Genomic DNA, 112,246 nt, shown 5'->3' with positions numbered 1-112,246 from the left:
TCATCGTTCCTCCCCTGGAGGGTTCTGCCCTGGATGGGTTGTGACGCGACGCCGGGCGGCCACCCTGACCAGGCCGCCGGGCAGGAACAGCACCACCAGCACGACGGCGGCGCCGTAGAGGTACCGGGATGCCTCGCCCGGTGCGATCCCGCCCGTGCCGGGGGCGGAGACCAGGGGCAGCGCATCGCTGTAGCGGGTCAGCAGTTGGGGCAGCAGGGAGACGAACACGGCCCCGGCGACCGCGCCGGAGACCGAACCGAGCCCACCGATGACGATCATGGCCAGGTATTCGAGGGACAGCGTGATGCCGAAGTAGTCGGGCACCGTGCGCTGGAAGACCAGGGCGAGCAGGACGCCCGCGAGGCCCGCGTACATCGAGGACAGCACGAAGACGGCGGCACGGTGGCGGGCGACGGGCACGCCGATCACACCGGCGGCGATGCGGTGGTCGCGGATGGCGTTCATGGCCCTGCCCGGGCGGCCGCCGAGGACGCCCCGGGCGAACAGCGCGCCGGCGAGCAGCAGGACGAGACCGGCGTACCAGAGCTTCTCGGCCGATCCGAACGGTACGGCGGCGACGAGGAGTTCACGGTCGTCGAAGGTGAGGCCGAAGAGGCTGAGCGGCGGTACGTCACGGCCGTTGGCGCCGCCGGTCAGATCGTGGGCGTTGAACATCACGTGCTGGCCGATGAAGACGAGGGCGAGCGTGGCGATGCCGAGGTAGGCGCCGCTGAGCCGCCCGGAGATGGGGCTGAACAGCCCGCCCGCGACGCCTGCGACCAGTACCGCGAGGACGGCCGCGAGCCAGCTCGGCAGGCCGAGGCCGGTCAGTCCGTCGCCGCCGTCCGCGGCGAACACGCAGTAGCCGTAGGCGCCGACGGCGAGGAAGAAGGCGTGGCCCATGGAGAGCTGGCCGGTGGCGCCGGTGAGGAGGTTGATGCCGATCGCGCCGATGGCGGCGGCCATGGCGAACAGGCCGGCCTGGAGCCAGAACCGGTCGAGGTAGAAGGGCAGCGCGAGCAGGACCAGGGCCCCGGCCGCCCAGACCCAGGTACGGGTGCGGACCAGCCGCAACGGTTTCACCAGGACCTCAGACACGGGCCGGCTCCTTCGTGCCGAACAGTCCGGCGGGCCGGATGAGCAGGATCGCGACCATGACCAGGTAGGGCGCGAGGTCGCCGAGGCCCCGTCCCAGGAACGTCAGATCGCTCTGGTAGCCGGTCGCCAGCGACTCCGTGACGCCGACCAGCAGCCCGCCCACCAGCGCGCCGGTCGTGGAGTCGAGGCCGCCGAGGATCGCGGCCGGGAAGGCCTTGAGCGCGGCCAGCGAGGTGGCCCGTTCCAGTCCCGGCGTGGGGAAGACGGTGAGGAACAGCGCGGCCACGGCCGCCAGTCCCCCCGCCGCGGCCCAGGCACCGAGCGACACCCGGCCCAGCCGTACGCCCATCAGGGCGGCCGTCTCCGGGCTCTCCGCGGCCGCCCGCATCGCCACTCCCCACGAGGTGTACCGGAAGGCCAGCAGGAACACGGTGATGAGCAGGGCCGCCGCCACGAACGCGGCGATCCGGGTGTGGGCCAGGGAGATCGAGCCGATCCGCAGCACCGAGTCGCCCCACGGGTCTCCCAGCGCGAGGACGTCCGTGCCGATGCGGCGGGTGAGTTCGGTGGTGAGCAGGATGTCGACGCCGATGGTGACGATGGCGAGGACGCTGTGGTCGGAGCCCCGGTAGCGCCGCATCACCAGGAACTCCACCGCGGCCCCGACCACGGCCGCGCCCGCGATCCCGACGAGCAGCGCGGGCCAGAACCCGAGGTCGTCGTGGAGGGACGCGGTGACATAGCCGCCCGCGAGCAGCAGCGAGGCGTGGGAGAAGTTGACGACCTCGGTGGCCCGGAAGATCACCACGAACCCGAGCGCGATGAGCGCGTACACCGACCCCAAGGAGACCCCGTTGAGGAGGATTTCGGCGAAGGTGCTCATGACGCCTCCCCCAGGTACGCCCGTACGACGGCCGGATCGTTCTGTACGTCGGCGGGGGTGCCGTCGGCGATCCGGCGCCCGAAGTCCAGTACCGTCACGGCGTCCGCGAGCCGCATCACCACCCCCATGTCGTGTTCGACCAGCACGATCGAGATGCCGAGGCCGTCCCTGACGCCCGCGATCACGGCGGCGGTACGGCGCCGTTCGTCGGCGGTCATCCCGGCGACCGGCTCGTCGAGCAGCAGCAGGCGCGGCTCCATGCAGAGCGCGCGGGCGAGTTCGGCGAGCTTCTGCTGCCCGTACGGCAGGGAGCCCGCCGGACGGTCCAGGCAGTCCGCGATGCCGACGAACTCGGCGATCTCCCGGACGCGTTCGCGGTGGACGCGCTCCTCGCGAGCCGCCGAGGGGAGACGGAGTCCCGCGGCCAGGAAGCCGGTTCGGGTGAGCCGGTGCCTGCCGAGGAGCAGGCTGTCCTCGACGGTGGCGCGGGGCGGCAGGGCGAGGTTCTGGAAGATACGGGCGACCCCGAGGCCGGCGATGCGGTGCGCGGGCATGCCGGTGAGCTCGTGGTCGCCGAAGCGGACGCTGCCCTTCGTGGCCCGGTAGACCCCGGACAGGACGTTGAAGCAGGTGGACTTGCCCGCGCCGTTGGGGCCGATGAGGGCGTGCACGGTGCCGGGGCGGACCGTGAAGCTGACGTCGTCCAGCGCGGTGAGTCCGGCGAACCGGACGGTGAGGTCGCGTACTTCGAGCGGGTCCACCGGCGTCACCCCTTCCACCGGGTGAGCGTCCGTCCGGCGTCGGCCTGTGCCGCGTCCGCGGCCGCGTCCTCGTCGACCACGCCCAGATAGCGGCGCCGGACCTCGTCGGAGGCGGCCAGTTCGGCGGCCGGGCCCGACAGCGTCACCTCGCCCACTTCGAGGACGTACGCGCGCGTGGCGAGCCGCAGGGCGAGGGCGGCGTTCTGTTCGACGAGGAGGACCGAGGTGCCCTGTTCGTTGATCTCGCGGACGGTGTCGGCGATCCGCTGGGCCATCAGCGGGGCGAGGCCGAGAGAGGGTTCGTCGAGGAGGAGGACCTTCGGGGCGGCCATCAGGGCCCGGGCGACGGCGAGCATCTGCTGTTCGCCGCCGGAGAGCAGGCCCGCGCGTTGCTGGGCGCGGTCGGCGAGGACGGGGAACAGCTCGTGGACGCGTGCGAGGGCCTGGGAGCGACCCGCGCGGCCGCCGCCGAGGGCGCCCGCGCGCAGGTTGTCGGCGACCGTCATCCGGGCGAACACCCGGCGCCCCTCCGGCACCTGGCACACCCCGGCCGCCACCACCCGGTCCGGCGCGAGCCCGTCCAGGCGGCGGCCGCCCAGGCTCACGTCGCCCTCGGTGACCGCGCCGCCGTGGAAGGACAGGGTGCGGCTGATGGCCCGCAGCAGTGTCGTCTTGCCCGCGCCGTTGGAGCCGAGGACCGTCACCACGGTGCCCTCGGGCACCTCCAGCGACACCCGGCGCAGGGCGCGCACGGGTCCGTATCCGACCGACAGTTCCCGCACCACGAGTCCGGGACCTCCCATGGACTTCCCCCCTGTCCTCACTCGGTGTGGCGCTCACCCCAGCACCGGCCGGGGCGTGCGTCCACGGCCCGCGGCGGAATCGCTGCGGGTGCCCAGCGGGCCGGGCGGGGCGTTGTGCGTGTGCACAACACCGCGTGTCAGGGGCCTGTGCGCGGCCGCGTCGGGGTGACATCCTCCGGCCATGGGAGGGCGACGGCCACGCACCGGTCATGACTGGAAGCTGCTCGCGGAGTCCTGCACGGCTCTGCTGGAACGGGTGCCCGAGCTCGTCGACGAGCACCTACGGCAACTCACCGAACACTCCCCCGTCTACGGGCGCGTGCTGCCGTACGACGCCCAGTGGCGGGAGGCGGAGGAAGCGTTCCGGATCGGCATCGAGACGATCTCCGCGCCCCGGGACTCACCCCGCCGCGACCTGGCGTACGCCGAGGACGCGGGCCGGCGCCGGGCCCAGCAGGGCCTGCCGCTGGATCTGCTGGTGCACGCCTACCGCAACGCCGGCTATCTGGTGTGGGACGCGCTGGTGGAGGGCGCGGCCGGGCGGGAGCCGGAGCGGCTGGCGGCGCTGATGCGGTCCACGACGATGGTGTGGTCGGCGGTGGACGCGCAGGCCCAGGCGGCCTCGGAGGCGTACCGGGCGACGGAGGCGGACCTGCGGCGGCGAACGGACGAGCAGTTGCAGGCGCTGCTCGACGCGCTCCTGGAGGGGCAGTCGACGCCGGGGCTCGCGGCGCGGGCGGCGGCGGGCCTCGATCTGCCGGAGCACGGGCCGTACGCGGTGGTGGTGCTGCGGGCCGAGCGGCGGGACGGCGGCGGGCGGACGTTGCAGGGGACCGGGTTCCGGTTCATCTGGCGGATGCGGGCGGACTGCGAGGTCGGCGTCGTCGCCCTCACCGCCGGTCAGGGCCTTGACGGCGTGGCCCGGGCGCTCGACGGGCGGTGCTCGGGGCCCGGCGGCATCAGTCCGGTGGTGCCGGGGCTCGCCGAGCTGGGGCGGGCCCGGCGGCTCGCGGAGCTGGCGCTGCGCACGTGCGCGCCGGACGCGACCGCCGTCGTACGGCTGGACCAGCGGATGCCGACGGCGCTCGTGGTGAGCCAGCCCGAGCTCGCCGACCGGTTGGTCGCGGACGTGTTCGGCGAGCTGCTGGCCCTGGAGCCCGCCGACCGGGCCGTGCTCCTGGAGACCCTCGATGTGTGGCTGACGTGCGAGGGCTCCGCGGGGCGGGCCGCGGGACGGCTGTACTGCCATCGCAATACGGTCTTCAATCGTTTACGACGACTGGAACAGCTGACGTCCCGGTCGCTGGCCCGGCCCCGGGATCTGATCGAGATGACGTTGGCCCTGGACGCGTACCGGCTCTCGGGTGCGCGGAGGTGATCAGCTCAGGAAGTCGCGGCCGATCTGCTCCGCCACCCGCTCCAGGATCGGTCCCGCGTCCGCGATGCACTTGGCCACGTCCGGCTCGATCTCCGTGAGGGGGTACGCCCGCCGGATGCCGGCCCGGCCGAGCGCCTCGGGCGGCAGGGCCAGGCGCCCGCAGACCGCGACGACCTCCTTGTCCGCGGCGCGGGCCGCGGCGGCGACGCCTGCGGGGGCCTTGCCGTGCAGGGTCTGCTCGTCGAGGGAGCCCTCGCCGGTGATGACCAGGGTGGCCTTCGCCAGCGCCGGCGCGAAGCCGAGGACGTCGAGCATGACCTCGATGCCGGCGCGGAACCGGGCCCCGACCAGCAGGGCGCCGTAGCCGATGCCGCCCGCGGCGCCCGCGCCCGGGGAGGCCGCGAACTCGGCGGCCTTGGGGCCGACGGCCTCCTCCAGCACGCGCGCGTAGTGCGCGAGAGCCTCGTCGAGTGCCGCCACGTCGTCCGGGGAGGCGCCCTTTTGCGGGCCGTAGATCGCGGGGGCGCCCTTCGGGCCGGTCAGCGGATTGTCGACGTCACTGGCGAGGACCAGCTCGACCTCGGCGAGGCGCGGGTCCAGGCCCGACAGGTCGGCCGTGGCGAGATCGGCGAGACCGCCGCCGCCCGGGGCGACCGGCTCGCCGTCCTTGTCGAGGAACCGCGCGCCGAGCGCGGTCAGCATGCCGGCGCCGCCGTCCGTGGTGGCGCTGCCGCCGACACCGAAGACGATGCGGCGGGCGCCCGCGTCGAGCGCGGCCCGCAGCAGCTCGCCGGAGCCGTATGTGGAGGCCGTGAGCGGGGCGAAGACGCCCTTGGGGAGCCGCTGGAGGCCGCTGGCCTCCGCCATCTCCACCACGGCCGTGTCGCCGCGCAGCGCGAAGGCGGCCGTCACCTCCTGGCCGAGGGGGCCCGCGGCCTGGATCTCGTGCCGCTCGAAACCCGCCGCGACCGCCGCGTCCACGGTGCCGTCGCCGCCGTCGGCCACGGGCAGCGCCTCGACGTCGAGACCCGGCACGACCCGGCGCAGCCCGGCCGTGACCCGCTCGGCGACCTGCACGGCCGTCAGCGACCCTTTGAACTTGTCCGCGGCGATGAGCACCCTCTGGGCACCGTTGCCGTCAGCGTCCGCCACCTTGCTTTCCCCTTGCTCTCCGGGCCTCGACGATGTCGGGCCAGTCGCGCCGCTGTGACCTTAACCGGAGGTGCCCCCCGCCGTCATGCCCCGCCCGGTCCCTGAGAAGCCGCCACGACCCCCCTGTGCGGGCGGCCGGAATCGGGTACACCGGTCCTATGACCCCTGTGGGCACCGAGCCAGAGCTCGCCGACCGCGTCCTCGGGGGCTGGCTGGGCCGGATCGCGGGCAACATGCTCGGCAAGCCGGTCGAGCAGGGCGACCTGTGGACGCGGGACCGGATCGACCGCTATCTGCGGCGGGCCGCCGCCCTGCCGCTGACCGACTACCTGCCCGAGCCGCCCAGCGAGAGCGACGGCTTCGAGCTGCGCCCCGAGTGGCGCAGTTGCGTGCGCGGCCGGATCCACGGCAGCTGCCGGGACGACGACGTGGACTACGCGATCCTCGGCCTGGACCTGCTGGAGACCCACGGCTTCGGCTTCAGCACCGAGCAGGTCGGCGAGCTGTGGCTGCTCAGGCTGCCGTATCTCCAGACGTTCACCGCCGAGCGGGCCGCCTACCGCAACCTCGCCAACGGGTTGAAGCCGCCGCTGACGGCGACGTACGACAACCCCTGTCAGGAGTGGATCGGCGCCCTCATCCGCGCCGACATCTACGGCTGGACCTGCCCCGGCAGCCCACGCCGCGCCGCCTCCCTGGCCCGCCGGGACGCGGTGCTGTCGCACACCGGCAACGGGGTGTACGGCGCGATGTGGGCGGCCGCGCTGGTGTCGGCGGCGTTCACCGCGTCGACGGTGCGCCGCGCCCTCGACGAGGCGCTGACCGTCGTACCGGCGAGCAGCCGCCTCGCCCGGACCGTGCGGCGGGTGATCTCCCTCCACGACACCCGGATGACCTGGGAAGACACCCTCACCACGGTGGCCGAGGAGACCTCCCGGATGGGCTGGATCCACACCGTCCCGAACGCCGCGGTGCTCACCGCCGGGCTGCTCTACGGCGACGGCGACTTCACCCGGACCGTCACCCTGACCGTGCGGGGCGGTCTGGACACCGACTCCAACGGGGCCACGGCCGGGTCGGTGGCCGGTGTGCTGACGGGTGCCGAGGCGATTCCGGCGCAGTGGAAGGAACCGCTGGAGGACACGGTGCGCAGCGCGGTGTTCGGGTTCGACGGGGTGCGGATCAGCGAGCTGGCCGAGCGGACGCTGCGGCTGGTGGATTCGGAGTGACGCGGCGGCCTTTCGGTCCTGCCCGGCCTGGATACCCTTCCTGGATGACCAGTGCTCAGGACTTCGCCACGTACATCGCCGGGCTTCCGCGCGTGCTCGCCGGTGCCGCCGCCCTGTTCCGGGACGCGCAGGGCCGGGTGCTGCTCGTCGAGCCCAACTACCGTGACGGCTGGGCGCTTCCGGGCGGCACCGTCGAGTCGGACACCGGGGAGACCCCGCGCCAGGGTGCGCGGCGCGAGACCCTCGAGGAGATCGGGCTCGACCGCGAACTCGGCCGGCTGCTCGCGGTGGACTGGGTGCACGGGACGGCACGGCCGCCGCTGGTGGCGTACCTCTACGACGGTGGCGTGCTCGGCGAGGAGGACTTCAAGGCGATCCGGCTCCAGGAGGAGGAGCTGCTGTCCTGGCGGCTCGTGCCGCGTGAGGAGCTGGCGGAGTATCTGCCGGGCGCCCTGGGCCGCCGGGTCCTGGCCGCGCTGGACGTGCTCGCGGGCGGCGCGGGGACGGCCGAGCTGGAGAACGGGCACCGGGTCTCCTGACGCCCGGTGGGCCGGTGTCCGGTGGCCGTTAGTCCGATCCGCGGGAGTTGAGCCGTGCGGCCTGGCGCGTCAGGTGGTCGCGTTCGGCGAGGTTGGGGGCCTTGCGGGCGGCCTCGGCGTAGAGCCGTGCCGCTGTCGTCAGGTCGCCGGCGCGCTCGTGGAGGTAGGCGGTCGCCGCGGTGTGGCGGGGCAGGGAGTCGTCCAGCGTGGCGAGGGCCGCGAGGCCGGCGCGCGGTCCGTCGGCCTCACCGACGGCTACGGCGCGGTTCAGGCGGACGACGGGGTTGTCGGTCAGGGACGCGAGTTCGTCGTACCACTCCACGATCTGCACCCAGTCGGTCTCCTCGGCGGTGGGCGCGTCGGCGTGCAGGGCGGCGACGGCGGCCTGGGCCTGGAACTCGCCGAGCCGGTCGCGGGCGAGGGCCGTCTGGAGGATCTCGACGCCCTCGGCGATCATGTCCGTGTCCCACCGGCCCCGGTCCTGCTCGGCGAGCGGCACGAGGCTGCCGTCGGGGGCGGTGCGGGCGGCGCGGCGGGCGTGGTGGAGCAGCATCAGGGCGAGCAGTCCGGCCACCTCGGGGTGGTCGATGACGGTCGTGAGCTGCCGGGTGAGGCGGATGGCCTCGGCGGCGAGGTCGACGTCGCCGGAGTAGCCCTCGTTGAAGACCAGGTAGAGCACGCGCAGCACGGTGGCCACGTCGCCGGGCCGGTCGAACCGTACGCCGGAGACGGTGCGCTTGGCGCGGCTGATCCGCTGCGCCATGGTCGCCTCGGGCACCAGGTAGGCCTGGGCGATCTGGCGGGTGGTGAGCCCGCCGACGGCACGCAGGGTGAGGGCGACCGCGGACGACGGTGTCAGCGAGGGGTGGGCGCACAGGAAGTACAGCTGGAGCGTGTCGTCCACGGAGGGCGCGGGGCCGGGCGCCGGTTCCTCCTCGCTCCGGTCCTCGCGTCGGCGGCGCGCGGTGTCCGAGCGGGTCGCGTCGAGGAACTTGCGCCAGGCCACGGTGACCAGCCAGCCCTTCGCATCCCGCGGCGGGTCGGCGGGCCAGACCCGGACGGCCTCGAGGAGGGCGTCCTGTACGGCGTCCTCGGCCGCCGCGAAGTCGGCTCCGCGGCGGACGAGGACGGCGAGCACGCTCGGAGTCAGGCTCCTGAGCAGGGCCTCATCCACCGGCGTGGCAGTCCGTGACGGTGGGCGCCACGGCGAGGAACGGGCGCAGCTCCAGCCACTCGTGGATCGGCTTCCCGCCCGCCCCGGGAGCGGCGGACAGCTCTCCCGCCAGTTCGACGGCCCGTTCGCGGGAGTCGACGTCGATGATCATCCAGCCGGCGATGAGGTCCTTGGTCTCGGCGAACGGCCCGTCGGTGACCGGAGGGCGCCCCTCACCGTCGTACCGGACCCACTCCCCCTCGGGAGCGAGCGCCTGCCCGTCGACGTACTCCCCGGACTTCTCCAGCCGGTCCGCGAAGTCCCGCATGTACTGCACGTGGGCCGAGATCTCCTCCGGCGTCCACTGGTCCATGGGGACGTCGTTGGTCGCGGCCGGGGCTCCGCGGTAGTGCTTCAGCAGCAGGTACTTGGCCATCGTGGTTCTCCTCGGTGCTGGTGCGACCCATTGTGGTCGCGTTCACAGCGGGGACGGAGCCGGTCGGGGGATCTCGACATCACCGGCCAAGATTTTTTCGCGGTACCGCGACCGGTCGGCGCGCGGGGCGCCGGCGAGGTCCGGCCCGGGCCGATATTCCTTCGCCGGGATCGGCCGACGCTCCTATCCTCGCCCCATGAACAGGCCCCTCGTCGCCCTTCTCACCGGCGCAGGCATCTCCACGGACTCCGGCATCCCCGACTACCGCGGCCCCAATGGCCTGTGGCGGCGGGATCCCGAGGCCGAGAAGCTCGTGACGTACGAGTACTACATGGGCGATCCGGAGATCCGGCGGCGCTCGTGGCGCATGCGGCGGGAGGCCGGGGCGCTCGGGGCCGAGCCGAACGCCGCGCATCTCGCGGTGGCCGGGCTGGAGCGGGCCGGGGTGCCGGTGCGGGTCATCACGCAGAACGTGGACGGGCTGCACCAGTCGGCCGGGGTTCCCGCCCGCAAGGTGCTCGAACTGCACGGGTCCGCGCGGAGTTTCGTGTGTACCGAGTGTCATGCGCGGGGGCCCATGGAGGACGCGCTCGCCCGGGTCGAGGCCGGCGAGGACGATCCCGGCTGCCTGGAGTGCGGCGGGATCCTCAAGCCCGCGACCGTGATGTTCGGTGAACGGCTCGATCCGGTGGTGCTCGGGGAGGCCGTCGCGATCACCAAGGCGTGCCAGGTGTTCATCGCCGTCGGCAGCAGCCTCCAGGTCCAGCCCGCCGCAGGCCTCGCCGGTGTCGCCGCCGACCACGGGGCCCGGCTGATCATCGTCAACGCCGAGCCGACGCCGTACGACGAACGCGCCGACGAGGTGCTGCGGGAGCCGATCGGGACGGCGCTGCCGGAGCTGCTGCGGCGGGTGCGGGAAGAGGGCGCCCGGTCAGCAGGCGCCTAGAAGAGCGCCGCGCCCCGCTCGAAGTCCAGCAGGCGCTGCTTGCGTTCCAGGCCGCCGCCGTAGCCCGTGAGGCTGCCGTCGGAGCCGACCACGCGGTGGCAGGGGACGACGATGCCGATCGGGTTCTTGCCGTTGGCGAGACCGACCGCGCGGGAGGCGCCGGGATTGCCGAGGGCGTCGGCGAGTTCGCCGTAGGTGCGGGTCTCGCCGTACGGGATGCGGACCAGTTGCTGCCAGACGCTGCGCTGGAACGGCGTTCCGTCCAGGCGGAGTTCGACGGTGAACTCCTTCAACTCGCCCTTGAAGTAGGCCTCCAGCTGGTCGACCGCAGCCCCGAAGGGGCGGTCGTCGCGTACGCCGAAGGTCTCCTGGGCGGGGCGATGGCGCTGGTCGGTCATGTAGAGGCCGCTCAGCGTGCCGTCCGTCGCGACGAGCGTCAGCGGACCGTACGGGCTGTCGATCACGGTGTGTCGCTTCGAGGAAGCCACAGAACTCGTGGGACTCACAGAACTCACAGGATTCACAGAACTCACGGAACGTCCTTATACCGGTAGGAAGTTGATCGGGTGACTGTCGGTCGCCCACAGGTACTGGACCGCGTACGCCCGCCAGGGCCGCCAGGCCGCCGCCCGTGCGGTGAGCGCGGCCGGGGTTGAGGGCAGGCCCGACTCCTGGGCGGCCTTGCGGATGCCGAGGTCGGTGGGGAGGAAGGCGTCCGGGTCGCCGAGGGCGCGCATCGCGATGACGTCGACGGTCCAGGGGCCGAAGCCGGGGAGGGCGAGGAGGCGGGCGCGGGTTTCAGTCCAGTCGCTCTCGACGCCCAGGTTGAGTGATCCGTCGGCGAGTTGGGCGACGAGGGTGGTGAAGGTGGCCCGGCGGGTGCGCGGCATCGCCAGGGTCTCGGGGTCGAGTGCGGCCAGCGCCCCCGGCGCCGGGAAGAGGTGGGTGAGGCCGCCCTCCGGGTCGTCCACCGCCTCGCCGTGCGCGCTCACCAGTCGGGCGGCGTGGGTACGGGCCGCCGCCGTGGACACCTGCTGTCCGAGGACCGCCCGTACCGCGAACTCCGCCTCGTCCACGGTCCGTGGCACCCGCCGCCCGGGCGCCTTGTCGACCAGCGGCGCGAGTACCGGGTCCGTGCGCAGCTGGTCGTCGATCGCCACCGGATCGGCGTCCAGGTCGAGCAGGCGCCGGCAGCGGCTGATGGCGACGGTCAGGTCGCGCAGGTCGCCGAGGGTGAGGCGGCAGGCGATGTGGTCGGGGTTCGGGGTGAGCGCCACGATGCCGTGGCCGTACGGCAGTCGCAGGGTGCGCCGGTAGGCGCCGTCCCGCCACTCCTCGACCCCGGGTACGGCGGTCGCCGCGAGGTGGCCGAAGAGGTTGTCGGGGTTGAGGGGCGCGCGGAACGGCAGCCGCAGGGTCAGGGTGCCGGCCGTGTTCCGCGCGGCGCTGCGGGGTGCTCGGGTGCGCAGCTCGGTCGGGGAGAGGGCGAAGACCTCGCGGACGGTGTCGTTGAAGGTGCGGATCGAGGAGAACCCGGCGGCGAAGGCGATCTCCGCCATCGGCAGCGGGGTCGTCTCGATCAACAGGCGTGCGGTCTGGGCGCGTTGGGCGCGGGCGAGGGCGAGCGGTCCGGCGCCGAGCTCGGCGAGCAGCTGGCGTTCGATCTGCCGGGTGCTGTAGCCGAGCCGGGAGGCGAGCCCGGGCACGCCCTCCCGGTCGACGACCCCGTCGGCGACCAGCCGCATCGCCCGGGCGACCAGGTCCGCGCGCTGGTTCCACTGCGGGGAGCCGGGGCTGGTGTCCGGGCGGCAGCGCTTGCACGCCCGGAAGCCGGCCTGCTGGCAGGCGGCCGCGCTCGGGTAGAACGTCATGTTCGCCGGCTTCGGCGGCACCACCGGACAGCTGGGCCGGCAGTAGATCCGGGTCGTCAGGACGGCCGTGAAGAACCATCCGTCGAAGCGGGCGTCCTTGGACTGGACGGCGCGCACGCAGCGCTCGGTGTCGGTGTGCATCCCCTTCTGCATACGTCCAGCATGGTGCAGCCGCCGGGGCCGGGCTGGCGGGAATCCGACATCAACCTCACGCTTCCTGCACCGCCCCGGATCGCCACGCCGACTCGCGCAGCAGCCGCAGCCCGTTGAGACCGACCAGCACCGTCGAGCCCTCGTGCCCGGCGACACCGAGCGGCAGCGGGAGATGGCCGGCGAGGTCCCAGACGACGAGTACGGCGATGCAGGTCCCGGCGATGACGAGGTTCTGCAGCACGAGCCGGCGGGCGGCCCTGGACAGCCGTACGACCGCCGGTACGGCCGCCAGCTCGTCCCGCACGATCACCGCGTCGGCCGTCTCCAACGCCAGGTCGGAGCCCGCCCGGCCCATGGCGATGCCGGAGTGGGCGGCGGCGAGGGCGGGCGCGTCGTTGACGCCGTCGCCGACGAACAGCACCTTGTGTCCCGCATTCTGCATACCGCGTACGGCGTTCACCTTGTCCTCGGGGAGCAGGTCCGCCCGGACGTCGGTCAGACCGGTGGCCTCGGCGACCCGGGCGGCGGCGCGGGCGTTGTCGCCGGTGAGCAGGACGGGGGCGGCGCCGGTCAGGGCGGTGAGGGCGGCGGTCGCGGCGGGGGCGCCGGGGCGGAGGCGGTCGGTGAGCGTGAGAGTGCCGAGGGGGGTGCCGTCGCGGGTGACGAGGACGACGGTGGCTCCGCCGGGTGCGCCCCCTGGAGTGGACGCGGTGGGGTGCATACGATCCGCGCTGTCCCGTACACCGTCGACGGTCGCGTGCATACGGTCGCCCGGATCCGGCGTCTCGTCGACAAGGTCCGCCGCGCGGCCGACCCTGACCACCCGCCCCTCGACCACGGCCGTGACCCCACGCCCGGGCTCGGCCACGAACTCCGCCGCGGCCGCGATCCGCAACCCCTTCGCCCGCGCGGCCGCCACGATCGCCCGGGCCAGCGGATGTTCGCTCGGATGCTCGGCGGCGGCGGCCAGCGCGAGGAGCCCGTCGGCCTCCAGTCCGGAGTCCGGCAGCGGCCGTACGTCCGTCACCTCCGGCGCGCCCTCGGTCAGCGTCCCCGTCTTGTCGAGCGCGGTCGCGTCGATCTCCCCCAACCGCTCCATGGCCACAGCCGACTTGACCAGCACACCGTGCCGGCCGGCGTTGGCGATGGCCGACAGCAGCGGTGGCATCGTGGCGAGCACGACGGCGCACGGAGAGGCGACGATCATGAAGGTCATCGCCCGCAGCAGCGCATCCGTGAGATCGGCGCCGAAGGCCAACGGCACGGCGAACACGGCGAGGGTGGCCGCCACGACGGCGACCGCGTAGCGCTGCTCGACCTTCTCGATGAAGAGCTGGGTCGGCGCCTTGGTGCGGGACGCCTCCTGGACCAGGGTGACGATGCGGGCGATGACGGAGTCGGCCGGGTCGCGTTCGACGCGGACCCGGAGGGCTCCGGTGCCGTTGAGGGTGCCGGCGAAGACCTCGTCGCCGGGGCGCTTCAGCACCGGCAGCGGTTCGCCGGTGATGGTGGCCTGGTCGGCCTCGCTGGTGCCGTCCAGTACCCGGCCGTCGGCGCCGATGCGCTCGCCCGGGCGGATCAACAGGACGTCCCCGAGGGCGAGTTCGGAGGTCGGGACGGTCTCCTCCAGGTCTCCCGAGAGGCGGGTCGCGGTGGTCGGCGCCAGGTCCAGCAGACCTCGTACCGAATCCGCGGTCCGGGCCGTGGCCAGGGCCTCCAGAGCGCCGGAGGTCGCGAAGATGACGATCAGCAGGGCGCCGTCCAGGACCTGCCCGATGGCGGCCGCGCCGAGGGCCGCGACGATCATCAGCAGGTCCACGTCGAGGGTCTTCTCCCGCAGCGCCCGCAGCCCTTCGAGCGCGGGCTCCCAGCCGCCGGACGCGTAGGAGATCGCATACAGAAGCCCGTAGACCCACGACGGGCTGCCGACGACCGTATCCAGAATCAGGCCGACCAGGAACGCGAGCGTCGCCACCAGCGCCCACCGGGCCTCGGGCAGGGCGAGGACGCGGGTGCGGCGGGGGGTCGTCGGGGCGGGCGCGGGAGCACGGCTGGGGGCAAGAGTCGCTGACACGCGGCACACCATACAGGAACACATGAAGACTCATTCATCTGTTCATGTGCGATGAGTAAGATACCCCGCATGGGTCATGGAGCCGTCACCACCACCGCCGAGGAGCGTGTACGCCTCGACGCGGGCAACGTCGCGAAGGTCGCCACCACGCTCCAGGCCCTCTCGACCCCCTCCCGGCTGCTGATCCTGGCGCGGCTGCGCGAAGGACCGCTGCCCGCCACGGAGTTGGCGGCCGAGGTGGGGATGGAGCAGTCGGCGTGCTCGCACCAGCTGCGGCTGCTGCGGAACCTCGGCCTGGTGGTGGGTGAACGGCGCGGCCGGTCCGTCGTCTACGCCCTGCACGACCACCATGTCGCCGAACTGCTCGACCAGGCCGTCTACCACGTGGAGCATCTGCGCCTTGGCCTCAGTGACACCACCGAGTGAGGCGCCCGCGCACCGGATGTGGCCGCTGTACGCGGCCGGTTTCACCACCGCTTTCGGGGCGCACGGCATCGCCGCGAACCTCGGCGGAGACACCGAGGACGCGGTCACCTCGCTGCTCGTGCTCGGCGGGCTGCTGGCGCTGTACGACGGCGCGGAGGTGCTGCTGAAGCCGGTGTTCGGCACCGTCGCCGACCGGATCGGGGCGCGCCCTGTCCTGCTGGGCGGCCTGGTGGCGTTCGCCGTGGCGTCCGCGCTGTACGCCGTCGCCGACAGTCCGGGCTGGCTGTGGGCGGCTCGGCTCGGACAGGGGGCGGCCGCCTCCGCCTTCTCCCCCGCCGCCTCCGCGCTGGTGGCCCGGCTCAATCCGGCCGCGGGGCACGGGCGGGCGTTCGGGAGTTACGGCTTCTACAAGTCGATCGGCTACACGCTCGGTCCGCTGCTCGGCGGGGTGCTCGTGTGGGCGGGCGGGCTGCGGCTGCTGTTCACGGTGCTGGCGGTGCTGGGGGCGTCCGTGGCGGTGTGGGCGCTGGTCGCCGTACCCGTCGTACCGCCGCTCCCCCGGGCCCGGCAGACGCTCCTCGACCTGGCGCGGCGGCTGGCCGATCCGGTGTTCCTGGTGCCGACGGCCGCGCTCGCGGGGGCGACCGCCGCGCTGTCGGTGGGTGTCGGGTTCCTGCCCGTGTCGGGGTCGGTGGCCGGGCTCGGGACGGTGGCGACGGGTGCGGCGGTGTCGGTGCTGGCGGCGTGCTCGGCGGTCGTACAGCCGCGTGCGGGACGGGCGTTGGACGCGGGGCGGATCACCGCGCGCGGCGGACTCGTCGTGGGGCTGCTCCTCGCGGCGGCGGGCCTGGCGTGCGCGATGCTGCCGGATCTGACCGGCGTGCTCCTCGCCGCCGCTCTCATCGGCGCGGGCACCGGCCTGATCACCCCGCTGGGCTTCGCCGCCCTCGCCTCGGCGACCCCGCGGGAACGGCTGGGGCAGACCATGGGCGCGGCCGAGCTGGGGCGTGAACTGGGCGACGCGGGCGGGCCGTTGCTGGTCGCGGGGGTCGCCGTGACGGCGACGCTGACGTACGGGTACGGGGCGCTGGCGCTGCTGCTGGCGTGCGGGCCGGCGGTGGCCGTGGCGGTGGGGGTACGACGGCGGGCGGGCGCGGGACGGGGCTGACGGCGGCGGGCCCGGGAGGCGGCTCTGGGCGGCCGGGGGCCCGGTGTGTGAAGTCGGCTCACATCCCCCGGGTCCGGGCTGCCAGCAAGGCGATGTCGTCGCGGGCCGAGCCCGTCGCCGCGTGGGCCAGGATGCCGTCGAGGATCTCGTCCAGGTCTCCGCCGGGCTGGAGGCGCAGTTCCGTCAGCCGGTGCAGGGAGGTGTCGATGTCCTCGCCGCGCCGCTCCACGAGACCGTCGGTGTAGAGCAGGAGGACGCCGCCGGGGACGCCGGGGCGGGTGACCGTCTCGTAGACGCCGAGGCCGGTGCCGAGGGGTGGGCCGGCCGACAGCGGGACCAGTTCGACGCGGCCGTCGGGCAGGATCCGCAGCGGTGGGAGGTGGCCGGCGTTGGCGTAGCTGATGGTGTCGGTGGCCGGGTCGCCCAGGGCGAGCAGGCAGGTGGCGACCCGGTCGAAGCCGGACGCGGTGACCATCCGGTCGGCGGCGGCGAGCATCTCGTGCAGGGGCATTCCGGAGGAGGACAGGGCGCGGAGCATGGACCGGTAGTGGCTCATGGCGACGGCGGCCTCCACGCCGTGGCCCATCACATCGCCGATGACCAGCAGGTTGCGGCCGTGCGGGAGGGCCAGCGAGTCGTACCAGTCGCCGCCGACGACCGCGCTGTCGTCGGCCGGGAGGTAGCGGGAGGCGGTCTCCAGGTCCGGGTGCGGGAGGGTCGGCTCGCTGAGCAGGGCCCGCTGGAGTTCCAGGGCCATGGTGTGCTCGCGGGCGTAGCGCTGGGCGCGTTCCATGGCGTGCGAGGCGCGGCCGGCGAGCTCCTGGGCCACCACGGCGTCCTCGGCGGTGAAGGCGGGCGAGGAGCCCGCCCGGACCATGGCCAGGACGCCCACGCTGCGGGAGTCGGTCCGCAGGGGCACCACCAGCGTGGAGTGGATCCCGGCGGCGCGGTAGCGCTCCAGGCGATCGGCGTACGGCCCGCGCTCGCCGGGCCGGACCCTGGTCGGCATGTGCGTCACGAACGGCCGCCCGCGTTCCAGGCAGCGGCGCATGGGTGAGGTGGGTCCGTGGTCGTTCACGTCGTCCGGGCCCGCCAGTCCGCCGAGCCGCACCGCCAGCTCCGGCCGGGCGCTCACGGCGGCCCGCCGCATCCGCATCACCCCGGCCGACGGGGACCGCCCGGAGCGCACCGGCTCGTTCTCCACGACCAGTTCGACGGAGGCTCCGTCCGCGAGGTCCAGGACCACGAAGTCGACGAGTTCCTGGCAGGTGGTCTCCAGGTCCAGTGTGGTGCCGATCCGGAGGGTGGCCGCGTGCAGCATGGCCATCCGGCCGTGGGCCCGCTCCAGCTCGGTGAGGTAGCGGCGCGGTTCGGTGACCTCCACGCCGATGGCGACGAGCCCGACGATCTCGCCCTGTTCGTTCTGGAGCCGGTGGTACGTGCTGTGCCACTCGCGCGGCTTGCGGGCGGGCCCGGCGCCCATGTCCCCGGCGACGAGGACGTCACGGGGCCGGCCGTCTCGCAGCACCGCGCGCGGCACCTCCTCGGGCCGCTCCACGCCGGGCAGCACCTCGGAGAGGGTCCGCCCCAGCTGGTCCTCGGCCGGCACGCCGACGATCCGGGCCATGTGGGGGTTGACGTACACATAGCGCAGCCCTGTGTCGAGCACCGCGACGGCCGCCGCCCCGCCCTCCACGATCTCCCGCAGCACGCGGTACTCACGCCCCAGCTCCGCGGTCGCGCCCGCCAGCAAGGTCTCGACGTCCTCGGACAGCAGGGTTCGCGGGACGGGGGAATCGGGCCCCACTGGAACCTCCCGTTCGCCAGGGCCGGGAGTTCCATGATCGGGCGGGCATCGACTGGCTGCTACCCGACCCGCTCCCGGATACCGGCCCGGCAGGCTCGGGCCGGGTGGCAGGCTGAAGCCCTCGGAAGTCGTCGAGCGTCCTCGGGATTCCTTGGCGATCCTTGGGAATCCCCGGGATTCCTCGACGATCGGTGACCCGGTGAAGGGGAGGGCGGGGGACGGCATGGTTTCACGGGTTCTACGGCGCTGGCTTCCCGGTCAGCACGGGGCGTGGGCGATGCTGCTCGTGCCGTTCCTGGCCGGCATGCTCCTCGCGACGCCGTCGCCCTGGCATGCCGTACTGGTGTTCGCGTGGCTGGTCGGATACCTCGCCGCCCATCACGCGCAGCAGTGGCTGCGACTGCGGCGCAACTCCCGCAACCCCCGGGCCGCAACCCGCCACACACTCCCGGCGGCCGTGTTCACCGCCGCCCTGCTGCCGCCCGGCGTGGCCCTCGTCGTGCACGCCCCGTGGCTGCTGGTCGCCGCCGTCGGTGCGCTGCCGTTCGCCGCGGTGAACTGCTGGTACGCGTGGCGCAACCAGGAGCGGTCCCTGGTCAACGGGCTCGCGGCGGTCGTCCCGGCGTGCGGGATGCTGCCGGTGGCGGCGCTGCTCGGGGACGGGTCGTGGGGGCAGGTCTGGCGTCCGACTCTGGCCTGTCTGCTCTACTTCGCGGGGACCGTGCCGTACGTCAAGACCATGATCCGGGAGCGGGACAGCGACGCGTACCGGTGGGCCTCGTGGCTGTATCACGCGGGTGCGCTGGTCGTGGCGGTGGTCCTGTCGCCCTGGCTCGCGGTGTTGTTCGGCGCGTGTCTGGCGCGGGCCGTGGTGATGCCGGTGCTGGGGCGGGTGCGGATCGCGGTGGTGGGGGCCGTGGAGGTCGTGCTGTCGCTGTCGCTGCTCGCGGTGCTCGTGCCGGTGTACGGCTGAGGTGCGGGGCTGGGGTGGAGAGCTGAGCTGTATGGCTGAGGTGTACGGCTGGGCCGCACCCTGACGGCGGAACGGTCGGCGACACCCGGAAGGAGCTGTGAGCGGGAGGAAAGGGCCTGGTCAGCGTCGCCCGGGCGCGACGGTGGGGCGGGTGCGGGGCGGGTGATCGGTTGCGGGGTCTCGGGGCCGTTCCCACCGTGGGCGCTAGGACAGCAGTTTTCAGCGCTTCGGAAGGAACCCCACCATGCGCGCCCTTGTCTCCCGCGGCCTCCTCGTGCCGCCCCTGATCTGCGCCGCGCTGGTCTTCGGCCCGGCCGGCACCGCGGCCGCCGTCGGCGACGCGGGCCGGGAGGTGCCGGGCCTGAGCATCACCGAGGCCGCGGCGCGCTCCGGCGCCGAGGCGGACCCGCTTCTCGACCACCACAGCGCTGTGGCACCCCTGCTGGACACGGTGGCCGACCTCGGCGCGGCGGACGGCAGCCGGCTCGACCCGGACGCGGCGGCCACGTACGCGGAGGAGCTGCGGGCCTGGAACGCCGCCGTCCAGGAGCGGCTGAAGAACCTGGACAGCCCCGCCGACCGGTCTGTGGCAGCCGCGGACCCCGTGGCGGACCTGCTGGCCTCGCTCACCGCCGCGGTCCAGGGTCTGATCAGCGCACTGACCTCGCTCGACCTCGGCGGGGTGCTGGGCGCGGTCACCGGGCTGCTGTCCCCCGTGCTCGGCCTGGTCACCGGGCTGCTCGGCGGGCTGCCTCCGCTGCCGACGCCGCCCGTCGCCTAGCAGGGGCCTGTCTTCCGGGCCGCTCGGATCCTCCGGGCGGCCCGGTCGCGTACGTCAGCCGACCTCCGCGGCGAACACCGCGTAGGACCGCTCGTCGAACAGGACGAACCTGACCTCCGCCACGTCCGTCTCCGCGGCCCGTACCGTCGCCACGGCGATACGGGCCGCGTCCCGCATCGGCCAGCGGTAGACGCCCGTGGAGATCGCGGGGAACGCGACCGTGCGGGCGCCGAGTTCGTCGGCGACGCGCAGGGATTCGCGGTAGCAGGAGGCCAGCAGGTCGGAGCGGTCCTCGGCCTCGCTGAAGACGGGGCCCACGGTGTGGATGACCCAGCGGGCGTCCAGATCGCCGGCCGTGGTCGCCACCGCGCGGCCGGTCGGCAGGCCCTTGCCGAGGTGCGAGGCGCGCAGCTTGCGGCAGTCCTCCAGGATCGCCGGGCCGCCGCGACGGTGGATGGCGCCGTCGACTCCGCCGCCGCCCAGCAGCGAGGAGTTGGCCGCGTTGACGATGGCGTCGGCGCTCTCGCGGGTGATGTCGCCCTGGACGAGGGTGATGGCCGGGTCCGCCTCGCCCCGCTCATGGTGCCTGGGGTCGGTCATGTCTGCCGCAGCCTCCGCCACACGGCCTTCGCCGCGTTGTGTCCGGACATGCCGTGCACGCCCGGGCCCGGCGGGGTGGCCGACGAGCAGATGAAGACGGCCGGGTGCGGGGTGCCGTAGGGGAAGAGGGAGAGCTTGGGGCGCAGCAGGATCTGTAGTCCGGTGACCGCGCCGGAGCCGATGTCGCCGCCGACGTAGTTGGCGTTGCGGACGGCGAGTTCGGGTGGTCCGGCGGTGGCGCGGGCCAGGACCCGGTCGCGGAACCCCGGGGCGAAACGCTCCAGTTGGCGCTCGATGGCGTCGGTGAGGTCCCCGGTCCAGCCGCTCGGGACATGGCCGTAGGCCCAGAAGACCTGCTTGCCCTCGGGGGCCCGGGTGGGGTCCATGACACTGGGCTGCACCGTGATCATGAACGGCTTGTCGGGAGCCCGGCCCTGCCGGGACGCCGCGCGCAGGGCGGTGTCGATCTCCGTGCTGTTCGCGCCGATCTGCACGGTGCCGGCCGCGCGGGCCTCCGGGGCGGTCCAGGGCACCGGACCGTCGAGCGCGTAGTCGACCTTGAAGACGCCCGGGCCGTATCGGTAGCCGTCGTAATAGCGGCCGAAGCCGGCGATACGGGCCAGGGCGGTGGGCGAGGTGTCGAAGACGTACGCGCGGGCGGGCGGCAGGTCGTCGAGGCGCTTGACCTCGTAGTCGGTGTGGATGGCGCCGCCGAGGTCCTTGAGGTAGGCGGCGAGCGCGTCGGAGATGGACTGGGAGCCGCCGCGGGCGACGGGCCAGCCGCGGGCGTGGGCGGCCAGGGCGAAGACCAGGCCGATGGCGCCGGTGGCGAATCCGCTGAGAGGTGCCATGACATGGGCGACCAGGCCGGCGAACAGGGCCTTGGCGCGCTCGTCGCGGAAGCGGCGCAGCAGCCAGGTCGACGGGGGCAGGCCGGCCAGGCCGAAGCGGGCGAGGGTGACCGGGTCGCGGGGCAGCGCGGTGAGCGGCAGCGACATGAAGTCCCGTACCAGGGTGTCCCACTTGGGCAGGAACGGCTCGACCAGTCTGCGGTACGCGCCCGCGTCGCGCGGCCCGAAGGAGGCGGCCGTCTCGGCGACCGAGCGGGACAGCACGGCGGCGGTCCCGTCGGTGAAGGGGTGCGCCATGGGGAGGTCGGCGTGCAGCCACTCCAGGCCGTAGCGCTCCAGTGGAAGGGCGCGGAACGCGGGTGAGTTGATGCCGAGCGGGTGGGCCGCGGAGCACGGGTCGTGCAGGAATCCCGGCAGGGTGAGTTCCTCGGTGCGGGCTCCCCCGCCGACGGTGTCACGCGCCTCGAAGAGGGCCACGGAGAAGCCGCGGCGGGCCAGCTCCACGGCAGCGGTCAGTCCGTTCGGTCCCGCACCCACCACGCACGCATCGAGCATCGACGGCACCTTCGGACCCCTTCGTCAGCCGATGGCCACTGGATCAGGATAGGACGGGGCACCGACAGGCCGGGGTCGCGGGGCGCTCGAGCCACGGGTGGTGTCCGGCTCGTCACCGTCGGTGCCGGTCGGGTGCCGTCACCGCCGGTTTCGGGGCCCGTTCCCGCTCCGTCAGTGCCTTTGTCGCTGGTGTCGGGGCCCGGCCCCGGCCTCCCGATGCGGTCGGCTCAGGCCCGGCCCCCGTCGGTGCCGTCGGCTCAGGCCCCGCCTGCCAGCAGCCCCATGATCCGCCGTGCCGTTGCCGCGTCCCGTGCTGTGGTGAACGGCAGGGCGTTGCCGCCGGTGATGCGGAACGGCTCGCCGGTGACGGTGAGATGGGCGCCGCCCGCCTCCTCGACGAGGAGCAGGCCCGCCGCGTGGTCCCAGGCCGCTTCCCAGGAGAACGCGGTGGCGTCCAACTGACCGCGGGCGATGGCGAGATACTCGAGTCCGGCCGAGCCGCAGGCGCGGGGTGCGACACCGTCGGTCCACAGGCTCAGCAGGGCGCGCTTCTGCTCGTCGGTGGTGTAGTCCGGGTGGGAGGTGGCCACTTCGAGGTCCCGGCCGGGCTCGGGCGGGCCGGCGAACAGCCGCTCCCCGTCGAGGAACGCGCCCTGGCCGCGTACGGCGGTGGCGAGTTGGTCGCGGGCGGCCGCGTAGATCCAGGAGGCGCGCAGAACGCCGCCCTGGGCGAGTGCGACCAGGGTGCTGAAGCCGTCCTCGCCGCGCACGAACTGCCGTGTCCCGTCGACCGGGTCGACGATCCAGACCGGGGCGTCGCCGCGTATCGCCTCGTAGGAGGCCGGGTTGGCGTGCACCGCCTCCTCGCCGACGACGACGGAGCCGGGCAGGAGGCGGCCGAGCGCCTCGGTGAGGTGCTGTTCGGCGAGCCGGTCGGCGTCGGTCACCAGGTCGTGCGGGCCGGCCTTCTGGTCGACCTCGTGCGCGGCGAGGCGGCGCCAGCGCGGCATGATCTCGGCCGCGGCGGCCTTGCGGACCGCCTCCTCCACGTCGGCCGAGTGGCGGGCGAGAAACTCGTCGATGGTTTCCGTGTCTTCGATCATGACTCCATGAGAGCACGCGCCACTGACAATCCCCACCCGGTGGGTGGATGCCGGGTGGAATCGGCGTGAACAACCGACAGCTCGACCGACGGGTGGTCCGACCGGTCGTCCGGCAGGTCAGCGGCCCACCGCATATCCCTGCATACCTCGCGGGTTCGCCGCCGCCGACAGGATCCCCGTGCCCGGGTCCCGGGCGACCGCGCACAGCCGCCCCTCCGACCAGGCGTCGCCCACGGTGACGTCGTGCCCTCGCCGCCGCAGCTCCTCGACGACCGCCGGCTCCGTGCGGGCCTCCACGGTGACGCTGCCCGGGCGCATGCCGCGCGGGTAGAAGGAGCCGGGGAAGCTGTCGTTGTGCCAGTTCGGGGCGTCGATCGCGCCCTGGAGGTCGAGGCCGCCGCGGACCGGGGAGCGCAGGGCGACGGCGAGGAAGAAGTGCAGTTGCCACTGGTCCTGCTGGTCCCCGCCGGGGGTGCCGAAGGCCATCACGGGCACGCCGTCGCGCAGGGCGATCGAGGGGGTGAGGGTGGTGCGGGGGCGGCGGCCCGGGGTCAGCGAGTTCGGCAGCCCCTCCTCCAGCCAGGTCATCTGGAGCCGGGTACCGAGCGGGAAGCCCAGTTCGGGGACGACGGGGTTGGACTGGAGCCAGCCGCCGCTGGGGGTGGCGGCGACCATGTTGCCCCAGCGGTCGACGACGTCGAGGTGGCAGGTGTCGCCGCGGGTGGTGCCGTCGGCGGCGACCTCGGGTTCGCCGGGCACCGGGGAGGCGGGGCTCTTGGCGACGGTGGGTTCCCCGATCCCCAGGGGGCTGAAGCCGGGGTCGTCGGAGGCCACCACGTGCGCGTGCGCGCACAGCCGGGGCGTGCGACCGCCGGGGCCGCCGGGCCGCAGTTCGTGGGAGGCCTTGTCGCCGACCAGGGCCCGCCGCTCGGCGTTGTACGCGTCCGACAGCAGGTCGTCGAGCGGCACCTCGGCCGCGTCGCCGTACCAGGCCTCCCGGTCGGCCATGGCGAGCTTGCAGCCCTCGATCAGCAGGTGGACGTAGTCGGCGGACCCGTGGGCGGGCAGCTCGTCCGGCAGCAGTGCCAGCTGCTGGAGGAGCGCGGGGCCCTGGCTCCAGGGCCCGGCCTTGCACAGCGTCCAGCCCCGCCAGTCGTACGTCGCCGGAGCCTCGTAGGTCGCGGACCATCCGGCGAGGTCGTCGGCGGTCAGCGTGCCGGTGTTGCGCTGTCCGCTGGTGTCCATGGTGGGCCGCCGCGCCTGCCGGACGAGCGCCTCGCCGATGAACCCGGTGCGCCACACCTCCCGCGCTGCGTCGATCTGCGCGACCCGGTCGCCCGCGCCGTCGACCTCGGCGAGCAGCCGCTTCCAGGTGGCTGCGAGCGCGGGGTTGCGGAACAGTTCGCCGGGGCGCGGGGCCTTTCCGCCGGGCAGGTAGATCTCCGCCGACGAGGTCCACTCGGTCTCGAAGAGCTCCCGTACGGTCTCGACGGTCGCCCCGACGTTCTCCACGGGCGCGTGCCCGTTCTCGGCGTAGTCGACGGCGTACCGGAGCACGTCGGCGAGGGGCTTGGTCCCGTGGTCGCGGAGCAGGAGCAGCCACGCGTCGAAGGCGCCGGGGACGGCGGCGGCGAGGGGTCCGGTCCCGGGGACGAGGTCCAGGCCGAGCTCCTTGTAGTGCGCGACGGAGGCACCGGCGGGGGCGGCTCCCTGGCCGCACAGCACCTGGACCTCGCCGCCGGCCGGGGCGAGCAGGATCGGTACCTCGCCGGCGGGCCCGTTGAGGTGCGGTTCGACGATGTGCAGGACGAACGCGCCCGCCACGGCCGCGTCGAAGGCGTTGCCGCCGTCCTCCAGCACGGCCATCGCGGACTGCGAGGCGAGCCAGTGCGTGGAGGACACCATGCCGAAGGTGCCCTGGAGGGTGGGTCGGGTGGTGAACACGGGCGAGCTCCTCACGGCGGGACGGCGCTGCGATGATCGTACGCACGGGCGTGCCGGGAGCTCATTCGCGCGGCCGGACCAGTCCCGACTCGTAGGCGAACACCACCAGTTGGGCCCGGTCGCGGGCTCCGAGCTTCGTCATCGCGCGGCTGACGTGCGTCTTGACGGTGAACGGGCTGATGACCATGTGCGCGGCGATCTCCTCGTTGGTGAGCCCCCGGGCCGCCAGGGCCGTGACCTCGATCTCGCGGCGGGTCAGGCACTCCAGGCCGGGGGCCGTGGCGCGGTCCGGGGGTCTGGAGACGAACTCGCCGATCAGGGTGCGGGTGACCGCCGGGGACAGCAGCGCCTCGCCGCCCGCGACCACCTCGATGGCCTGCAACAGGTCGGCCGGGTCGGTGTCCTTCAGGAGGAAGCCGCTGGCGCCCGCGCGCAGTGCCTCGAAGACATAGCTGTCGAGGCCGTAGTTGGTGAGGATCACGACGCGTACGCCGGTCAGGGCGGGGTCGGCGGCGATGTGGCGGGTCGCCTCGATGCCGTTCATCACCGGCATCTGGACGTCGACCAGCGCGATGTCGGGCACCTCGGCCCGTACCAGCGCGAGCCCCTGTTCGCCGTCCGCGGCCTCGCCGACCACCTCGATGCCGTCCTCGGCCTCCAGCAGGGCCCGGAACCCGGCCCGCATCAGCGCCTGGTCGTCGACGAGCGCCACCCGGATCACGCGGCGTCCCCCACCGGCAGTTCGGCCCGCACGGAGAAGCCGCCCTCGGTGCGCGGGGCGGCGTGCAGGGTGCCGCCGAGTGCGGTGACGCGTTCACGCATGCCGGTCAGGCCGATGCCGGGCGCGAAGGGCCGCTCGGGGTCGGCGTTGCCGTCGTCCTCCACGCTCACCGTCACCCGGCCCTCGCCGTAGGCGAGCCGTACCCGCACCTTCGCAGGACCGGCGTGCCGTGCCGCGTTCGTCAGCGCTTCCTGGACGGTGCGGTACACCGCCTTCTCGACCGTGGCACCCAGGTCCCGCTCCTCACCCGTGACCGTCAGGTCGACCGCGAGGCCGGCCGCCCGGGCCCGTTCCACCAGCAGGGCGGGGGTGCCCATGACCTCGTCCGTGCGCAGCACCTCCAGCGTGGAGCGCAGTTCGCGCATCGCCTCGCCGCTCGCCTCCTGGATGGCGAGCAGGGCGGGCGGTATCTCCTCGCCGCGCTTGCGGGCGAGGTGCACGGCGACGCCCGCCTGGAGCTTGACGATCGAGATGCTGTGGGTGAGGGAGTCGTGCAACTCCCGGGCGATGCGCAGGCGTTCCTCGCCGGCCCGGCGCAGCGCCGCCTCCTCACGGGTGCGTTCCGCCTCCAGAGCGCGCTGTTCGGTCTGGCGCAGATACGCCTGCCAGTTGCGGTCGGCGAGGCCCGTCACGGCGGCGAACAGGAACCAGCCGGCGAGCAGCGCCGCGTTCTCCACGATGTCGCGGGTCGTCGGGCCCGTCACCACGTACGCCGTCAGGTACAGCCCGCTCGCCAGGAGCGCCCAGCCGCGGTGGCCGACCCGCGCGGCGGTGTGCACGGCGGCCAGGACGGGGAGGGCGGCCGGCAGTCCGGGCTGTGCGTGCAGGACGTAGGCCGCGCCGAAGGCGGTCGAGACGGCCAGTACCGCCCGTGGGGCCGCGCGGTAGAACGCGAGCGCGGCCGAACTCGCCACCACGAGGCCGTAGTCGACGACGGCCGTGTCGCCGTCGAAGGCGACCGTGGTCATCGCCAACGCGCCGACCACGACCGCCAGCGCCGCGTCGGCCAATCCCCTGCGTGTGACCATCTGCCCGCCCGTGTACCCACCCATGTCCGCACACTAGAGGGCCGTGGCGACACCCGCGTCACCCCTGTGGACAACTCCGCGACTACTCCCGACGTAGTAGGTCGCGGGCCGGTCCCGCCCCGGCGGCGCAGCGTCGACTCCCTTCGGACGTACGACGACCGCGGGCCCCGGCGCGGCGCACTCTGCTGTCCATGTCCACACCCTTCCGCTACACCGAGCCACTGCCGCCCAAGGCGGCCACCGGTCGCGTCGCCGAGGTCTACGCACAGCTCGCCCGCGACTTCGGCATCGACGAACCGGTCACCTTCGTGGTCCTGTCCTCCGCCCCCGAACTCCTCGCCCCCGCCTGGGCGTTGATGCGCGAGTCGCTGATCGCCGGGCCCGGCGGCCGCACCGGCAAGGAACTCGCGGCGCTCGGGGTGTCACTCGCCAACCGGTGCCCGTTCTGCGTGGACGCGCACACCGTGCTGCTGCACGCCACCGGCGACCACACCCTCGCCGAACGCCTCGCGCGCGGGGAGCACCCCGGGAACGAGGAGCACGCGCGCGTGCTGGAGTGGGGCAAGCGGACCCGGATACCGGGCGGCCTCGGTCCGGAGCCGTACCCGTTCCCGGCCGAGCACGCCCCCGGTTATCTCGGCACCGCGCTCGCCTTCCACTTCATCAACCGGATCGTGTCCGCGCTGCTCACCGAGAGCCTGCTGCCGGGCAACGCCCAGCGGTTCCGCGCGGTCCGCAGCCTCACGGGCCGCACCCTGGCCCGCACGGTACGCCGCCCGGCCAGGCCCGGCGCCGCGCTGGACCTGCTGGACCTCCCCGACCCCGGCGAGTCCCCCGCGTGGGCGGGCGGCACGACCGTCGGTCCGGCGTACGCGGCGCTGCTCAGGGCGGCCATGGCGGGCGGCAGCCTGCTCGACGCCGACGACCAGGATCTCGTGGAGGAGGCCCTCCAGGACTGGGACGGGGCGCACCCGCCCCTCGGCTCCGACGTCTTCCCCGACCGGCGCGAGCGACCTGGGGCCCGGCTGGCGCTGCTGGCCGCTCTCGCCCCGTACCGGATCACGGACGAGGACGTGGCCGCGTGGCGCCGCCCGGAGCACACCGATCACTGTCTGGTGCATCTCGTGGCATACGGGGCTTTTCTGGCGGTCGACCGGATCGAATCGGCGTTCGCCCGCGGCACCGTGCGGACATAACTGGACACACGGCACGTCAACACCCCTGCATGGTCACCCCACATACACGGCGTGTGCACGGAGCGAGTTGGCACTACCGCCCCACAGGGAGTCGTGTGACACTGGCGTCCCGTCCGCAGTGCGGACCCCCTCCGCACCGTCCCCCACGGAAAAGTGCGCCTGTGCGTTCCCTGCCTCTGCCGCTCGCCCTGACCGCGCGTCTGTCCCCGGTCGTCGTGCTCGCCGCCGCGGGCTGGTCGCTCTCCTCCGGCCCCGCCCCGAGCGCGGACAACGACTCCGCGTCGAACAGCGGCGGCGGCACCCGGTCCGCCTCGGCGCCGGCGACCGCGGCGGCCTCGAAGGCGTACGCCGCCTCCCCCTCGCCGTGCGGCAGCATCACCGCCAAGACCGTCAAGTCGCTGGTTCCGGGCGCCAAGACGGCCGGCAAGGAGATCCCGTCGACGGACACCAAGCTGCGCCGCACCTGCTCCTGGAACGCGCTCAAGGGCTACGACTACCGCTGGCTGGACGTGTCCTTCGAGATCACGGACTCGGACGAGGCGGCGCGGTCGACGTACAAGGAACGCGTCAAGGAGAAGAGCGGCGGCGGGGACGTCCCGGGCCTGGGCGACCAGGGCTACTCCATCGTGAACGTCACCACGGAGGACAAGCAGCAGACGCGTGAGGGCGTGGTGATCGTGCAGGCGTCCAACGCGCTGGTGGTCGTCACCTACAACGGCAGCGACTTCGAGTCGAAGAAGGCGCCCGACACCGACGTCATCAACAAGGGCGCCATCAAGGCGGCGAAGGACGCGGTGGCGGCGCTGGAGGACGGCCGGTAGCACCGGCCGCCCTCCCTCCGCGTCAGACCTTGAGGCCTTCCTGCTCCCTGCCCTTCGGCAGCATCAGCGCGAGGTACAGCACCATCGAGGCGCCCAGGCCCACGGCCCAGCCGTAGTCGGCCAGCGGCTTGAGGAACGGGATCAGCCCGTCCGTCGGGAACGGCCCCGTCTTGGCCCCGTCCGCGCCGACGGCCGAGTACGACCCGCCGACCGCGAGCAGACCGCCGACCACGAAGGCGGCGATGGCCCGCCAGTTCCAGCCGCCCGAGTACCAGTAGCGGCCGCCGGGCGTGTACAGGTCCGCCAGGTGCAGGACCGTACGGCGCACGATCCAGTAGTCGGCGATGAGGATGCCCGCGACCGTGCCGAGCAGACCGCCGACCACGCCGAGCCAGGTGAAGATGTAGAACTCGGGCGTGGAGATCAGCTTCCACGGGAAGATCAGGATGCCGACGACGCCCGTGATCAGGGCGCCCGTACGGAAGTTGATGAGCTTCGGCGCCAGGTTCGCCAGGTCGTACGCCGGTGAGACGACGTTCGCCGCGATGTTCACGGAGATGGTCGCGACCAGCACGATGATCAGGGCGAAGAGCAGTCCGAAGGCGTTGTCGGCCTTGGCGGCCAGCTCCACCGGGTCCCAGATCGCGGTGCCGTAGACGACCTCGGAGCCGGAGGTGACCAGCACGGCGAGGACCGCGAACAGCGTCATGGTCGTGGGAAGTCCCAGCGACTGACCCCAGGTCTGCGCCTTCTGGCTGGCGCCGAAGCGGGTGAAGTCGGGGATGTTGAGCGACAGCGTCGCCCAGAAGCCGATCATGCCCATCAGTGAGGGGAAGAAGACCGGCCAGAAGTCCGGGCCCCAGCCGAGCTTGGAGGGCTGGTCGAGCAGCGCGCCGAAGCCGTCGGCCTTGACCGCGATCCAGGCCAGCAGCACGAGCGCGCCGACGATGACGAAGGGCGCGGCCCAGTTCTCGAAGTGCCGCAGGAAGTCCATGCCGCGGTAGATGATGGCGATCTGGAGCGCCCAGAAGAGCAGGAAGCACAGCCACAGCGGCCACGGGTTCCCGGCGATCTTCCCCGCGTTCTCCCAGTGCCCGCCGGTCAGTTTGGAGCCCAGCGCGAAGATGCCGCTGCCGCCGATCCAGGTCTGGATGCCGAACCAGCCGCACGCCACGGCCGCCCGGATCAGCGCCGGGATGTTGGCGCCGCGCAGCCCGAAGGAGGCCCGGGCGAGGACCGGGAACGGGATGCCGTACTTGGGTCCGGCGTGCCCGGTGGCCAGCATCGGCAGCAGCACGATGATGTTGGCCAGGGCGATGGTGAAGACGGCCTGCTTCCAGTCCATGCCGAGCGCGACCAGGCCGGAGGCCAGGGTCCAGCTGGGGATGCAGTGGGCCATGGAGATCCACAGCGCCGCGAAGTTGTACGTCGTCCACTTGCGTTCGGAGACCGGTACGGGGCGCAGGTCCTCGTTGGCGAAGGGACTGTCGGCGGGGTAGGCACCGGGGCTGAGTTCGATCCGGCCGTCGGGGCCGGCTGACTGGGATATCGGCGACCCCGTGGGGACTGTGTCGGTCATGGGCAGGCCAATCGATAAGAGCGGGACGGGATAGGCCGTGCGGGGGCCTTGGGCGAAGCCGGGGCGGGCAGGTGCCCCGGCTTCGCCACCCCTCCCCGGGACGGCGGGAAGGGGAGACAAGGTGTGGGGGGTCGGGTCGAACTGGCTTACAGGGGTCAGGCGTTGACGGCGGGGATCACCTTCGAGCCGTAGGCGTCGATGACGGTCTCCTGCGCGTCGTGCATGTCGTAGACGGCGAACTGGTCGACGCCGAGCTCGCGCAGGGCGTTCAGCTTCTCGATGTGCTTCTCCACCGGCCCGATGAGGCAGAACCGGTCGACGATCTCGTCGGGCACGAAGGCGGTGTCGGGGTTGTCGGCGCGGCCGTGGTGGGAGTAGTCGTACCCCTCGCGGGCCTTGATGTAGTCGGTGAGTTCGTCGGGTACGGCGGCGGAGTGCTCGCCGTACTTGGAGACCAGGTCGGCCACGTGGTTGCCGACCATCCCGCCGAACCAGCGGCACTGCTCCCGCGCGTGGGCGAGGGCTTCGGGCGAGTCGTCCTCGGTGACGTAGGCGGGGGCGGCGACGCAGATCTTCACCTCGGACGGATCGCGTCCGGCGGCGACGGCGGCGTCCTTGACCGCCTTCACCATGTACTCGGTGAGGTAGAGGTCGGCGAGCTGGAGGATGAACCCGTCCGCCTCCTCACCGGTCATCTTCAGCGCCTTCGGCCCGTACGCGGCCATCCATACGGGGAGTTGGGCGTCCTCCTTGATCCAGGGGAACTTGATCACCGTGCCGCCGAGGTCGGCCTCCTGACCGGAGCCGAGCGCCTTGATGACCTTCATGGCCTCGCTGATCCGGGCCAGGGTGTTCGGGGTGCGGCCCGCGACACGCATCGCGGAGTCGCCACGGCCGATGCCGCAGACCGTGCGGTTGCCGAACATGTCGTTGAGGGTGGCGAACGTGGAGGCGGTGACCTCCCAGGTACGGGTGCCCGGGTTGGTGACCATCGGCCCGACCGTCAACTTGCTGGTGTTGGCCAGGATCTGACTGTAGATCACGAACGGCTCCTGCCAGAGCACGGCGGAGTCGAAGGTCCAGCCGTACGTGAAGCCGTTGCGCTCGGCCCGCTTCATCAGGCTGACGACCTTCGAGGCCGGCGGGTCGGTCTGCAGGACGAGTCCGAAGTCCATGTGCGCCACTCCTAGTTGAGGTACTGACAGGTGGAGCGCGGGGTGTACGTGCCGTGCCCGGCGTGCCCGGTGTACTCCCGCTCGGTGATGACGAGTTCGCCGCGCGACAGGACCGTCTCGACCCGGCCCGTGAGGCGCTTGCCCTCGTACGCCGAGTAGTCGACGTTCATGTGGTGCGTCTCGGCGGAGATGATCTGCTCGGCGTGCGGGTCGTAGATGACGACGTCCGCGTCGGCGCCGGGGGCGATGGTGCCCTTCTTCGGGTACATGCCGAACATCCGGGCCGGGGTGGCGCAGGCGATCTCGATCCAGCGACGGCGGCTGATGTGCCCGTCGACGACGGCCTGGTGGAGCAGGTCCATGCGGTTCTCGACGCCCGGCAGACCGTTGGGGATCTTCGAGAAGTCGCCGCGGCCGAGTTCCTTCTGGCCGACGAAGCAGAAGGGGCAGTGGTCGGTGGAGACGACCTGGAGGTCGTTGGTCCTGAGGCCCTGCCACAGCTTGGCCTGGTGCTCCTTGGGCCGCAGCGGGGTGCTGCACACGTACTTCGAGCCCTCGAAGTCGGGCTCGGCGAGGTTGTCGGTCGACAGGAACAGGTACTGCGGGCAGGTCTCGCCGAAGACGTTGAGCCCCTCGTCACGCGCCCGCGCCAGCTCGGCCACTGCCTCCATGGCCGAGACGTGCACGACGTAGAGAGGTGCTCCGGCGACCTGCGCGAGCTTGATGGCGCGGTGGGTGGCCTCGGCTTCGAGCAGGGCCTTGCGGACCTCGCCGTGGTACCGCGGGTCGGTCTCGCCACGCGCCAGCGCCTGCTCGACCAGCACGTCGATCGCGATGCCGTTCTCGGCGTGCATCATGATGAGGCCGCCGTTGTCGGCGGAGCGCTGCATGGCGCGCAGGATCTGACCGTCGTCGCTGTAGAAGACGCCGGGGTACGCCATGAACTGCTTGAAGGAGGTGACGCCCTCCTCCACCAGCAGGTCCATCTCCTTGAGCGTCTCCTGGTTCACATCGGAGACGATCATGTGGAAGGCGTAGTCGATCGCGCAGTTGCCCTCCGCCTTGGCGTGCCAGGCGTCCAGGCCCTCGCGCAGGGAGTGGCCGACGCTCTGCACGGCGAAGTCGACGATCGTCGTCGTACCGCCCCAGGCGGCGGCCCGGGTGCCGGTCTCGAAGGTGTCGGAGGCGAAGGTGCCGCCGAAGGGCAGCTCCATGTGGGTGTGGGCGTCGACGCCACCCGGGATGACGTACTTGCCCGTGGCGTCGATGACCCGCTCGGCACTCCAGGCCTCGGCGGCCGGGGTGCCGGAGGCCGCGAGAGCGGCGATACGGCCGTCCTCGATCAGGACGTCGGCGTGGATCTCGTCGGACGCGGTGATGACGAGACCACCGCGGATGAGGGTACGGCCGACCATGGGTTCACGCTCCGTTCGGTTGTCTGAAGGTGCGGGTCGGATGTGGCTGGTCGCGCAGTTCCCCGCGCCCCTGAGGGGCGCGGGTGTGGCGGTCGGTTCTATGGAGCCGTCAGCGGGGCGTACGCGTCGGGGCGGCGGTCCCGGAAGAACTGCCAGCGGTCGCGCACTTCGCGGAGCTTGTTGAGGTCGAGGTCGCGCACGACCAGCTCGGTCTCCTTGTCGCTCGCCACCTCGCCCACGAACTGGGCCTCCGGGTCGACGAAGTACGTCGTCCCGTAGAAGTCGTTGTCGCCCAGCTCCTCCACGCCGACCCGGTTGATCGCGCCGACGAAGTACTCGTTGGCGACGGCCGCCGCAGGCTGCTCCAGCTGCCACAGGTAGGCGGACAGGCCGCGCGAGGTCGCCGACGGGTTGAAGACGATCTCGGCACCGGCCAGGCCCAACGCCCGCCAGCCCTCCGGGAAGTGCCGGTCGTAGCAGATGTAGACGCCGATCTTCCCGACGGCCGTGTCGAAGATCGGCCAGCCCAGGTTGCCGGGACGGAAGTAGAACTTCTCCCAGAATCCCGGGACTTGGGGGATGTGGTGCTTGCGGTACTTGCCGAGGTACGAGCCGTCCGCGTCGATCACGGCGGCGGTGTTGTAGAGGACGCCGGGCTGCTCCTCCTCGTACATGGGCAGGATCAGGACGATGCCCAACTCCTTGGCCAGCGCCTGGAATCGCTTGACGATCGGCCCGTCCGGGATCGCTTCCGCGTACTCGTAGAACGCCTTGTCCTGGACCTGGCAGAAGTACGGCCCGTAGAACAGCTCCTGGAAGCACAGGACCTGAGCACCCTGCGCGGCCGCGTCGCGGGCCGCCTGCTCGTGTACCTGGATCATCGATTCCTTGTCGCCCGTCCACGCGGTCTGGAAGAGGGCGGCGCGGATCACTCTGCTCATCGGGACCTCCGGTCACTCGGTGTGCGAGAAGAGTAGGAAGTCCGAAAACAGGCTTTGAGTTGCACGGTGTCACGTCTGCGGGCGTGCGGCGTGCCACGGTGTCACCCTCTCGTGGGCCCATGTTTCACCGCCGTTTTCCCAGGTCGTGGCATGTTTCAGCCCTGTTGCGCGTCGTGCGCGAGGAGTGCGATGTGCACCGAGGCGGCCTGTTCGAAGTCATCGAGGTCGACACCGAGCCGCCCCTGGATCGCTTCGAGCCGGCGGTACAGCGCGGGCCGGGAGACGTGGTGCAGCTGGGCGGTGCGGGACTTGTTGCGGCCGGTGGCGAGATACGTCCGCAGGACGGCGAGCAGGCCATCCCCGGAGCCCGAGTCGCACAGCAGCCCGTCCAGTTCCCGCTCCGCGAAGGACTGCACCTGCGGGTCGTCGCGCAACAGCCGTATCAGGCCCCGCAGATGAACGTCCTTGAGGCGTACGACAGCCGGGAGGTCGAGTACTCCGGACGCGACGGCGTCCGCGACATGCTGGGCCTCGCGCATCCCGGTGGGGACGTCGTCCCACGCCGTACGCGGGTCGGCGGCCGCCACCACCGTGTCCGGCAGCCGGGCCGCGAAGTTCGCCGTCAGGACCGAGGCGTCCTGGTCCCGGGCCAGACTCAGCAGCACGGCGGTCGCCCCGTCGGCGAGTTCGGCGACGATTCCGGACAGCCCCAACAGGCGTAGCACCCGGTCGAGTTCGGCCGGATCACTGTCCCGTACGACCAACGGCACGAACGTCCGCCGGTTGACGGGCAGCCCGGCCGCCCGCGCCCTCGGAAGCAGCTGCCGTGCCGGTACGACCCCGCTGACCAGGTCGGTCAGCAGGCTCTGCGCGGACTGCTCCTCCCAGGTGTGGGCGGAGTTCCCGGCGAGCATGCGGTGCAGTACGAGAGCCTCGGCGGCCCGGTCGGCGAGGAGCCGCCCGGTGGCGGTGTCCCCGCGGTACCCACAGAGCAGGATCTGGCCCCATCGCTCCCCGCGTCCGCCCAACTCGGCGCGGATCCAGCCGTCGCCCTCGCTGCCGCCGGCCTGCCGGGCGATGCGCTCCCAGTCGCGCAGCACGTCGTCGACGGCCGGCCGCTCCCCCGCCGTGGCGAGGACCCGGTGGGCGAGATTGGTGACGACGACCGGGCAGGCGCTGTGCTGGGCGACCTCGTCCAGCAGGCGTTGCAGCGGGGCGCCCGCGGTGATGAGGCCGGTGAGGGCGGTGCGTACGGCCTCGGAGAGGCTGACCGCGGCGAACTTCCGCCGTACGAGCCGGGATTGGACCTCCTCGGTCAGCTCGGCGAAGGGGAAGGGCCGGTGGAGGACCACCATGGGCAGCCCGCACCGCTCGGCCGCCCGGCGCATCACGTCCGGCGGCGCCGGGAACGCCCGCCCCAGGCCCAGCACGACCGCGGCCGCCTCCGCGCGGTGCAGGGACTGGATGTACTCGGCCTGCGCGCCCTCGTCACCGGCGAGCAGCACGCCAGTGGTCAGGACCATCTCCCCGCCGGTGAGCATGACGCCGACGTCGGGCGCCTCGGCGACGTGCACCCAGCGCACGGCCCGGTCGAGCTGGGCCGCGCCGGCCACCACCTCGGGCTCCCCGGCGAGCACCCGTTCCAGGGTGAGGACCTGGCGGACGGACAGGGCCGGTTCCAGGTGGTCCAAGGTGGTGGTCATGGCGGTGGTTCCCTTGCTCAGGCTGCTGCTACTGGATGCTCCTCAGAGCGTTCTCGAGGATCGCGGCGCCCTCCTCGGCCTCCGCGACGGTCAGGGACAGCGGGGGTGCGACGCGCAGGGCGCTGGTGTTGTGGCCGCCGCCCTTGCCGAGCAGCAGCCCGCCCTCGCGGGCCGCCTCCAGCACGGCGGACGCGGCGTCCGGGTCGGCCTGGTCGGTGCCGGGTTTGACGAGCTCGATACCGATCATCAGCCCGCGCCCGCGCACCTCCCGTACGCCGGGGATCTGGGCGGCGACGGCCCGCAGCCGCTCGATGAGGAGGCCGCCGACCCGCCGGGCGTTGCCCTGGAGGTCGTGCTCCAGCAGATACGACAGGTTGGCGAGGCCCGCCGCCATGGTGACCTGGGTGCCGCCGAACGTGGAGATGCTGTTGGCGTCCAGGCAGTTCATGATCTCGGCGCGGGCCACGACCCCGCCGATGGACATGCCGTTGCCGATGCCCTTGGCGAAGGTGAGGATGTCGGGCGGGCCGCTGCGGTCGTGGGCCTGCCAGCCCCAGAAGTGGTCGCCGGTGCGGCCCCAGCCGGTCTGCACCTCGTCGGCGATCCACAGGATGCCGCGCTCGGCGAGCACCTCGCGGAAGGCGGCGTACAGACCGTCCGGCGGTGAGGTGAAGCCGCCGACGCCCTGGATCGGCTCGGCGATCAGGGCGGCGGGCGGGCGGATGTGGCCGAGCAGGTCGGTCAGGTCGTCGACGCAGGCCGCGATGAACTCGTCGTCGCCGAGCGAGGCGTACGGGCCGCGCGTACGGACGCCGCCGTGGACGTACAGCGTCTGGAGCGGGGACAGCGAGGTCGGGGACCAGCCGCGGTTGCCGGTGATACCGACCGCGCTGAAGGAGCGGCCGTGGTAGCTGTTGCGCATCGCCAGGATCGTGTTGCTGCGCCGGTAGGTCGTCGCGAGCATCAGGGCGGTGTCGTTGGCCTCGGTGCCGGAGGTGGTGAAGAAGACGCGGGCGTCGGGGATGCCGGACAACTGGGCGATGCGCTCGGCCAGTTCGACCATCGGCCGGTTGAGGTAGAGGGTGGAGGAGTGGATGATCCGCCCGGCCTGTTCGGCGACCGCCTTGGTGACCTCGGGCAGCGCGTGCGCGGTCATCGTGGTGAGGATGCCGCCGAAGAAGTCGAGGTACTTGTTGCCCGCGGCGTCCCAGACGTGGCGGCCCTCGCCGTGGGTGATCTCCAGCGGGTCCCGGTAGTAGAGGGCGAGCCAGTCGGGCAGGACGGCCCGGTGGCGGCCCAGCAGGTCCTTGTCGGTCACGGCTGCACCAGCCCTTCGTAGGCGTCGGGCCTGCGGTCGCGGTAGAAGGCCCACTGCTGCCGTACCTCTTCGACGAGGTCGAAGTCGAGGTCCCGGACGATGAGTTCCTCCTCCTTGTCGCTCGCGGTGTCCCCGACGAACTGGCCGCGCGGGTCGACGAAGTAGGAGGTGCCGTAGAAGTCGTTGTCGCCGTACTCCTCGACGCCGACCCGGTTGATCGCGCCGACGAAGTACTCGTTGGCGACGGCCGCCGCGGGCTGTTCCAGACGCCACAGGTGGGCCGAGAGCCCACGGTGGGTGGCCGAGGGGTTGTAGACCAACTGGGCGCCGTTGAGGCCGAGTTGCCGCCAGCCCTCCGGGAAGTGCCGGTCGTAGCAGATGTAGACGCCGACCTTGCCGACGGCCGTGTCGAAGACCGGCCAGCCGAGGTTGCCCGGCTTGAAGTAGTACTTCTCCCAGAATCCCTTGACCTGGGGGATGTGGTGCTTGCGGTACTTGCCGAGGAAGGTGCCGTCGGCGTCGATCACGGCCGCGGTGTTGTAGTAGAAGCCGGACTGCTCGACCTCGAAGACCGGCACCACGATCACCATGCCGGTGTCGCGGGCGAGCCGTTGCATACGGACCACGGTCGGTCCGTCGGGCACCGGCTCGGCCCAGCGGTAGTGCTCGGGCTCCTGGACCTGACAGAAGTAGGGCGCGTTGAACACTTCCTGGAACCCGATGACTTTCGCGCCCTGCCGGGCCGCCTCCCGGGCGTGCTCCTCGTGTTTCGCCACCATGGACTCGGTGTCGCCGGTCCAGGTGGCCTGGACCAGAGCGGCACGTACGACGTTGGCCATGAGCTGCTCCTTCGACGGGACCTCAGAGCCTCTACGCCCGTAGATGCAGGCCGTAGAGGGTCGAAAGTAAGCCTCCCCGACAGCCTTGCCAAGACCATCGTCGTTAACCCGCTGAGTCGATCACGTTTCACACTCTCGTGGGTGAGCGGCGGGGTGGGCAGGAGACCTTGCCGCAGGGGCCCTCCGGCCCGCTCAGGCCGTGAATCCGGCGACCCTGAGCGCGTGGACGAGGTCCCAGTGGCGCTCCTCAGAGACACCCCGGGCGGCCTCCAGCAGCAGCGGTACGAGGGTCTGCGGGCCGGGTGCGGCGCTGCGGGCGGCCTCCTCCGGGGTGCGGACGCGGACGTACGCGTCGAGCAGCGCACTCACCTCACGGCGGCGGCCCTCGGTGACCAGACCCAGCACGGCGGCCCCGATCTCCTCGGCGGGCCGGGCCACGCCCTGCCGCAGGATCTGCTCCCCGTCGCTCCCGCGCCCGGCCTCGACCAGCGCGTCCGCCGCCGCGACCAGCCGCTCGGCGGGCAGCGAGGCGGCCTCCCAGAGCAGGCTCGCCCAGTCGTGCCCGAGCCCCGCGCGCTGGAGCTCGGCGGCGAGCAGCGGAAAACGGGCGGCGGGCCAGTGGGCGGCCTCGACGAGCAGGGCGTGCGCCTCCCCGCTGCGCCCCTCCGCGCGCAGCCGCACCAGCGCCTCGACGACCTGTACGACCTCCCGCCCGGCTCCCGCGTCCACCGACTGCGCCTGCGGCTCGGGCCGCGCCTCGGCCTGCCCGGCGGCCCCGGCGAACCGGGCACCGCGTGGCGTACGGCGGCTGCGGGCGGCGGGCGCGGGCAGTGCGGGCGCGGCGGCGGGCGGTACGACGACGGGGGCGGCCTCCTCCTCGGCGCCGCCTGCGAAGCGGGCACTGCCGCGGCGGCGTTTGCGCTGCTTGGGGGCGGGTTCCGGGGCGGGAGCGGCAGGGGCCGAAGCGGTGGCCGGATCGGCGGACCCGGTGTCGGCGCTCGGGCCGGCGGCGGGGTGCCCCGGCTCGACGGCCCACTCGGGCGTGGCGACTCGCGCCGGTCCCGCCGTGGACGCGTCACGCTGCTGCGGCATGCTCGGGGACCGGTCGCCGTACTCCTCCACCTCGCCCGGGCCGTACTCGCTCTCGATGCGGAACACCCCGCCGATGCGGCCGCGGCGGATCGCCTGGGCCCGGCCCTCCGCCGAGCGGCTGTCCAGTCGCTGCATACGGGACCGGAGTTCGGCGCACCGGACGGTCGCCCGCTCGTGGTCGTCGCGGGCCCAGGCGAGGTCGAGGCGGAGCACGTCGGCCTCCTCCCGGGTGGTGGCGGCGGCCAGCGCGTGCCCCAACTGGGTTTGGCGTTCGGCGGCGTACCGCTGCTCGCGGAGCATGACGTCGAGCCGGTCGCCGAGTTCGTCCCGGCCGCCGGGGCGGGCGTCGTACGCGGCCAGCGCCTCGGTGTGCAGGGCGCGGGCCTGTTCGGCCTCGGCCGCGGCCACTTCCGGGCCGTACTCGGTGGCCAGATCCTGAAGCAGCGCCTCCACCACGTCCCAGGGCGGCACCTCACGCCCCTCGAGACAGGCCCGCATACCGTCGGGGTCGCGTTGCCAGAACACCGCGCACCAGCCGCCGCCCTGATCGAGGCGCGCCAGCAGACCGTTCAGATAGTTCACGAACTCCCGTACCCGGCCCGGGAGTTGGTCCACTGCCATCACTCGACTCCCGCCAGACCGGATTACTCCGCTCCGAAGAAAACACCAGTTGTGTTACGGCGCGGCTACAGCGGCTTTTCGAACCGGACGCAAAGATCCCCGCCCACCCGGCGCCAGGCTGTGCGCCGCCGGGAGGCACGGGTTCAGACGACCACCAGTGCGCACCTCGCCGCGAGTTCGTCCATGGACAGTCCGAGGACGCCCGCCAGTGCGGCGACCGTGAAGAAGGCGGGGGTCGGCGCCCGGCCGGTCTCGATCTTGCGGAGGGTCTCGGCGGAGATGCCCGCACGGGCCGCGACCTCGGCCATGCTGCGGTCGCCGCGCGTCTCACGCAGCAGCCGGCCGAGCCGCTCGCCGCGTTCACGCTCTTCGGGGGTCAGGGGGGTGCGCACCATGCGCCCATTCTAATACCGGTATAGTAATTGGCATGGTGGAGCTGAAGACAGACACATCGATCGACGCCATGTACGCGGCGGGCCAGGTCGTGGGACGGGCCCTCACGGCCGTACGCAAAGCCGCTGACGTGGGCGTTTCCCTGCTGGAGCTGGACGAGGTGGCACACGACGTGCTGCGCGGGGCGGGCGCGACCTCACCCTTCCTCGGCTATCGGCCCTCCTTCGCGCCGACCCCGTTCCCGGCCGTCCTGTGCGCCTCGGTGAACGACGCGATCGTGCACGGCATCCCGACCCGCTACCGGCTGCGCGACGGCGACCTCGTCTCGATGGACTTCGGCGCCGAACTGGGCGGCTGGGTCGGTGACTCGGCACTCAGCTTCACGGTGGGGACCCCGCGCCCGGCCGACGTACGCCTGATCGAGACGGCGGAGCGCGCCCTCGCCGCCGGCATCGAGGCGGCCGTCGTCGGCAACCGCATCGGCGACATCGCGCACGCCATCGGCACGGTGTGCCGCGCCGGTGGTTACGGCATCCCGGAGGACTTCGGCGGACACGGCATCGGCCGCCGTATGCACGAGGACCCCGGGGTCCCCAACGAGGGCCGTCCCGGGCGGGGCATGAAGCTGCGCCACGGCATGGTCCTGGCGATCGAGCCGATGCTGATCGGTGGCGGCACGGACGGCTACCACGCGGATGTGGATGGCTGGACCCTGCGCACCAACGACGGTTCGCGCGCGGCACACGCCGAGCACACGGTGGCGATCACGGACGCGGGCCCGCGCATCCTGACGGCCCGCGCGGACTGACGGCACGCACGAACCGAGGGCCGCTGCCGCCGAGGAGACGGCCGTACTGCCGTACCGCGCCCGGCGGTTACCCTGCCCCATGCTGATCAGAAGGGGCACCGCCGCCGACGCCGATACCGTCGCCGCGCTGCACACGGCCAGCTGGCGCAGTGCGTACGCCGCGCTGCTGCCCGCCGCATATCTGCACGGCCCCGTGGCCGAGGAGCACCGGCGCAAGTGGCGGGACAGGACCGCAGCCCCCGCACCCGACCGTCTGCTGCTGACCACGTACCAGGACGGCGACCTGTGCGGATTCGTGTATCTGTGCGCCACGGCGGACGGCCGGGTCCACGTCGACAACCTGCACGTCCACCCGGACCGCGTCGGCACCGGCCTCGGCCGCCGGCTGCTGCGCCGCGGCTTCGGCTGGGCGGCCGCCGCGCACCCGGGCCGGGACGTCTTCCTGGAGGTGCTGCGGGGCAACGATCGTGCGATCGTGTTCTACGAGCGCCAAGGCGGCCTGCGCACGGCCGAACGCCCGCTGCGGCTCGCCCCGGACCTCGTGGTGGACGAGGTCGAGTACACCTGGCCCGCCGCACAGGTGGGTCGGCTGGGCGAGGACGGGCCAGAGGTGTAACCGGCTCCCGCGCGGGTTACCCGACCCCGGCACGTCGATCGGCGAGGGCGTCCCCGGGCCCTGCGGGGAAGCCGGATGGGAACGGCCATGACCAGCGGTTTCAATGGATCGGAAGGCTACGACCCCTTCGGCGAGTTCCTCGCCCGGTTCTTCGGCGGACCCCGCCCCGGCCCCCGGCAGATCAACATCGGACGGCTGCTCAGCCAGCCCGCCCGGGAACTGGTCCGGGGCGCCGCCCAGTACGCCGCCGAGCACGGCAGCCGGGACCTGGACACCCAGCACCTGCTGCGGGCGGCCCTGTCCGCCGAGCCGACCCGGACGCTGCTCAGCCGGGCCGGCGCGGACCCCGACGAGCTCGCCGAGGAGATCGACGAGCGGTCCGGCCCGGTGCAGCACCCGCCGGGCGAGGCCCCGCCGCCGACCTCGCTCTCCCTGACCCCGGCCGCCAAGCGCGCCCTGCTGGACGCCCACGACCTGGCCCGGGCGCGCGGCACCGGCTACATCGGCCCCGAGCACGTCCTGAGCGCGCTGGCCGCCAACCCCGACTCGGCGGCCGGGCACATCCTCAACTCGGCCCACTTCGCGCCGACCGGCCTGCCGCCCGAGACGGCGCAGGACACCGGACAGCCCCGCCCCGAGGCGCCCCGCCACACGGGCACCCCGACGCTCGACAAGTACAGCCGCGACCTCACCGAGCTCGCCCAGCAGGGCCGTATCGACCCGGTGATCGGGCGCGACGAGGAGATCGAGCAGACCATCGAGGTGCTCTCCCGGCGCGGCAAGAACAACCCGGTGCTGATCGGTGACGCGGGCGTCGGCAAGACGGCCATCGTGGAGGGGCTCGCGCAGCGGATCTCCGAGAGCGACGTCCCGGACGTGCTCAGCGGGCGCCGCGTCGTCGCCCTGGACCTGACCGGGGTGGTCGCGGGCACCCGCTACCGGGGTGACTTCGAGGAGCGGCTCAACTCCATCGTGGGTGAGATCCGGGCCCACTCCGACGAGTTGATCGTCTTCATCGACGAACTGCACACCGTCGTCGGCGCGGGCGGGGGCGGCGAGGCCGCCTCCATGGACGCCGGCAACATCCTCAAGCCCGCCCTGGCCCGGGGCGAGCTGCACATCGTCGGCGCGACCACCCTGGAGGAGTTCCGCCGGATCGAGAAGGACGCGGCGCTGGCCCGCCGCTTCCAGCCGATCCTGGTCCCCGAGCCGTCCGTCGCGGACGCCCTGGAGATCCTGCGCGGACTGAGCGACCGCTACGAGGCCCACCACCAGGTCCGCTACGCCGACGAGGCGCTGGTGGCCGCCGTCGAGCTGTCCGACCGCTATCTCACCGACCGGCGCCTGCCCGACAAGGCCATCGACCTGATCGACCAGGCCGGCGCCCGGGTCCGGCTGCGGGCCCGCACCAAGGGAACCGACGTACGCGCCCTGGAGCGCGAGGTCGAGCAGCTCGCCCGGGACAAGGACCAGGCGGTCGCGGACGAGAGCTACGAACAGGCCATGCAACTGCGCGACCGGATCACGGAGTTGAAGCGCAGGATCGACGAGGCCACCGGGCAGGTCGAGGCCGACGAGGGCCGGCACCTGGAGGTGACAGCGGAGGCCATCGCCGAGGTGGTGTCGCGGCAGACGGGCATCCCGGTCGCCAGCCTCACCCAGGAGGAGAAGGAACGCCTGCTCGGTCTGGAGGAGCACCTCCACGAGCGGGTCGTCGGACAGGAGGAGGCGGTGAGCGTGGTCGCCGAGGCGGTCATGCGCTCCCGTGCCGGGCTCGCCGGCCCCGACCGTCCGATCGGCAGCTTCCTGTTCCTCGGCCCGACCGGAGTCGGCAAGACCGAACTGGCCCGCGCCCTGGCCGCCGCCCTGTTCGGCAGCGAGGAGCGCATGGTCCGCCTGGACATGAGCGAGTACCAGGAACGCCACACCGTCAGCCGCCTGGTGGGCGCCCCGCCCGGATACGTCGGCCACGAGGAGGCCGGCCAGCTCACCGAGGTGGTGCGCAGGCACCCGTACTCGCTGCTGCTCTTCGACGAGGTGGAGAAGGCGCACCCGGACGTCTTCAACATCCTGCTCCAGGTCCTCGACGACGGCCGGCTCACCGACTCCCAGGGCCGCACGGTCGACTTCACCAACACGGTCGTGGTGATGACCAGCAACCTCGGCTCCGAGGCGATCAACCGCCGGGGCGCCGGCATCGGCTTCGGCCCGGGCGGCGCCGAGGCCGACGAGGAGGCGCGCCGCGAGCAGGTGCTGCGCCCGCTGCGGGAGCACTTCCGCCCGGAGTTCCTCAACCGCATCGACGAGATCGTCGTCTTCCGTCAGCTCACGGAGGAGCAACTGCGGCAGATCACCAACCTGTTGCTGGACCGTACCCGTCGCATGCTGCACGCCCAGGGCATCACGGCCGACTTCACCGACGCGGCCGTCGACTGGCTCTCCCGCCGCGGCTACCAGCCGGAGTACGGCGCCCGCCCGCTGCGCCGCACGATCCAGCGGGAGGTCGACAACCGGTTCTCCCGGCTGCTGCTCGACGGCGGGGTGGGCGAGGGCGGCCGGGTGACGGTGGACGTGGCGGACGGGCGGCTGGACTTCCGTACCGAGGACAAGCCGCCCGCACCGGAGTTGTGACTACGGCGCCGGATGCACCACCTGCGCCGAGCCTCCGCCACGCCGTACCGTCTCGGCGGCCGCCAGCCACTTGCCGTCGGGCAGCCGCTGTACGCCGGTCGCCGCGCCGATCTCCGCGTTCAGCCTGAACGAGTGCCCGATGGCCTCCAGTCGCGCCCTCAGTCCGTCGGGGCCGGTGTTGTTGAACAGGGCCGGCTCCAGCTCGGTCTGCGCGGCGTTGCGCTGGCTGGCCCGCGGCGCGGCGATCGCGTCCACCAGCGGCATCCCCCGGTCGAGGAACTCCGTCAGCACCTGGAGCACGGTGGTGATGATCGTCGCCCCGCCGGGTGAACCCACCGCCACCACGGGCTTGTTGTGCCGGTCCAGCACGATCGTCGGCGAGATCGAGGACCGCGGCCGCTTGCCGGGCCCCGGCAGGTTCGGGTCGTGCACGGCCGGGTTGGCGGGCACGAAGGAGAAGTCCGTCAGCTCGTTGTTGAGGATGAACCCCCGCCCGGGCACGGTGATCCCGCTGCCGCCGGTCTGCTCGATGGTGAGCGTGTAGGAGACGACGTTCCCCCACTTGTCGGCCACGGTCAGATGCGTGGTGTTCTCGCCCTCGTACGTCGTCGGCGCCGCCGTACCACCCGAGGCGCAGGCCGCCGGGTGCCGCGGATCGCCCGGCGCGACGGGACTGGTCAGCACCGCGTCGTCCTTGATGAGGCACTCACGGGAGTCGGCGTACTTCTGCGACAGCAGTTCCCTGGCCGGTACGTCCTCGAAGGCGGGGTCGCCGACCCAGCGCCCGCGGTCGGCGAACGCGATCCGGCTCGCCTCGATGTAGCGGTGCAGGTACTGGACCTCGCTGGCCTTCGAGAGGTCGGTGTTCTCCAGGATGTTGAGGGCCTCGCCGACGGTCGTGCCGCCGGAGGAGGAGGGTGCGATGGAGTAGACGCCGAGTCCGCGGTAGGTGGTCTTCGTGGGCGCCTGGAGCTTGGCGCGGTAGGCGGCGAGGTCCTTCTCCGTCAGGTCGCCCGGGCGGGCGTTCCAGCCGGAGGCGGGGTCCACGGGCGGCTCGTTGACGGTGTCGACGATCTCGTCGCCGAGGCGGCCGCGGTAGATCGCGTCGACGCCCTTCCTGCCCAACTCGGCGTAGGTGCGGGCCAGGTCGGGGTTCTTGAAGGTGGAGCCGACGACAGGGAGGGCCCCGCCCGGGAGGAACAGCTTCGCGGTGTCCGGGAAGTAGCGGAACCGGGTCTCGTTGAGGGCGGTCTGGGCGCGGAAGGTGTCGTCGACGGTGAATCCGTCGCGGGCGATCCGTTCGGCGGGCTTCAGGACGGTGCCGAGTCTTTTGCTGCCCCACTTGTCCAGGGCCGTCGCCCAGGTGGCGGGCGTGCCCGGGGTGCCGACGCTCAGTCCGCTGCTGACGGCGTCCGCGAAGGCGAGGGCCTTGCCGTTCTCGACGAACAGGTCGGAGCCGGCGCTCAGGGGGGCCGTCTCGCGTCCGTCGATGGTGTGCACCTTGCGGGACTTCGCGTCGTAGTAGACGAAGTAGCCGCCCCCGCCGATGCCGGAGGAGTAGGGCTCGGTGACGCCGAGCGCGGCGGCCGTGGCGACGGCCGCGTCGACCGCGTTGCCGCCCTTGCGGAGCACCTCGATGCCGGCGGCGGAGGCGTCGGCGTCGACGCTCGCGACGGCACCGCCGTAGCCGACGGCCACGGGTGTCTTCTGCGGGGTCGAGGAGCCGGAGGCGGCCCCCGGCGGCGCTGCCGCCCCGACCGAGACCACGGCGGACGAGACCGCCAGGACGAGAAGTTTCCGCGCGACAGGGCGACGCATGCGTACCTCCAGGCCGGGACCGTCCGCGCAGCGTAACCAGAACACCGGGGGCCCGACAGCCCCATTCAGGGCACCCGACATGAGAACGCCACACTTCGAACACCGGTACGTACCAGCCATGTCGGCCCGCTAACATGCGCGCCCATGAATGACGACGTGCGCAACATCGTCCTGGGCGTGCTGGCGGCGGGCATCAGCGCCGCACTCGGCTGGGTGGCCCGCACCTATCTGTGGAAGCGGAAGCTACGGCGGAAGCAGGCCTTCTTCGGGCTGCCCGACAACTCCGAGTCCCTGCTCGTCGTCAACCGTGACGCGGGCAGTCCCGACCTGGCCGTCCACCGTTACGACGTCTTCGCCCTGCTGGAGCTCTCCGCCCTCATCAAGGACTGCGGTGCGCACGCCGAGGTCATCACCCAGGACGCGGCCCGGCAGGGCTTCGGGGAGCGCACGGAGTTCTGCGTCGGCGGTCCGGGCTCGAACCGGCGGATGGCGGCGCACATGCACGCCATGCTGCCCGGGGTGCGGGTGAACACCGACCCCGAACCGGGCCCGGACCGGCTGGCGTTCCAGATCGGCAGCGAGCGCTACCGGATGGAGAAGGGGCTGTCCGAACACGTCCTGCTGGCCCGGCTCACCGCCGGACAGCCCGGACTGACCCGGCCGGTCTTCCTGTTCTGCGGCCAGACCGCGATCACCAACCAGGCCGCCACCCGCTATCTCGCCCGCAACCACGAGCGCCTGGCCCGCAAGTACGGCAACAACGCGTTCGTGCTCCTGCTCAAGGTGGTCAACTCACAGGCGTACGGGCCGGACGTCGCCGAGCTGGTCGCGGACGTGACGCGAGCCGCACAGGCTCCCCTGCCGACACCCGCGGCTCCTCGCAACTCCCACCGCGCCTCCTGAATTCATTCACATGACAACAATCGTTACTGGCACGTAACTTACCGACGGGTTACCTAGGGTAAGAGCCCGAGGTTACCGTCTGGTCACTTTGCACTGACACGAGTGAGGAGTGACCTGTGGGACACGATCGCAAGGCCCTGCGCACCACCGCCGTGGGCGTCGCCTCCGCGACCCTGATCGCCGGTGGCGTCCTCGGTGCAGCCCCCGCCGCACAGGCCGCCGGCAACGGCGTCCGGTTCGTCGACATCTCCGGCGAGGGCGGCACCGTCCTCAAGGCGAACGTCGTCACCCCGGCCGGCGCCGACGGCAGCCGCACCTACCCGCTGCTCGTGCTGCCCACGAGCTGGGGCCTGCCCCAGGTCGAGTACTTCGCGCAGGCCCAGAAGCTCGCGGACTCCGGCTATGTGGTGCTCAGTTACAACGTGCGCGGCTTCTGGCAATCGGGCGGGGAGATAGAAGTAGCGGGCCCGCCCGACATAGCCGACGCCCGCAAGGTCATCGACTGGGCGCTCGCCAACACCCCCGCGGACGCCCGCAAGGTCGGCATGGCGGGCGTCTCCTACGGCGCCGGGATCAGCCTGCTCACCGCCGCCCAGGACAAGCGCGTCAAGGCGGTCGCCGCCCTCAGCGGCTGGGCCGACCTGATCGACTCGATCTACTCCGGCCGCACCCAGCACGTCCAGGCCTCGGCCCTGCTGGACGGCGCGAGCCTCGTCACCGGCCGCCAGAGCGCCGAACTCCGGGAGATCTTCGACAACTTCTACGCCTCCGACCTGTCCAAGGAACAGGACATGATCAATTGGGGGAAGAAACGTTCAGCCGCTACCTATGTGGACCAACTGAACAGCAACGGCGCAGCGGTCATGATGGCCAACGCCTGGGGCGACTCGATCTTCCCGCCCAACCAGTACGCCGACTTCTACGAGAAGCTGACCGGCCCGAAGAGACTGGAGTTCCGCCCCGGCGACCACGCGACCGCCGAGCTGACCGGCCTGCTCGGGCTGCCCAACGACGTGTGGACCGACACCGAGCGCTGGTTCGACCACTACCTCAGGGGCGAGGACAACGGCATCGACCGCGAGCAGCCGGTCCAGCTCAAGTCCCGTTCGAGCGGCGGCTACGAGGGCTACCCGGACTGGAAGTCGGTCGGCGCGACCACCAGGAAGCTCGACCTCTCCGGCACCACCACGATCCACACGAACGTCGACTCGGGCGCCGACGGCGGCATCGTCTTCCTGTCCAGCATCCTCGACCAGCTCGCCCAGCTGCCCCCGGTCGCCTCGATCCCCCTGCTCCCCCGTGCCTGGGCGGCCGTCTGGCAGTCCGGGAAGTACCCGACGGCCCAACAGGTGCGCGGTACGGCGAAGTTGCACACCACCGTCACTCCGACCAAGGAGAGCGGCACCCTCGTCGCCTACCTCTACGACGTGGGGCCGCTCGGCCTCGGCAAGCTGGTCAGCAACGCGCCGTACACCTTCCACGGGCAAACGCCCGGCAAGCCGTTCGGCGTCGACCTGGAGCTGTACTCCACGGCCTACGACGTCCCGGCAGGGCACCGGCTGGCCCTGGTCGTCGACACGGTCGACCCGCTCTACATCGAGCACAACCCGTCCGGCGCCAGGCTGACCTTCTCCTCACCGGCGAACGACCCGTCGTACGTGTCGATTCCGCTGCGCGAGCAGTGATCTCCGGCCGGCGCCGGGCGGGTATGGCTCTGTGAGCTGCCACCCCCCTACGGTCTCGGGGCCGTGGGGGGACCCCCACCAGGCGACAGCGCCCCGGGGGCGGCCGCGCGGACGTCCACGGCCCCGACGCAGATCGGCGAGAGCACCAACGCCACCGGGATGAACGGCACATCGTAGTCGAGCCCCGGCGCGGCGAGCCCGTCGGCATGGCGCAAGCCCTCGCCTTCGCCGAAGAAGCGTCCCGTCGATACGTTCATGAGCCGGCCCGGTGGCGGTCGAGCGCGGGCGGCGTCGGCGCGGGCACGTGGGACAGGACGGTGCCGACGCGCACACCTGCGGTGCGGAACATGGTCGCGCTCCCCCGGTCAGTGCTTGAGGATCTTGGAGAGGAAGTCCTTGGCGCGCTCGCTGTTCGGGTTGGTGAAGAACTCCTCGGGGGCGCGGTCCTCGACGATCCGGCCGTCGGCCATGAACACCACGCGGTTGGCGGCGGAGCGGGCGAAGCCCATCTCGTGGGTGACGACGACCATGGTCATGCCCTCGCGCGCGAGCTGCTGCATGACCTCCAGGACCTCGTTGATCATCTCCGGGTCGAGGGCCGAGGTCGGCTCGTCGAAGAGCAGGGCCTTGGGTTCCATGGCGAGGGCGCGGGCGATGGCCACGCGCTGCTGCTGGCCGCCGGAGAGCTGCGCCGGGTACTTGTCCGCCTGCGAGGCGAGGCCCACCCGGTCCAGCAGCTGACGGGAGCGCTGATCGGCCTCGTCCTTCTTGCGCCGCCGCACCTTGGTCTGCGCGAGCGAGATGTTCTGCAGGACGGTCTTGTGGGCGAACAGGTTGAAGGACTGGAAGACCATGCCGACCTCGGCGCGGAGCCCGGCGAGGGCCTTGCCCTCTTCGGGCAGCGGTTGTCCGTCCAGCTGGATCTCGCCGGAATGGATGGTCTCCAGCCGGTTGATCGTCCTGCACAGTGTCGACTTTCCCGACCCTGACGGGCCGATGACCACGACCACCTCCCCCTTGCCGACGGTGAGGTTGATGTCCTGGAGGACATGCAGCTCCCCGTAGTACTTGTTGACGTCACGCAGCTCGATCAACGGATCGACGGCCATGCCCAGCCCTACCCACTCTCAGCTGTGTCGCGGTCGCCGCAAACTATCCAGACAAGAGTGGAGTTAATACACGACACGCACTTTTCGGGCATTAGCCGTATTTACGCCCCGCTTATGTGAGCGCACTAGGACTCCGCCACCTCGGCGTACAGCTGGGAGAGTTCGGGCACCCCGCTCGCCGCCCACTCGTGACCGTCGGCGACCACGTCGAACTCCCGGCCGGAGGCGAGCCGGATCACCGGCTGCCCGTCGGCCCGGATCTCCCACCGCGCCCCCTCCACGGTCCGCACGATCACCGTCCCGAGGTACAGCCCGGCGTCGTTGCCGAGCCACTCCAGGACCTCCGCGTCGTCCCGCCAGCGCGGCACCAGCTGATCCAGTGCCTCCAACGAGGCCGCGGTGTCGTCGAGTTGGACACCGTCGCGGTGCGCCTGGTGGCGCAGCAGCTCACACTCGGAGAGGAGTTCGGCGATGCCCTCGGCGTCGTGCGCCTCGGGCTCCTTGCGCCGGCCGCCCAGAAAAGGGATCTTCATACGCCCAGCGTGTCATTGGCATGCGCCCCCGCACCACAGGCGCGCGCGTGCGGTCGATTCGGGGCGACTTCACGCCGAGTTCGCGCATGGCTCGTTGACGCGTCACCGCCGCCTCCCTAACTTCACGGAGCGTCTTCGGTCGCGTTCCGAGCAGTGGTGAACGGTCTGGTACGGGGGGAGTCGGTCGTGCGCCGAGGTGTACGGATGTCCGCGGTCGTCCTCGCGCTGTGCGCGGCGCTGGTGCCGGCCGGCCCCGGGCAGGCGGCGCCGCCCGCCGCGCCGAGCGCGGAACCGCTGCCTCTGGAGCGGCTCTTCGACAACACGGCGGTCAGCGACGACGAGCGGCCCGGCGAGGCGGACTTCGACGGCTCGGGCGCCTCGCTGTCGGCGCGGGATCTCAACGCCGCGGGATGGACGCCCGCCCGGGCCCTGACCGTGCAGGGCGCCCGCCTGACCTGGCCCCGCGCGAAGGCGGGTGCGCCGGACAACGTACGGGCCGCCGGGCAGTCCGTGCGCGTCGGTGGCCGCGGCGACGCGCTCGCCTTCCTGGTGGCGGGCACGGCCGGCACCGACGTGACCGGCTCGGGCCGGATCTCGTACGCGAACGGCGGTGGCTCCGCCTACCGGCTGACCGTGCCCGACTGGCGCACCGGCCCGCTCGCCACGAAGGCGGTCGCCCTGCCCCATGTGAACACCCCCGAAGGTCAACTCACCGAGAGGGCCCGGCTGTACGTCGTGACCGTGCCCTTGGTGCGTGGCCGGGAGGTCGCCTCGGTACGGCTGCCCAACTCGCCCGCGCTGCATGTGTTCGCGGTGTCCGTGCGCGCCACCACGCCGGGCTGGACCGGGAGTTGGGCGACCGCGACCGCCGGACACCCGACCGTGGGGCCGTGGCACGACCGGACGCTGCGGCTCGTCGTGCACACCTCGGTGGGCGGGCCGCGGGTGCGGCTGCGGTTCGACAACACCTTCGCCGCGTCGCCGGTCCGGATCGGGAGCGCCACGGTGGCGGTGCAGGCGGTGGGCGCGGCGGCGCGGGAGATGCCGGTGCCGGTGACCTTCCGGGGAGCGGCGGCGGCCGAGGTGCCCGCCGGGGCCCAGGTGTTCAGCGATCCGGTCGACTTCCAGGTGCCCGCGGACGCCGATCTGCTGGTGAGCTTCCATCTGCCGGGCACGGTGACGGCGGCGCCGGTGCACCGGCTCGCCCAGCAGCGGTCGTACGTCAGCGAGCCGGGCGACCACACGGCGGACGGCTCGGCGTCGGCGTACACCACCGTGATCACCAGCTGGCCGCTGCTGACCGGCGTGGACGTGGGCGGCGGGCCGGGGTCCGTGGTGCTGCTCGGGGACTCGATCACGGACGGGGACCGGTCCACCGTGGACGCGAACCGGCGCTGGCCCGATGTGCTGGCCGACCGGCTGTCGGCGCAGGACGTGGTCCCGCACTACGGCGTGCTCAACCAGGGGATCTCCGCGAACCGGGTGGTCCTCGACCGCTATCCCGGTGACGGGGTCTCCACCGACACGGGCGGGGTGAGCGCCCTGCACCGGTTCGACCGGGACGTCCTCGCGCAGACGTCGGCGCGTACGGCGGTCGTCTTCCAGGGCGTCAACGACGTGCGCTGGGGGACGACCGCGGACGAGCTCATCGCGGGGCTGCGGGAACTCGCCGACCGCGGTCACGCGCGCGGACTGCGGATGCTGGCGGCGACGATCCTGCCCTGCGAGGGCGAGGCCCGCTGCACGGCCGCCGTGGACGCCGAGCGGGTCGCGGTGAACGCCTGGATCCGGGACGCCGACCGGTTCGACGGCGTCCTCGACTTCGACCGCGTGGTGCGCGACCCGGACCGTCCGGCCCGGATGCTGCCCGCCTACGACAGCGGGGACCATCTGCATCCGGGGGACACGGGTCTCGCGGCCCTGGCCGAGTCCGTGGACCTCGGGCTGCTCTGAGGGCGGTGGGGCCTACACGTCCAGGTCGACGACGACCGGCGCGTGGTCCGAGGCGCCCTTGCCCTTGCGCTCCTCGCGGTCCACGTACGCGTCGGAGACGGCCTTCGCGAACGGCTCGTTGCCGTACACCAGGTCGATGCGCATGCCGCGGTTCTTGGGGAAGCAGAGCTGGCGGTAGTCCCAGTACGTGAAGGGGTGGTCGTACTTCAGGGGGCGCGGGACCACGTCGGACAGGCCCGCCTCGCGCAGGGAGGCGAGGGCGGCGCGCTCGGCCGGGGTGACGTGGGTGAGGCCCTCGAAGGCGGCCACGTCGTAGACGTCGTCGTCGGTCGGCGCCACGTTGTAGTCGCCCAGGACCGCGAACGGGCGGCTGCCGGCCGCGTCGCCCGCGACGGCGGCCTTCAGGGCCTCGAACCACTGGAGCTTGTAGGCGTAGTGCGGGTGGTCGACCTCGCGGCCGTTCGGCACGTACACCGACCACACCCGGACCGGGCCGCAGGTCGCGGAGATGGCGCGGGGCTCGGGGGCGCCGTCGTAGCCGGGGTCGCCGGGCAGGCCCTTGACGACGTCCTCCAGGCCCACGCGGGAGATCACCGCCACGCCGTTCCACCGGCCCGTGGCGTTGACCGCCGCCTCGTAGCCCGCCTCGCGCAGCTGGTCGAACGGGAACTGCTCCTCGGCCAGCTTGGCCTCCTGGAGGCAGAGCACGTCGGTGCCGCTGCTCTCCAGCCAGGCCACGAGCCTCGGCAGGCGGGCGGTGATCGAGTTGACGTTCCAGGTCGCGATGCGCATGCCTGACAACCTACCGGGCCCCGCTGACACTCACAGAGTCGTGCTCTCCCCCGGCGCGAGGCGCAGGTGCTCGGAGCCGCCGAGGGCGCCGATCTGGTTGTCGTAGATCGGCCGGGCGAGGTCGGTGAGGAGGGCGTCGTGGATGTCGTAGGCCCGCTGCGGCTCGACCTCACGGACGTAGTCGATCACCTCGGAGATCTTGCTCCAGGGGGCCATGACCGGCAGCATCAGCGTCTCAACGGCGTGGTCGGGGACGGTGAGGGCGTCGCCGGGGTGGAAGACGCGGCCGCCGTCGACGAGGTAGCCGACGTTGGTGATGCGCGGGATGTCGGGGTGGATGACGGCGTGCAGTTCGCCGTGGACCTGGACGTCGAAGCCGGCCGCCGTGAAGGTGTCGCCGTGGCCGACGGTGTGCACCCGGCCGGGGAAGGCGGCGGAGATCTTCTCCGCGACGGACCTCAGGGTCCAGATCTCGGTGGCGGGGTCGACCTCCATGGCCGCGCGCAGCCGCTCCTCGCTGAAGTGGTCGGGGTGTTCGTGCGTGACGAGGATCGCGTCCGCGCCGACCGCGGCGTCCGCCTCGCTGAACCCTCCGGGGTCGAGGACGAGCGTGCGGCCGTCCTTCTCCAGGCGGACGCAGGCGTGCGACTTCTTCGTGAGCTTCATGGCGTCCATCCTGCCTCCTGGAAGGGGCGCCGGGGCTGCTCAGCCTGGTGGTTGAGCTGCCCGGCTGCGGTGCTCACTCCTCGGGGGTCGTCTCCTCGCGGATGACCTGCTGGGCCACCTTGAAGGCGCTGTTGGCGGCCGGCACCCCGCAGTAGACCGCCGCCTGGAGGAGCACCTCCTTGATCTCGACCGGGGTCAGGCCGTTGCGCAGGGCGGCCCGGACATGGAAGCCGAGCTCCTCCAGATGCCCGCCCGCGACCAGGGCGGTGAGCGTGACACAGCTGCGGGAGCGGCGGTCGAGACCGGGACGGTCCCAGATCTCGCCCCAGGCGTAGCGGGTGACGAATTCCTGGAAGTCGCCGGAGAACTCGTCCGCCTGCGCCAGCGCCCGGTCCACATGCGCGTCGCCGAGCACCTCGCGGCGCACCTTGATCCCGGCGTCGTACGGGTCGGGCCGCCCGCCGCCGAGGAACGGCGCCGGTACGGCGGGCGCGATCTCGGCGATCGGCGCGCTCTGCGGCGGCGCGGCCAGCACCGGCTTGACCGGGACCGCCGGGATGGCCATCTGCCCGGTGGTGGAGTCGAACGCGGGCTGCCAGGCGGTGGAGAAGTGCCGGACCAGCAGATCGGTGACGGCCACCGGCTGTTCCACCGGTACGAGATGGGAGGCGCCCGGCACAACGGCGAGCCGCGCGTCCGGGATGCCCGCGACGAGCGTGCGGGCCTCCGCCGGGCCCGTGACCTGGTCGTCGGAGCCGACGAGGACGAGGGTGGGCACCCCGACCCGGCTGAGGTCGGCCCGTACGTCGAAGGCGGCGAGGGCCTCGCAGGCGGCGATGTAGCAGCCCGGGTCGGTGGTGCGGACCATCTGTACGGCCCAGTCGGTGATCGCGGGCTGCGCGGCGGCGAACCCGCCGGTGAACCAGCGGTCGGGGGAGGTACGGGCAATGGGGTCGAGCCCGTTCGTCCGCACGATCACGCCCCGCTGCCGGAACTCGTCCGGCGTGCCGAATCTCGGCGAGGTGGCGATCAGCGCCAGCGAGGCGATCCGCTCCGGGTGCCGCAGGGCCAGCTCCAGACCGACCGCGCCACCGAGCGCGCAGCCCGCGTAGCCGAAGCGCTGGATGCCGAGCTCACCGAGGGTGGCGAGCAGCCGGGCGGTGAGATCGCCGACCGCGCCCGCGGGGTGGGCGGGGGCACCGCCGTGGCCCGGCAGATCGAAGCGGAAGATCCGCCACTGCTTGGCCAGCTCGGGAACCTGGCGGTCCCACATGTGCCACGTCGTGCCGAGCGAGGGGCCCAGGATGAGGACCGGGGCGTCGTCCGGGCCGTCGAGGCGGTACTGGAGGGCGGGGGTCTGCGTCTCACTCACCGCCCCACGCTAACCGCCGTTTCCCGCGGCCGGGTCCCTGGGCCCCCACTCCCCACACCTGGCTCCCTCACATCGGTGGCGAACCCTCACAGTGCCTTCACCGAAGGACGGGGACGGGGGCCGTGCCGCGGACGGTCACCCCGAACCGGGTCCGCATCCTTCGCATCTCCCACAGCGAGACGGCCGTCACCGACAGCGGTCCGCCCAGCAGGGAGCAGAACTGCACGACCGGCGGACCCTGCGGCATACCGCTGTCGATCACGTTGAACAGCGCGAGCACCCACACCAGCGCCACCGTCACCACGGGCGGCAGCATCGGATGGACGTGGGCGGTGTTGAAGGCGCTGCGCGCGGAGTACAGCGACGCCAGGAGGAAGAAGGGAATGCCCCAGGCCAGCACGGCCAGCCCCGTGAGCCCCACCACAAAGCCCTGCCACCCGTGCAGGTCGGTCTTGGCCGCCTGTCCGATTCCCAGGAGGGTTCCGACGAGGACGATCACGGTCAGCAGATACCAGCCGACCGCCTTCAACGGGGCATGGAGTCTGGAGTGCAGATGGGGCCGCAGATGCGCGGGTGCGTAGAACACGAAGGCGAGGATGACCAGCGGGCCGCCGACGATCAGCAGGACCGGGGCGATGAGCATGTTGGCGACGCCGCCGGTCGCGGCGTCCTCCCAGCCGTCCTTCTCCGCTCCGTAGGCCAGGAACAGCGCGACCGTGGCGACGGCGCCGAGCACCGTGCGGGCCACCTGGACGCGATCCACGGTGCGGTCCTCGATCCGGCCGTCGCCCTCCTGCACGAACAGGCGGGTGGCGACGCGGTGCGCGGAGCGGATGATCGCGGTGACGAGGTAGGGCGCGGAGAGGAACCACAGACGGCTGCGGCGGCGCGGCGCGCGCGTGGGCGCGGGGGCCGGCGGGACGTAGGGGTAGGGGTTCTGCGGCGGGTACGGGTTCTGGGGCGGGTACGGGTTCGGCCCCTGGGGCGGTACGTACGGGTTTCCGGGCGGCCCTGGTGGCGGGCCCCAGCCCTGGCCTCCCGGTCCGTTGCCTCCGGGCTGTCCCGTGGTGGGACCCCATCCCCCCGTTGCCATGCCGCTTCCCCCGTTCGTTCTCTGCCGGTCGCCGTGGTGCGCGGCGCCATCGCGGCATCTTAGTGACCTGTGAGGCCCTTGCTCCCACACACCCTGTGCGAACTGTGTGTGGCCGTTGTGTGAAACGTGCCCCGTGAACCGGGTCAACCTTCCGGCGAGACCCCGAGGCCCGTCAGGGCGCCGACCGGATCGAGGTCGGGAGTGCCGCGGGGCCACCAGTCGTCGGCGCCGGGGTCGGACTCGTAGGCGTACCACAAGCCGTCGCGGCCCAGGCGGAGTTGGACGTGGCCGCGGGGGTGGGTGAGGCGGTTGCGCCAGGGGCGGAAGGCCGGGAGGTCGGCGGCGAGGAGGAGCGGGCGGGCCCGGTCGAAGCGGCCGGCCGGCGGGTCCCAGGGTTCTTCGAGGACGGCGAGGCCCTCGAACCCGCCCTGCCGCCAGGCGGCGACGGCCCGTGCCAGGTCGGCCGGGGTGCGGTCGGCCGCGGCGGCGAGCGAGGCGTAGAGCGAGCGGGTGGCGGCGGTGAGGCCGGAGCCGGGGCGGGCCGCGGCGAGCCGTACCGCGTCCTGCCAGAGTGTCAGTTCGGCGACCGGGTCACGTCCGGTGGCGAGCAGCGCGTGTGCGCGTGCGGCGGCGTCCGTGGCCAGCTGGTCCAGCGCGAAGGGGTCCGGGCCGCCCGGGGCCGCCGGGTAGACCGGTGGCTGCTCGGGGTGCGGGGGCGGCGGCAACGGGGCGGGCAGGGGCGGGAGTCGGCGGGGGGCGAGGGCGTCGGTGGCGCGTACGCCGGGGAGCGGCGCCGGTCCCTTCTCCTGGGCGGCGCGGGCCGCGCGGGCGGCGCTCAGCCGGGACAGCGCGTCGAGCAGCTCGCGTTCGCCGCGGCCGCGCAGCAGGAGCAGGACGAAGGGGTCGGCGTCGAGCAGCCGGGCGGTCTGGTAGCAGAGGGCGGCGGCGTGTTTGCAGGGGTGGCCGCGGTCGGGGCAGCTGCACTGCGGTTCGAGGTCGCCGGGTCCGGGCAGCAGCCGGACGGCGCCCTCGGCGAGCGAGTGCGGCATCTCCTTGTCGAGCAGGGCGGCGATGTGCCCGGTCCGCTCCGCGGCGGCGTCCAGGAACCGCGCCCAGTCGGCGTCGTCGAGGGTCCGCAACCGCACCTGTACGCGGTACGGCCGGGGCCGGCTGCCCTGCACGTACGCGAGGACGAGGCCCGGCGTCACCGTGATGGCGTCGACGTTCCCCTGCTGCGCGTAACCACGCCCGCGTGCCAGCCGCTTGGCGTCCAGGGCGCCCTCTTCCAGTGCCGCGACCCAGGCGTTGCCCCACCACGTCTCGGCGAACCCGCCGTCGTCGGCGGCCCGGGAGGTGAACGCCGGGAAGGTGCGCCGGAGTTCACCGTCACGGCCGGGGGCGGCCATGGAGCGGGGGTGGCGGGGCGCGGCGGCAACGTGCGCGGGATCGGTGCCGTAGAGGTCGGGGGCGGTGGGGGGCCACTCGGCCGAACTCGCCTGATCCGGGGCGGGGTCGGTGTCCCGGCCCGTCGACTCGTCCGGCTCGTCGGGCATGCGGAAGGCGTCGGCCGTCAACTCCCGTACGGCACGCGCGCGCTCGGCGGCGGTACGGCCGCGGCCACCGATCCCCGCCATCGGCGCGGCGGCAGGTCCCGTACGGCGTTGCCGGGCCCCGCCCGCCTGCCCCTCGCCGGTGTCGTCGGGCCGGAGCCGGCGCGCCTCCTGACGCGCGGCACGCAAGGCCTCCCGCACCCGGTCCGCGGGCCGCGCACCCTGCCGGGCGCCTTCACTGTCCTCGGCGGCCGGGGTGGGCCGCGTCTCGGCGTCTGGCGAAACGGTCACCTGACCGGAGTCATGGTCGGACGCGTTTCCGGCACCGCCGGTCGGCGTGGTGCCATGGGTCGACGCATCCCCGTCCCCACGGGTCGACGCCTCACCGTCCCCACGGGTCGACGCCTCCCCGTCCCCACTCGTCAACGCCTCACCGGCACCGCCGTTCGGCGCATCCCCGAACCCACGCGGCAACGCATCCCCGGCCCCGCCGGTCGACGCACCCCCGGTCCCGCCGGATTCACTCGCCGGAACCCGACGCTCGCCGGCCCCAAACGTCGGTGCCATGCCGTTCTCGCCCGTCACCTCGGCCGAAGGACGATCCCCGGTGTCCGGGACATCCGCCTCGCCCTCGCCGCCCCCGGGCGGCCCTGCCCCAACTCCGGTCCCTGCCCCCGCCCCCGCAGCACGCCGCTCGGCCATGGCGCGCCGCAGGGCCGCGCGGGCTCCGTCGGCCGGGCGGGCCTCGTGGCGCTCCGGCTGCCGCGGCTCCGGTGCCTCCGGTGCCTCACCGTGGCTCTCGTCGGGCTCCGCCCCGCTCCCCCTCCGCGGCTCCGACCCGTCGTCGGCGGACTCCCCAGGTGCCCCTTCGCCACCCCCGACCCGCTCACCCTCCGGTCGGCTCACCGCAACCGTCAGCTCGCGCGCGGGGCCGTCGGGTGCCGCCGGAACCCGCGGCGCCCCGCTGGGGTCCTCGGGCACCGCGCCGGACTGCAAGGGCTGCGTCGGCTCCTCCCCGGCGGGACCCGGTCGCCCAGGGCCCCGTGCCTCGGTCCGTCCCTGTTCACCGCGTCGCTCCAGCGCCTCCCGCAGTGCCCGGCGTGCCTCGTCCGCCGGCCGGGGCGTCATGATGTCCTCCGCAGAGAGACCAGGTCGGACAGCTCGCGGTCCGTCAGTTCGGTGAGGGCGGCCTCGCCGGAGCCGAGGATCGCGTCGGCCAGCGCCCGCTTCGCCTCCAGCATCTCGGCGATACGGTCCTCGACGGTGCCCTCGGTGATGAGGCGGTGCACCTGGACCGGCTGGGTCTGGCCGATGCGGTAGGCGCGGTCCGTGGCCTGTTCCTCCACGGCCGGGTTCCACCAGCGGTCGAAGTGGACGACATGGCCCGCGCGGGTGAGGTTCAGGCCGGTGCCCGCCGCCTTCAGCGACAGCACGAGGACCGGGGTCGCGCCGCTCTGGAAGCGGTCGACCATGCGCTCGCGCTCCGGTACCGGAGTGCCGCCGTGCAGGAGGTCCACCGGGACCGCGCGGTCGGCGAGGTGGGCGGTGATGAGCCGGGCCATACCGACGTACTGCGTGAAGACGATCGCCGAGCCGTCCTCGGCCAGCAGGGTGTCCAGCAGCTCGTCCAGCAGGGCCAGTTTGCCGGAGCGGGTCGCCAGGCGGTCGACCTCCCCGGGGCCCTCCTTCAGGTAGAGCGCGGGGTGGTCGCAGATCTGCTTCAGCGCGCCCAGCAGCTTCAGCACCAGGCCGCGGCGGGCGATGCCCTCGGCCGTCTCGATGGCGAGCATCGACTCGCGCACCACCGCCTCGTAGAGGGAGGCCTGTTCGCGGGTGAGCGGGACCGGGTGGTCCGTCTCCGTCTTGGGCGGCAGCTCGGGCACGATGCCGGGGTCCGACTTCTTGCGGCGCAGCAGGAAGGGGCGGACCAGGCGGGCCAGCCGTCGCACCGCCTCCTCGTCCTCGCCGTTCTCCACCGCACGCGCGTGGCGGGCGCGGAAGGACTTCAGGGGGCCGAGGAGGCCGGGGGTCGTCCAGTCGAGCAGGGCCCACAGTTCGGAGAGGTTGTTCTCCACCGGGGTGCCGGTCAGGGCCACCCGCGCGGGCGACGGGATCGTGCGCAGCGCCTTGGCCGTCGCCGAGTACGGGTTCTTCACATGCTGCGCCTCGTCCGCGACGACCATGCCCCAGCGCTGCTCGGCCAGCCTCGCCGCCGCCGAGCGCATGGTGCCGTACGTCGTGAGGACGAAGCCGCCGTCCAGGTCGTCCAGGGTGCGGTCGGGGCCGTGGAAGCGGCGGACCGGGACGCCGGGCGCGAACCGGGTGATCTCCCGCTGCCAGTTGCCGAGCAGGGAGGCCGGGCAGACCACCAGGGTCGGTTCGTTGCGGGCACGCTTGAGGTGCAGGGCGATCACTGTGATCGTCTTGCCGAGGCCCATGTCGTCCGCGAGGCAGCCGCCGAGGCCGAGGGAGGTCATGAGGTCCAGCCAGGCCAGGCCCCGGAGTTGGTAGTCGCGGAGGGTGGCGTGCAGACCCGCGGGAGGTTCCGCGGGCCGCACCCCTGCCGTCAGCCGGTCCCGCAGCAGGGCCAGCGCGCCGACGGGTACCGCCTCCACCGTCTCGCCGTCGACCTCCGCCGCGCCGGTGAGCGCGACGGACAGCGCGTCGACGGGGTCGAGCAGGCCCAGTTCGCGCTTGCGGGCCTTGCGGACGAGCGCCGGGTCGACCAGCACCCACTGGTCGCGCAGCCGGACGACCGGGCGGTGCGCCTCGGCGAGCGCGTCCATCTCGGCCTCGCTGAGCGGGTCGCCACCGAGCGCCAACTGCCAGCGGAACTGGAGGAGTTCCTCGCTCTCGAAGAAGCCGGTGCCGTCGGTCGCCGAGCCCGGCGCGGGCCGGACCACGGCGGCGGCGCTGAGGTCCTGGGCGAGGTCCCGAGGCCAGTGCACGGCGACCCCGGCCGCCGCGAGCCGGGTCGTGGCAACCCCGAGCAGATCGCCCAACTCCTCCTCGGACAGCGCCAGTACGTCGGGCACGTCCTGCTCGGAGAGCCGGTCCAGAGGTGGCCAGACCCGGGCCGCGCGGCGCACCGCGAGGGCGGCGTCCACGCGGGCGCGCGGGCCGAACACCGCGTCCGCCTCGCCCGCCCACAGGGCCGCCGCGTCGGCCACCAGGGTGGGATCGGCGAGGCTGTGCACCTGCACGATCGCGGCACCGGCGGCACGGGCCCGGCCGCCCTCGTCGAACAGGTCGTAGGCCGACAGGTCGAGGCGGAGCGAGATCCGCACGCCCGCGTCCATGCCGGCGGCGACCTCGGCGGCCCAGTCGTGCGCGTGGGGCAGGCGCTGCGGGCGGCGGTCGGCGAAGGGGCGGCCGGAGGCCAGGGGCGCGGCCGGCGTGCGCGGGAGGGTGTCGGCGACGGCGTCCAGGAAGGAGCGCATCAACGCTTCCGGTTCGGGCAGCCGCAGCGGGACGGGGCCGGGCAGCGGGACCGCGTGGCCCTCGTGGGGCAGGGCGGCGGCGACCGCGCGCAGGTGCGCGATGTCGTCCGGGTCCAGGGGGCCGGCCCGCCAGGCGTCGTGACCGGCGGCGGTCAGGCCGGGCAGCAGCCGGCCGCGCGCGGTGAGCCGCAGCGCGTGCAGGGCGGCCGCGCCCCAGCAGGCGGTGGCGGGGTGGGCGGCCGGGTCGCGCCGGGCGCGGACCAGGAGGGGCAGGGCGTCGGCGAGGGGCAGTTCGAGCGCGGGGGCGGTCCTGCGGCGCACTCCGGCGCCGTGGGGTCGTACGACGGTGAGATCCGTGTGGCCGTCGGGCAGTGGTCCGCCCTCGGGGTCCCAGAAGGCCATCCGGCCCTCGCGTGGGAGGGGCGCGGGCAGGAAGACGGCGGCGAGTCGCACGGAGACCTGCTCCGCCGCCCGCTCGGCCGCCACGGCCGTGTCACTCATACGTCCTGCCACCTCCCGCCCCGCGTGTCGGATCAGACGTCTTCGACTCTACGGGCGGGGTCTGACAATCGGCTCCGGCGACGGGCCGGACCCCGCGGCCGAGGACCGGGCCGACCGGGGCCACAGGAGCTACGGGGGCTGCCGGAGCTGCCGGAGCTGCCGAATCGGCCTACGGGACGGTGCGGGAGACGACGTAGACCATCGGGTTGGCCGGGTCCGCGGTGTTCACCACGATGTCCTGGGTGGGCGCCGGGTTCTTCTGCTTGTGGACGAGGCCCGACCAGGGTCCGGGGCTCGCGAAGTTCCAGCCGGTGATCTTCTGGTCGCGGGCGCCGATGGTGATCTCGCCCTTCTCGAGGTCGTCGCGGTTGACGCCGACGCCGGCGAGGAAGGTGTCCAGGCCCGCGTTCGAGGTGCGGAACTGGACGTAGAGGCGGCTGGTCTTCCAGTTGTTGGTCTCGTAGTACGCGATCTGGTCCGCGGGGTGCGGGATGGGCACCTGGTAGAGCCGGCGCTGGACCTTCGACGGCCAGCCCGCGCTGAGGCCGGTCGCCGAGTACTTGGCCTCCTTGTCCTTGCCGCTGTTGCGGCTCTGGTTGGCGGAGATCACCAGGTAGCCGGCCGGGACGCCGATGAGCAGCACGATGATGAGCAGGGTGAGCGCCCGGCGCCGGTTGCGGTGGCGGCGGTCCTCGGTCGGCCGGGGCGGCTCGTCCGGGGGGTCGGCCTGCCGGGGTACGGAGGGCGTCACGGCCGGGTTCACGCCTGCCCCTGCGTCGTACGGCGGGACTCCGTGTACTTGGCGTAGCGCTCGTACCGCTCGACCCGGCGCCGGTTGGCGCGCCGGAAGCGGCGGGCGACCAGCCGGGCGAGGTCGGCGGCGCCGACCATGCCGGCCTCGGGGCCGAGCTGGGCTCGGACGATGCGGGCCTCGGGCCGGTAGCCGCGGCCGGTGAGCTGGCGCTTGAAGGCGTCCCGCGCGGGGGCGATGAGCAGTTCGTCGGCGGCCGACACACCGCCGCCGATCACGAAGCAGGACGGGTCGAGGGCGGCCGCGAGGTTGGCGATGCCGACGCCGAGCCACTGACCGATGTCCTGGAGCAGCTCGATGCACATGGCGTCGCCGTCGCGGGCCAGCTCGGTGATCATCGGGCCGGTGATGTCGCCGATCTGTCCCTTGACGTGCTCGATGATCCCGTAGGCCACCGGGGAGTCGGCCGCGGCCAGCTCCTTGGCCTCGCGGACCAGCGCGTTGCCGGAGCTGTACTGCTCCCAGCAGCCGCGGTTGCCGCACGGGCAGCGGTGCCCGCCGGGCACGACCTGCATATGGCCGAACTCGCCGGCCACACCGAACTTGCCGCGCTTGACCTGGCCGTCCTCCAGGATCGCGCCGCCGATACCGGTGCCCAGCGTGATCATGACCAGGTGGTCCTCGTCGCGGCCCGCGCCGAAGCGCCACTCGGCCCAGGCCGCGGCGTTGGCGTCGTTGTCGACCAGGACGGGCACGGCGAGCCGTCCCGCGAGGCGGTCGCGGAGCGGCTCGTTGCGCCAGGACAGGTGGGGTGCGAACAGGATGCGGTTGCGCTCGGCGTCGACCCAGCCGGCCGCTCCGATGCCGACGGCGTGCACGTCGTGCCGGTCGGACAGGTCCAGGACCAGTTCGCAGATGGTGTCCTCGACGACCTTGGGGCTCTTGGACTTGTCCGGGGTCTCCGCGCGGAGCTTCTCCAGGATGTTGCCGTCGGCGTCGACGACACCCGCCATCACCTTGGTGCCGCCGATGTCGATGCCGACCGTCGGCACGCGGGGTGCGGTCAGGTGCGAGCGGCGCTCCCTGGTGCCGACGGTGCGCAGTACCGGGGCGCGGCGGGAGCCGATGGGGGCGGTGAAGTTGCCGTAGGTGCTCATCACCGCCCGATTCTGCCGCACTGCGGGTAAGGGTGCTGTGCAGGGGAGCGCGGGGAGACCCGATCGTCGCCGCGCGCGGGCGGTTCCATGGCTCAGCGCACCCCTCCCCAGGAGGACGAAACCGCCTCGGCCCTCAGTGCGTGGCGCGGGCCGCGGGTGACGAAGACCACGCCCGGCCTCGTGTCTCGCCCGGCGTCGCCACTGGTTCGCATTGTCCGGACATTACGACCGATGCGGCGACACTCGAGCGGGACCTCAGGGCCTCACGAGCAGTTGGAACTCGAAGGAATAGCGGGTGGGCCGGTAGGTGTGGGTGCCGAACTCGACCGCGCGGCCGGTGTCGTCGAAGGTGACGCGCTGCATGGTGAGCAGCGGGGCACCCGCCTCCTCGGCGAGCCGCTCGGCCTCGGCGGCGGTGGCGCCGCGGGCGCCGATGGACTGGCGGGCGCTGTGCAGGGTGATCCCGGCGGACCGCATCATCCGGTACAGGCCGGTCGCCTCCAGCTGACCGGTGTCCAGGTCCAGCAGGTTGGGCGGAAGGTAGTTGCAGAGGTACGCCATCGGCTCGCCGTGCGCGAGACGCAGCCGCTCGACGCGGTGCACATCGCTGTCCTCGGCCACGCCGAGCGCGGCGGCGACCTCGGCGGAGGCCGGTACGACGGTGTTGACGATGACCTTGGTGGCCGGGCGCTGACCGGCCGACTCCAGGTCGTCGTAGAGGCTGCTCAGCTCCAGCGGGCGCTTGACCTGGCTGTGCACGACCTGGGTGCCGACGCCTCGGCGGCGGACCAGCAGGCCCTTGTCGACCAGCGACTGGATGGCCTGACGGACGGTGGGCCGGGACAGGCCGAGGCGGGCGGCGAGCTCGATCTCGTTGCCCAGCAGACTGCCGGGCGTCAGCGTTCCGTGCTCGATCGCGGCCTCCAGCTGCTGGGACAGCTGGAAGTACAACGGCACCGGGCTGCTGCGGTCCACACTGAGTTCGAGCGACACGGTCGGGTCCCCATCTGGTTTCGGCACGGGCCGAGCGTAGCTCCGCGCGCTGTTGACGGGAAGTTGTGTAGTCAGATTGTCCGGACATATGCATTGACAGCATGGGGTCCCCGGCCACATTTTGTTCACATGCGCATCGGCGTCATCGGGACCGGCCGGATCGGCACCATTCACGCGAACACCCTCAGTCGCCATCGCGACGTCGGGTCCCTGATCCTCACGGACGCGGACGGCACGCGGGCCCAGGAGCTGGCGAACCGGCTCGGGGAGACCGCGGCGCCGGGGGTGGACGAGATCTTCCGGTGGGGCGTGGACGCCGTGGTGATCACCACGGCCACCTCCGCGCACGCCGAGCTGATCGGCCGGGCCGCGCGCTCGGCGCTCCCGGTGTTCTGCGAGAAGCCGATCGCCCTCGACCTGCCGGGCACCCTGCAGGCGATCGGTGAGGTCGAGTCGGCCGGAACGGTTCTTCAGATGGGGTTCCAGCGCCGCTTCGACGCCGGGTACGTGGGCGCCCGGGAGGCGGTGCGGGCGGGGCGGCTGGGACGGCTGCACACCGTGCGGGCGCTGACCTCGGACCAGGCGGCCCCGCCGGCCGCGTGGCTGCCGTTGTCCGGCGGGCTGTACCGGGACACGCTGATCCACGACTTCGACGTACTGCGCTGGGTGACGGGACGCGAGGTGGTCGACGTATACGCGGCCGGGTCCGATGCCGGACCGCCGATGTTCCGCGAGGCGGGGGACGTCGACACGGCCGCGGCGGTCCTCACCCTCGACGACGGCACGCTCGCCACGGCGACGGCGACGCGGTTGAACGGCGCCGGCTACGACGTGCGGATGGAGCTGGCCGGGGAACTGGACCAGATCGTGGTCGGCCTGGACGACCGGACGCCGATCGCCTCCACCGAGCCGACCGGACCACCGGCCGCGTCCAAGCCGTGGGCGGGGTTCCTGGAGCGCTTCGGGCCCGCCTACGAGGCCGAGCTCAACGCGTTCGTCGAGGTGGTCCGGGGCGAGCGGACCAACCCCTGCGACGGGCGCGAGGCACTTCAGGCCCTGCGGATCGCGGAGGCATGCGAGGTCTCACGCCGCGAGCGCCGCCCGGTGCGACTGACGGAACTGCCGGGCTGAGCACCCCACCCGAGCTGAAACCCGACCCCGAACCGGTCCTACCAGCGCACCGGCAGGCTTCGCAGGCCGCGTATCAGCATGCCCGGGAGCCACTCCCCCGGCGGGCCGTCGAGGGTGAGGTTCGGGGCTCGGGTCAGCAGGGTGTGGATCGCCGTGCGGGCCTCGAGGCGGGCCAGTGGGGCGCCCAGGCAGTAGTGGATGCCGTGGCCGAAGGCGAGGTGGCCGCGGGGGTCGCGGCGGATGTCGAAGGTGTCCGGGGCCGGGTAGCGGGCGGCGTCGCGGTCGGCCGCGGTCAGGCCGATCATCACGTGGTCGCCCTCGGCGACGGCGGTGCCCGCGATCTCCAGTGGTTCGGCGGCATAGCGGAACGTCGCGTTCTCCACCGGCCCCTCGTAGCGCAGTGTCTCCTCGACCGTGCCGTCGATCAGGCTCATGTCGGCGCGCAGGGCGGCGAGTTGGTCGGGGTGGGTGAGGAGCGCGTGGACGGCGTTGGTGATGAGGTTGACCGTCGTCTCGTGGCCGGCGATCAGCAACAGGAAGGCCATGCCCAGCAGTTCCGGCGAGGACAGCCGGTCGCCGTCCTCGGCGGTGGTGCGGATGAGGTCGCTCAGCAAATCCTCGCCGGGCCCCGCGCGCCGCTTGTCCTCGATCAGCTCGCGGAGGTACTCGTCGAGCCGGACGACCGCGTCGTAGGAGCTCTCGGGGCTGGTCGGCGCGACCACCTCCGTGGACACCTTGCGGAACTCCGTGCGGTCCATCTCGGGGACGCCGAGGAGCTCGCAGATCACGGTGATCGGCAGGGGGTACGCGAGGGACTGCACCAGGTCGGCGCGGCCGTACGGCAGCATCGCGTCGAGGAGGTCGTCGGTGATCTCCTGGATCCTGGGCCGCAGTTGCTCCACGCGGCGCATGGTGAAGGCGCGGGAGACCAGGCCGCGCAGCCGGGTGTGCTCGGGCGGGTCCGCGCCCAGGAGGTGACGGCCTATCAACTCCTCCTCGTGGAAGGCCACTCCGATCCTGCGGCCGTCCTTCGACAGCCGGGGGTCGGCGAGCGCCGCCCGCGCCTCCTCGTGGCCGACGACGAGCCAGGCCCAGTAGCCGGCGTCCGAGCCGGGCGGCCGCACCCGGTGCACCGGGCCGCGCTCGCGCAGGCGCGCGTAGACCGGATGCGGGTCCGTGCGGAACGCGTCGCCGTACTCCCCTAGGTCGACCACGTCTGTCATGGAGATCCCCTTCCCCGTCGCACTGAGAACGCGTGGCACCTCCCGCTAGTGCCCGCCGCCCCCGGATTCACCGGATTCACCGGATTCCGTGGTCTCCTCCAGGAGACCCGCGTCGTAGGCGAGCAGCGCGATCTGCACCCGGTTGTTGAGGTCGAGTTTGGCCAGGATGCGCGAGACATGGGTCTTGACGGTGGCCACGCTCATGAAGAGTTCGGCGGCGATCTCCGCGTTGGACAGACCCCGGCCGACGGTGACGGCCACCTCGCGTTCGCGGTCGTTGAGGGCGGTGACGCGTGCGCGTGCGCGTGCCCGGCGGGTGTCGGCGGCGGTGCCGGCCGCGTGTTCCATCAACTGCCGGGTGACGGTGGGCGACAGCACGGGGTCGCCGGCCGCGACCCGGCGCACCGCGGCGACGATCTCGACGGGCGGGGTGTCCTTGAGGACGAACCCGGCGGCGCCCGCGCGCAGGGCGCGCAGGACCTGGTCGTCGGCGTGGAAGGTGGTGAGGACCACGACCTGCGGGGCGTCGGGCCGGGCGCGCAGCCGCTCGGTTGCGGTCAGTCCGTCCATGGACGGCATCCGGATGTCCATCAGAACGACGTCCGGGCGAGTGCGGTCGACGAGCGCGTCGACGTCCTTGCCGTCGGCGGCCTCGCCGACGATCTCGATGCCGTCGGCACCGCCGATCATCAGGGACAGGCCGGCCCGAACCAGTGGATCGTCGTCGACGAGGAGCAGTCTGATCGCGGTCATGGGCCTTACGTAATCACGGTTTCGGGGTCCCACCGCATGTCGTCGGCCACGCACCACAACCCCGTGCCGGGTGAGCAGCCGGTGGATCTCCCACCAGGGCCGCCGCACACGCCGAGGCCGGGCCGCGCAGGAAGGCGCGAACCCCCGGACCAGGACGCCCGTCAGGGTGCCCAGGTCGTGCGGTGTCGTCTCCATGCCCTTCAGCTCGCAGCACCCGTCGTTCAACGGCTCCAAGTGCCGCCCGGCGTCTCTACGTCAGCGATCTCACGGCGGTCCGGATGGGCGTGGCAGGGGTGACTTCAGGGCGCGGTGTCGACCGAACGTCTGCCACGCACAGGCCGGTTCCGGCTCGAGGTCGCCGCAGTGGCCGAACATCCGTCGTCCGAGGACCGGTTCACCCCCAGGGCAGCCACGCCCGTACCTCGAATCCGCCGTTCTGCTCGTGCTCGTGCTCCAGGCGTCCGCCGGCCAGTGTGGCCCGCTCGGCGAGTCCGATCAGCCCCTGGCCGGACCCCGGTACGGGCGTCACCTCGCCCTCGGGTGCCGGGTTGCGCACCACCACGCTCAGCCCCTCGCCGGGCGCGCCCTCGACCGAGACGGTGACCTCGGCGCCGGGGGCGTGTTTGCGGGCGTTGGTCAGGCCCTCCTGGGCGATGCGGTAGGCGGTGCGGCCGACGGAGGCGGGGACGGCGGCGGGGTCGGTGACGCGGATGTGGAGGCCGACCTTCGTCCCGGCCTCGCGGGACTCGGCGACCAGCGCGTCCAGTGCGGCGAGGGTGGGCTGGGGACGGCCCGTGTCGTCGTGGTCCCCGGCGCGCAGGACGCCGATGATCTCGCGCAGGTCCTGGAGCGCCTCGTGCGCGCTCTCCCGGATGACACCGGCCGCGCGGCCCACCTCCGCCGGGGGCGCGTCGGGTCGGAACTCCAGCGCGCCCGCGTGGACGCTGAGCAGGGTCAGCCGGTGGGCGAGGACGTCGTGCATCTCGCGTGCGATGGCCTCGCGGGCCAGCTGCTGGGCCTGCTCGGCGCGCAGCCGGGCCTCGGTCTCGGCGCGCCGGGCGCGGTCCTGGAAGCTCACCATGAGCTGCCGTTTGGAGCGCACGACCATGCCGCAGGCGATCACCACCGCGGTCAGCAGCGCGAAGATGACGACCGTGACCAGGTAGGGCAGCTCGGGGTCGGGGCGCATCCAGAAGTAGAACGGGATCAGTACGAGGTTGACTCCGCCCACCCAGGCCACGTACCGGAAGGGCCGGTGCACGGCGAGTGTGAAGAGGGCGATCAGACAGGCGCCGCCGGCGGTGTCGGAGACGATCCCGACGGGGACGGTGGCGAGGGCCAGCCCGAACGGCCAGCGGCGGCGCAGCCACACCGCGGCGCAGGCGACCGCGCCGATCAGCTGGTCGAGGTGGGCGACGTTCTCCGAGACGTGCGGGTTGTTGCTGACCGCGTCCGCGCCGAGCAGTCCGACCACCACCGCCACCATGAAGCAGCTGAAGTCGACGAGCCAGTCGCGCGCGGTGCGCCGGGAGCGGCGTCCGGGACGCTCGCCGTCCGGATCGAGCTCCTTGAGGACGGCCGAGGGCAACAGCCAGCGCCGCCCGGTGAACGCCCAGGGCACGGATGCCGCCTTGTCACCTCTCACGGTCGACAAATCTACGCACGAAAGGCGCGCGTCACCTCCGTACGGGCGGGATCTCCGACCAAAGTCGGCCGACCGCCTACTTTCGGCGCGCCAGGCCTGCGTGGACCTGAGACTTCCGTCGGGGACCCCTCGCCCCGCGGCCGATGTCCGTGGGGGGACGGCGGGGCGAGGGTGTTCCCATGAAGGAACTGCTGGAACTGTTCGGTTTCATCGCCCTGGCGCAGGGCATCGCCGGTCTGCTGCACGAGTTCACCGACCTGCGCTGGGGACTCGTACAGAGGATCGACTTCCTCGACGGCTACGGGCTCTACGCGAGCGTCGCACTGGTCGTGCTGTCGATCGCGCTGTTCGCCGCCGCGGAGAGCCGGAAGTCCGGCTGAACGCGGACCGGACCTCCGGCTGGTGTCACCGTTCCCCGTATCCGCTGCGAGGGACCGTGGCGAGGGGCCTCAGCAGCCGTAGTTCACCAGGTCGAAGGTCTCGTAGTGGTCGGCCGTGTAGTAGTCCTCCTGGGTCTTCTCACCGGTGACGATCCGGCGGGCTCCCCGCGTGGACGAACCAGGGGTCTTGACCGTGTACTCGTGGTAATAGCCGGTCGACTGGCTCGGCAGCACGCCTTCCCGGTTCTGGAAGACGCTGCCGTCCTGCGAGTACGGGAAGGGGCCGCCCTGCTCGATCAGCTCGAGGGTGTCGTACGCCTGGGAGGGCAGATCGCTGTAGCAGATGCTGCCGACCGCGGCGGCCGCCGGGGTGGCGGTGACGGTTCCGCCGACGAGAAGGGCGGACAGGACGGCGGCCGCGGCGCCGATGCGTGTGATCCGTGGGGGGAATCTCATGCCCTCATGATGACGCGCGTAGACAGTGGCATGTCAATGACAACTCCGGAGATTTTCCCGTCAAGTCCGATGAGTTTTCGCGGAGTTAACCTGCCGCCCGGCGCCCCCACGCGGTCCCCACAAGTACCAGCGCGCCACCGGCCAGGCCGAGCACACCGAGCCGCTCCCCGCCGAGCGCGATGCCGGCCAGGGCGGCCCACAGCGGCTCGGTGCCGAGCAGCAGACTGACCCGGGACGGGGAGGTGCGGCGGACGGCCCACATCTGCACGAAGAAGGCGAAGAGCGTGCAGAACACGGAGAGGAACAGCAGCCCGGCCCACTCGCGCGGCCCGAAGCCGGCGGCCGTCTCCCACGGTGTGGCCTCCGCGCCGGTCGCCAGGAGCGCGAACACCGCCACGGCGGCCCCGAGTTGGACCGTGGTCAGGGACAGCGCGTCGGCGCCCTGGACGGACTTGACGCGGGACATGGCCAGGACGTGGACCGTACGGGCGAGGGCCGCGAGCAGCATGAGCAGGTCGCCCAGGGAAGGCGAGGTGAAGCCGCCGCCCTGGGTGAGCAGGACGACGCCGAGCACGGAGAGGGCGGCGGCGCCGAGGAAGGCGCGGGAGGGACGGGTACGGGTGACGGCGGCCTCGGCGAGCGGGGTGAAGATCATGGTGAGGCTGATGATCAGGCCGGCGTTGGTCGCCGAGGTGTGGACGACGCCGTAGGTCTCCAGCAGGAAGATCCCGCTGAGGATCAGCCCGAGCAGGCCGGCGCCGCGCCACTGGGCGGCGCTCAGGGCGCCTAGGGACCGCCACCCGGCGGCGACCAGGACCGGCAGGACGATCGCGAAGCGCAGCACCAGGACCGCGATCACCGTGCGCGCGGTGGTGATGTCCTTGGCGGCGAGATAGCTGGCGCCCCACACCACCGCCACGGCCAGGACGGGCAGGTCGGTCAGCCAGGTGCGGCGGGGCGCGAGGGTGCCCGGTACGGCGATCGAGGACATCGGTGCGGCTCTCCGGTCTCCGTCGTGGATGCATCTGTGCTGCGTCGGTGACGCAGCGGAGAGGCATCGGTGAGGTGGAGACGGCGGCGGCTCGCACGAGGAACGATCACCGTACCCGGGTGGCCGATATTCGCCTAGGCGTTTTCGGGGAGCTCGAACGAGCCGTACTCCGGCCGCCCCGCCAGGTCGTACGTCTGGATGGAGACGCCGGTGGAGGTGATCAGCCCGCCCCGGTGCCGGAAGGCCGTCGGCAGGGAGCCCTCGGCGAACAGGCGGCGGCCGGCGCCGAGCACGACCGGGAAGGTGATCAGGTGGAGGGTGTCGATCAGGTCGAGGCCCAGCAGGGACCGTACGAGGGCGCCGCTGCCGTGGATCTGGACCTCGCCGTCGGTGCGCTCCTTGACCGCGGTGACCTCCTTGGCGAGGTCGCCGCCGAGCACGGTGGTGCCGGCCCAGTCGGGGTCGGTGAGGGTGGAGGAGGCGACGTACTTCGGCAGGGCGTTGAGCTTGGCGGCGACCGGGTTGGCGGGGTCGGTCACCTTCGGCCAGTACCCGGCGAAGATGTCGTAGGTGCGGCGGCCGAGGAGGAACGCGCCGACGTCGCCGAAGACCCGGTCCACGAAGCGGCCGAAGTCCTCGTCGTCGTACGGGACGACCCAGCCGCCCTGCTCGAAGCCGCCGCGGGGGTCCTCCCCGGGGCCGCCGGGTGCCTGGTAGACGCCGTCGAGGGTGACGAACATCTGGGAGACGAGCTTGCCCATGACGGGTGCCTTCTTCCTGGGGTGGGGTCTGTTGTCATGAGCTCAGACCCCAGCGGCACCCGCAACTCATCGCCCGCTCATGCCACCGCCCCTCCTCGGCCGATGCCGACCTCGGTGTCCGTTCGCCGCCAGCGTCGGCGGTGGCGGACCGCTGGGATGGATCCATGACAACGACTTTGGACGGCAAGGTGGCCCTGGTGACCGGTGGCAGCCGCGGGATCGGCGCCGCGGCGGCGGTACGGCTGGCGCGGGAGGGCTCGGACGTGGCCCTCACCTATGTGAACGGCAAGGAGGCGGCCGACGACGTCGTACGACGTGTGGAGGCGCTGGGACGACGGGCGGTGGCCCTGCGGGCGGACTCCGCGGACGCTAAGGAGGCGGCGGGGGCCGTGGACCGCGCGGTGGAGGCGCTCGGCGGCCTGGACGTGCTGGTGAACAACGTGGGCGTGGGCGTGCTGGGCCCCCTGGAGGGCCTGTCCCTCGCGGACGTCGACCGGGTCCTGGCCGTCAATGTGCGCGGGGTGTTCCTCGCCTCCCAGGCGGCGGCCACCCGCATGGGCGCCGGCGGGCGGATCATCACGATCGGCACCTGCATGACCCAGCGCGTGCCGGGCCCCGGCGGAACCCTCTACGCGACCAGCAAGTCGGCCCTGATCGGCCTCACCAAGGCTCTCGCCCGGGAGCTCGGTCCGCGCGGTATCACCGCGAACATCGTGCACCCCGGTCCGACGGACACCGACATGAACCCGGCGGACGGCCCGTACGCCTCCGACCAGGCGGCGATGACCGCGCTGGGCCGGTTCGGGACGGCTGACGAGGTGGCGGCGACGGTGGCGTACCTGGCGTCGGCGGACTACGTCACGGGCGCCGAGTTCGCGGTGGACGGGGGCCACGCGCGCGTGCGGGTGTCAGCCGCCCAGCTCCTGGTGGCGGGCGGCGAGGGTCGCGGCGCCGTTCTCGGTCAGCGAGCCGTACAGCCGCAGTCGGGAGATCCCGCCGTCCGGGAAGATGTCCACGCGCGCGTGCGTGCCGACCGCCGGGGCCGGCAGGACGAAGCGGTGGTTGGTGTCGGGCTGGAGGCGGGTGCGCGGGAGGATCTCGGTCCACTCGCCGCTGTCGCCGTCCTTGACCGACACGGAGGCCCAGCCCGCGCTGTTGCCCTTCAGGTACGCGGTGTCGATCTCGATCGCGCGGATCTGGGACTGGGACACCAGCCGGTAGCGGATCCAGTCGTTGCCCTGGTCGCGGCGGCGGCGGGTCTCCCAGCCGTCGTCCATCTTGCGGGAGCGGCCCGGCTGGATGGTGTTGGAGGCCGGGGAGTAGAAGAGGTTGGAGGCGTCCTCGGCCCGGCCGCCGTTCTCCAGGGCGACCACGTCGAAGGTGCCGAGGACCTCCAGCCACTTCGGGTCGGGGACGACCTCGCCGTACACGCGCAGGCGGGCGATGCCGCCGTCGGGGTGCTGGTTGACCCGGAGGTGGGTGAAGCGCTGCTCCCCCGACACCTCGAAGCCGTTCGCGGCGTGGCCGCCGACCGCGGTGCGCGGGACCAGGGTCGTCCACTTCACGTCGTCGCCCAGGAGTTCCTGCGGGGACGGGGAGCCCGCCACCGAGGTGCCTTCGACCGACACCGCCTGCGGGTAGTTGCCGCGGAAGTGGGCGGTGTCGACGACGATGCCGCGGATCACGCCGGGCGCGCCGAGGCGGACCAGCGCCCAGTCGTGGTCCTCGGCCGTCGGCCAGGGATGGTCGGCGGAGACACCGCGGCGGCGGCGCGTCTCCCAGCCGTCCATGATCTTGCCCTTGTGCCCGAAGTGCTCGGGGTCGAACTCGGCGCGCTCGGGGATCAACAGGTTCTCGCGCTGGGCGAAGAACTCGTCGTTGGCGGCGATGACTCCGGCGCCGAGCTGCCGGGCGGCGAGGTCGGCGTACTGGGTGAAGGGGAAGTCGGCGGTGCGGTAGTCGGCGTACGGGTCACCGCCTCCGTAGGGGTTCGCGTCGCCGGTGAAGCTCGGAATCGCCGTCACGGGATACATGCCTTTCGGTCGTCGGCCGCTGCGGGTGCGGTGGTGAATCAGTGGGTGCGGGTGAGGAGTTGGCCCTTCGGGTCCGTGAACTCGCCGTCCGCGACGATGCGTTCGCCGCGCAGCCAGGTGGACTTGACCACGCCGTACAGGGTCTTGCCCGCGTACGCCGTGACGCGGTTGCGGTGCTGGAGTTCGGCGGGGTCGACGGTGAAGGTCTCGTCGGGGGCGAGGATCGCGAAGTCGGCGTCGCGGCCGGCCTCGATGGCGCCCTTCTGGTCCAGGCCGACCAGTTCCGAGGTGCGCGTGGACATCCAGCGGACCACGTCCTCCAGGCCGTGTCCCCGCTTCCGTGCCTCCGTCCAGATCGCCGCCAGGCTCAGCTGGAGGCCGGAGATGCCGCCCCACGCGGTGGCGAAGTCGCCGGTCTTCAGGTCCGCCGTCGACGGCGAGTGGTCCGTGACCACGCAGTCGATGGTGCCGTCGGCCAGCGCCCGCCACAGCAAGTCCTGGTTGGCGGATTCACGGATCGGCGGGCAGCACTTGAACTCGCTGGCCCCGTCCGGGACTTCCTCGGCGGTAAGGGTGAGGTAGTGCGGGCAGGTCTCGACGGTGATGCGGACGCCCTCCGCCTTGGCGGCGGCGATCAGCGGCAGCGCGTCGGAGGAGGACAGGTGCAGGACGTGCACGCGTGCGTCCAACCGCTTGGCCTGGGCGATGAGTTGGGCGATTGCCGTGTCCTCGGCGTCGCGCGGACGGGAGGCCAGGAAGTCGGCGTACTTGGGGCCGCCCTGCTGCGGGGCGGCCTCCAGGTGGTGCGGGTCCTCGGCGTGCACGATCAGCAGACCACCGAAGGAGGTGATCTCGGCGAGGGACTGGGCGAGCCGGTCCTGGTCGAGGTGCGGGAACTCGTCCACGCCCGACGGGGACAGGAACGCCTTGAAGCCGAAGACACCGGCCTCGTGCAGCGGCCGCAGGTCCTTGACGTTGTCGGGCAGGGCGCCGCCCCAGAAGCCGACGTCGATGTGGGCCTTGTCGGCGGCGACGTCCTTCTTGGTACGGAGGTTGTCGACCGTCGTCGTCGGCGGGAGGGAGTTGAGCGGCATGTCGACGAGGGTGGTGATGCCGCCGGCGGCCGCCGCGCGGGTGGCGGTCCAGAAGCCCTCCCACTCGGTGCGGCCCGGGTCGTTGACGTGCACATGGGTGTCGACGAGGCCGGGGAGGACGACATGGTCGCCCACGTCCTCCAGGCGGGCGCCCTCCGGGACGCCGGCGTCGTACGGCAGGACGGCCGTGATCTTCCCGGCCGAGACCGCGACCGAAGCGGCGCGTGTCCCTTCCGGAGTGATGACCCGCGTCGAGCGCAGCACCAGTTCTACGTCGGACACCCGGACCCCTCTCTGTCGCCGTTGTTACTTCCGGGAAACGGGATTTACTTCCACGTTACGGAATTCAACGTTCTGTTGAAGGAGTCTTCACTCCCGCTTCCGCGCCGTCAAGGGCACACTTCACCGAAGCGCTCCGATGCGCCGCACTCTGGACGTTTCCACAAAGCGGAATTAGACTTCCGACAGGCAGAACGTAGCTACGTACCAGCGGGGAGTCAACCGACTGGCGGGTAGGCTTCTGCCCTTCCTGCCACCCCGAAAGGAACGCGCCGTGCCGACGTCCAGCGCCAGCACCACCGACTCCGCCAAGTCCGCCACCGGCGGGGTCCAGTCCCTCGAGCGCGCCTTCGATCTGCTGGAGCGGATGGCGGACGCGGGCGGCGAGGTCGGCCTCAGCGAGCTCTCCGCGAGCAGCGGGCTGCCGCTGCCCACCATCCACCGCCTCATGCGCACCCTCGTGGCCTGCGGATACGTCCGCCAGCAGCCCAACCGCCGCTATGCGCTCGGCCCGCGCCTGATCCGCCTCGGGGAGTCCGCGTCCCGGCTGCTCGGCACCTGGGCCCGCCCCTATCTGGCCCGGCTGGTGGAGGAGACCGGCGAGACGGCGAACATGGCCCTGCTCGACGGCGACGAGATCGTGTACGTCGCTCAGGTGCCCTCGAAGCACTCGATGCGCATGTTCACCGAGGTCGGCCGGCGCGTCCTGCCGCACTCCACGGGCGTGGGCAAGGCCCTGCTGGCCAACACCCCGGACCAGGAGGTGCGTGCCCTGCTCGCCCGCACCGGGATGCCGGCCGCCACGGAGAAGACGATCACCACCCCGGACGGCTTCCTCGCGGCCCTCGAGGACGTACGCCGCCTCGGTTACGCGGTCGACGACAACGAGCAGGAGATCGGGGTCCGCTGTCTCGCGGTGTCGGTCCCGAACTCCCCCACCGCCGCCGCCATCTCCATCTCGGGCCCGGCGGGCCGGGTCACCGAGTCGGCCACGGACAAGATCGTGCCGGTGCTCCAGCAGGTCGCGGGCGAGCTGTCCGAGGCGCTGGCCACCCAGAACCCCGCGTGACGTCCGTAGCGGACCGGCTGACGGCGGTGATGACCGCGCCGCTGGAGAGTCTGGTCGATCCCGGGCATCGGGTGCGGCCGGCGGCGGTACGCGGGTGGCGGCTGCCACAGCCGGATCTGCTCGCGCTCGCCGAGCACGGGCTGCCGGACGACGTCCTCATGACGCCGTCGTTCCAGACGGACGTCGAGCCGACCCTCGCGCCGAACCTGGCCGGGCCGCGCGAGCGTGAACTGGCCCGTGCGGACGACCGGTTCTACGACCTGGGGCTGTGGGGCGTCGACGACCTGACGCCGAGGGTAGGGGCGGTACGGGGCGACGGCCGGGTCCTGGCCATCCGCTCGGCGCCGCTCACCGCGGCGGACGTGGCACCGGCACTGCGCGAGCACCTCGCGGACCTCTATCACCCGGCCGTCGATTTCATCAGTTCGTCGGTGGCGCGGTTCGTCGACCTCAGCTGGCGCCTGCGGGCCGCCCTCCCGCTCTTCACCGAACTCACGGAACCGCCCCTGGGGTGCCCCCAGGAGGAGTTCGGCGCCTATCTCGACCGGTGCGACGAGTGCGAGCGGATCGTGCTCCGGGGTTTCGAACGCATCGACCCCGCGCTCCGCGCCGACGACCCGCGCAGCCTGTGGGGCCAGTTGGCCACGGACCGCGGCTGCTGAACCTCAGCCCCGCCGCGGCTCCCCGAACAGATCCACCGCGTCCCGTACCTCCGTCAGCCCTCGCGACAGCGCGCTGACCGAGCCGATCGCCCCGGCGATCAGCAGCAGCGACCGCCGCAGCCGGGGAATCTCCGGTGCGCCCTCGATCGTCATCGCGGCCAGCGCCGCGAGCTCGTCCTCGGCGATGCCGCGGTCGGGGAACTCGGCCGGGTGCGCGGCGAGTTCGCGGCGCAACCGGGACACCGCGGTCCGCAGTCCCGCCACTCTCGGATCCTCGTCGCTGCCGGTCACTGGCCTCTGTCCCAAGCTCCGCAACACAGCTCTCCCCCCTCGCACGCCGTTGTGCGCCCTACGTCGTCGTCCCGCCCGAAACCGCCCCGTGGCGTTGGTCAGGCGCCGGGGACGGGGGTCAGTAAACGCCAGCCGATGGGCGCCGCGCCACTGCGCGGACCGAAATTCAGCCCTCGGAAACCGGCCCGTTCCCGGGGTGTCGGGTATGCAGGACGCATGACGGACAACGCACACCAGGTCGCCGGGCTGCTCCTCGCCGCGGGCGGCGGCAGACGGCTCGGCGGGCGGCCCAAGGCGCTGCTCGAGCATCGCGGCAGGCCATTGATCGAGAACGCGGTCGGTGTCCTGCGCGCGGCCGGCTGCACGCGCGTGCACGTGGTGCTGGGCGCCCGGGCCGACGTCGTACGCGAGCGGGCGCGGCTGGAGGGCTGTGTGCTCGTGGACAACCCGGAGTGGGAGCGGGGCATGGGCGGCTCGCTTCGAGCGGGTCTCGACTCGCTCTCCGGTACGGGGGCGCGCGCGGCGCTGGTCTCGCTCGTGGATCAGCCCGGCATCGGGCCAAAGGCGCACGCGCGCGTGCTCGGCGCGTACACGTCGCCGGACTCCCTGGTATCGGCCGCCTACGACGGCGTACGCGGGCATCCGGTGCTGTTCGGTTCGGCCCATTGGGCGGACATCGCCGCGACTGCCACCGGGGACCGAGGGGCACGTGCGTATCTGAAGGAACACGCGGACCGGATCACCCTCGTCGAGTGCGGGGACATCGCCCGGCCGTACGACATCGACACCGTCGAGGATCTCCAGCACCTTGAGTGAGCGGGGTGGCACTGAGCGCCACCTTGCCTCGACTCAGAGAATCTCGATATCAACAAACCATTGAACTTCCACGATGAGGAAACTAGTATCCACTGTTCAGAAGCGCCCTACCGCTCCCAGGGCGTCCCTCGCCGTACCCGGTTCGACTGGCACCCGGTGCCAACGCTGAAGGAAGTGACAGCTCATGTCCGCACCAGCGCCGTCCCCGCTGGCCATCGTCGACGCCGAGCCCCTGCCGCGGCAGGAGGAGGTGCTCACCGACGCGGCCCTCGCCTTCGTGGCCGAGCTGCACCGCCGGTTCACGCCCCGTCGTGACGAGCTCCTCGCCCGCCGCGCGGAGCGCCGCGCCGAGATCGCCCGCACCTCCACGCTCGACTTCCTCCCGGAGACCGCCGCGATCCGCGCGGACGACTCCTGGAAGGTCGCCCCCTCCCCCGCGGCCCTGAACGACCGCCGCGTCGAGATCACCGGCCCCACCGACCGCAAGATGACCATCAACGCCCTCAACTCGGGCGCCAAGGTCTGGCTCGCGGACTTCGAGGACGCCTCGGCACCCACCTGGGAGAACGTGATCCTCGGTCAGGTCAACCTGGCCGACGCCTACACCCGGAACATCGACTTCACGGACGAGAAGTCGGGCAAGTCCTACGCCCTGCGCCCGAACGACGAGCTCGCGACCGTCGTCATGCGGCCCCGCGGCTGGCACCTGGCCGAGCGTCACCTCGTCGACGCCGACGGCACCGCGGTGCCCGGCGCCCTCGTCGACTTCGGCCTGTACTTCTTCCACAACGCCCAGCGGCTGCTCGACCTCGGCAAGGGCCCGTACTTCTACCTCCCGAAGACCGAGTCGCACCTCGAGGCCCGTCTGTGGAACGAGGTGTTCGTCTTCGCGCAGGAGTACTGCGGCATCCCGCAGGGCACCGTCCGCGCGACCGTCCTGATCGAGACGATCACGGCGGCGTACGAGATGGAGGAGATCCTCTACGAACTCCGCGACCACGCCTCCGGGTTGAACGCGGGACGCTGGGACTACCTGTTCTCCATCGTCAAGAACTTCCGTGACGGCGGCGCCAAGTTCGTCCTCCCGGACCGCAACCTGGTCACGATGACGGCCCCGTTCATGCGGGCGTACACCGAACTGCTGGTGCGCACCTGCCACAAGCGCGGCGCGCACGCGATCGGCGGCATGGCGGCGTTCATCCCGTCCCGCCGGGACGCCGAGGTCAACAAGGTGGCCTTCGAGAAGGTCCGCGCCGACAAGGACCGTGAGGCCGGCGACGGTTTCGACGGCTCCTGGGTCGCCCACCCCGACCTGGTCCCGATCGCCATGGAGTCCTTCGACAAGGTTCTCGGCGACAAGCCGAACCAGAAGGACCGGCTCCGCGAGGACGTCCACGTCGAGGCCGCCGACCTGATCGCGATCGACTCGCTGGACGCCAAGCCGACGTACAACGGGCTCGTCAACGCCGTGCAGGTCGGCACCCGTTACATCGAGGCCTGGCTGCGCGGTCTCGGCGCGGTCGCCATCTTCAACCTGATGGAGGACGCCGCCACCGCCGAGATCTCCCGCTCGCAGATCTGGCAGTGGATCAACGCCGGCGTCGAGTTCGAGAACGGCGAGAAGGCCACGCCCGAACTGGCCCGCAAGGTCGCCGCCGAGGAACTCGACAACATCCGCAAGGAGATCGGCGAGGAGGCGTTCGCGGCCGGCCACTGGCAGCAGGCCCACGATCTGCTCCTCCAGGTGTCACTGGACGCCGACTACGCGGACTTCCTGACGCTGCCCGCGTACGAGCAGCTCAAGGGCTGACCCCCCGCGACCTTCAGGAAGACGCCTTGTCCGAGTGGCCCAGGGACTTTCCCGGGGCCACTCGGTCGCGTACGGCCTGCTTCACGGCCGTCGGCTCCGGGAAGCCCTGCTCGCGCCGGTCCCAGACCACCTCGTCGTCGACGCGCACCACGAAGACGCCGCCCGTGCCCGGCTTGAGGGCCAGTTCGGTGAGGTCGCTCTCGAACGTGGTCAGGAGTTCCTGGGCCAGCCAGGCCGCGCGCGGCAGCCAGCGGCACTGGGTGCAGTACTCGATCTCGACCCGCCGTGCCGGACCCGAGGGCTCGTCCTCCAGCTCGATCTCGATCCACTGCGACTCGCTCAAGGAATCCTCCGTCATCCGAGGTGCACCGACCAATCCTGTTCCGCCGCCGGTTTGCCGTGCAGGTCCGGGACCCGCTTGAGCCAGTCCGGACGGCCCTGCTGTGTCCTCGCCGCCCGGAGGGCCTCCTCGGCGGCGAGTTCCTCCCGGGTGGGGAAGTCGGTGGGCAGCCAGTCCGCGGAGGCCCGTACGCGCGCGTGGAGGTACGCCACATAGGCCTCGCGGGCCTCGTCGGGCGTGGCGAAGTCCGGCGCGTCCAGCCAGGCGTCGGGGACCTCCGCGACGATCCCGCGCAGCAGTTCCTCGGTCACCATGGGCGCCAGTTCCGCGTCGGCCGCCCGGAGGTCGGGGGCGTAGTGGCCGAGGGCGTGGTGGCGGAAGTCGTAGCGCTTGGCGGGGTCGGAGCCGTCCCAGCGGTGGTGGAAGACGAGGGCCGCGCCGTGGTCGATCAGCCACAGGCGCGGGGGCGCGACGCCCAGCGTGGGCCAGACCATGAGGTTCGAGCTGTGGACCGTGCGGTCCACGTTGACCGTGAGCGCGTCGAGCCAGACGATCCGGCCCGCCTCCAGCGGATCGACCCGGAAGGTCCTGGCGACCTCCGGGGTGAAGTCGGCGGCGCCCGGCAGATAGTCCATGCCGAGGTTGATCCCGGCGCTGGCGCCGTGGAGTTCCCGCACCTCCTGGTGGGGCTCGCTGTCCGCGATCGCCGGGTCGAAGTGCGCGAGGACCAGTTCGGGGAAGCGCAGTCCGAGAGCCCGGGCCAGCTCGCCGACGATCACCTCGGCGACCAGTGCCTTGTGGCCCTGGGCGGAGCCGGTGAACTTCACGACGTACGTGCCGTCGTCGTCGGCCTCGAAGACTCCGGGCACGGAGCCGCCGGACCGCAGCGGGGTCACGTATCGAACAGCAGTCACATCGCGCAGCACACCGGCCAGGGTAATTCAGATCATGTCGCCGGCCAGCGGATTAGGAAGGGGTAGGTAGCGGGCGTCCGCGCCGTCGGCGCCGGTCCAGCGAAGCAGCAGGTTGGTCTTGCCGGGCAGGGTGGGAGAGGCGAGGAGGGCCGGGATCTCCGGGAGGTCGTGGCGGGCGAGTTCGCGGCGCAGGGCGGGCCAGGGGTCCAGGCCCGGCCCGCGCTCGGCGAGGGCGGCGGCGACCTCGCACAGGTGGTTCACGACGAGGGTGTACACCAGCCGCTCCCAGCCGGCCTCCCGGTCCACCTCGGGCAGCAGCTTCACGCCCTCGGCGTCCCGGAACAGCGCCTGCACGGGGGTGCCGTCGGCGTCCACGGCGACCAGCGTGTTCTGCAGATGCGCCTCCAGTACGACGCCGTGGTCGGCGAAGGCCGAAAGGGCGGGCGGGACGACCGCGCGCAGGTACGCCTCCCACCAGGCCGCGCCCCCGGACGGGCCGCCCTCGAAGCCCTCCACCAGGCCCGCGGCGAGCAGCGGGGTGGCGCCGGGCAGCACATGGCCGCGGAATCCGTCGCGGACCAGGACCGCGAGTTCCTCGAAGGCGAAGTCGGCGGTGCGGTAGCCGCGGTCGGACAGCCAGGCCGCCGGGCCCGTCGCGAACGCCCGGGAGGCCGCCGCGTCGGTCCTGCGGAGCTTCTCCAGGTCGTGGCGCCACAGCCGGCGGATGTCGTTGGTGATGCGTACGTCCAGGCTGAACTTCAGGAACAGGTCGCGCTCGGGGGCGTACAGCGTGCGGATCGCGGCGGTGGGCCAGGCGTCGAAGCCGGTCGTGCCGAGCCGGATCAGGCGGCCGTCGGCGAAGGCGTCGGTGAGGTCCAGCAGGGCGAGCTGCCAGGGGTGGGCGGGCAGCAGGCGGTAGCCGGGCGGGGCCTCGCCGAGCGCGTCGAGGGCGGCGGTGTCGCCCTCCTCGACGACCCGGTCCTCCCGGACGCCGAGCAGCGTCAGCGGGAAGCGGGCGTGCGCCTCGGGCGCGTACGGCAGCCAGCCGGCGACCGGGCCGCCGCCGCGCGCCTTGGGGGCGGGGTGGTGGGGGTGGCCGGTGAGCAGGGACTGCTCGGAGCGCAGGTAGGGGTCCGTGGGCGGCGTCGCACGCGCGCGTGCCGTCAGGAGCGCGGCGACGGCGTCCCGGCTGTCGAGCATCTCGGCGGGGAGTTCCGGGTTGGACAGGCCGGTGTGGCGGGTCAGTTCCTCGGCGACGAGCTTCACCAGCTCGGTGTGGCCGATGCGCTGCCAGTGGCCGTCGTGGTCCGTCTCCGGTTCGGCGGGCCGCCGCTCGCCGCGGACCCGCAGCAGCCGCCCGCTGGGCAGTCGGTGCACCCGCCGCTCGCCCGTTCCCGGGAGCGGCTCGGCGACCTCGCGCAGCAGGCAGTTGAGCAGCGGCGCGGCCGCGTACGCGTCGGCGCGGCCGGTCACCGCGTCGGCGGCGGGCGGGGGGATGACGTCCACGCGATTCACTCGTTCTCTACGGTCCGTTGGGGCGGAGACGATCAGTATCCATCTGGTCGTTCCCCGGCTCGACGCCCTACTCGCACCCGAGGAGTCCTTCCGTGCACCGTTCCCCCACCGCCGAGGCCGAGGTCGCCGAGGAGCTGGCCGCCGTACGCCCCGACCTCGCGTCGCGGTACACGGCCGAGCTGCCGGGCGCCCGGGCGGCCGTACTGACCCGGCTGTGGCGGGCGCTGGCTCATGAGCCGCTGCCCTGGGTCACCGGCCACGAGACGGCGCGGGACGCTCTCGTGCTGCGGCTCCGGGACGGCCGCCGACTGCACGGGCCGGCGGCCGACCCGTACGCGACGACCGCGTACGTCAGCGTCGTACGGCTCGACGAGACGCCGTACGACGATCCGGCACGGCTGATGACCGACCTCGGGGTACCGCACGGCGCGGACGCGGCCGCCGAACTCGGGCACAGTGTCGCCTCGTCGGCGCTGTCCAGGGCCGGGCAGCAAAAGCCCACGAACGAGTGGCCGGGGACGGACTGGGAGTGGGAGCAGCGGGTCGTGGACGGGCATCCGTTCCACCCCAACTGCCGCTCCCGGCCGGGCTTCTCGGTGGCCGAGCAGCTGGCGTACGGGCCCGAGCACCGGCCGCTCGTCGAGCTGGGCCTGATGCCGGTGCGGGCGGACGAGTGCCTGGTGACGGGTGTGTGGCCGGAGGGGATGCGGGACGGGGAACGGCTGTTGATCCCGGTGCACCCGTGGCAGGCGGCGCACGTGCTGAAGCGGACGGGCGACGCGGGGCCGGCCGCGCATCCGCTGATGTCCCTGCGCACCCTCGCCCTGCCCGACGGCGGGCCGCATGTGAAGACCGCGCTCAGCGCCCGGCTGACGTCGTCGGTGCGGGACATCTCGGTGTACTCGATCGGCATGTCGGCGACCCTGTCGGCGTTCGCCGAGTCGCTCGAGGCGCACACGGACGGTCTGCTGCACTTCACCCGCACCCTGGGCGCGGCGACGGCCCACTCCCCCGATCTGGCCGCCGTGCTGCGCGAGTCGCCGCGGAGGTACGCCGGGAGCGGCGAGCACGTGGTTCCGGTGGCCGCGCTCGCCACCACCGAACTGCCCGGGGACCCCGCCTGGCTCGCGGACTTCACCCGGCTCGCGCTCACCGTCGGGCTGCGGCTGCTGGAGCTGGGCGTGGCCCTGGAGGCGCACGGCCAGAACCTCCTGGTGGTGCTGTCCCCGCAGGGCGCCCCGCTGCGGCTGGTCTACCGGGATCTCGCCGACATCCGGGTCAGCCCGCACAGGCTCGCCCGACACGGCCTGCCGGTACCGGAGTTGACGGGCCGGATCGTCACCGACGACGAAACGGCCCTGCGGCGCAAGCTGTTCGGCGCGCTGGTGGCGGGGGCGCTCGCGGGTACGGCCGGTTCGGGCGCGGTGCTGGGCACGGCGCTGGAGACCGCCGTACGGGATCTGCCGCGCACTGCGGATCTCGTGGCGCTGGTGGAGAACCCGTTGCCCGCCAAGGCGTTGACGTTGATGAGGCTGTCGCCGGGGACGCCTGGGGACCAGTGGGCCGAGCTGCCGAACCCGTTGCGGTGAGCGGTCGTGGCGGACCCGTTTTGGAGCGGGGCACTCCTGATCAATAGGATCCGCCGATGATCACACGTAAACGGCTGGCGGCAGGAGTGTGCGCCCTGCTCGCCGCCCTCACGGCCGGGTTGGCCTTCCCGGCCGGGGCGGCCGCCGGTGAACCCACGGGCGAGACCGCGCCCCAGGTCGACCTCGTCCTCGACGTGAGCGGCTCCATGCGGACCCGGGACATCGACGGCGGCACCCGGATGGCCGCGGCAAAGCAGGCCTTCAACGAGGTGCTGGACGCGACGCCCGAGGAGGTCCAGCTCGGCATCCGGACGCTGGGCGCCAACTACCCGGGCGACGACCAGAAGACGGGCTGCAAGGACACCGCGCAGCTCTATCCGGTCAGCACCCTGGACCGCACCGAGGCCAAGACGGCGGTGGCGACCCTCTCCCCCACCGGCTGGACCCCGATCGGTCCCGCGCTGCTGAAGGCGGCCGGCGACTTCACCGAGGGCTCCGGCTCCAAGCGGATCGTCCTGATCAGCGACGGTGAGGACACCTGCGCCCCGCTGGACCCGTGCGAGGTGGCCCGGGAGATCGCGGCCAAGGGCATCGGCCTGACCATCGACACCCTCGGCCTGGTCCCGAACACCAAGATGCGGCAGCAGCTGAGCTGCATCGCGGAGGCGACGGGCGGGACGTACACCTCGGTGGAGCACACCGAGGAACTCACCGACAAGGTCAACCAGTTGGTGGACCGGGCGGCCGACCCGGTGGTGACGCCGGTGGCCACCGAGGGCGCCGCCGAGTGCGCGAAGGCGCCGACGCTGAAGTCCGGGCTCTACACGGACCGCGAGGAGTTCGGGCAGGAGCGCTGGTACCGGGTGGACGTGCTGCCGGGGCAGGAGCTGCGTGCCTCGGTGAGTGTGGCGGCCGACCGGGCCGTGAACCCCGACTACGGGACGCTCATGCGGGCGGTCACCGTGCACGGCCGGGAGATCGTGCGCGGCGAGGCGGCCGGCAACGGACGCACCGACGTCATCTCCACCGGGCTGCGCTATCCCAAGCCCGAACGGGACGACGACGACAGCGACAAGCCGGCCCCCGAGGTCGTGTGTCTCCAGGTCACCAACTCCTTCTCGGCGGCCTCCGGGGTGAAGACCACGCCCGGTCTGCCGCTCGAACTGACCGTGGACGTCGTGGACGCGCCGTCGCCGTCGAGCGACGTGGCCTCCTTCGGCCTCGGCCGCGGCTGGTGGCTGCTCGGCGTGCTGATCCTCACCGGCTTCCTCGCCGGTCTCGTCTGGGGCTGGCTGTCGCGCTGGCGGCTCGCGGTCTGGAGGACCAACTGATGCGGATCACACGTGTGTTGAGTGCGGCGTTGCTGGCGCTGGGCCTGGGCGTGGCCCCGGCGGCGGCCGACTCCTCGCCGTCCCCCTCCGCCTCCGCGGACGGTGCCGCGCCCACCTCGGCCGGTACGTCGTTCCGTACGGCGACCGAGATCGAGCAGGGGCAGCGGGCCACCGCGAGCGGCTCCACCGGTGACTACCAGTACTGGTCGTTCCCCGCGGACGCCGGACAGCGCCCGACCGTGACGGCGACGGTGAAGCTGCCCGAGACGCACACCGCGCAGACCTGGCAGGTCGACGTGTACGACGGACTGCGCCGCCGCCAGGCCTGCCAGTACGGCGCGCAGACCCGCACCGCCGCGGCCGACGCCGGCTCGGTGGAGCTGGCCTGCGTGATGCGCACGGTCCGCGCCTGGTCGGAGCCGTGGGCCGACGACCCGCTGCCGGGCACGTACTACATCCGGCTGACGGTCACCGGCCTCAGTGCGGCGGACCTCGGTCAGCCGGTCGAGACCTCGGTGGAGGTCGGCTCCAAGGACATCGGCGGCGCGGCGGCCGTGGACGGCTCGCTGGCCGAGCCCCTGGTGCCGGGCATCGCGGTCACGTCGGAGTCCGACGAGGAGAGTTCGCAGTCTTCGGCGGTGCTGTCCGCGATCGAGCCCGAGGACGGCTGGGCCTCGGGCTGGTGGTCCGACCGCTGGGTGTGGACCGCGGTGGGCGGTCTGCTGGCCGCGCTCGCGGGCGTCGGCGGCTACACGCTGACGCGCGGCTCGGGCCGGCCGTCACGGGTGCCGCCGACGGTCTGACGCGCATCGGCCTGACGACTCGTCAAGAGGCCCGCCGCCCAAAGGCAGCGGGCCTCTCCCGTCCCTCACACGAGGCGCTCGTCGGCCGCCTCCCGCAGGGCCTTCGCCGGCGCCCCGTCGCCGGTCACCTCGATACGGCCGTCCCACACCGCATCGGCCACGCTCAGCTCGCCGCGGCTGATCGCCGTACAGGTCGCGGTGTCGAGGGTGAGCCGCGCGTCGGGCTCCCCGGCCGCCGGCCCGTCACCGTAGACGGACCCGTCCTCGGCACCGATGTGCAGATGGAACGACCCTTCCTCCAGCCGGACTTCGACGAGCCCCGCACCCTCCAGCCCCGCCAGTGCCCGGAGCATCGGCAGCGCGAACCAGTGCGCGCGCACCGCGTCCGTGGGCCGCAGCTCCCCGAGCTCGGCCTCGCCCCACCTGCCCAGCGCCTGGAGCACCGGCAGCAACTCCCGCCCGCGTCCGGTGAGTTCGTAGACGTTCGCCGCGCCGGGCGGCGGCAGCCTGCGCCGGGTCGCGAGGCCGTCCCGCTCCATGTCCTTCAGCCGCGAGGCGAGCACGTCCGTGCTGACGCCCGGCAGGTCCGCATGCAGGTCCGAGTAGCGGCGCGGTCCGGCGAGCAGCTCGCGGACGATCAGCAGGGTCCAGCGGTCGCCGACGGTGTCGAGAGCGCGCGCGGCGGAGCAGTACTGGTCGTAGCTTCGGCGAGGTGACATGCGACGCAGTCTAGACAAGTCGTTGGACTTTCCAAGCTGCCACTTGGTAAAACCAAGCAACACAAGAAACCGGAGAGGCAGCAGCGCATGGAGTTCCGGCAGTCCAGCAAGCTCAGCGACGTCTGTTACGAGATCCGCGGACCGGTGATCGAGCACGCCAACGCGCTGGAGGAGGCAGGGCACAGCGTGCTGCGCCTGAACACCGGAAACCCGGCACTCTTCGGTTTCGAGGCGCCGGAGGAGATCGTCCAGGACATGATCCGGATGCTCCCCCAGGCGCACGGCTACACGGACTCCAAGGGCGTCCTCTCCGCCCGCCGCGCGGTCGCCCAGCGCTACCAGACCCTGGGCCTGGAGGTCGACGTCGACGACGTCTTCCTCGGCAACGGCGTCTCCGAGCTGATCTCGATGGCCGTACAGGCGCTGATCGAGGACGGCGACGAAGTCCTCATCCCCGCCCCGGACTTCCCTTTGTGGACGGCGGTGACAACTCTCGCCGGAGGCAAGGCCGTTCACTACATCTGTGACGAACAGGCCGACTGGAACCCGGACCTGGCCGACATGGAGTCGAAGATCACCGACCGCACCAAGGCGGTCGTCATCATCAACCCGAACAACCCCACCGGCGCCGTCTACCCGAAGGAGATCGTCGAGGGCATCCTCGACCTCGCCCGCCGGCACGGCCTGATGGTCTTCGCCGACGAGATCTACGACCAGATCCTGTACGACGACGCCGTGCACCACTCGGCCGCGGCCCTCGCCCCGGATCTGGTCGTGATGACGTTCTGCGGCCTGTCCAAGACGTACCGCGTGGCCGGCTTCCGCTCGGGCTGGCTGGTCGTCACCGGCCCCAAGCAGCACGCCAGGGACTACCTGGAGGGCCTGACCATGCTGGCCTCCATGCGGCTGTGCGCCAACGCCCCCGCCCAGTACGCCATCCAGGCCGCGCTCGGCGGCCGCCAGTCCATCCGCGAACTCACGATGCCGGGGGGCCGCCTGCACGAACAGCGCAACGTGGCCTGGGAGAAGCTCAACGAGATCCCCGGGGTGTCGTGCGTGAAGCCCAAGGGCTCCCTCTACGCCTTCCCGCGACTCGACCCCAAGGTGTACAAGATCCACGACGACGAGAAGTTCGTCCTGGACCTGCTGCTCCGCGAGAAGATCCAGGTCGTCCAGGGCACCGGCTTCAACTGGCCGACCCCCGACCACTTCCGCATCCTGACGCTCCCCTACGCCGATGACCTGGAGGCGGCGATCGGCCGCATCGGCCGGTTCCTGAGCGGCTACCGGCAGTAGCTCCCCTCGCCCGCGAGGAATGCCCGGCCCCCGCTTCCCGTTGACCGACTCCGTACGCGATCGACGACTGGGGGAAGCGGGATGCCGTACGAGGTGCAGGGCACCGTGGCCGACGGATTCGAGGGTGTGCGGGAGGAGTTCGCCGCCTTCGTCGCCGGGGAGAGGCACGACCCGGCCGCCCAGCTCGCGGCCTATGTGGACGGGCGGCAGGTGGTCGACCTCTGGTCCGGGGAGGGCGTCAGCGGCTCGTCGCTGACCAGCCTGTACTCCATCACCAAGGGCGCCGCGCACCTGGTCGTCGCGCTGCTCGTGCAGGAGGGGACCCTCGACCTGGACCGCGAAGTGGCCGCCTACTGGCCTGAATTCGCGGCCGAGGGCAAGGAACGCCTCACCCTGCGGGAGCTGTTGGAGCACCGCTCGGGCGTGGTCGGCGTGGACGGCGGGTTCAGTACCGAGGAGCTGGCCGACGACCGGCTGAGCGCGGCGCGGCTGGCCGGGCAGAAGCCGCTGTGGGAACCGGGCTCGGCGTACGGCTATCACGGGTTCGTCATCGGCGCGCTCACCGGTGAGGTCGTACGCCGGGTCACCGGGCGGTCGATCCAGGAGCTGTACGAGGAGCGGATCCGGGCGCCGTACGGGATCGACTTCCACCTCGGGCTGCCCGAGGAACTTCAGGCGCGGTGGCGGGAGGTGCTGCCGCTGGAGCCGACGGAGGAGCAGCTGGAGGCGCTGATCGAGCGGATGCCGGAGCCCGACAGTGTCCGGGGTGTCTCCTTCAACATGAACGCGCCCCGGCCGACCGATCTGGTGGCCTTCGGCAACAGCCGCATCGTGCGCGCGCTCGGGCCCGCCTCGTCGGGCGGGGTGGGCAACGCGCGCGGGGTGGCCCGGATGTACGCCGCCGCGATCGGCGCGGTGGACGGGCGGCCGCCGCTGCTCACCCGGGAGACGGTCGCCATGTTCGGGGCCCGGCGGACGCCGGGGACGGACCTGGTGACCGGGCAGTCGGACCACTTCGGGCTCGGCTTCGAGTGTCTGACCCGGCTGTACCCGTTCCTCGGCCGGGACGCGATCGGACACAGCGGCGCGACGGGCTCGCTCGGCTTCGCGGACGCGGCGAGCGGGGTGGCGTACGCCTACACCCGGCGCCGTTTCGCGTTCCCCTCCGGGGAGGGCGCGTCCCCCGAGAACGGCCGTCTGGCCGAGTCCGTCGTGCGGGCGGCGCGCGCCGCGTGACACGGTGCCGGAAGGCAGGCACGGCAGGAGGTCGGCGTGGGTGATCTGTTTCTCGTCCGGCACGGCGAGACCGAGTGGTCGCGGTCCGGGCGGCACACCGGATCGACGGACGTGCCGCTGACCGAGCACGGGCGCGACGAGGCGCGCGGCCTGGTGCCGCTGATCCGCTCGCACCGCATCGGCGCCGCCTTCGTCAGCCCGCTCCAGCGGGCCCGGGAGACCGCCGAGCTCATCGGGGTGCCGGACGCGCGGGTCGACGTGGATCTGCGGGAGTGGGACTACGGCGGCTACGAGGGGATCACCACCGTGGAGATCCAGCGCACCCGGCCGGGCTGGTTCCTGTTCACGGACGGGGTCGCGCCGGGGCCGCCGGACCACCCCGGGGAGACGCCGGAGCAGGTCGGCGAGCGGGCCGACCGGGTGCTGGCCAAGGTGGACGCGGCCCTCGCCAACACGGAGGGCGTGGTGCTGCTGGTCGCCCACGGGCACTTCCTGCGCGTGCTCACGGCACGGCGGCTCGGGCTGCCGGCGTACCGGGGGGCGCTGTTCCAGCTGGCGACGGGGACGCTGTGCCGACTGGGGACGGAGCACGGGCGGCCCGTGATCGCCGGGTGGAATGTCAGACCCGGGTCGTAGCCTTCCAGCAGGTGGGGCGAGTGCCCCAGCCGCCAGGGAAGGAGCACGCCGTGACCAGACCACCCACCGCTGCGCAGCGGCGTGTCATCGACGCCGCCGACCCCGTCACGGGCCGGATCCGGGGCACGGAGGCCCAGCTCGCGTCGCTCATCAGACACGGGCTCGCCTTCCGGCACCCCCGGCCGCCGCACGACCACTTCCTGACACCGGCCGGGCACCGGATACGGGAGACCGAACCGGAGGCTCCCGCACCCGAACCCACGGCGGCCGCCGGCGCCGGGGTGTTCACCGCGCGGATCGGCGGGGAGGAGGAGCCGCCGGCCGCCGGTCCGGCCCGGGTGCGTGAGGTGCACAGTGCCTGGACGGGGCTCCTGGAGCTGCGCCGGATGACCAATCCGGACGGCGCCACGGACCGTCCGTGCGGCTGGGAGCGCACCCATCTGGTGCAGGCCGCCGCGCTCGCGCTGGAGGCGGCCGGGCACCGTCCGGCGACCGGCGAGGAGACCGAGGGGTACCGGGTGCGCGCAACCCCGCAGCCCGAGGCGGTCGCCGTGCGGGAGCCGGACACCGCCGCGCTGTCGGCCTGCGCCGCCACCCTCGAGCAGGCCGGCTGGCAGGTCGGCGAGTACACCGAGCCACGGACCAGAGCCCGGTACCTGCTGGCCTCGCCGCGCCGCGTGTAAGGCACACGTGTCAGGATCTTGCCCATCAACTGCCGTGGCACGAGAGGGGATTGACGTGAGCGAGCCGTTTTCCGTTCCGGTGACCGTCCGCGGGTACGAGACGGACGTGCAGGGGCACCTCAACCAGAGCGTGTACCTCAACTACGCGGAGCACGCCCGCTGGTCACTGCTGCGGGCCGCCGGGATAACCCAGGCCGGCCTCATCGGCAGCGGGGTCGGCCCGGTGGCACTGGAGACGACCATCCGCTACCGACGGGAACTGCTGGCGGGCGACGAGGTGGAGGTGACGTGCGCCTTCGCCTGGGGCGAGGGCAAGACGTTCCGGATCGAGCAGACGATCCGCAAGGCGGACGGCACGGTGGCGGCGGAGATCTCGGCCGTCGGCGGACTGCTGGACCTCACGGAGCGGCGACTGGTCCCGGACCCACGCGAGCGCTTCAAGGAACTGGCCGCCGATCCGGCCCTGTTCGGGCTCTGAGGCGCGCGTCCTACGCGTCGACCAGCTCCGGCTGGTGCTCGGTGTCGTAGGTGGCCCGCGCCTCGGCGATGTAGACCCTGTTGCGCTCGGCCCAGTCGGTCAGGCGTTGCAGGGTCTCGTGCAACTCGCGGGCCTGCGGGGTGAGTTCGTACTCGACCTTCGGCGGGACCATCGGGTGGACGGTGCGGATGACGAGTCCGTCGCGCTCCAGGTTGCGCAGGGTCAGGGTCAGCATGCGGCGGCTGATCCCCTCGATGCTGCGCTCCAACTCGGTGAAGCGGATGGGTCCGTGGGCGGCGGCCACCAGGATCTGGACGCTCCATTTGCCGGCCACCCTGTCAAGAACTTCGCGGACCGGGCACGCGTGCGCGTTCACGACCTGCGAGGTAACACCGGTGTTCCTCTGGGACATCGAACTGCCTCCTTATGCCGACCCCCATGGTCACGCACGATGAACCCCGTTACAAGTCGTGCACCTATGGAGAACCCGGAGGCACCGCCGCCATGACGGCCATCGTCGAGTCCCCGACCCGGACACCGCACCGAACCAAGCGAACGTACTCCCGCTGGGCGTCCCTTGTCGTCCTGTGCGCGGGGACGCTGATGACGATCCTGGACGGCACCATCGTCACGGTCGCCATGCCGGCGATCCAGAGCGACCTCGGCTTCTCGGCCTCGGGTCTGGCCTGGGTCGTCAACGCCTACCTCATCGCCTTCGGCGGGCTGCTGCTGCTCGTCGGCCGGCTCGGTGATCTCGTGGGCCGCAAGCGGATGTTCACGGCGGGGCTCGCCGTGTTCACCGCGGCCTCCGTGCTGTGCGGGGTGGCGACGAGCCAGGGCACGCTGATCGCGGCCCGTGCGCTCCAGGGCGTCGGCGGGGCGATGACCTCCGCCGTGGTGCTCGGCATGCTGGTGTCGTTGTTCCCCGAGCCGCGTGAACAGGCCCGCGCGATCGCGGTGTTCAGCGCGGTCGGCGCCGGCGGCGCGTCCCTCGGCACGTTCCTGGGCGGGGCCCTCACCCAGGCGCTGAACTGGCACTGGATCTTCCTCATCAACCTCCCCATCGGCATCGTCTCCTGGCTGGCGGCGACCCGTGTCCTCACCCCGGACCGCGGTGAGGGACTCGGCAAGGGCGCCGACTACCCGGGCGCCGCGCTGGTCACCGGCGCCCTGATGCTCGCGGTGTACGTCATCGTCGGCGCCGGCGACCGCGGCCTGACCGCGACCCTCCTGCTCGCCGCGCTCGCCCTCGCGCTGTTCGGGGCGTTCACCGTCCGCCAGGGCCGGATCGCCCGTCCGCTGCTGCGGCTGCGGTTGTTCCGCTCCCGGATGCTGAGCGGCGCCAACGCCGTCCAGGTCCTGATGATCGCCACGATGTACGGCTTCCAGTTCATCGGCGCGCTCTACATCCAACGCGTCCTGGGCTACGGCGAGTTGCTCACCGGCGTCGCCTTCCTGCCGGCGCCGGTCGTCATCGGGGCGCTGATGCTCGGCCTGTCCGCGCGGACCATGGGCCGGTTCGGGGCGTACCGAGTGCTGCTCGCCGGGCTCGTCCTCATCGTCGCCGGCATGGCCCTGCTGAGCCGGGCGCCCGTCGACGGCTCGTACGTCACCGACGTACTCCCGTCGCTGCTGCTGCTCGGCGCCGGGTTCGCGGCCGCGATGCCCGCGCTGACCGGGCTGGCCATGTCGGGGGCCCGGGAGGAGGACGCGGGGCTGGCGTCGGGACTGTTCAACACCACACAGGTGGTGGGTGGTTCGCTGGGACTCGCGGTGCTGTCGGTGCTGGCGGCGAGCCGCACCGAGGGACTGCTGGCGGACGGCGCGGGACTGGTCGGCGCGACGGCCGAGGGCTACCGGCTGGCGTTCACGGTGGGGACGGGCATCGCGGTCGCCGCGCTGACGCTGGCCGCGGTGGTACTGCGGCCCGGGCGGAAGTAGGCAGCGGCGGACGGAGGCAGGCGGACAGGGCCGGCAGGCGGACAGGGCCGGCACGCAGGCAGCGGGACGGTACGGCGGCGGGGTTCCGGCCCCGCCGCCGCCGTCGCCGCCGTCGTGCGTCACTCCCCCGCGAAGGCGGCCCTGTGGTCCTCGGCCCACTGCCGGTACGTCCGGGCCGGTCGTCCCAGCACTCGCGGCACGTCCTCGGTGACGACCGCGTTGCCGCCCCCGCGCACGAAGGCGGTACCGGCCAGGACGCCCGCCGCCTGTGCCTCGTCGAAGCCCCACACCGTCAGCAGGTGCTCCCGGGTCTCGTCCGGCGACAGATCCCGGGTGCCGACGGGCCGGCCGAGGACGGCGGCGAGCACGGCGGCCTGACCGGGGACGTCGATCGCCTCCGGCCCGGTCAGGGTGTACGTCCGTCCCCCGTGCCCGCCGGCGACGAGGACCCGCGCCGCGACCTCGGACACGTCCCGCGGGTCGATCACCCCCGACAGTCCGTCACCGGTCATGTTCGGCACCGGCTCGCCCCGCTCGACGGCGGGCGCCCAGCTCAGCGTGTTCGAGGCGAAGGTCGAGGGCCGCAGGATCGTCCACTCGGCGCCGCTCTCCCGTACCGCCCGCTCACCGGGCACGTGCCACTCGCCGGACGGGCCGACGCCGGGATCGCCGGTCGCGATCGCGGAGAGCTTCACCAGCCGGGGCACTCCCGCCGCCCGTGCCGCCGCCACCAGCGGCTCGTCGTGCGCGGCGCCCGGACCGGGCGCCCCCAGCAGGAACGCGGCCGTCACTCCCGGCATCGCGGCCTCCAGGGATCCGGGGTCGAGGTAGTCCCCGCGCACCACCTCCACCCCTGACGGCAGCTGGGCCCTGGCCGGGTCGCGGGTCAGGGCGCGGACCTTCTCGCCGCCCGCCGCGAGCTGTCGTACGACTTCACTTCCGATGGTGCCCGTGGCACCGGTCACGAGGATCATGTCCCCACGGTGGGCCGGTCGGGGCCCCGGCGGCTTGGAAATTCCGGCACGGTTCGGCCGCCCTGCGGCCGTGCGGCTCGTCTACGGTGAAGGAGTGACGAACTCCCGTGCCGAGCAGGCCCTTTCGCTTCCCGCGGCGCTGCGTCCCTGGCTCGCCGGGATCAGTACCGTGGCCGCGCTCGGCCCGCCCGCGGAGGCGTTCGTGCATCTGCCGGACGCCGGCACGAAGGTCGTCGTACGGGTGGGGGTGACCGGGCACCGTGACGTCCTCGCCGTCGGCCCCCGGGTCCGGGCCTCCTATCACGGCGGCAAGGCCCTCGCCTCGTGCGTGGAGATGCGTCTCGCGCCGGGCACGGCCCGTCCGCTGCTGGGCGTCCCGGCGGCCGAGTTGGTCGGGAAGGTCGTGCCGCTGGGCGAGCTGCCGGGCACCACGGCCCGGCGACTCGACCGTGAGCTGCGGTGGTTGACGCCCGAGGAGACCGTCGCCCACCTGGCGGAGGTACTGCCCGAGCGACTGACCGGCACGGCCGACGCCGCGCGTTCCCGGCTGGTACGGGCCGGCGTCGAGGCGATGTCGGTGCGGCTGGGTCGCCTACCGGTCCAGGTCGGTGAGGTGGCCCGCGAACTGGCCGTCAGCGAGCGCCAGTTGCGCAATCTCTTCACGGAGGGCGTGGGCCTGTCCCCCAAGCACTACGCCCGCATCGACCGCGTCCACGCGGTCCTCACCCACGCGCCGACCGCCCCCTGGGCCGAACTGGCCACCGCCACCGGCTACTACGACCAGTCCCACATGACCTCCGACTTCCGCGCCATGATGGGCGTCCCCCCGCGCTCCTACTTCACCGGCCGCCTCCCCGCGGCCACCCCCTGCCAGGCAGGCGCCCGCCCCTGAACGCGGGTCCGGGCGACACGATGGAGCAGGCCGGGCTGTTCGCCCGGCCCACCGTGCCGTGAGCCGGGTCGACAGTCACCCGCTCGGCTAGTGCGCCGCCGCGATCTCCTCGCCCGCCTCCATCGGATGCGTCACGTCCTGCGCGTCGCGCTGCCTGCCCAGGTGGTTGAAGACCAGGTTCAGCAGCACCGCGGCCACACAGCCCGTCGAGATCCCCGAGTCGAGCACGATCTTCGCCGTCTCGGGGAACGCGTGGTAGAACTCCGGCGCCGTGATCGGGATGATCCCGACGGCCAGCGAGACGGCGACGATCAGGACGTTGTTGTCCTTGTCCAGGCCGGCCCTGACCAGGGTCTGGATGCCGCTCGCCGCGACCGAGCCGAAGAGGACCACGCCCGCGCCGCCGAGCACCGGGCGCGGTACGACGGCGATGAGCGAGGCGGCCATCGGGCACAGGCCCATCAGCACCAGGAAGGCGCCGCCGGTGGCGACGACGTACCGGCTGCGGATCTTCGTCATGGCGACCAGGCCGATGTTCTGGGCGAAGGCGCTGCACATGAAGCCGTTGAAGAGCGGGCTGATCGCGGAGCCGAGGGTGTCGGCGCGCAGGCCGGCGGCGATGGTCTTCTCGTCCGCCGGGCGTTCGACGATCTCGCCCAACGCCAGCATGTCCGCGGTCGATTCGGTCATCGAGACCACCATCACCACGATCATCGACACGATCGCGGCGACCTGGAACTGCGGGGCGCCGAAGTGGAACGGGGTGGGGAAGCCGACCACGTCGGCGTCCGCGACGGGGCTGAAGTCGGTGACACCGAAGGGGATCGCGAGCAGCGTGCCGATCACCAGGCCGAGCAGGACGGCGATCTGCTTGACGAAGCCGTGGGTGAAGCGGCGCAGCAGAAGGACGATGACGAGCGTGGCGGCCGCCAGGCCGAGGTAGGTGGTCGAACCGTAGTCGTCTGCCGCGGGGTTGGGCCCTTGCGCCCAGCCGAAGGCCACCGGCAGCAGGGAGATGCCGATGAGGGTGATGACCGTGCCGGTGACGACCGGCGGGAAGAAGCGGACCGCCTTGCTGAAGAAGGGGGCGGCGATGAAACCGAGCAGGCCCGCGACGATCACCGCGCCGAAGATGATCGGCAGCGCGTCGGACTTGTCGTCGGTGGCGGCGACGATCGCGGTCATCGGGGCGACGCCGGCGAAGGTGACGCCGTTGACGAAGGGCAGCCGGGCACCGATCTCCCAGATGCCGAGCGTCTGGAGGAAGGTGGCGAGGCCGGCCGTGAAGAGACAGGCGCCGGTCAGGAAGGTGAGTTCGGTGCCGGAGAGGCCGATGGCCGCCCCGACGATGAGCGGCGGGGCGACGACTCCCGCGTACATGGCGGCCACGTGTTGGAGGCCCGTGGTGGCCATCTTGAGTGCGGGGAGCTTCTCGTCGACGGGGTGTATGCCGTCGGCTGGTTGGGCGGTCACGGCGGTTCCTCCGGGTCAGCTAACACGTCGGCTCTGACGTGGGTTTCTTGGAGGTGGTGCGCGGTCGTGCGGGACCGTGGGGACGGTTCCCCTCAAAAGGGGCTACGGAGGCCGTTCCGGGGCGCACGCGTGTGACGTACGCCCCGGGAACGGCCGCCATGGACCCCGCTCGGGTCCACGGCCACCGGTCGAGGGCCGTCCCCCTCGACCGGAGATCTTCAGATCCTCAACCGGTCAGCTCTGTGCGGCGATCCGCGCCAGCCGCTGCGCCTGCTCCCGCGTGGAGCGCGCGATCGCGTCCTCGTCGACGTGCAGCAGGCGGTTGCCCTCGACGATCTGGCGGCCGTTGACGAAGGAGGCCGTGACGGGAGCCGCGGCGCCGAAGACCAGCGCGGTGACCGGGTCGGCGATGGAGGCGTGCGCGAGCGTGTCCAGCTTCCACAGCACCAGGTCGGCGAGCTTGCCCGGCTCCAGCGAGCCGATCTCGGCGGCGCGGCCGAGGACCTGGGCGCCGCCGAACGTGCCGAGGCGCAGGGCCTGGCGGGCGTTCAGCGCGGCCTCGCGGTGGGCGCCGAGACGGTTGATGAGGAGCGCGTTGCGCAGCTCGGTGTGCAGTTCGCCGGACTCGTTGGAGGCGGTGCCGTCGACGCCGAGGCCGACCGGGACGCCGGCGGCCAGCATGTCCGGGACGCGGGCGATACCGGCCGCGAGACGGGCGTTGGAGGACGGACAGTGGGCGACACCGGTCTTCGTACGGGCGAAGGCGGCGATGTCGGAGTCGTTCATGTGGACGCAGTGCGCCATCCACACGTCCTCACCCAGCCAGCCGGTGGACTCGAAGTAGTCGGTCGGACCCATGCCGAACAGTTCCTTGCAGAACTGCTCCTCCTCGACGGTCTCCGAGCCGTGGGTGTGCAGACGTACACCGAGGCTGCGCGCCAACTCGGCGCCCTGGCGCAGCAGTTCGGTCGAGACGGAGAACGGGGAGCAGGGCGCGACGGCGACCTGGGTCATGGCGTCGAAGGAGGAGTCGTGGTGCTCCTTGACGGTCGCCTCGGTCGCGGCGAGGGCACCGTCCAGGGTCTCGACGGCGAAGTCCGGGGGCAGGCCGCCGTCCTTCTCGCTGCGGTCCATGGAGCCGCGGGCGAGGGTGAAGCGGACGCCCATCTCGCGGGCGGCGCGGATGATCGAGCCGGACAGGTCGCCGGAGCCCTGCGGGAAGACGTAGTGGTGGTCCATGGCGGTCGTGACACCGCCGCGGGCCATCATGCCCAGCGAGCCCTGCGCGGCCGAGTAGGTCATCTGCTCGTCGATGCGCGCCCAGGTCGGGTACAGCGCGACGAGCCAGTTGAAGAGGTTGTGGTCGGTGGCCAGGCCCCGGGTGATCCACTGGTAGAAGTGGTGGTGGGTGTTGACCAGGCCGGGGGTCACGAGGTGGCCGGTGGCATCGATACGGCGTACGACGTTCTCCAGGCCCTCGGGGGCCCTGCCCGCGCCGAGCGACTCGATGCGGTTGCCGGCGATGACGACATGACCCGAGGCGTACTCGGTGTCGTTCGCGTCGACCGTCGCGATCGAACAGTTCTCGATGACGATGCGCTCGACTGCTGCCATGATTCGTCCTTTGCGCTGTGTGGAGTGGGCACGGCAGGACCCGGGGATTTGAGTACCGGGCCGGGGAGCGGGACTCCCCGGCCACGGGTGCCGCACATGGAGTTGATCAGAGGTTGGTGAGGTCCACCGGGATCTTCGGCTCGCAGCCGTCCCGCAGGATCGTCGCCTCGATCAGGCCGTAGGGCCGGTCGGCGGCGAAGTACACCTCGTTGTCGTTCTTCAGCCCGAACGGCTCCAGGTCCACGAGGAAGTGGTGCTTGTTCGGGAGGGAGAAGCGGACCTCGTCGATCTCGCTGCGGTTGTTGATGATCCGCGAACCCATCTGGTACAGGGTCTGCTGCAGCGAGAGCGAGTAGGTCTCGGCGAAGGCCTGGAGCATGTGCTTCTTCGTCTGCTCGTAGGACTTCTCCCAGTTCGGCATCCGCTGCTCGTCGTCGGTCCAGTTGAACCGCCAGCGGGCCGAGACCTGGGTGGCCAGGATGCGGTCGTACGCCTCCTGGAGCGTTGTGTACTTGTCCTTGACGTAGCCCCAGAACTCGGAGTTGGTCGAGTTCATCACGACGAGGTCCTTCAGCCCGGAGACGACCTCCCACTTCTCACCGTCGTAGGTGATCTGGGTGACCCGGGTCTCCTGGCCCTTGCGGACGAAGGAGTGCTTGACCTCGTCCGCGCCGATGAACCGGGAGTTGGCGTCGGAGGCGGCGATGCGCTCCCACGCGTACTCCTCGATCCGGATCCGCGCGATCTGGATCGGCTCCTGGCTCGTCACGAAGTGCCGGGCGAGGTGGATGCCGAACTGCTCGGCGGACTCGATGCCGTGCTCCTTGGCGAACGCGTACACCGTGTTCTTGGTGGTGTCGGTCGGCAGGACGTTGGCGTTGGAGCCGGAGTAGTGGACCTCGTCCATGTCGCCGCTCAGGGCGACGGACACGTTCAGGTCCTTGATGTGGTGGGTTGCGCCGTCCCGCGTGATCTTTACGACTCGGTTCTCGGCCTTGCCGTACTGGTTCTGTCCCAGGATCGTGGGCATGTGTCTGCTAGCTCCCTCGGTAAACGGAGTAGCCGAACGGGTTGAGCAGCAGCGGTACGTGGTAGTGCTCCCCGGGCTCGACGGCGAAGGTGATCGCCACCTCGGGGAAGAACACGGCACCGCTGTCCCGATTCGCGGGGGCGTCCTGCTGCGCATCGGCTTGCTTCTTCAAGAAATACGTCTCCACGGCGAAGTCGAGACGTACGTGCGTGGTGCCCGCCGGCAGCGCCGGGAGGTCCTTGCACCGCCCGTCCGCGTCGGTCGCCGAGCCGCCGAGCGCCTGCCATCGCGCGTCCCGGCCCGAGCGGGCCGTGAGCTGGATGGCGACGCCCTCCGCGGGGCGGCCGATGCTGGTGTCCAGGATGTGCGTGGACACCGAGGCGGTGGTGCTGGTGCTCATACTGCGTCAGTCCTCTTCGACGAGTCGGGCGAGCCGGATACGGTTGATCTTGCCCAGCTCGGTGCGGACGATCTCCCGCTCCTGCTCCGGCGCGTTGCCGATCCGTTCCTTGACCGCGTCGCGCATCTGCTCGCCGGTCCGGCCGGTGGCGCAGATGAGGAAGACATGGCCGAACCTCTCCTGGTAGGCCAGGTTCAGTTCCAGCAACTCCGCCTTGAGCTCCTCGGAGGCGCCGGCCATGCCGCGCTGCTCCCGCGCCGAGGTCGGGTCGCCCTCCTTGGGGCGGCCGATGGGCGGGTGGCCGGCCATCGCCTCCGCCAGGTCCCCGGCGCTCAGCTCGGCCATGGCGGCGTCACTGGCGGCGTAGAGGTCGTCGGCGGTGGGATACGGACGGGCGGCGAGCAGCCGCTTCGCCCATACCGTGGAGGCACACGCCTCGTGGAGTGCGGCGAACGCCGCGTGCTCCTCGAGAGCGTTGAACCGGGTAAGGCCCGGCGGCGTGGAAGTCGAAGTCACGGGAGCCTCCGTGGCCGCGAACGGCCTTCGTACTGAAGCGGGCTCCCGTTAGCTAACGCCCTTCGAAACTCGGCGTCAACACTTTGTTGAAAATTCGGGGTTACGAAACCCTCGAAGGCGCAGGTCAGGCGTCTTTGTCCCGATTGAGGTAGTTGTACACCGTGAAGCGGCTCACCCCGAGCGCGCTCGCCACCGTCTCCACTCCGTGCCGTACCGAGAAGGCGCCACGCGCCTCGAGTATGCGCACGACCTCCTGCTTGGCCTTGCGGTCCAGGTCGGCCAGCGGCCTGCCCTGCCGGCGCTCCATGGCGGCGAGGATGTGGTCGAGGGAGTCGGCCAGCTGCGGCAGCCGCACGGCGACCACGTCGGCGCCCTCCCAGGCGAGCACGACGTCGTCGGGGCCGGCCTCGTCCGGCGGGACCATCTCGCCGCCCATGGCGTCGACCAGCGGCTTCACGGCCGTGATGAAGGGCTCGTCTCCGGTGCCGGTCACTTCTCGCCCTCCCCGATCACATTGACCTGAAGCGAGACCCGGGTGGCACCGGCCGCCAGGGACTTGCGCAGCAGCGCGTCGACAGCGGTGAGCACGGCGTCCGCGCCGCCCTCCGCCGTGTTGCCGAACGGGCCGACGTCCACCGCGTCGAGCTCGGCGCTCTCGACCACCTCGCGGGCCGCGACCGCGTGCGCGGGGGCCTCGTCCAGGTCGAACGGCTCGGTCGTGAACTCCACTCTCAGTCGCATCGCGCCCCCACATTTTTCTGAACCGGGACACGGTCATCGGCGCCCGGACCGACCTTAACGGACCACGCCCGCCACCAGCACGGCTTCGCGAGGCCGGGAAGGGCGCTCGCGGCATGTCCCGCCGGACCTCACTCGGGCGGCAGCAGCAGCTCGGCCGCCGGTTCCTCGCCCGTCGCGAGATACGCGTCCAGCGCGGCACCGTGCGCCGGGGTGAGCGGTCCCCGGCGTCCGATGCCCAGGGACCGTGCGAGCTCCTGCGCGTGCAGTCGTACGGCGGACTCGACGAGGGTGGCGTAGGCGTCGGTGGCCGCGCGGAACCGGGACCACGCCGTGAGCACGACGGCGCAGGCGATCACCGCGCCCGGCCACCAGAGGGCGGCGACGACCAGGTACAGCATTCCCCAGCCGGCAAGCGTGGCGGCCCGGCGCATCGCCTCCCGCGCCTCGGACACCTCGGCCCGGGTGGCGTCCGGGGCGTGCAGCCACAGGTGCGGCCAGATGACGGCCACGCGCAGCCCGAGACCGGCGCGCAACCGCTCGGCCACGGCCTGGAGCCGGTCCCCCGGCCAGGTCGGCCGCACGGGCGGGCGGTCGGCGACGCGGGCCATCCGGGCCGTCGCCACGGCGGTCCGATGAGCGGCGTCCGGCGCGGGCGGGTCCAGGTCGGCGTGGGCCGCGGCCGTGGCCGCCTCGGCGGCGCGCTCGGCGTAGATCCGCTCACGGCGCGCGATCAGCCTGCGGACCGGGCCGTGCAGAGCCCGCGGCCACCCGTGCCAGTCGTCGGCCAGCCACAGCCGTTCCGTGAGGGAGCCCAGGGCCTGCGCGGCGAGCCCGCACGCGGCGGCCGCGAGCAGGAAGGCGACGAGCAGGGACACCGTGTCCGCGGTGGACCCGGCGAGCGTACGGGTGTGCCGGTCGAGCCGGGCCGGGAGGTCACCGACGGCGTACCACCGCGCGTGCCCCAACGCCCGTCCGGCGGCGAGCACTCCGAGGTACAGCGCGCCGGGCAGCACGAGCAGCGACAGCCAACGGTCGGCGAGCCGCTTGCCGAGTTCGACGAGAAATCCGTTCACGGCGCTCACGCCCCTCGAACGCGATGACGGCTCACAGGCTCTTCAGTCGCAGCGGTGTGCCGTCGTCGTCGCAGGCGGGCGGGGTGCCGTCGGTCTCGTCGGCCCACTGGTGCCGCAGGCAACGGCGGTGCGGGCAGAGGTAGATCCGCCGCTCCCGGCCCCCGCCGAGACCGGCGAGCACGGCGCCCGTCGTGCGGGTGCGGCCGTAGAGACCCAGCGCGTCGCCCTCGGCGCGGATCCGGTCGTTCAGCCGCCGTACTGCCGTGTCGATGTCGCCGTCGTCGCGTACGGCGGTCAGCAGACCGTCGACGGCCGCGTGGGACTCCGTCGCGTCGAGCCGGAGGCGGATGTCCTCGACGTTGGTGAAGAAGTAGGCCAGCGCCTCCGTGGTGCGCCTGGCCCTGCCCTCGGGGCGGTCGGTCATGCGTTCTCCGGTCGTACCGTGGGAGTGGCGATGTTGCGTACGGTAGGCCAACTCGGCCCGGGCGATGGTCGTTTGCTCTACTCTCCGCTGGCATGACCATGGACGGGGTCGAGCGGCGGGACACGCTGCTGGCGGCCGCACGGACACGATTACGACAGGTCAAGGCCACCGGGAACAGCGCGGCGTTACGGACCCCGCAGGCCCGGGCCGAACTGGAGGCACTGCTCGCGCTGTTCACCCGTGCGAGCGGGGACGTCGAGGTCGGTTACCGGCTGGGCTGGCTGATCCTGATCCTGAGCGTGGACGACCAGGACGACGCGCTGCTGGAGATCGCGGCGGACGGGTTCGCGCTCTGTCTGCTGGCGGGCGTCGACGACCTGCCGGCCCATCTGCTGGCCGGCATCGCCTCGGTCGCCGAACCGCTCGCCCGCACCGTGCTGACCCAGGCCCTGGGCTCCCCCGATCCGGCGCTGCTGGACCGGGCCGTGGGCCAGCAGCGCCGGATCCTCGACGCCACCCCGGTCGGACACGAGGCCCGTCCGCAGCGGTTGCACAACCTCGGCTCCGCCCTCCACGCCCGGTTCGAGCGCCGCCCCTCGCAGGACGATCTGGTCGCCGCGCTCGCCCTGTGCCGCGAGGCGGTGGACACCACCGCCCCCGGCGACCCCGACCTCCCGGTGCGGCTGAGCGGTCTGGCGGGGGTGCTGTGGTCCCGCCATCGGCTGACGGGCCAGAGCGCCGACCTGGACGCCGCCATCGACGCCATCCGGGCGGCCGTGGACGCCGCGCCCACCGGTTCACCCCATCAGGCGCTGTGCCTGTCCAACCTCGGCCTGGCCCTGCGGGACCGGTTCGGGCGGACCGGGGACCCGGCGGATCTGGACGACGCCGTCGCCGCCGGACGGCGGGCCTGGGAACTGACCCCGCGGGACGAGCCCAACCGCTCGGTGCGGCTGCACAACCTCGCGGGCACCCTGCTGATCCGGTACCGGCACGTCGAGGGCGTGGCCTCGCTGGACGAGGTGGTCTCCCGGCTGACCGGCGAGGCTCCCGCCGATGTCGCCATGGTCGCCTTTCTGGCCGGCTCGGACGACATCCCGGCCGCGGTGGCGCCCGATGTCGCCCGGCTCGCCGCGAACCTGGCCATCGGGCGGGGGCTGCGCATCGTCTCCGACTACGACCCGGACGCGCACGAGGCCGTCCTCACCCTGTGGCGGCGCATCCTGCGCATCACGCCTCGCGGCGACACACAGCGCCACATCTACCTCGCCAACCTGAGCAGCATGCTGGGCCTGCGCCACAGCCGCACGGGAGCGCCGGCCGACCTGGCCGCGGCCCTGGACTCGGCACGCCGGGCGACCCGGGCCGCCCCCGAGGGTGATCCGCACCGGCCGCTCGCGCTCTGCGGCCTCGCGGCCGTGCTCGGCGCGCGGTACCAGCGCGAGGGCGTGGCGGAGGATCTCGAGCTGGCCGTCGACGTGCTGCGCGCGGCGGCCGAGACGCTGCCGGACGGTCACGACGACCGGGCGCGGGTCCTGAGCGACCTTGGCGCCGTGCTCGGCGAGCTGTTCCGGCTCCAGGAGGACCTGTCGGTGCTCGACGAGGCCATCGCGGTGCTGCGGGCGTCGGGCCAGTCCGTGCCTGCCGACCCGATGGGGCGCGGCCTGGCCCAGAACAATCTGGGTCAGTCACTGCTGCTGCGGCACGAGTTCGCCGGAAACCCGGACGACCTGGAGGAGGCGATCGTCGCCCTGCGCGTCGCGGCCGCCGCGACCCCGAAGGAGCACTCCCACCACACCCTGTGCCTGAACTCTCTGGGCGACGCCTTGCTGACCCGGCTCCGGCAACAGGGTGACCGGCAGGCCCTGGACGAAGCGGTCCGTGTGCTACGGGCTGCCCTGGACAGTGCTCCCGCGGGATCGAGGGAGCGGGCCAGAAGCCTGTACACGCTGGCCTCCGCCCTCTACCAGCGCCTGCACGGCCCGGATCCTCGGCCGACCGACCTGACGGAGGCGCTGGACCTGGCGAAGCGCGCCCTCGACAGCGCGCCCGCCGGCGGCCCCATGGCACACGTGTGCCGCTCCCTGCTGGTGAACCTGCTGAGGCTGCGCTTCGAACAACTCGGGGACCGCGACGCCCTGGCCGAGGCCGGGGAGCACGGCAGAGAGCTGCTGAGGGGCGGGTTCCCCGGTACTCGGACGGACCTGGCGGACCAACTGACCACCGGTGCTTCGGCACTGATGAGACATCATGTGTACGACGCGTCACCGTCGGGTCTCGACGAGGCGATCGAGGCGCAGCGTGCGGTGCTCCGGGCGATGCCGGCGGGAAGTCCCACCCGGCCGCTCGCCCTCCACAACCTGGCGCTGACCCTCCTGACGCGCAGCTCGCAGACGTTCTCCGCGGCCGAGGTCAGCGCGGCGGTCGACGCCCAGCGCGAGGCCGTCGCCCAGGCCGGGCCCCGGCACAACGAGAGGGCCACGCTGCTGATCCTGCTCGGCGGCTGTCTGCTGACGCGAGGCGCGATACTCGGGGCACCCGCGGATCTCGACGAGGCGATCGACGTCCTCACCGCGGCGGCCGAGGCGGCCCCGCCGGGACACCCGTCGCGGCCGGGAGCCCTCCTGAACCGGTGCGTGGCACTGCTCATGCGGGCCGAGGCGGGAGCGGACTCCCCCGGCGCCGCGGCCGACCTCGACACGGCCGTCGCCCTGGCCCGGGAGGCCGCCGACGGGATGCCCCGCCCCGATCCACGTCGACAGTGGGCGCTCGGCCAGCTGGGCCGGACGCTGCTGTTCCGGTACCGGCACGGGAACTCGCCTGCCGACCTGGACGTGGCGATCGCTACCCTGCGCCAGGCCGAAGAGGCCGAAGACGTCGGCGAGTTGGGCCGACTGACCATACTTCTGGAGCTGAGCGAGGCCCAGCTCGCACGGCACGAACGGGACGGCGACCCCGCCGACCTCGACGCGGCCGTACGCATGTCCGCGCGGATCGCCGCAGCGCCCACGCCACCGCCCGCGATGCGCCTCGACGCGGCGCTGAGAACCGGTCAGCTGGTGGCGCGCGCCGATCCGTCGGGGGCGATCCCGCACTTCGAGGCGGCCGTGGCACTGCTCCCGCAGATCGCCACGCGCCGACTGCGCCGCCACGACCAGCAGCGGATGCTGGGCGAGTTCGCCGGGCTGGCGTCCAATGTCGCCGCGGCGGTGCTGAACGGGCCCCAGCCCTCCGCCGAGCGGGCGCTGGAGCTACTGGAAACCGGCCGGGGCGTCCTGATCGGGCAGGCCCTGGACGTCTGGAGCGACCTCGCCCCGCTGCGCGCGAGCCACCCCGAACTCGCCGCGCGCTTCGAGGAGTTGCGAGATCTGCTGGACCGTCCCGACGACGGCTCCGAGGCCCTGCTGGGCAGTGCGGTGCCGACCGGTCCGGGCGGCACCGTGGACCGGCACCTGCTCGCCGACGAGCTCACGGCCGTCCTGAGCCGTATCCGGCGGCAGGACGGTTTCGCGTCCTTCGGCCTGCCGCCGTCGGCCGCCGAGCTGCGTAGGGCGGCCCGGGACGGCACTGTCGTAGTCCTCAACGTCACGTTCGCGCGCGGCGACGCCCTGCTGGTCACGTCCGACGGCGTCACCGCTGTCCCGCTCCCGGAGCTCACCCTCCTGAACGGCATGGAAGCGGCTGCGACGCTGCAGGAGTGCGCGCACGACGCGATGGACCCGGACGACACCGTACGGACTCGGGCGCAGAAGGAACTCTCCGGAATCCTGGCTTGGTTGTGGGAGACCGTCGCCGAGCCCGTCCTCACCGCCCTGGGCCACGACCGCACCCCGGCGGGCGACCGCTGGCCGCGCGTGTGGTGGGTGCCGTGCGGGCCGCTGAGCTGGCTGCCGTTCCACGCCGCGGGCCACCACGACGGCTCCGGCCGTGCGGTCCTGGACCGCGTGGTCTCGTCGTACTCCCCGACCGTACGGGCCCTGCGGCACGCGCGGCGCCCGGTGCCCGCCGGTCCCGCGCCGGGCCGGCCGCTGATCGTGGCGATGCCCGACACCCCGGGTCAGCCGCCGCTGGACTTCGCGCCGGACGAGGTGGACGTGTTCCGGGAGCACATGGACGGGGCGACGGTGCTGCTCGCGCCGGAGCGGCCACCGACCCGGGACGAGGTCCTCGGTCTGCTGCCCGGCTGCCCGGTCGCCCATTTCGCCTGCCACGGCGACAGCTTCGCCGAGGACCCGTCACAGCACCGGCTGCTCCTGCACGACCACGCCGCCGCCCCGTTCACGGTGGAGGCGCTCGCCTCCGTACGGCTCGAACACGCCCGGCTGGCCTATCTGTCGGCCTGCGCCACGGCCGTCTCCTACGACGGTGTACTGGCCGACGAGGCCATGCATCTGACGTCGGCCTTCCAGCTGTGCGGGTTCCGGCATGTGATCGGCACCCTGTGGCCGGTGGTCGACGACACCGCCGTCGATTTCGCGGAGGCCTTCTACCGGGCCCTGCGCCCCGCCCCCGGCCAGGCCCCGGACCCCGACCGCTCCCCGCACGCCCTGCACACCGCGGTCCGCGCGCTGCGCGCCGCCCTCCCCGGCAGCCCGTCCCTGTGGGCGTCCCACGTGCACACCGGCGCCTGACCACGTCCCCTCACGAGAAGACGACCATGAGCCTGAACCGGACCCCGCTCCCCACCCACCCGATCACCCGCAAACCGCTCATCAACATCGCCACAGCGGTCTCCCTGGCCGGATTCATCGCCGTCTTCGGCGCCTTCGGTGGCGCCGCCCTAGGCATCACGTTCGTCCTGTGGAGCGTGGGACTCCTCGTCCTGGGGTTCCGATACGGACAGAAGATGCTGCGCGAGGTGGAGGCGGACCGCGCCCTGGCCGTCAAGGCACACGCCGCCTCGATGGCGGACCGGATGCTCTACGCCCAGCGCCGCGGACTCGAGTTCGAGGCCTCCTCCGCCGAATGGGCCGAGGGCTTCGGCCGCGTTCCGCAGGAGGTGCCCGAGCGCCTCACGGAGGAGCAGCGCGTCCGCGCCCGGCACGCGGCCGAGCTGGTGGCCGAGGGCGTTCTGCGGATGCGTGGCGACGGCCTTCCGGTCACCGTCTTCGACCTGGAGGTGATCAACCAGAACGACGTGTGGGAGCTGAAGAAGCGCTGCCGGTACAGCCGCGCGGCGGAGGCCTCCAAGTACTACCTGACCGTCTGCGTCGTAACCCTGCCCATGCGGCTGCCGTACGTCGCTTCGGCGCATCTGTACCGTACGGAGCCGGACGACACCGATCGCACCACGCATCCCGAGTTCGCGGATCTGCTGCTGTCCCGGCCGGGGGTACGCGAGGCGGCCCTGGACCGGGACTGGCTGTGGTCCGTCGACGGCGACCGGCTGATCTGCTGCGCGGTGACGAGCCGCGGCCTGGACATCGGGCAGGTGGAGGGCCTCGCCGGCCGGGCGGCGGCGATCGCCGACGCCTTCCCGTGGCCGGAGCTGGAGCGCTTCCGGGCGGCGGCGCCGGACTCCCGCCCCCGGCACACGCTCTGGATCAACACACCGGATCTGCTCATCGACCGGGACGCGCCGTTCGGCGGCCTGGTCCAGAGCTGGGCGGAGCAGGAGATCGACCGCACCGGGCTGCACGCCCTCAAGGACCGGAGCGAGTGGCTGGACCGCAAGCGTCCGGCCCTCGCGCCGTCCGACTGAACCTGCCCCCACCAGGCACTTCGCCCACCCTTCCGAAGCCCGGCGACCCACGCGCCCCGGCGCGTGCCGCCGGGCTTCGGCGTTCCCCGCCTCTTGACAAGCGTGGACCCCCACCGGCAATCTTCCATTAAGCAGAAACAAACTTCCGCAATACGGAATCGCTCGACACGGAAGGGAGCGCCGCCGCCCATGCCCGCTTCTCACTGGGACACAGCCGCAGACCAGCGCTTCAACGTCAACCTGTCGATCCTCTTCACGGAACTCCCGCTCCTGGAGCGCCCCGCGGCCGCCGCCGCGGCCGGCTTCACCGCGGTCGAGCTGTGGTGGCCCTGGATCGACTCCCCCACCCCCGAGCGGTCCGAGCTCGACGCCCTGAAGAAGGCGATCGAGGACGCGGGCGTCCAGCTCACGGGCCTGAACTTCTACGCCGGTCAGTTGCCGGGCCCGGACCGCGGCGCCCTGTCGATCCCGGGCGAGGAGTCGGAGCGGTTCCGCGCCAACGTCGACGTGGCCGCGAACTTCGCCGAGTCCCTGGGCTGCAAGGCGCTCAACGCCCTGTACGGCAACCGCGTCGAGGGCGTGGACCCGGCCGAGCAGGACGCGCTCGCGCTGGAGAACCTGGTCCTCGCGGCGCGGGCGGCCGACCGGATCGGCGCGATCCTGCTGATCGAGGCGCTGAACCAGCCCGAGTCGCCGCTGTACCCGCTGGTGTCGGCGCCGGCCGCGGTAGGGGTCGTCGACAAGGTGAACGAGGCGACGGGGCTCGGCAACGCCAAGTTCCTCATGGACCTCTACCACCTGTCCATGAACGGCGAGGACCTGCCGGCGGTGATCGAGGAGTTCGCCGCGAGGACCGGGCATGTGCAGATCGCCGACAACCCGGGCCGCGGCGCGCCGGGCACGGGGACGCTGCCGCTGGAGGAGCTGCTCGAGCAGCTGCGGAAGGCCGGTTACGAGGGCTATGTCGGCCTGGAGTACAAGCCGGGCGAGCGTCCGAGCTCCGAGGCCTTCGAGTGGCTGCCCGCCGCGGCCCGCGCGGCCCGCTGAGCGCCATCCCACAGACGTAGAGAAGTTTTCAGAGAGGCACCCCCATCATGAGCAACGCACTCCCGAAGATCGCCTGGATAGGCCTCGGCATCATGGGCTCCCCCATGTCCGAGAACCTGATCAAGGCGGGTTACGACGTCACCGGCTTCACCCTGGAGCAGGACAAGCTGGACCGCCTGGCCGCCGCCGGTGGCTCCGCCGCCTCCTCGATCGCCGAGGCCGTCAAGGACGCCGACGTCATCGTCACGATGGTCCCGGCCTCCCCGCAGGTCGAGGCCATCGCCTACGGCCCCGACGGCATCCTGGAGAACGCCAGGTCCGGCGCCCTCCTGATCGACATGTCCTCGATCACCCCGCAGACCTCGGTGGACCTCGCGAAGGCCGCCGAGGACAAGGGCATCCGTGTCCTGGACGCCCCGGTGTCCGGCGGCGAGGCCGGCGCGATCGAGGCCGTGCTGTCGATCATGGTCGGCGGTGAGCAGGGCGACTTCGACGCCGCGAAGCCGATCCTCGAAGCCCTCGGCAAGACCATCGTGCTGTGCGGTCCGCACGGCTCGGGCCAGACCGTGAAGGCCGCCAACCAGCTGATCGTCGCCGTGAACATCCAGGCGTGCGCCGAGGCCGTGGTCTTCCTGGAGAAGTCCGGTGTGGACCTCAAGGCCGCGCTGGACGTGCTCAACGGCGGCCTGGCGGGCTCGACCGTGCTGACGCGCAAGAAGGACAACTTCCTGAAGCGCGACTTCAAGCCGGGCTTCCGTATCGACCTGCACCACAAGGACATGGGCATCGTCACCGACGCCGCCCGCAACGTCGGCGCGGCCCTGCCCGTGGGCGCGGTCGTCGCCCAGCTGGTCGCGTCGCTGCGTGCGCAGGGCGACGGGGGCCTGGACCACTCCGCGCTGCTGCGCGCGGTCGAGCGCCTGTCGGGCGCTCAGCTCTGAGACTTCCGGGCCGCGGCGCCGCTGACAACTGTCCTGTCGCGCCCAGGCGGCGCCGCGGCCCGGAATCCACTTCAACAAACTGTTGACGTTCAGATCACCCCAAACCTAGGCTCCACAAAGCGGAAGTTCTTTTCCGAAGCCTCCGCTGACTCTCGTACGGAAGGTCCCTGATGTCGCAGCGCGTGCTCACGGCCAGAACTCTCACTACGGCGTCCGGCGCCCCGGTCGCAGACAACCAGAATTCCGCCTCCGCCGGCGCCGGCGGTCCGCTCCTCCTCCAGGACCAGCACCTGCTGGAGAAGCTCGCCCGCTTCAACCGTGAGCGCATCCCGGAGCGCGTGGTGCACGCCCGTGGCTCCGGCGCGTACGGCTACTTCGAGGTGACCGACGACGTCACCGGCTTCACGTACGCCGACTTCCTGAGCTCGGTGGGCAAGCGCACCGAGGTCTTCCTGCGCTTCTCCACCGTGGCCGACTCGCTCGGTGGTGCGGACGCGGTGCGCGACCCGCGTGGCTTCGCGCTCAAGTTCTATACCGAGGAGGGCAATTACGACCTCGTCGGCAACAACACCCCGGTGTTCTTCATCAAGGACCCGATCAAGTTCCCCGACTTCATCCACTCGCAGAAGCGGGACCCGTTCACGGGTCGTCAGGAGCCGGACAACGTCTGGGACTTCTGGGCGCACTCCCCCGAGGCCACGCACCAGATCACCTGGCTGATGGGCGACCGCGGCATCCCGGCGTCGTACCGCCACATGAACGGTTACGGCTCGCACACCTACCAGTGGACGAACGCCGAGGGCGAGGCCTTCTTCGTCAAGTACCACTTCAAGACCAACCAGGGCGTGCGCTCCCTGTCGGCCGAGCAGGGCGCCGAGCTCGCGGGCAAGGACCCGGGCTCGCACCAGACGGACCTGCTCCAGGCCATCGAGCGCGGGGTGAACCCCTCCTGGACCCTCTACGTCCAGGTCATGCCGGCGGCCGAGGCGGCGGACTACCGCTTCAACCCCTTCGACCTCACCAAGGTGTGGCCGCACAAGGACTACCCGTTGCAGCGCGTGGGCCGCCTGGTCCTCGACCGCAACCCGGACAACGTCTTCGCCGAGGTCGAGCAGGCCGCGTTCTCCCCGAACAACTTCGTGCCGGGCATCGGCCCCTCGCCGGACAAGATGCTCCAGGGCCGGCTGTTCGCCTACGCGGACGCGCACCGCTACCGCCTGGGCGTCAACCACACCCTGCTCGCGGTGAACGCCCCGAAGGCCACGACCGCGCAGAACTACGGCCGCGACGGTCTCATGGCGTCCAACTCCCAGGGCCGCGCGGCGAAGAACTACGAGCCGAACTCCTACGACGGCCCGGTCGAGACCGGCCGCGCCCTGTCCGCCCCGCTGGCGGTCAGCGGCTGGACCGGCACGCACGAGGCCCCGCAGCACACCAAGGACGACGACTTCTTCCAGGCGGGCGAGCTGTACCGCCTGATGTCGGAGGACGAGAAGTCCCGTCTCGTCGCGAACATCGCCGGTGGCCTCTCGCAGGTCTCCCGCGACGACGTGATCGAGAAGAACCTGGCCCACTTCCACGCCGCCGACCCGGAGTACGGCAAGCGCGTGGAGGAGGCGGTCCGCGCCCTGCGCGAAGACTGAGCCCGGCCAGGGAGATGAGCTCCCTGTTCGCGCCCGAACGCCGAGCGACCCGGATGAGGGGTGGTCTTTCGGCGCGGGGCACGGGCAGGGTGATGGACCGCGGCGGTGTGCGAGCCAGTGCGGTGGTGAAGGACCGGACCCCCTTCTCGACCTGAGGGAAGGGCGTCGCGGCTCCGTCGCCGCCGCCGCGGTCCCAGCAGGACCCGAGGAGCACCGGATACGGACGGTCCCGTATCCGGTGCTCCTCGCTGTCTCCGGGGTGCGGATGCGCTCCGCGCGCAGGAGTCTTGAGGCATGGCACCTCCGACGCACCACCCGCACGTCGTGGTGCACTCACCGGGCCTGGACGGTTCCCGGCGGGTCACCGCGGACGATCACAACCTCGGCGTCGCCTCCCATCTGGACGACGTCGTCGAGCTGCTGCGCCTCGCCGATCTCGATCGCGTCGAGCTCGAGGACGAGGACATCGTGGAGTGGCAGGGCGGCGGCCCCGACGACTGGCCGGGCCTGTCCGAGCACCACGAACGGTGAGCCCACGTACGTCACCGGGCGTACGCGGGCTACGGAACCCTCAAATCAACCTCTGAACCCGCACCCGGGGGCTTCAACCGCCCCTGGGTGCGGGCACATTCTCGTCTGCACGGGGCCCGCCGGCACGGGGGCGGCGGGCCCCGACGGGGGGTGTCACAAGGCAGCGGTACGACCGTGCTGTGCACCGTCGTACCGCTGCGGGGCGGTCCACGCGCCGCCGTCCCGCCAGGCCGTGCCCGCCCCGCCCGCCGGGGCGCCGCCGACGCCGGCCGACCGGGGCGGAAGTCTCCACACCGGCGCGGGACATGCCCTGCCACGGCTGCGACGGGACATGCCGAAGGGGCGGCCCGACGACTACGTGACCAAGCCGTTCGAAGGACCGGTGCTGCCGGCAGGGGTTCGGTGTCCTCGTGT

At 72.4% G+C, this 112,246-nt stretch carries 102 protein-coding genes and 1 pseudogene (1 of these 103 running past the window's edge); 39 read left to right on the top strand and 64 right to left on the bottom strand.

Annotated elements, in window-relative coordinates:
• Nucleotides 1-4, bottom strand: the beginning of a protein-coding gene (locus tag ABKA17_RS13335; protein WP_353692201.1) for an ABC transporter substrate-binding protein. It extends 1,259 nt beyond the left edge of the window; 4 of the gene's 1,263 nt are visible here — the first part of the coding sequence; its start codon is at nucleotides 2-4; the stop codon falls past the left edge of the window.
• Nucleotides 1-1,098: a branched-chain amino acid ABC transporter permease gene (locus tag ABKA17_RS13330; RefSeq protein WP_353692200.1), complete on the bottom strand. Its 1,098-nt coding sequence runs from the start codon at nucleotides 1,096-1,098 to the stop codon at nucleotides 1-3. Before ABKA17_RS13330 ends, ABKA17_RS13335 begins: the two co-directional genes overlap by 4 nt.
• Nucleotides 1,091-1,981 (bottom strand): branched-chain amino acid ABC transporter permease, encoded by an 891-nt coding sequence (locus ABKA17_RS13325; RefSeq protein WP_353692199.1) that lies wholly within the window; start codon nucleotides 1,979-1,981, stop codon nucleotides 1,091-1,093. The genes ABKA17_RS13330 and ABKA17_RS13325 overlap by 8 nt, the downstream gene beginning before the upstream one ends.
• Nucleotides 1,978-2,742, bottom strand: coding sequence for an ABC transporter ATP-binding protein (locus ABKA17_RS13320; RefSeq protein WP_353692198.1), 765 nt, complete (start codon nucleotides 2,740-2,742; stop codon nucleotides 1,978-1,980). The genes ABKA17_RS13325 and ABKA17_RS13320 overlap by 4 nt, the downstream gene beginning before the upstream one ends.
• Before the next feature lie 5 nt (nucleotides 2,743-2,747).
• Nucleotides 2,748-3,545: an ABC transporter ATP-binding protein gene (locus ABKA17_RS13315; protein ID WP_353692197.1), complete on the bottom strand. Its 798-nt coding sequence runs from the start codon at nucleotides 3,543-3,545 to the stop codon at nucleotides 2,748-2,750.
• A 181-nt stretch (nucleotides 3,546-3,726) separates the two neighbouring features.
• Here ABKA17_RS13315 and ABKA17_RS13310 point away from each other — a divergent pair, with 181 nt between their 5' ends.
• Nucleotides 3,727-4,923 (top strand): PucR family transcriptional regulator, encoded by a 1,197-nt coding sequence (locus ABKA17_RS13310; protein ID WP_353692196.1) that lies wholly within the window; start codon nucleotides 3,727-3,729, stop codon nucleotides 4,921-4,923.
• Here ABKA17_RS13310 and ABKA17_RS13305 read toward each other — a convergent pair whose 3' ends face one another.
• Nucleotides 4,924-6,042 (bottom strand): glycerate kinase, encoded by a 1,119-nt coding sequence (locus ABKA17_RS13305; protein ID WP_353692340.1) that lies wholly within the window; start codon nucleotides 6,040-6,042, stop codon nucleotides 4,924-4,926.
• A 191-nt stretch (nucleotides 6,043-6,233) separates the two neighbouring features.
• On the opposite strand from ABKA17_RS13305, the gene ABKA17_RS13300 reads away from it, so the two are divergent.
• On the top strand, nucleotides 6,234-7,304 hold the full coding sequence (locus ABKA17_RS13300; protein ID WP_353692195.1) for an ADP-ribosylglycohydrolase family protein: 1,071 nt from the start codon (nucleotides 6,234-6,236) through the stop codon (nucleotides 7,302-7,304).
• A 44-nt stretch (nucleotides 7,305-7,348) separates the two neighbouring features.
• Nucleotides 7,349-7,843 (top strand): NUDIX domain-containing protein, encoded by a 495-nt coding sequence (locus tag ABKA17_RS13295; RefSeq protein WP_353692194.1) that lies wholly within the window; start codon nucleotides 7,349-7,351, stop codon nucleotides 7,841-7,843.
• Nucleotides 7,844-7,871: 28 nt separating this feature from the next.
• On the opposite strand, the gene ABKA17_RS13290 is transcribed toward ABKA17_RS13295, so the two are convergent.
• Entirely contained in the window at nucleotides 7,872-9,017 is a 1,146-nt protein-coding gene (locus ABKA17_RS13290) for an RNA polymerase sigma factor (RefSeq protein ID WP_353692193.1), read from the bottom strand.
• On the bottom strand, nucleotides 9,010-9,432 hold the full coding sequence (locus ABKA17_RS13285) for a YciI family protein (protein ID WP_353692192.1): 423 nt from the start codon (nucleotides 9,430-9,432) through the stop codon (nucleotides 9,010-9,012). Before ABKA17_RS13285 ends, ABKA17_RS13290 begins: the two co-directional genes overlap by 8 nt.
• Before the next feature lie 196 nt (nucleotides 9,433-9,628).
• On the opposite strand from ABKA17_RS13285, the gene ABKA17_RS13280 reads away from it, so the two are divergent.
• Nucleotides 9,629-10,378: an SIR2 family NAD-dependent protein deacylase gene (locus ABKA17_RS13280; protein WP_353692191.1), complete on the top strand. Its 750-nt coding sequence runs from the start codon at nucleotides 9,629-9,631 to the stop codon at nucleotides 10,376-10,378.
• Here ABKA17_RS13280 and ABKA17_RS13275 read toward each other — a convergent pair.
• The 3 genes from ABKA17_RS13275 to ABKA17_RS13265 all read right to left on the bottom strand — a co-directional run bounded on the left by ABKA17_RS13275 (nucleotide 10,375) and on the right by ABKA17_RS13265 (nucleotide 14,488).
• Nucleotides 10,375-10,842 carry a methylated-DNA--[protein]-cysteine S-methyltransferase gene (locus tag ABKA17_RS13275; protein WP_502994217.1) on the bottom strand — a complete coding sequence of 156 codons (468 nt, stop codon included), beginning with the start codon at nucleotides 10,840-10,842 and terminating at the stop codon, nucleotides 10,375-10,377. The two genes, ABKA17_RS13280 and ABKA17_RS13275, sit on opposite strands and share 4 nt — an antisense overlap.
• Before the next feature lie 78 nt (nucleotides 10,843-10,920).
• Nucleotides 10,921-12,390: an AlkA N-terminal domain-containing protein gene (locus ABKA17_RS13270; RefSeq protein WP_353692339.1), complete on the bottom strand. Its 1,470-nt coding sequence runs from the start codon at nucleotides 12,388-12,390 to the stop codon at nucleotides 10,921-10,923.
• Between the two features lie 67 nt (nucleotides 12,391-12,457).
• Nucleotides 12,458-14,488 carry a heavy metal translocating P-type ATPase gene (locus ABKA17_RS13265; protein ID WP_353692338.1) on the bottom strand — a complete coding sequence of 677 codons (2,031 nt, stop codon included), beginning with the start codon at nucleotides 14,486-14,488 and terminating at the stop codon, nucleotides 12,458-12,460.
• A 57-nt stretch (nucleotides 14,489-14,545) separates the two neighbouring features.
• Here ABKA17_RS13265 and ABKA17_RS13260 point away from each other — a divergent pair, with 57 nt between their 5' ends.
• Together ABKA17_RS13260 and ABKA17_RS13255 are read left to right on the top strand one after the other, a co-directional pair.
• On the top strand, nucleotides 14,546-14,902 hold the full coding sequence (locus ABKA17_RS13260; protein ID WP_353692189.1) for an ArsR/SmtB family transcription factor: 357 nt from the start codon (nucleotides 14,546-14,548) through the stop codon (nucleotides 14,900-14,902).
• Nucleotides 14,903-14,918: 16 nt separating this feature from the next.
• A complete protein-coding gene (locus ABKA17_RS13255) occupies nucleotides 14,919-16,070 on the top strand; it encodes an MFS transporter (RefSeq protein WP_353692337.1) in 1,152 nt (383 codons plus the stop codon).
• 58 nt (nucleotides 16,071-16,128) lie between these two features.
• Here ABKA17_RS13255 and ABKA17_RS13250 read toward each other — a convergent pair whose 3' ends face one another.
• On the bottom strand, nucleotides 16,129-17,877 hold the full coding sequence (locus ABKA17_RS13250) for a SpoIIE family protein phosphatase (RefSeq protein ID WP_353692188.1): 1,749 nt from the start codon (nucleotides 17,875-17,877) through the stop codon (nucleotides 16,129-16,131).
• Between the two features lie 223 nt (nucleotides 17,878-18,100).
• Between ABKA17_RS13250 and ABKA17_RS13245 the strand changes: the two genes are divergently transcribed.
• Nucleotides 18,101-18,850: a YwiC-like family protein gene (locus ABKA17_RS13245; protein WP_353692187.1), complete on the top strand. Its 750-nt coding sequence runs from the start codon at nucleotides 18,101-18,103 to the stop codon at nucleotides 18,848-18,850.
• Nucleotides 18,851-19,094: 244 nt separating this feature from the next.
• On the top strand, nucleotides 19,095-19,631 hold the full coding sequence (locus tag ABKA17_RS13240) for a hypothetical protein (protein WP_353692186.1): 537 nt from the start codon (nucleotides 19,095-19,097) through the stop codon (nucleotides 19,629-19,631).
• Between the two features lie 54 nt (nucleotides 19,632-19,685).
• Here ABKA17_RS13240 and ABKA17_RS13235 read toward each other — a convergent pair whose 3' ends face one another.
• The 6 genes from ABKA17_RS13235 to ABKA17_RS13210 all read right to left on the bottom strand — a co-directional run bounded on the left by ABKA17_RS13235 (nucleotide 19,686) and on the right by ABKA17_RS13210 (nucleotide 26,517).
• Nucleotides 19,686-20,231: an O-acetyl-ADP-ribose deacetylase gene (locus ABKA17_RS13235; RefSeq protein ID WP_353692185.1), complete on the bottom strand. Its 546-nt coding sequence runs from the start codon at nucleotides 20,229-20,231 to the stop codon at nucleotides 19,686-19,688.
• A complete protein-coding gene (locus tag ABKA17_RS13230; protein ID WP_353692184.1) occupies nucleotides 20,228-21,637 on the bottom strand; it encodes a phytoene desaturase family protein in 1,410 nt (469 codons plus the stop codon). Before ABKA17_RS13230 ends, ABKA17_RS13235 begins: the two co-directional genes overlap by 4 nt.
• A 257-nt stretch (nucleotides 21,638-21,894) precedes the next feature.
• Complete coding sequence (locus tag ABKA17_RS13225; RefSeq protein ID WP_353692183.1) at nucleotides 21,895-22,740, bottom strand: inositol monophosphatase family protein; 846 nt, start codon at nucleotides 22,738-22,740, stop codon at nucleotides 21,895-21,897.
• Between the two features lie 117 nt (nucleotides 22,741-22,857).
• Nucleotides 22,858-24,684: a gamma-glutamyltransferase family protein gene (locus tag ABKA17_RS13220; protein WP_353692182.1), complete on the bottom strand. Its 1,827-nt coding sequence runs from the start codon at nucleotides 24,682-24,684 to the stop codon at nucleotides 22,858-22,860.
• Between the two features lie 61 nt (nucleotides 24,685-24,745).
• Nucleotides 24,746-25,405: a response regulator gene (locus tag ABKA17_RS13215; RefSeq protein WP_353692181.1), complete on the bottom strand. Its 660-nt coding sequence runs from the start codon at nucleotides 25,403-25,405 to the stop codon at nucleotides 24,746-24,748.
• Nucleotides 25,402-26,517 (bottom strand): sensor histidine kinase, encoded by a 1,116-nt coding sequence (locus ABKA17_RS13210; protein WP_353692180.1) that lies wholly within the window; start codon nucleotides 26,515-26,517, stop codon nucleotides 25,402-25,404. Before ABKA17_RS13210 ends, ABKA17_RS13215 begins: the two co-directional genes overlap by 4 nt.
• Nucleotides 26,518-26,684: 167 nt before the next feature.
• On the opposite strand from ABKA17_RS13210, the gene ABKA17_RS13205 reads away from it, so the two are divergent.
• Entirely contained in the window at nucleotides 26,685-27,689 is a 1,005-nt protein-coding gene (locus ABKA17_RS13205) for a carboxymuconolactone decarboxylase family protein (protein ID WP_353692179.1), read from the top strand.
• 161 nt (nucleotides 27,690-27,850) lie between these two features.
• Nucleotides 27,851-28,510 carry a hypothetical protein gene (locus ABKA17_RS13200; protein WP_353692178.1) on the top strand — a complete coding sequence of 220 codons (660 nt, stop codon included), beginning with the start codon at nucleotides 27,851-27,853 and terminating at the stop codon, nucleotides 28,508-28,510.
• A 22-nt stretch (nucleotides 28,511-28,532) separates the two neighbouring features.
• On the opposite strand, the gene ABKA17_RS13195 is transcribed toward ABKA17_RS13200, so the two are convergent.
• The 9 genes from ABKA17_RS13195 to ABKA17_RS13155 form a co-directional block, all read right to left on the bottom strand.
• Nucleotides 28,533-30,089 (bottom strand): NCS1 family nucleobase:cation symporter-1, encoded by a 1,557-nt coding sequence (locus tag ABKA17_RS13195; protein WP_353692177.1) that lies wholly within the window; start codon nucleotides 30,087-30,089, stop codon nucleotides 28,533-28,535.
• A 155-nt stretch (nucleotides 30,090-30,244) separates the two neighbouring features.
• Nucleotides 30,245-31,264: a TIGR03842 family LLM class F420-dependent oxidoreductase gene (locus tag ABKA17_RS13190; RefSeq protein WP_353692176.1), complete on the bottom strand. Its 1,020-nt coding sequence runs from the start codon at nucleotides 31,262-31,264 to the stop codon at nucleotides 30,245-30,247.
• A gap of 11 nt (nucleotides 31,265-31,275) precedes the next feature.
• Nucleotides 31,276-32,679 carry a dihydropyrimidinase gene (hydA, locus tag ABKA17_RS13185; protein WP_353692175.1) on the bottom strand — a complete coding sequence of 468 codons (1,404 nt, stop codon included), beginning with the start codon at nucleotides 32,677-32,679 and terminating at the stop codon, nucleotides 31,276-31,278.
• Nucleotides 32,680-32,777: 98 nt separating this feature from the next.
• A complete protein-coding gene (locus tag ABKA17_RS13180) occupies nucleotides 32,778-33,620 on the bottom strand; it encodes a nitrilase-related carbon-nitrogen hydrolase (RefSeq protein ID WP_353692174.1) in 843 nt (280 codons plus the stop codon).
• A 155-nt stretch (nucleotides 33,621-33,775) separates the two neighbouring features.
• Nucleotides 33,776-35,323 carry a PucR family transcriptional regulator gene (locus ABKA17_RS13175; protein ID WP_353692173.1) on the bottom strand — a complete coding sequence of 516 codons (1,548 nt, stop codon included), beginning with the start codon at nucleotides 35,321-35,323 and terminating at the stop codon, nucleotides 33,776-33,778.
• A gap of 28 nt (nucleotides 35,324-35,351) precedes the next feature.
• The gene (locus ABKA17_RS13170; RefSeq protein ID WP_353692172.1) at nucleotides 35,352-36,641 is read right to left on the bottom strand and encodes an aspartate aminotransferase family protein; all 1,290 of its coding nucleotides are present in this window, start codon (nucleotides 36,639-36,641) and stop codon (nucleotides 35,352-35,354) included.
• Entirely contained in the window at nucleotides 36,638-37,480 is an 843-nt protein-coding gene (locus tag ABKA17_RS13165; RefSeq protein ID WP_353692171.1) for a nitrilase-related carbon-nitrogen hydrolase, read from the bottom strand. The genes ABKA17_RS13170 and ABKA17_RS13165 overlap by 4 nt, the downstream gene beginning before the upstream one ends.
• A gap of 192 nt (nucleotides 37,481-37,672) precedes the next feature.
• Nucleotides 37,673-39,193: a hypothetical protein gene (locus ABKA17_RS13160; protein ID WP_353692170.1), complete on the bottom strand. Its 1,521-nt coding sequence runs from the start codon at nucleotides 39,191-39,193 to the stop codon at nucleotides 37,673-37,675.
• A gap of 143 nt (nucleotides 39,194-39,336) precedes the next feature.
• Nucleotides 39,337-39,588, bottom strand: coding sequence for a helix-turn-helix domain-containing protein (locus ABKA17_RS13155; protein WP_353692169.1), 252 nt, complete (start codon nucleotides 39,586-39,588; stop codon nucleotides 39,337-39,339).
• 32 nt (nucleotides 39,589-39,620) lie between these two features.
• On the opposite strand from ABKA17_RS13155, the gene map reads away from it, so the two are divergent.
• The 3 genes from map (at nucleotide 39,621) to ABKA17_RS13140 (ending at nucleotide 43,641) form a co-directional block, all read left to right on the top strand.
• Nucleotides 39,621-40,394: a type I methionyl aminopeptidase gene (gene map, locus ABKA17_RS13150; protein WP_353692168.1), complete on the top strand. Its 774-nt coding sequence runs from the start codon at nucleotides 39,621-39,623 to the stop codon at nucleotides 40,392-40,394.
• 79 nt (nucleotides 40,395-40,473) lie between these two features.
• Complete coding sequence (locus ABKA17_RS13145; protein ID WP_353692167.1) at nucleotides 40,474-41,010, top strand: GNAT family N-acetyltransferase; 537 nt, start codon at nucleotides 40,474-40,476, stop codon at nucleotides 41,008-41,010.
• Nucleotides 41,011-41,097: 87 nt separating this feature from the next.
• Nucleotides 41,098-43,641 carry an ATP-dependent Clp protease ATP-binding subunit gene (locus ABKA17_RS13140; RefSeq protein ID WP_353692166.1) on the top strand — a complete coding sequence of 848 codons (2,544 nt, stop codon included), beginning with the start codon at nucleotides 41,098-41,100 and terminating at the stop codon, nucleotides 43,639-43,641.
• Here ABKA17_RS13140 and ggt read toward each other — a convergent pair whose 3' ends face one another.
• Nucleotides 43,642-45,459: a gamma-glutamyltransferase gene (gene ggt / locus ABKA17_RS13135; RefSeq protein ID WP_353692165.1), complete on the bottom strand. Its 1,818-nt coding sequence runs from the start codon at nucleotides 45,457-45,459 to the stop codon at nucleotides 43,642-43,644.
• Nucleotides 45,460-45,603: 144 nt separating this feature from the next.
• On the opposite strand from ggt, the gene ABKA17_RS13130 reads away from it, so the two are divergent.
• Nucleotides 45,604-46,362 (top strand): hypothetical protein, encoded by a 759-nt coding sequence (locus ABKA17_RS13130; RefSeq protein WP_353692164.1) that lies wholly within the window; start codon nucleotides 45,604-45,606, stop codon nucleotides 46,360-46,362.
• Between the two features lie 116 nt (nucleotides 46,363-46,478).
• Entirely contained in the window at nucleotides 46,479-48,047 is a 1,569-nt protein-coding gene (locus ABKA17_RS13125) for a CocE/NonD family hydrolase (RefSeq protein WP_353692163.1), read from the top strand.
• 47 nt (nucleotides 48,048-48,094) lie between these two features.
• On the opposite strand, the gene ABKA17_RS47935 is transcribed toward ABKA17_RS13125, so the two are convergent.
• The 3 genes from ABKA17_RS47935 to ABKA17_RS13110 form a co-directional block, all read right to left on the bottom strand.
• Nucleotides 48,095-48,304, bottom strand: coding sequence for a hypothetical protein (locus tag ABKA17_RS47935; protein ID WP_502994216.1), 210 nt, complete (start codon nucleotides 48,302-48,304; stop codon nucleotides 48,095-48,097).
• Nucleotides 48,305-48,412: 108 nt separating this feature from the next.
• Nucleotides 48,413-49,156, bottom strand: a complete 744-nt coding sequence (locus tag ABKA17_RS13115; protein ID WP_353692162.1) for an amino acid ABC transporter ATP-binding protein — start codon at nucleotides 49,154-49,156, stop codon at nucleotides 48,413-48,415.
• 125 nt (nucleotides 49,157-49,281) lie between these two features.
• Nucleotides 49,282-49,689, bottom strand: coding sequence for a DUF6278 family protein (locus tag ABKA17_RS13110; RefSeq protein ID WP_353692161.1), 408 nt, complete (start codon nucleotides 49,687-49,689; stop codon nucleotides 49,282-49,284).
• Nucleotides 49,690-49,893: 204 nt separating this feature from the next.
• Between ABKA17_RS13110 and ABKA17_RS13105 the strand changes: the two genes are divergently transcribed.
• A complete protein-coding gene (locus ABKA17_RS13105; protein WP_353692160.1) occupies nucleotides 49,894-51,642 on the top strand; it encodes an SGNH/GDSL hydrolase family protein in 1,749 nt (582 codons plus the stop codon).
• Nucleotides 51,643-51,654: 12 nt separating this feature from the next.
• Here ABKA17_RS13105 and ABKA17_RS13100 read toward each other — a convergent pair whose 3' ends face one another.
• The 9 genes from ABKA17_RS13100 to ABKA17_RS13060 form a co-directional block, all read right to left on the bottom strand.
• Nucleotides 51,655-52,434 carry an exodeoxyribonuclease III gene (locus ABKA17_RS13100; protein ID WP_353692159.1) on the bottom strand — a complete coding sequence of 260 codons (780 nt, stop codon included), beginning with the start codon at nucleotides 52,432-52,434 and terminating at the stop codon, nucleotides 51,655-51,657.
• Nucleotides 52,435-52,464: 30 nt separating this feature from the next.
• A complete protein-coding gene (locus tag ABKA17_RS13095) occupies nucleotides 52,465-53,100 on the bottom strand; it encodes an MBL fold metallo-hydrolase (RefSeq protein ID WP_353692336.1) in 636 nt (211 codons plus the stop codon).
• Between the two features lie 73 nt (nucleotides 53,101-53,173).
• On the bottom strand, nucleotides 53,174-54,472 hold the full coding sequence (pcaDC, locus tag ABKA17_RS13090) for a bifunctional 3-oxoadipate enol-lactonase/4-carboxymuconolactone decarboxylase PcaDC (RefSeq protein ID WP_353692158.1): 1,299 nt from the start codon (nucleotides 54,470-54,472) through the stop codon (nucleotides 53,174-53,176).
• A gap of 97 nt (nucleotides 54,473-54,569) precedes the next feature.
• The gene (locus ABKA17_RS13085; protein WP_353692157.1) at nucleotides 54,570-55,565 is read right to left on the bottom strand and encodes a hypothetical protein; all 996 of its coding nucleotides are present in this window, start codon (nucleotides 55,563-55,565) and stop codon (nucleotides 54,570-54,572) included.
• Nucleotides 55,566-55,708: 143 nt separating this feature from the next.
• Complete coding sequence (locus ABKA17_RS13080) at nucleotides 55,709-57,682, bottom strand: SWIM zinc finger family protein (protein WP_502994215.1); 1,974 nt, start codon at nucleotides 57,680-57,682, stop codon at nucleotides 55,709-55,711.
• A gap of 557 nt (nucleotides 57,683-58,239) precedes the next feature.
• Nucleotides 58,240-61,056, bottom strand: a complete 2,817-nt coding sequence (locus tag ABKA17_RS13075) for an SCO1167/SCO6262 family helicase (protein WP_353692156.1) — start codon at nucleotides 61,054-61,056, stop codon at nucleotides 58,240-58,242.
• 169 nt (nucleotides 61,057-61,225) lie between these two features.
• Nucleotides 61,226-61,807, bottom strand: coding sequence for a sugar kinase (locus tag ABKA17_RS13070; RefSeq protein WP_353692334.1), 582 nt, complete (start codon nucleotides 61,805-61,807; stop codon nucleotides 61,226-61,228).
• Nucleotides 61,808-61,815: 8 nt separating this feature from the next.
• Nucleotides 61,816-62,964: an ROK family glucokinase gene (locus tag ABKA17_RS13065; RefSeq protein WP_353692155.1), complete on the bottom strand. Its 1,149-nt coding sequence runs from the start codon at nucleotides 62,962-62,964 to the stop codon at nucleotides 61,816-61,818.
• Between the two features lie 255 nt (nucleotides 62,965-63,219).
• Entirely contained in the window at nucleotides 63,220-63,957 is a 738-nt protein-coding gene (locus ABKA17_RS13060) for a GntR family transcriptional regulator (protein ID WP_353692333.1), read from the bottom strand.
• Nucleotides 63,958-64,086: 129 nt separating this feature from the next.
• On the opposite strand from ABKA17_RS13060, the gene ABKA17_RS13055 reads away from it, so the two are divergent.
• Nucleotides 64,087-65,088 carry a Gfo/Idh/MocA family protein gene (locus ABKA17_RS13055; protein WP_353692154.1) on the top strand — a complete coding sequence of 334 codons (1,002 nt, stop codon included), beginning with the start codon at nucleotides 64,087-64,089 and terminating at the stop codon, nucleotides 65,086-65,088.
• Between the two features lie 38 nt (nucleotides 65,089-65,126).
• Here ABKA17_RS13055 and ABKA17_RS13050 read toward each other — a convergent pair whose 3' ends face one another.
• From ABKA17_RS13050 to ABKA17_RS13040, 3 genes are all read right to left on the bottom strand, one after another.
• Nucleotides 65,127-66,311, bottom strand: coding sequence for a cytochrome P450 family protein (locus ABKA17_RS13050; RefSeq protein ID WP_353692153.1), 1,185 nt, complete (start codon nucleotides 66,309-66,311; stop codon nucleotides 65,127-65,129).
• Nucleotides 66,312-66,356: 45 nt separating this feature from the next.
• Entirely contained in the window at nucleotides 66,357-67,064 is a 708-nt protein-coding gene (locus ABKA17_RS13045; RefSeq protein WP_353692152.1) for a response regulator transcription factor, read from the bottom strand.
• A 394-nt stretch (nucleotides 67,065-67,458) separates the two neighbouring features.
• Nucleotides 67,459-68,718, bottom strand: a complete 1,260-nt coding sequence (locus ABKA17_RS13040) for a sensor histidine kinase (RefSeq protein ID WP_353692151.1) — start codon at nucleotides 68,716-68,718, stop codon at nucleotides 67,459-67,461.
• Between the two features lie 170 nt (nucleotides 68,719-68,888).
• On the opposite strand from ABKA17_RS13040, the gene ABKA17_RS13035 reads away from it, so the two are divergent.
• A complete protein-coding gene (locus ABKA17_RS13035; RefSeq protein WP_353692150.1) occupies nucleotides 68,889-69,089 on the top strand; it encodes a hypothetical protein in 201 nt (66 codons plus the stop codon).
• Between the two features lie 69 nt (nucleotides 69,090-69,158).
• Here the strand turns inward: ABKA17_RS13035 and ABKA17_RS13030 are convergent, their stop codons facing one another.
• The 3 genes from ABKA17_RS13030 to ABKA17_RS13020 form a co-directional block, all read right to left on the bottom strand.
• Entirely contained in the window at nucleotides 69,159-69,545 is a 387-nt protein-coding gene (locus tag ABKA17_RS13030; RefSeq protein ID WP_353692149.1) for a guanyl-specific ribonuclease, read from the bottom strand.
• A gap of 85 nt (nucleotides 69,546-69,630) precedes the next feature.
• Nucleotides 69,631-70,536, bottom strand: a complete 906-nt coding sequence (locus ABKA17_RS13025; RefSeq protein WP_353692148.1) for a DMT family transporter — start codon at nucleotides 70,534-70,536, stop codon at nucleotides 69,631-69,633.
• 134 nt (nucleotides 70,537-70,670) lie between these two features.
• Entirely contained in the window at nucleotides 70,671-71,297 is a 627-nt protein-coding gene (locus ABKA17_RS13020) for a dihydrofolate reductase family protein (protein ID WP_353692147.1), read from the bottom strand.
• Nucleotides 71,298-71,461: 164 nt separating this feature from the next.
• Between ABKA17_RS13020 and ABKA17_RS13015 the strand changes: the two are divergent.
• Nucleotides 71,462-72,193, top strand: a pseudogene (locus ABKA17_RS13015) (SDR family oxidoreductase); the annotation flags it as partial.
• A gap of 12 nt (nucleotides 72,194-72,205) precedes the next feature.
• Here ABKA17_RS13015 and alc read toward each other — a convergent pair.
• Nucleotides 72,206-73,321 carry an allantoicase gene (alc, locus tag ABKA17_RS13010; protein ID WP_353692146.1) on the bottom strand — a complete coding sequence of 372 codons (1,116 nt, stop codon included), beginning with the start codon at nucleotides 73,319-73,321 and terminating at the stop codon, nucleotides 72,206-72,208.
• 47 nt (nucleotides 73,322-73,368) lie between these two features.
• Entirely contained in the window at nucleotides 73,369-74,706 is a 1,338-nt protein-coding gene (gene allB, locus ABKA17_RS13005; protein ID WP_353692145.1) for an allantoinase AllB, read from the bottom strand.
• A gap of 271 nt (nucleotides 74,707-74,977) precedes the next feature.
• On the opposite strand from allB, the gene ABKA17_RS13000 reads away from it, so the two are divergent.
• A complete protein-coding gene (locus ABKA17_RS13000; protein ID WP_353692144.1) occupies nucleotides 74,978-75,772 on the top strand; it encodes an IclR family transcriptional regulator in 795 nt (264 codons plus the stop codon).
• Nucleotides 75,769-76,434 (top strand): SUKH-4 family immunity protein, encoded by a 666-nt coding sequence (locus tag ABKA17_RS12995; RefSeq protein ID WP_353692143.1) that lies wholly within the window; start codon nucleotides 75,769-75,771, stop codon nucleotides 76,432-76,434. Before ABKA17_RS13000 ends, ABKA17_RS12995 begins: the two co-directional genes overlap by 4 nt.
• 3 nt (nucleotides 76,435-76,437) lie before the next feature.
• Here ABKA17_RS12995 and ABKA17_RS12990 read toward each other — a convergent pair whose 3' ends face one another.
• Nucleotides 76,438-76,725, bottom strand: a complete 288-nt coding sequence (locus ABKA17_RS12990; protein WP_353692142.1) for a DUF5955 family protein — start codon at nucleotides 76,723-76,725, stop codon at nucleotides 76,438-76,440.
• Nucleotides 76,726-76,941: 216 nt separating this feature from the next.
• Between ABKA17_RS12990 and ABKA17_RS12985 the strand changes: the two genes are divergently transcribed.
• Nucleotides 76,942-77,541: a nucleotidyltransferase family protein gene (locus tag ABKA17_RS12985; protein WP_353692141.1), complete on the top strand. Its 600-nt coding sequence runs from the start codon at nucleotides 76,942-76,944 to the stop codon at nucleotides 77,539-77,541.
• A 184-nt stretch (nucleotides 77,542-77,725) separates the two neighbouring features.
• On the top strand, nucleotides 77,726-79,351 hold the full coding sequence (aceB, locus tag ABKA17_RS12980) for a malate synthase A (RefSeq protein ID WP_353692140.1): 1,626 nt from the start codon (nucleotides 77,726-77,728) through the stop codon (nucleotides 79,349-79,351).
• Nucleotides 79,352-79,364: 13 nt separating this feature from the next.
• Here aceB and ABKA17_RS12975 read toward each other — a convergent pair whose 3' ends face one another.
• From ABKA17_RS12975 to ABKA17_RS12965, 3 genes are read right to left on the bottom strand one after another with little or no spacing between them, the layout of a single operon-like run.
• Nucleotides 79,365-79,694 carry an Rdx family protein gene (locus tag ABKA17_RS12975; protein WP_353692139.1) on the bottom strand — a complete coding sequence of 110 codons (330 nt, stop codon included), beginning with the start codon at nucleotides 79,692-79,694 and terminating at the stop codon, nucleotides 79,365-79,367.
• Between the two features lie 11 nt (nucleotides 79,695-79,705).
• Complete coding sequence (locus ABKA17_RS12970; RefSeq protein WP_353692138.1) at nucleotides 79,706-80,617, bottom strand: HipA family kinase; 912 nt, start codon at nucleotides 80,615-80,617, stop codon at nucleotides 79,706-79,708.
• Between the two features lie 15 nt (nucleotides 80,618-80,632).
• Complete coding sequence (locus ABKA17_RS12965; RefSeq protein ID WP_353692137.1) at nucleotides 80,633-82,120, bottom strand: IucA/IucC family protein; 1,488 nt, start codon at nucleotides 82,118-82,120, stop codon at nucleotides 80,633-80,635.
• Between the two features lie 92 nt (nucleotides 82,121-82,212).
• Here ABKA17_RS12965 and ABKA17_RS12960 point away from each other — a divergent pair, with 92 nt between their 5' ends.
• Genes ABKA17_RS12960 through ABKA17_RS12950 form a run of 3 tightly spaced genes read left to right on the top strand, consistent with a single transcriptional unit; the run spans nucleotide 82,213 to nucleotide 85,843 of the window.
• Nucleotides 82,213-83,709, top strand: coding sequence for an IucA/IucC family protein (locus tag ABKA17_RS12960; protein WP_353692136.1), 1,497 nt, complete (start codon nucleotides 82,213-82,215; stop codon nucleotides 83,707-83,709).
• A 56-nt stretch (nucleotides 83,710-83,765) separates the two neighbouring features.
• Nucleotides 83,766-85,040 (top strand): VWA domain-containing protein, encoded by a 1,275-nt coding sequence (locus tag ABKA17_RS12955; protein ID WP_353692135.1) that lies wholly within the window; start codon nucleotides 83,766-83,768, stop codon nucleotides 85,038-85,040.
• Entirely contained in the window at nucleotides 85,040-85,843 is an 804-nt protein-coding gene (locus tag ABKA17_RS12950; RefSeq protein WP_353692134.1) for a hypothetical protein, read from the top strand. The genes ABKA17_RS12955 and ABKA17_RS12950 overlap by 1 nt, the downstream gene beginning before the upstream one ends.
• Before the next feature lie 65 nt (nucleotides 85,844-85,908).
• Here the strand turns inward: ABKA17_RS12950 and ABKA17_RS12945 are convergent, their stop codons facing one another.
• Complete coding sequence (locus ABKA17_RS12945; RefSeq protein WP_353692133.1) at nucleotides 85,909-86,562, bottom strand: winged helix-turn-helix transcriptional regulator; 654 nt, start codon at nucleotides 86,560-86,562, stop codon at nucleotides 85,909-85,911.
• A gap of 87 nt (nucleotides 86,563-86,649) precedes the next feature.
• Between ABKA17_RS12945 and ABKA17_RS12940 the strand changes: the two genes are divergently transcribed.
• From ABKA17_RS12940 to ABKA17_RS12920, 5 genes are all read left to right on the top strand, one after another.
• Nucleotides 86,650-87,858, top strand: coding sequence for a pyridoxal phosphate-dependent aminotransferase (locus tag ABKA17_RS12940; RefSeq protein WP_353692132.1), 1,209 nt, complete (start codon nucleotides 86,650-86,652; stop codon nucleotides 87,856-87,858).
• A gap of 81 nt (nucleotides 87,859-87,939) precedes the next feature.
• Nucleotides 87,940-89,094 carry a serine hydrolase domain-containing protein gene (locus tag ABKA17_RS12935; protein WP_353692131.1) on the top strand — a complete coding sequence of 385 codons (1,155 nt, stop codon included), beginning with the start codon at nucleotides 87,940-87,942 and terminating at the stop codon, nucleotides 89,092-89,094.
• A 36-nt stretch (nucleotides 89,095-89,130) separates the two neighbouring features.
• Nucleotides 89,131-89,730 carry a histidine phosphatase family protein gene (locus ABKA17_RS12930; protein WP_353692130.1) on the top strand — a complete coding sequence of 200 codons (600 nt, stop codon included), beginning with the start codon at nucleotides 89,131-89,133 and terminating at the stop codon, nucleotides 89,728-89,730.
• A gap of 50 nt (nucleotides 89,731-89,780) precedes the next feature.
• Nucleotides 89,781-90,413 (top strand): hypothetical protein, encoded by a 633-nt coding sequence (locus tag ABKA17_RS12925; protein ID WP_353692129.1) that lies wholly within the window; start codon nucleotides 89,781-89,783, stop codon nucleotides 90,411-90,413.
• A gap of 55 nt (nucleotides 90,414-90,468) precedes the next feature.
• Entirely contained in the window at nucleotides 90,469-90,891 is a 423-nt protein-coding gene (locus ABKA17_RS12920; protein ID WP_353692128.1) for an acyl-CoA thioesterase, read from the top strand.
• 10 nt (nucleotides 90,892-90,901) lie between these two features.
• On the opposite strand, the gene ABKA17_RS12915 is transcribed toward ABKA17_RS12920, so the two are convergent.
• Complete coding sequence (locus tag ABKA17_RS12915) at nucleotides 90,902-91,303, bottom strand: winged helix-turn-helix transcriptional regulator (RefSeq protein WP_353692127.1); 402 nt, start codon at nucleotides 91,301-91,303, stop codon at nucleotides 90,902-90,904.
• A gap of 92 nt (nucleotides 91,304-91,395) precedes the next feature.
• Between ABKA17_RS12915 and ABKA17_RS12910 the strand changes: the two genes are divergently transcribed.
• A complete protein-coding gene (locus ABKA17_RS12910) occupies nucleotides 91,396-92,832 on the top strand; it encodes an MFS transporter (protein WP_353692126.1) in 1,437 nt (478 codons plus the stop codon).
• A gap of 119 nt (nucleotides 92,833-92,951) precedes the next feature.
• Here ABKA17_RS12910 and ABKA17_RS12905 read toward each other — a convergent pair whose 3' ends face one another.
• Nucleotides 92,952-93,806, bottom strand: coding sequence for an SDR family oxidoreductase (locus tag ABKA17_RS12905; RefSeq protein ID WP_353692125.1), 855 nt, complete (start codon nucleotides 93,804-93,806; stop codon nucleotides 92,952-92,954).
• Nucleotides 93,807-93,900: 94 nt separating this feature from the next.
• Here ABKA17_RS12905 and ABKA17_RS12900 point away from each other — a divergent pair, with 94 nt between their 5' ends.
• Nucleotides 93,901-94,698 (top strand): AraC family transcriptional regulator, encoded by a 798-nt coding sequence (locus ABKA17_RS12900; RefSeq protein ID WP_353692124.1) that lies wholly within the window; start codon nucleotides 93,901-93,903, stop codon nucleotides 94,696-94,698.
• Between the two features lie 87 nt (nucleotides 94,699-94,785).
• Here ABKA17_RS12900 and ABKA17_RS12895 read toward each other — a convergent pair whose 3' ends face one another.
• The 9 genes from ABKA17_RS12895 to ABKA17_RS12855 all read right to left on the bottom strand — a co-directional run bounded on the left by ABKA17_RS12895 (nucleotide 94,786) and on the right by ABKA17_RS12855 (nucleotide 101,969).
• The gene (locus ABKA17_RS12895; protein ID WP_353692123.1) at nucleotides 94,786-96,171 is read right to left on the bottom strand and encodes a nucleobase:cation symporter-2 family protein; all 1,386 of its coding nucleotides are present in this window, start codon (nucleotides 96,169-96,171) and stop codon (nucleotides 94,786-94,788) included.
• Nucleotides 96,172-96,405: 234 nt separating this feature from the next.
• On the bottom strand, nucleotides 96,406-97,785 hold the full coding sequence (locus tag ABKA17_RS12890) for an 8-oxoguanine deaminase (RefSeq protein WP_353692122.1): 1,380 nt from the start codon (nucleotides 97,783-97,785) through the stop codon (nucleotides 96,406-96,408).
• Between the two features lie 106 nt (nucleotides 97,786-97,891).
• Entirely contained in the window at nucleotides 97,892-98,815 is a 924-nt protein-coding gene (pucL, locus tag ABKA17_RS12885) for a factor-independent urate hydroxylase (RefSeq protein WP_353692121.1), read from the bottom strand.
• 7 nt (nucleotides 98,816-98,822) lie between these two features.
• Entirely contained in the window at nucleotides 98,823-99,215 is a 393-nt protein-coding gene (gene uraH, locus ABKA17_RS12880; protein WP_353692120.1) for a hydroxyisourate hydrolase, read from the bottom strand.
• Nucleotides 99,216-99,221: 6 nt separating this feature from the next.
• Nucleotides 99,222-99,731, bottom strand: a complete 510-nt coding sequence (uraD, locus tag ABKA17_RS12875; RefSeq protein ID WP_353692119.1) for a 2-oxo-4-hydroxy-4-carboxy-5-ureidoimidazoline decarboxylase — start codon at nucleotides 99,729-99,731, stop codon at nucleotides 99,222-99,224.
• Nucleotides 99,732-99,855: 124 nt separating this feature from the next.
• A complete protein-coding gene (locus ABKA17_RS12870) occupies nucleotides 99,856-100,224 on the bottom strand; it encodes a helix-turn-helix domain-containing protein (protein ID WP_353692118.1) in 369 nt (122 codons plus the stop codon).
• Nucleotides 100,221-100,472 (bottom strand): YkoF family thiamine-binding protein, encoded by a 252-nt coding sequence (locus tag ABKA17_RS12865; RefSeq protein ID WP_289917869.1) that lies wholly within the window; start codon nucleotides 100,470-100,472, stop codon nucleotides 100,221-100,223. Before ABKA17_RS12865 ends, ABKA17_RS12870 begins: the two co-directional genes overlap by 4 nt.
• 128 nt (nucleotides 100,473-100,600) lie before the next feature.
• Nucleotides 100,601-101,545, bottom strand: coding sequence for a hypothetical protein (locus tag ABKA17_RS12860; RefSeq protein WP_353692117.1), 945 nt, complete (start codon nucleotides 101,543-101,545; stop codon nucleotides 100,601-100,603).
• Between the two features lie 31 nt (nucleotides 101,546-101,576).
• Nucleotides 101,577-101,969 (bottom strand): hypothetical protein, encoded by a 393-nt coding sequence (locus ABKA17_RS12855; RefSeq protein ID WP_353692116.1) that lies wholly within the window; start codon nucleotides 101,967-101,969, stop codon nucleotides 101,577-101,579.
• Nucleotides 101,970-102,061: 92 nt separating this feature from the next.
• Between ABKA17_RS12855 and ABKA17_RS12850 the strand changes: the two genes are divergently transcribed.
• From ABKA17_RS12850 to ABKA17_RS12825, 6 genes are all read left to right on the top strand, one after another.
• Nucleotides 102,062-106,600: a CHAT domain-containing protein gene (locus ABKA17_RS12850; protein ID WP_353692115.1), complete on the top strand. Its 4,539-nt coding sequence runs from the start codon at nucleotides 102,062-102,064 to the stop codon at nucleotides 106,598-106,600.
• A 26-nt stretch (nucleotides 106,601-106,626) separates the two neighbouring features.
• Nucleotides 106,627-107,670, top strand: a complete 1,044-nt coding sequence (locus ABKA17_RS12845; RefSeq protein ID WP_353692114.1) for a hypothetical protein — start codon at nucleotides 106,627-106,629, stop codon at nucleotides 107,668-107,670.
• Between the two features lie 189 nt (nucleotides 107,671-107,859).
• Complete coding sequence (locus tag ABKA17_RS12840) at nucleotides 107,860-108,717, top strand: TIM barrel protein (RefSeq protein WP_353692113.1); 858 nt, start codon at nucleotides 107,860-107,862, stop codon at nucleotides 108,715-108,717.
• Nucleotides 108,718-108,764: 47 nt separating this feature from the next.
• Nucleotides 108,765-109,658 carry a 2-hydroxy-3-oxopropionate reductase gene (locus tag ABKA17_RS12835; protein ID WP_353692112.1) on the top strand — a complete coding sequence of 298 codons (894 nt, stop codon included), beginning with the start codon at nucleotides 108,765-108,767 and terminating at the stop codon, nucleotides 109,656-109,658.
• Nucleotides 109,659-109,828: 170 nt separating this feature from the next.
• On the top strand, nucleotides 109,829-111,301 hold the full coding sequence (locus ABKA17_RS12830; protein WP_353692111.1) for a catalase: 1,473 nt from the start codon (nucleotides 109,829-109,831) through the stop codon (nucleotides 111,299-111,301).
• Nucleotides 111,302-111,595: 294 nt separating this feature from the next.
• A complete protein-coding gene (locus ABKA17_RS12825) occupies nucleotides 111,596-111,832 on the top strand; it encodes a hypothetical protein (protein WP_353692110.1) in 237 nt (78 codons plus the stop codon).
• Nucleotides 111,833-112,246: the final 414 nt, after the last annotated feature.

The sequence above is a fragment of the Streptomyces sp. RG80 genome (genome assembly GCF_040446465.1).
In the GTDB taxonomy this organism is placed as follows: Bacteria; Actinomycetota; Actinomycetes; order Streptomycetales; family Streptomycetaceae; genus Streptomyces.
The sequence above is the reverse complement of the archived record's forward strand: the minus strand, read 5'-3'. Positions and strand labels throughout refer to the sequence as shown.

Excerpts from the sequence above, each read along its gene's own strand:
- ABKA17_RS13155 (WP_353692169.1), bottom strand. The coding sequence starts at position 39,588 with ATGGTGCGCACCCCCCTGACCCCCGAAGAGCGTGAACGCGGCGAGCGG.
- ABKA17_RS13260 (WP_353692189.1), top strand. The coding sequence starts at position 14,546 with ATGGGTCATGGAGCCGTCACCACCACCGCCGAGGAGCGTGTACGCCTC.
- ABKA17_RS13095 (WP_353692336.1), bottom strand. The coding sequence starts at position 53,100 with ATGAAGCTCACGAAGAAGTCGCACGCCTGCGTCCGCCTGGAGAAGGAC.
- ABKA17_RS13310 (WP_353692196.1), top strand. The coding sequence starts at position 3,727 with ATGGGAGGGCGACGGCCACGCACCGGTCATGACTGGAAGCTGCTCGCG.
- ABKA17_RS13210 (WP_353692180.1), bottom strand. The coding sequence starts at position 26,517 with ATGGGTGGGTACACGGGCGGGCAGATGGTCACACGCAGGGGATTGGCC.
- ABKA17_RS13175 (WP_353692173.1), bottom strand. The coding sequence starts at position 35,323 with ATGACCACCACCTTGGACCACCTGGAACCGGCCCTGTCCGTCCGCCAG.
- ABKA17_RS13325 (WP_353692199.1), bottom strand. The coding sequence starts at position 1,981 with ATGAGCACCTTCGCCGAAATCCTCCTCAACGGGGTCTCCTTGGGGTCG.
- ABKA17_RS13195 (WP_353692177.1), bottom strand. The coding sequence starts at position 30,089 with ATGACCGACACAGTCCCCACGGGGTCGCCGATATCCCAGTCAGCCGGC.
- ABKA17_RS12850 (WP_353692115.1), top strand. The coding sequence starts at position 102,062 with ATGACCATGGACGGGGTCGAGCGGCGGGACACGCTGCTGGCGGCCGCA.
- uraH (WP_353692120.1), bottom strand. The coding sequence starts at position 99,215 with ATGAGCACCAGCACCACCGCCTCGGTGTCCACGCACATCCTGGACACC.
- ABKA17_RS13145 (WP_353692167.1), top strand. The coding sequence starts at position 40,474 with ATGCTGATCAGAAGGGGCACCGCCGCCGACGCCGATACCGTCGCCGCG.
- ABKA17_RS13035 (WP_353692150.1), top strand. The coding sequence starts at position 68,889 with ATGAAGGAACTGCTGGAACTGTTCGGTTTCATCGCCCTGGCGCAGGGC.
- ABKA17_RS12950 (WP_353692134.1), top strand. The coding sequence starts at position 85,040 with ATGCGGATCACACGTGTGTTGAGTGCGGCGTTGCTGGCGCTGGGCCTG.
- ABKA17_RS13180 (WP_353692174.1), bottom strand. The coding sequence starts at position 33,620 with ATGAGCAGAGTGATCCGCGCCGCCCTCTTCCAGACCGCGTGGACGGGC.
- ABKA17_RS12985 (WP_353692141.1), top strand. The coding sequence starts at position 76,942 with ATGACGGACAACGCACACCAGGTCGCCGGGCTGCTCCTCGCCGCGGGC.
- ABKA17_RS13245 (WP_353692187.1), top strand. The coding sequence starts at position 18,101 with ATGGTTTCACGGGTTCTACGGCGCTGGCTTCCCGGTCAGCACGGGGCG.
- ABKA17_RS12840 (WP_353692113.1), top strand. The coding sequence starts at position 107,860 with ATGCCCGCTTCTCACTGGGACACAGCCGCAGACCAGCGCTTCAACGTC.
- ABKA17_RS13300 (WP_353692195.1), top strand. The coding sequence starts at position 6,234 with ATGACCCCTGTGGGCACCGAGCCAGAGCTCGCCGACCGCGTCCTCGGG.
- ABKA17_RS12905 (WP_353692125.1), bottom strand. The coding sequence starts at position 93,806 with ATGATCCTCGTGACCGGTGCCACGGGCACCATCGGAAGTGAAGTCGTA.
- ABKA17_RS12910 (WP_353692126.1), top strand. The coding sequence starts at position 91,396 with ATGACGGCCATCGTCGAGTCCCCGACCCGGACACCGCACCGAACCAAG.
- ABKA17_RS13075 (WP_353692156.1), bottom strand. The coding sequence starts at position 61,056 with ATGAGTGACACGGCCGTGGCGGCCGAGCGGGCGGCGGAGCAGGTCTCC.
- pucL (WP_353692121.1), bottom strand. The coding sequence starts at position 98,815 with ATGCCCACGATCCTGGGACAGAACCAGTACGGCAAGGCCGAGAACCGA.
- ABKA17_RS13295 (WP_353692194.1), top strand. The coding sequence starts at position 7,349 with ATGACCAGTGCTCAGGACTTCGCCACGTACATCGCCGGGCTTCCGCGC.
- ABKA17_RS13020 (WP_353692147.1), bottom strand. The coding sequence starts at position 71,297 with ATGGGCAAGCTCGTCTCCCAGATGTTCGTCACCCTCGACGGCGTCTAC.
- ABKA17_RS13240 (WP_353692186.1), top strand. The coding sequence starts at position 19,095 with ATGCGCGCCCTTGTCTCCCGCGGCCTCCTCGTGCCGCCCCTGATCTGC.
- ABKA17_RS13315 (WP_353692197.1), bottom strand. The coding sequence starts at position 3,545 with ATGGGAGGTCCCGGACTCGTGGTGCGGGAACTGTCGGTCGGATACGGA.
- ABKA17_RS13080 (WP_502994215.1), bottom strand. The coding sequence starts at position 57,682 with ATGGCACCGACGTTTGGGGCCGGCGAGCGTCGGGTTCCGGCGAGTGAA.
- ABKA17_RS13045 (WP_353692152.1), bottom strand. The coding sequence starts at position 67,064 with ATGACCGCGATCAGACTGCTCCTCGTCGACGACGATCCACTGGTTCGG.
- ABKA17_RS13165 (WP_353692171.1), bottom strand. The coding sequence starts at position 37,480 with ATGGCCAACGTCGTACGTGCCGCTCTGGTCCAGGCCACCTGGACCGGC.
- aceB (WP_353692140.1), top strand. The coding sequence starts at position 77,726 with ATGTCCGCACCAGCGCCGTCCCCGCTGGCCATCGTCGACGCCGAGCCC.
- ABKA17_RS12915 (WP_353692127.1), bottom strand. The coding sequence starts at position 91,303 with ATGTCCCAGAGGAACACCGGTGTTACCTCGCAGGTCGTGAACGCGCAC.
- ABKA17_RS13025 (WP_353692148.1), bottom strand. The coding sequence starts at position 70,536 with ATGTCCTCGATCGCCGTACCGGGCACCCTCGCGCCCCGCCGCACCTGG.
- ABKA17_RS13030 (WP_353692149.1), bottom strand. The coding sequence starts at position 69,545 with ATGAGATTCCCCCCACGGATCACACGCATCGGCGCCGCGGCCGCCGTC.
- ABKA17_RS13050 (WP_353692153.1), bottom strand. The coding sequence starts at position 66,311 with ATGACAGACGTGGTCGACCTAGGGGAGTACGGCGACGCGTTCCGCACG.
- ABKA17_RS12865 (WP_289917869.1), bottom strand. The coding sequence starts at position 100,472 with ATGCGACTGAGAGTGGAGTTCACGACCGAGCCGTTCGACCTGGACGAG.
- ABKA17_RS13190 (WP_353692176.1), bottom strand. The coding sequence starts at position 31,264 with ATGGACTTCGGACTCGTCCTGCAGACCGACCCGCCGGCCTCGAAGGTC.
- ABKA17_RS13285 (WP_353692192.1), bottom strand. The coding sequence starts at position 9,432 with ATGGCCAAGTACCTGCTGCTGAAGCACTACCGCGGAGCCCCGGCCGCG.
- ABKA17_RS13085 (WP_353692157.1), bottom strand. The coding sequence starts at position 55,565 with ATGGCAACGGGGGGATGGGGTCCCACCACGGGACAGCCCGGAGGCAAC.
- ABKA17_RS13255 (WP_353692337.1), top strand. The coding sequence starts at position 14,919 with ATGTGGCCGCTGTACGCGGCCGGTTTCACCACCGCTTTCGGGGCGCAC.
- ggt (WP_353692165.1), bottom strand. The coding sequence starts at position 45,459 with ATGCGTCGCCCTGTCGCGCGGAAACTTCTCGTCCTGGCGGTCTCGTCC.
- hydA (WP_353692175.1), bottom strand. The coding sequence starts at position 32,679 with ATGGTCGGCCGTACCCTCATCCGCGGTGGTCTCGTCATCACCGCGTCC.
- ABKA17_RS12855 (WP_353692116.1), bottom strand. The coding sequence starts at position 101,969 with ATGACCGACCGCCCCGAGGGCAGGGCCAGGCGCACCACGGAGGCGCTG.
- ABKA17_RS13130 (WP_353692164.1), top strand. The coding sequence starts at position 45,604 with ATGAATGACGACGTGCGCAACATCGTCCTGGGCGTGCTGGCGGCGGGC.
- map (WP_353692168.1), top strand. The coding sequence starts at position 39,621 with ATGGTGGAGCTGAAGACAGACACATCGATCGACGCCATGTACGCGGCG.
- ABKA17_RS13100 (WP_353692159.1), bottom strand. The coding sequence starts at position 52,434 with ATGCGCATCGCGACCTGGAACGTCAACTCGATCACCGCCCGCCTGCCG.
- ABKA17_RS13230 (WP_353692184.1), bottom strand. The coding sequence starts at position 21,637 with ATGCTCGATGCGTGCGTGGTGGGTGCGGGACCGAACGGACTGACCGCT.
- ABKA17_RS13065 (WP_353692155.1), bottom strand. The coding sequence starts at position 62,964 with ATGAGCACCTACGGCAACTTCACCGCCCCCATCGGCTCCCGCCGCGCC.
- ABKA17_RS13160 (WP_353692170.1), bottom strand. The coding sequence starts at position 39,193 with ATGGCAGTGGACCAACTCCCGGGCCGGGTACGGGAGTTCGTGAACTAT.
- ABKA17_RS13140 (WP_353692166.1), top strand. The coding sequence starts at position 41,098 with ATGACCAGCGGTTTCAATGGATCGGAAGGCTACGACCCCTTCGGCGAG.
- ABKA17_RS13110 (WP_353692161.1), bottom strand. The coding sequence starts at position 49,689 with ATGAAGATCCCTTTTCTGGGCGGCCGGCGCAAGGAGCCCGAGGCGCAC.
- ABKA17_RS12845 (WP_353692114.1), top strand. The coding sequence starts at position 106,627 with ATGAGCCTGAACCGGACCCCGCTCCCCACCCACCCGATCACCCGCAAA.
- ABKA17_RS47935 (WP_502994216.1), bottom strand. The coding sequence starts at position 48,304 with ATGAACGTATCGACGGGACGCTTCTTCGGCGAAGGCGAGGGCTTGCGC.
- ABKA17_RS13270 (WP_353692339.1), bottom strand. The coding sequence starts at position 12,390 with ATGCACACCGACACCGAGCGCTGCGTGCGCGCCGTCCAGTCCAAGGAC.
- ABKA17_RS13235 (WP_353692185.1), bottom strand. The coding sequence starts at position 20,231 with ATGACCGACCCCAGGCACCATGAGCGGGGCGAGGCGGACCCGGCCATC.
- ABKA17_RS13280 (WP_353692191.1), top strand. The coding sequence starts at position 9,629 with ATGAACAGGCCCCTCGTCGCCCTTCTCACCGGCGCAGGCATCTCCACG.
- ABKA17_RS12830 (WP_353692111.1), top strand. The coding sequence starts at position 109,829 with ATGTCGCAGCGCGTGCTCACGGCCAGAACTCTCACTACGGCGTCCGGC.
- ABKA17_RS13105 (WP_353692160.1), top strand. The coding sequence starts at position 49,894 with ATGTCCGCGGTCGTCCTCGCGCTGTGCGCGGCGCTGGTGCCGGCCGGC.
- ABKA17_RS12935 (WP_353692131.1), top strand. The coding sequence starts at position 87,940 with ATGCCGTACGAGGTGCAGGGCACCGTGGCCGACGGATTCGAGGGTGTG.
- ABKA17_RS12940 (WP_353692132.1), top strand. The coding sequence starts at position 86,650 with ATGGAGTTCCGGCAGTCCAGCAAGCTCAGCGACGTCTGTTACGAGATC.
- ABKA17_RS13265 (WP_353692338.1), bottom strand. The coding sequence starts at position 14,488 with ATGGTGTGCCGCGTGTCAGCGACTCTTGCCCCCAGCCGTGCTCCCGCG.
- ABKA17_RS13055 (WP_353692154.1), top strand. The coding sequence starts at position 64,087 with ATGCGCATCGGCGTCATCGGGACCGGCCGGATCGGCACCATTCACGCG.
- ABKA17_RS12945 (WP_353692133.1), bottom strand. The coding sequence starts at position 86,562 with ATGTCACCTCGCCGAAGCTACGACCAGTACTGCTCCGCCGCGCGCGCT.
- ABKA17_RS12890 (WP_353692122.1), bottom strand. The coding sequence starts at position 97,785 with ATGGCAGCAGTCGAGCGCATCGTCATCGAGAACTGTTCGATCGCGACG.
- ABKA17_RS13115 (WP_353692162.1), bottom strand. The coding sequence starts at position 49,156 with ATGGCCGTCGATCCGTTGATCGAGCTGCGTGACGTCAACAAGTACTAC.
- ABKA17_RS12835 (WP_353692112.1), top strand. The coding sequence starts at position 108,765 with ATGAGCAACGCACTCCCGAAGATCGCCTGGATAGGCCTCGGCATCATG.
- ABKA17_RS12955 (WP_353692135.1), top strand. The coding sequence starts at position 83,766 with ATGATCACACGTAAACGGCTGGCGGCAGGAGTGTGCGCCCTGCTCGCC.
- ABKA17_RS13205 (WP_353692179.1), top strand. The coding sequence starts at position 26,685 with ATGTCCACACCCTTCCGCTACACCGAGCCACTGCCGCCCAAGGCGGCC.
- ABKA17_RS12825 (WP_353692110.1), top strand. The coding sequence starts at position 111,596 with ATGGCACCTCCGACGCACCACCCGCACGTCGTGGTGCACTCACCGGGC.
- ABKA17_RS13225 (WP_353692183.1), bottom strand. The coding sequence starts at position 22,740 with ATGATCGAAGACACGGAAACCATCGACGAGTTTCTCGCCCGCCACTCG.